Genomic DNA, 91,082 nt, shown 5'->3' with positions numbered 1-91,082 from the left:
TCTCTGCCCAAAAAAAAGGCATCACCCGGCTGGGTTTATCCATTTTTTGTGGGCAGGGCCGGAATTGAACCGCCGACACGAGGATTTTCAGTCCTCTGCTCTACCGACTGAGCTACCTGCCCGCACAACGGCGCACTCATTCGCGTATGTCGGGAGAAAATGCAAGCCCTTCGTGGGGAGCTTGGATAGAGCGCAGTTTCCGGTCGATCGGGGGTCATGAGCCCTCCGCCTACCGAACCCCACCGGGTCCGGGACGACTGCCTCGCGCCTCCCCAGAAACAATTCTGGGGGAGCACCTTTCGGAGCTCCCCCAGAGCGTGTCTCCTAATTATGTTATCGGCAGAACACGGAAAAAGTTGCCTGAATAAACCTGACTTCTATATTTTCCCCTCGCCCCGACGGGGAGAGGGTGGCGCGTAGCGCCGGGTGAGGGCCTAACAAATCCTCTTAGGCAAGATCAATTCGTTCCGTCATCTTCAGAATCGCCGTGGCAGCACTTTCCTCAATAAAATCAGAGAACCGTGAGTCGTCGATGCGCTCCCAAAAGGTCTCGTCATCCATCCCTTCGAGGTCAAAATCGACCGAACGGAAGGCCACATTGCCATTGGCCTCGCGAATGACTTGGTTGATGAAGAGGTTCTGATCCCGCTCCATCCCCTTCCGAAACTCCGGGTGACAATACAGTGGGCAGTCTTTATCGATCAACGTTTCAATAATATTGATAAAATCTTCACGGGTGTAATTAAGCGCTGGCATGGTCGCCCCCTTCTTCGACCGTCCGATATCGGCCGGCCGCATCCATATACGCCTGACTGAAGGCACTCGTCGCAATTGCACGTAACGTGCGGACGGCTTCCGCTGGGGACCGTTCCGCTAACGCGACGATATCGTCTCCACTCAATTTCCGAACCGACGGCCGGGCGGCGAATCGACTGGCGTGAAGGCCACTGAAGCGACTCGCTGCAACCTGCGGTGCACTCCCGGCGACATATTGGGTCTTTGCAACCGGTCGGGCATTCGGTTGATTGGCGACTGGCGTCGACGCCGTCTTCTGGACCTGACGGACTTGATTCCCCGAAGCGGCGACTTTCTTCCCCGCAGTCCGTAACAGCGCCTCATCGGGAGCTGTTGCTGAAAGCACTGTTTTCACTCTTGTTTTATCAATCGCCATCGCCGACTCCTTTTGTTGTGTAGCCCGTTGGGATTCCTTAAGTGCAAGCCGTTTGCCAGAACCCAACGGAGACAGGCATACAAACGCCACTGCCTCATTCCCAGTATCGGCACAGCCAGAGCAGAAGTTGCGTCGAGAGAGGAATATTGTTGCAGATGGGGGGCGTCGGGGGGAGCGAGGCACCCCCCGACTATTAGCGAGGATCTGGCTTTGCCAGTCCGAGCGAATCGTTGCGTATCGACAAAAAAAACCTTAGAAGGCCGCCGATGGCACAGTACGACCGCAAGGATCATTTTTATCGCCAGGCCAAGGTCGCCGGCCTCGCCAGTCGCGCAACATTTAAATTAGATGAGTTATCTCAGAAGTTTCGGTTGCTCCGACCTGGAATGCGGGTCCTGGACCTCGGCTGTGCCCCGGGGGGATGGTTGCAGACAATTGCCCGAGCGGTCGGTCCTTCCGGACGGGTAGTCGGCGTGGATTTGGAACCGATCATGATTACGCTCCCCTCAACGGTCGTCACGCTGCAGGCCGATATCGAAGCGCTGACGGAGAATCCGGCACCACTCATTGAGGCGTTGGGGGGACCCGCGGACATTGTCCTTTCCGATTTGGCACCTCATACGACGGGGGTCAAATTCAGTGATGCCTACCATTCATACGCGCTGGCATCCGCGGCGTGGACGATCGCGCAGGCAGTGCTCCGACCCGAAGGAAATTTTGCGGTCAAGATCTTTGAAGGTCCGGACGTCGCCCAGCTGCGGAAAGTGTTGGCCAATGCCTTTCAGCGGGCTACGAACCATATCCCCGCCGCGACCCGCACCGGATCACGGGAGCAATACTTAGTCGGCCTGGGATATCAGAAAAAGTGAGGGCCGGTCCGCTTTGCAGCGAACCGGCCCTATGTTGGGAGAAGGAGTGGGGGATTAAGACGATGGAGGCTACTGCCTTCTCCCATGCCCCCATCGAGTCAGTGTACCGTTTTCATTGACAGAGGATCCCTTCCCGTTTAGCTCCCCAGCTTCCATTATTAGTATCGGCGGACGGAAAAAAAAGTTGCGTACTTTTTTTCACAATCGTTGGGGCAGCCTGCTCAAACAGATCCTTCCTTGGGGGGTGGCGAGCGCTATCCTCTGGTGGTTATTCCATTTATACCCCATCGACCAAGTCGTCCGCGCCGTCCGCTTAGTACAACCGGTGGGGTTCGTCGCACTGGCGCTCGGATATTTTCTGGCCAATTGGATGGTCGACTGTGCCGGAACGGCGTCGATTTTGACGCGCCTCATCGCCCCTATTTCGTGGCGCGCGCTGCTGGTCCCCCGAGCGGCCACGTACCTCTTAGCGCTCATTAACTATGGAGCAGGCCAAGCCGCGTTGGCGTTGGCCGTCCAGCGACGCCGGCGTGCCCCGCTGGAAGACTTATTGAGTACGTTTTTTCTCATTACTGCGGCCGATCTTTTTTGGATCATTTCGCTGGCATATGTCGGGACGTTTTTTGGCGAGCATCGTGTCTTAGGATTCGATCTCACACCGTCGATCCGTCTCGTCGCCGCCGTGACCTATTTGCTAACCGCCGCCCACCTCACGTATTGGCTGGTCCTGCGTCCGGGGACACACGGACAGTCCCGCTTCATGCGGCGACTCGGGTTTCTCCACACCAAGCGCATTTTTGCCATTTTTGCGCGGGCTCGTTTGCGCGACTATCTGCAAGTGATCATGGTCCGGTCGGCCATCCCCTGTACGGCCGTATTGGTGATTTATGCGCTGGTCCATCTCTTCGGCGCACACATCCCGTTTGCGGCCATCCTCGGAAACGTGCCCATCGCTTTTTTGATTGGCGTCATCCCGATCAGCTGGGGCGGCGTCGGGACTTCCAATAAGGCGCTCGTGGACCTCCTAGTGCCGCACCTACAGATAGCACCAGATCTCGCGGCCGGGGTCTCCGGTCCCGAGCTCCTCTTTGCCATGAGTCTGCTCTGGATGCTCGGCAACTATGGACTGAAGGCATGCGTCGGGCTCCTCGCCTGGCGGCGGTTTCGTACCGAGACCGCACATTCTTACGCGACGCACGCGGTGGACAACTCCAGCTGTGCCGCCGTATCTCAGGCCCGCTCGCAGTAACCCCTTGAGCTCTCCCGAAAAAAGCCGTATCATTGTATTAGTACAGTTTGTTGCTGGCAGAATAACGGCAACCAAGTGACATACGATGATTCAGTGTCGTCCCAACCTCACGGAGTATTTCCGCGAGATGCTACAGCGGGCCGCAACGCACCTCCGGGTCGGGCTGGCCGAGGCCTCCGAGTTCTACATCGTTAACCTCTTAAATGAATGCCGCAAAACGGAGCATTTGTTTGCCCGCGAAGAGGATCGTCTCGACGATACGCCATTGGCCGTGTTGTTGGAGCGGGCCATTCACAGCGAAAACCTGGCGGAACGAATCCGGCAATTTAAACGGCTCGGGGACATGTCGTTGTTCATCGCCGGATACTTTCCGCAGCGCGCGCAACGGCGACTCGTCGATCTCGACTATTATATCCGCATGGGCGGCGGGGCCTATTTGAGCCTCGCCAGCTGTTTTACCGGAGGCGACACCTTCAAAGAAATCTACGGGGAGTTAGGGGAAAAATTTGCGGTATGCGTGGATCTGTTGGCGGAAGTGCGGCGTCAGGGCAGCAGCGCCGATGGGGCATCCAACAAGGACCTTCTGGCCCTCTATGAGCGCTGGCTGGAGACCGGCAGTGCGCATTTAGAGCGGCTGCTGCAGCGGGAAGGACTCCCGACCGAATCCCGCTTTACGGTCAAACAATGATCCTCCAATCAATCACGGACGATTTAGCACGGCTCTATCAAATGGATGCCGCGCCACCCGTCGCCCCATGGCTGGTGAGCCGCGCGCGGTATCGACGATATTGCACGCGGTTTGCACATCTGGATCCTCAGCGAGCAGAAATGTTGTTGCTCGTGCCGCAATCAGAGGGGATCGACGTCGGACTCTATATCGCTCCGGAAGTAACTCGTCGGTTACAGCAAACAGATCCTCGAACACAGTTGGATCAGCACAATCTCGCCGCCGCATGCGTCGCCATTGAAGGGATCAGCCATTTTCTTTGTGTCTGGTGGAAATGGTCTCACGAACTCCCCTGTTCGTTGCTGGAATTGGAGTTACAGGCCGAGATCGACAAGTACTTGCTCTGTCGACATTGGCTCCGCGCCCAAGGGAATCCGGGCAACGACTTACTGGGATCGCTCTTCGAGCATTACGCTTTGGCCGGTGGAATGGACGCAGAAGCAGCGGAGCGCTACCATCGCGCGAACGCGTTAGCGCACCACTTTTGCCACACGTTGGCAGCGTGTCGCACGCAAGAGCCAGCCGTGCAGCGCGCCCGCGCCTTTTATCGGCTAACGCATTGGCAAAAACTGCGGTGGCTGGTGGCTAGTGACTCATTGCATTCCATTGATCGCTCCGGTATGGGCCGCGCATGCGGCGGCTTGGGGTAATACTAGCACTCACATTCGGGCTCTGCGGTGGCGGATGCGGAGATGGGGAACAGCCGACATTTGCATTCGATGAAGCGGTACCATTGCAGCTCGAACCGTACATTGCGCGGATCACGCCGACGGTCGCGCGCGCGGGCGATACGGTCACGATCATCGGGTTTGGATATTCCGCAATTCCCAATGACAACGTCGTCGTGATGGATGATGTCGCCGTGGCAGCCGATACGTATGGGGTCGCAGCGGCGCCGGCGGGAACAGAATTGGAGCAGCTGACCTTTCAGGTGCCGAGCACACTAACGGTCGGTTCGCATGTGATCGGAGTGATTGTGTATGACAACATCAGCAACACCGAACAGACCCTCACCGTCACGCCTTGAAGCGGAGACGCCAGAAACGCTACGAGCGCGCTTTGCAGCGTGGCGCGCAGCGCAGCGGTTGCCGGCGGTGCGCGATTTCACCAAGTTGATGGGCGATGCGTCGGCGCGTCAGTACTTTCGCGCCGCGCTCGACGACGGTACGACGCAGATTCTGATGGTAATGCCGGCAGGAGCGGCCAGCGCATCGGAAGAGATCACGAATTTTCGCGGGACGCTGGCGGAACCTCCGTTCCTCGAAATTGCGCGCGTGTTAGCATCGTGTGGACTGGCGGTACCGCGGATCCTGCATGTGCATTTGCCGGAACGGTGGATCGTGCTGGAAGACCTCGGCGATCGATTGCTGGCAACGGCCGTAACGGCCGATGGAGGCCGGGATCGCGCGGCGTGGTACCGGCGCGCCATCGACGTACTAGTGCGGTTACAACAACGCATGACGGGACGGGATCCAACCGCGTGCGTGGCCTTCCAACGCACGTTCGACGCAGCATTGCTCCATTGGGAGTTTGACCATTTTTGGGAGTTTGCATTAGTGGCACGAGGCATCATGCCGCCCGCATCGGTGCGCCAACTGTTTGCCGACTGCACGCACGACATGGTTCAGACGATTGCGACGATGCCGCACGGCTTCACGCATCGCGATTTTCAGAGTCGCAACTTAATGCTGCGGGGCGACGAGATCGTAATGATCGATTTTCAAGATGCGCTCGTCGGGCCCTATATTTACGACCTCGTGGCGTTGTTGCGCGATTCGTACATCGCGTTGGCGGCGGAGGAAGTCGACACACTCGTAGCCTACTACGCACAGGCAACCGATCGCGCAGTCCCAACAACACGACACGATTTCGATCTGGTGACGGTACAACGCAAAATGAAAGATGCAGGACGGTTCGTGTATATCGACCAAGTGAAAGGGAATCCCAATTTTCTTCCGTTCATTCCGACGTCGCTGCAATACGTCCGCGCGGCGCTACTGCGATTGCCCGAATATGCACAGTTTCTGGAGGCGCTGACCCCGTATGTCCCAGAATGGCGGACTTAACATCACGCGTGCGATGGTCTTGGCAGCGGGGCTCGGCACGCGATTGCGCCCGCTGACGGATCGCGTACCGAAGCCGCTGCTGCCGGTCGGCGATAAACCGTTGCTGGATCGGGCGTTGGCGCAACTGGCGGCCGGTGGCGTGCGCGACGTGATGATCAATTTGCATTATCTGCCTGAAGCGATTCGCTCCCATGTCGGCGACGGATCGGCGTTTGGACTGCGTGCCCATTTTTCGCTGGAGCCGCAAATTTTAGGCACCGGCGGCGGCGTACGACAGGTACTGGAATTTTTTCGCGGCGAGCCGTTCGTGTTGATGAATGCCGATACGTTGATCCAACTGGATTTGGCGGATCTGATCGCCACCCATCGCGCGACTCCGGGGGCTGCGGCAACATTGGTCGTCCGCGCGTTGGAACCGGGTGAGCATTACACCGCGCTGGCCTGCGATGGCCAAGGACGGCTGCGCGCGTTCGGGCACGGCGCGCATCATTACACCGGCGTCATGGTCGGCACGGCCACGTTGCTGCAACAACTCCCATCACAACGTCCGGCCTGCCTGGTCGCCGACGGACTGAAACCGTTGCTGGCAGCGAACACGGTCATCCAGACGTATTGGTATCGTGGTTATTGGAACGACGTCGGCACACCCGAACGATACGCCGCCGCGCAAGTCTGGGCGGCGACCGCTACTCCCTAATCATCGTGAGTGCCGGGCCGCAGCGGAGATGCAACCGATCCACGGCCGGATAGAATTCACCGTCGATCATGTACGGAGCGGGTTTGGCGAGTTGGATCTCGACCTGTTGCGCAATATCGTCGAGCGCGTGTTCGGAGCGGATCGGTTTACCACCCCAAATGGTCGCGAAGCTGTGCAGGATCTGGCGCGGCAGCATGGATGTGGCGAGCAAGTGGAAGTGCCCGGCACGTTCGCGCGCGCGGGGAAACGGTTTGAAGCCGAAGCCGAACGGTTCGACGGTGCCGGCATTAATGACGGTGTAATTTTTGAACGGCCATATTTTCCCGTCGACGGTGACGGTGGCGTCGTAGCGCCGGGCCAACTTCAGAAAATACGGGCTGTTCAGGATGGCGGAACCGATGGAATGCGCCATCAGCCACGCGACAGTCGGGCCGCCGCCTTCGCCAAGGCGAATATATTCGCCGATGAAGTTGACGGCTAAGCCATTGCCGAACAGGAAACCGTATTTACCGTTCACATCCAGACAATGTACCGGCGTGGTCACGAACGGCGCGCCTTCATGATATTTGAGGATCAGACGGGAGAGCACCGACTCCGGCGTGCCGCGCACGCCCACCGCCCCAGCGACGTTGTTGACCGTTCCGCCACGCAGCAATGCGATCATCGGCAAAGGCCGCGCACCATAAACTTGAATGAACGTGGAAATGGTGTGGTGGACGGTGCCATCGCCGCCGCTGATACCGAGGATTTCCACTTCGCGTGCAGCGAATTCGCCGGCGACTTGTTCGAGATCGAAGACATCCTGCGTGGCATGACAGGACCCCTTGTCGCCGACGATGAACGCGAGACGCTTCAATCGCCCGGGATTGCGGCGATTACTGCGGGAATGCGGATTCATCACGACGCCGATACCGGGCATAAGAATATCGTCTGACTACGCCGCGCCGCTTTCCAGATCCGCTTCGTCGTGCGAGCGTGCGTTGGCCTTCAACAACCACTCTTCCAACGGATTCCAGTAATACTTATGTTTTTGCAGCACGCCGTCGAGTCCGACACCGCTATCGGGGATGGCAAAAAGTCCCGGAGCCGGTTCGTCGCCGCCGAGTTTGAGCAGATCGCGTCGTTGGAGCTGTTGCAACGTCTTTTGCATTTTCTCCAGGATGGTGTGGGCGCGCCGATGGATCTTGCCGTTCGGGATATACGTCAATTCTTCGGCCACATCGCCGCCGTGGCGCCAAATCGCGTCGATGTGTTCGCGCGCGGCGTGCAATCGCTGTTGCTCCACTTTCTTCGCGGTAAGAGTGTCGACGATCGCGCCATCGAGACCGCACAACACGGCGAGCGTCGCATGCAAGCCGCATGGATCGGGCGTCGTGGCGGCACAGGCCATGAACAGAGGGGCTTGGGGAAAAAGTTCGCGTTCGACTTGAAGGTGCGCCAGTTCATGCGCCACGCGATCGCTGCGCGCACCCTCGCCCTCTTTCAAGACCGGCGCGAGCCGCGCGACGATGCCTTCGAACGGCACGCCGGCCATTGTGGCCAACGCCTCGATCAGCATATGTCCGAGCACCAACTCGTGTCCGTACGCGTAGCCATCCGCAACGGCGCGCCAGCCGTCACCGGCGACGAGCAGCCCGATTCCAGACTTGCCGCAGATCCGGTAGAGAAATTGTTGATCGACTAATGCCCGTTTGAAATGCAGTCCGTGACAACGCGCTGCGGTCAGGAGATCGAATTCCACGCCAGTGAGTTCGGTCGCAACACTGGCCGTGACCGCTTCGAGCGTAGCCGCTCCACAACCACCGAGCACGAACGCAAACGGGGCCTTCTGGCGCCGCTCGGCGTGCATCTCGACGGCATGGGCACATTTTTTCACGACATCGAGCACTGCGTAGTGATTGCGCCAGCCGCGCGGCTTGGCGGTCAGTCCGGCGATCTTGGTCGCAAACGGCGGATGCAGCACGGCGCCCGTCGCTTGGCCGCTTGCCAATTCGGCGACTAAGCGGACGTCTGCGGCGCCGTCGCCACTCGCGACGGTCAACCACGATTCGACGGCCGTAGTGCGGCGGCGTGGGTTGGTGGTGCCAACGCGGCGCCGCGCGGCCTGTTCGCACGTGTGCTGAAACGGTTGCAGCGCGGCCTTGGTGACTTGGCGGATTTCGGCGTGCGGCAACCGCGTTTGCCGCGAATCCGGGCAGCCGTCGCGGACCAGCTGATGCGCCGCCTTCGCGACGTCGCACTGTTTGGTCGCCATCACGGCGCCCAGCCAATAGGCCGCGCCTTCGCGGAGCCGTTCTTTGCCGATTTTTTCGACGACCGCCGCGGCCAACGTCTGGCCTTGGTGATCGCCGGTCACGCCGAGCGAGCGCAACGTGGCGACTTCGACCGATTCGCTGGTGTGCCGATCGACGTACCGATGAATATGTTTGGCGAGTTCCCGGGCCCCCTTGCGACATTGATCGACTTGATCCCGGTCCAACATCAGACGAAATTGCATGCGTTATCCAATCCGCGAAACTTAAAGGCGGTAGCCGAGGTCGGCCGCCATATAGCCGGTGTCGATTTGGGCCAGCTGCAATTGCCCGCTCATGTCCCAATTGACCGCTTGCCAACGCGTGAATTGGTCGATGACCCACACACCGGATTGGCGCGCCCCGTTCCCCGATCGCCCATTGCCACCGAACGGCAAATGGGCCTCGGCGCCGGTCGTGGAATTATTGATGCTCGTCATCCCGGCCGTAATTTCTTCTTTCCACTGATACACCGACGCCGGCGTGTTGGTGTACAGCGCGGACGACAGCCCGTAGCCGGTCCCGTTCGCCAATCGAATGGCCTCGTCGAGGTCGCGACACGTCAAGACGTTGAACAACGGCCCGAACGTTTCAGTAGCGTAAATCGCATCGTCGGGACGGACGCCGTCGACGATCGTCGGGGCGACAAACCAGCCGTCGTCGGGCGAGCCGCCCCGCCACTGGGCCCACGGCTGCTGTTTCGTCAAGCGTCCGGTCGGCGTCGTGAGCACGCGGTGATGCGGCTGGATAAGGGTGTCGAGGTGTCGCTGGTGATTGCGGAGCAATCGTTCGCCGATTACGGGCCCGTAGAACACCGCTTCGTCGGTTGGGTCACCGATTTGGATCGCGCGGACGCGTTCCAACAGCTGCGCCAGGAACGGTTCTCGAATGCGTTCGTGGAGGATCAGATTCCCGAGGCTGGTGCAGCGTTGGCCGGCCGTGCCGAAGCCGGACCAGAGTGCGCCGTCCACGGCGAGCGCCAGATTCGCGTCGTCCATCACGACCAACGGATTTTTGCCGCCGAGCTCGAGACATGGGACTTGCAAATTCCGCCCGCAGCGCTCGCCGATGCGCCGCCCCACTTCGGAGGACCCGGTGAATCCGAACTTGTCGATTCCGCCGCGATCGACGTGGTCGATCAGCCATTCGCCGGTAGAATCGGCGCCGCCGCCCCATACCGTTTGGAAGACGCCGGCGGGACACCCGGCCTTGTGCATCAGCTGAGTAAAGTAGTACGCGGTCAGCGGCGTATCGTCCGACGGTTTCCAGAGACAGACATTGCCCGCCACCAGCGCCGGAATGAAATACCACGACGGCACCGCGACGGGAAAGTTCCCCGCCGTGATGCACGCAAAGACGCCAATCGGGCGGCGATACGTAAAGAGTTCCTTGCGCGACATTTCGGACGGAACGGTCATGCCGTACAAGCGCCGCCCTTCGCTGACGAAAAAGTTACAGGTGTCGATGGCTTCCTGGACGTCGCCGCGCGCCTCGCGGATCGGCTTTCCCATTTCGCGCGTGACACAACAAGACAGCGCCTCTTTGTTTTCTTGCAACAGCCGCCCGAAATTCGCGATGACCCCGGCCCGCACCGGCGCCGGCACTCGTTTCCACTGCGTCCAGGCACTGCGCGCCCGCTCGACGGCCTTCGCAATTTGTTCGCGCGACGCGATCCCGAAAGTACCAAGCGTGTCGGCAATTCGGGCTGGATTCGTTGAAGGGAATTGTTCGCGACTGGTTTCAACGGTCTCACCCGACCACCACGCGATGCCTGTCGATGCGCTCATAAAGACTCCGCAAAGATTTGCAACGCGACATCCAGCTCCTGACGGGTAATGGTGAGCGGCGGACAGAAACGAATCCCGTTCGCGCCGCAGCCGAGCAACAACAGTCCGCGTTGAAATGCGCGTTGGATGATCGCGTTGCGTTCGGTCGTCGCGCGTTCTTTCGTGGCACGATCCCGCACCAACTCGACGGCGACCATCAACCCGCGCCCGCGCACATCCCCGATCAGCGGGGCCTTGACTTGCAACGCCCGCAACTGCGCCAACAGATATTCCCCCTGCGCCGCCGCGTTCGCAATCAGGGTTTCCTGCAACAAATCGAGCGTCGTCAGCGCCGCGGCACAGGCGATCGGATTACCGCCGAATGTAGAAGCGTGCGCCCCCGGCGGCCACTGCATCGCGTCGGCGCGGCTGATGATCGCGCCGAGCGGCAGGCCGGACGCGATCCCTTTCGCCGTTACAAGGATGTCGGGAACCAGACCGTCATATTCACAGGCCCAGAGTTTTCCGATCCGCCCCATGCCGCACTGAATTTCGTCGGCGATCAGTAGGATGCCGTGTTGATCGCACAACGCGCGGAGTGCAGGGAGAAAGTTTGCGGGCGGCACGACGTAGCCACCTTCGCCTTGGATCGGTTCCACGAGGATCGCCGCCACTTCCTTCGGCGCGGCAATCGTCGTGAACAGGCGATCGCGGATCCATTCGATACACCAGGTGGCGTACGCCTCGGCGTTTGCGCCGAACGGAGCACGATATGCGTCCGGATACGGCGCATGCACGACGCCGGGCAACAGCGGCGAGAAACCCTCGCGCTGGATCGCTTTGCTGGCAGTCACGGACAGCGCGCCAAGTGAGCGGCCATGAAAGGCCCCAAAGAAGCCGATGATTTTTTCCCGACGTGTGGCATAGCGCGCCAGTTTGATCGCGCCTTCCACCGCCTCGGCGCCGCTGTTACAGAAAAAAACCTTCTTCGGCGCCGTTCCGGGCGCAGACTTTGCCAATCGTTCGGCCAGTTCGATCTGCGGGGTGTAGTAGAAATCGGTCCCCGACATATGAATGAGGCGTTCAGCTTGATCGCGAATCGCGGCCACCACGCGCGGGTGACAATGGCCGGTGGACGTCACGGCAATACCGGCCGTACAGTCGAGAAAGCGGTTACCGTCGACGTCGTCGATCCAACAGCCCTCGCCCCGCGCCACGACCAGCGGGTAGTCTCGCGTGTACGACGGAGAAACAGCGGCATGGTCGCGTGCCAGCCATGCCGCGGCCTGCGGGCCCGGTAGGGCGGTAACGAGACGTGGTGTCTGCGGTGCGGACATAAAAAATAGCCCCGCTCTGGGGCGGGGCTATCTACCTCGAAGCAGTGCGCGATGGCAATCACTTAATCATTAGATTCGGGGGCCTGCGCAGCACCGCTAGTGCTATTCGGAGATGGATTGGGCGACGCCGCGCAATGCCCCCGCCCCCCGCGCCGATCGCAGGCAAAGCCTGTCGATCGGCTTTACGGCTCGTCATCTCGGGCGATGATCTCCCAGCAATTCAACCATTCATATTCCAGCTCGAGGTCGGCACACGCGGCTTGCATGGTCGCGACATCGACGGTCACCGTGGCCTCGGCCGCCGTCGCGCAATTAAAGACCTCCGCGCCGTCGAAGCTGATCGTTTGGGCCTCACCCACCGCCGGCACCTCCCCGGCGGTCACCTCGGCCAGGTAGGAGGCAGACGCCGTGTTGTCGGGCAACTTGGTGTCCCCGTTCCATCCTTGCGTCACGTCGTCACTCCAGCTGAAGCTCCCCCTTGAGCCGGTAGATTCCCCGAGATGATGGCATGCGCGGCCCCGTCGCCCAACGCCAGCAGGCCGAGATTATACCCTGACGCGGCCACATCATTGCCGTCGATCAACTGCGCCGCGGAGAAGATCCGGTGCGAGAACGATCCCGACTCGCTCTCCTGCACATAGTCCCCGCTCTCGTAGCCGCTGTAATCGATCGTACTCGGTGTTTGCGTGACCGTCCCGCTCCCGTGTCCACTGAATGCGCTCGACTCCCACCGGAAGGTCCCCGCGATCGTCTTGGACCCGACGAAATGACCACTCTCCAGCGTGCCGTTCACGGTGACTGACTCACTCCCCTCGCCGGACTCATCACTATAATTGTGCTTCGTCGCCATGGCGAAAGCGCCATCCGTCACAGTCTGGTGGATATATTCATTCTGAGTCGTCTCGCGGCAGGCGTGCATCGCGAAGTCCGTAATCGAACCGTCCGCGCCCCGCGTGATCTGGATCTGGACCTTCGAGGGACCACCGCCCCGGCCTTCCGGTTCGTTCACCATATCGAGGTCGAAGATATGCGGCTGCCCGTTGTAGAGATCGATCCCCAACTCCTGATTGGCTTCGAAGGTCTGCTGGATATAACAGAGGACCCGATCCCCTTGGGCCGCAGAATTCAGGGCATGGCGGAACCGGGCCGACATCTCGCACGCCGCCAATGAGCTGTTCGTATCGAAAGTGTCGCTGCCCATCGTGCCGAGATTGATCCCGGTCGTCGCCTTGGACAGTGATTTGGCGAGACTGTTCGACGTCGAGGACTCCTGGACCGGCGACGTCGCCAGCGGGAGCTGATCGATTGTCGTCACGCCGCTGTCGCTCGTCGTACTCGCTCCCCCGGTGGAGACCGTCCCCGTCACACTGCTCCCGCACGCAGCCAACAGTCCGATTAGTCCCACGACGGTCAAATGATGAACGGAACCCAACCATGGCGTCCGGTGCATATTCCCTCCTTGTTGGTGAATGGCAGAGATTCGTATTGCATTAGCCTTGCCAACAGGTTCCAAAACAGAAGACGGCCAATTTTGAACAGTTGCCCCGTCGGACCTGATCATCACGGGGTCACAGCACACCCCTGAGCTCGTCAAATCGCCCGCTGCACACCCATTAGTCGCAGCTTCACGCATACGCCGGAATTCCGGTGATGGCCTCGCCGAGGATTAACGTATGCATGTCGTCCGTGCCTTCATAGGTGTAGACGGATTCGATATTCGCCATGTGGCGCATCACCGGATATTCGTCGAGGATCCCGTTTGCGCCGTGGATCTCACGCGCCAGCGACGCGGCCCGCCGCGCCACGCGCATGTTGTGCATCTTGATCAGCGAAACATGGTGAAACTTCGCCTCTCCTTGGTCTTTCAACCGCCCGACTTGCAGCGCCAGCAGTTGCCCCGCGGTAATCCCTTCGAGCATCTCCACCAATTTGCGTTGCGTGAGCTGAAATGCGGCGATCGGCTTGTCGAACTGGATGCGCGCTTTACTATAGTCAAGCGCCCCTTCATAACACGCGATCGCCGCGCCGATCCCACCCCAGCCGATTCCATAACGCGCTTGGGTCAGACACATCAGCGCGGCCTTCAGCCCTTCCGTGTTCGGCAACCGATTCGCCTCCGGCACCACGACATCTTGCAATACCAATTCGGACGTGACCGACGCACGCAGGCTCAACTTCCCAGTCATTTCCGGCGCCGTAAATCCCGGCGTCCCTTTTTCGACTAAGAATCCCTGCACCACCCCGTCGTCGTCTTTAGCCCAAACGATCGCGACATCGGCGATCGTCCCGTTGGTGATCCACATCTTCGCGCCGTTCAATACCCACTCGTCGCCGCGCCGCTGCGCCCGCGTGATCATCCCGCCGGGATTGGAGCCGAAGTCCGGCTCGGTCAGCCCGAAGCAGCCGATCTTCTTCCCTTGCGCCAGCAACGGGAGCCACTGCCGCCGCTGCGCCTCGCTTCCAAATGCGTAAATCGGATACATCACCAGCGCCCCTTGCACCGAGGCAAAGCTCCGCACGCCGCTGTCGCCGCGTTCCAACTCTTGCATCAGCAATCCGTACGCCACGTTATTCAGCCCGGCACAGCCATATTCTTCCGGCAAGGTCGGGCCGTAGAAACCGAGCTCCGCCATTCGCGGCACCAGTTCCATCGGGAATGTGCCCTTGGCGTAATGTTCGCGAATGATCGGCAACACCGCGTCGTCGACGAAGTCCCGCGCCATATTTTGGATCATGACTTCGTCCTCGGAGAGGAGCGTTTCGAGTCGGCAAAAGTTGAACCCTTTAATAGTGGCCATAGTGTCTCCTGTAGTTTGTCTTGGGCCGCTATAAGCGAAACGGGACGCGGTGGGAATGCAAATTGGGAATTGTTGCAATCCGTCGGAGATCCGCTATAGCCCCCGCCATGCTCTCGCATCAAGAACTCACGCGGCTGATCCGTGCCGCCATCCCCGATGCCGAGGTCGCAGTGCGGGAATTCGCCGAAGGCGGCGACCATTTCGCCGTCACCGTGGCCTCGGCCGCGTTCAATGGCAAATCGCGCGTCTCCCAACACCAAATGGTCTACGCGGCGCTCCGCCCACACCTCGACTCCGGGGTCGTGCACGCGCTCGCACTCACCACCACCACGAAATAGGAGCCCCAATGGATGCCACATTCAAACAACAGATCGACACCCTCCTCGCCCAACACAAAGTCGTCGTCTTCATGAAGGGGGCCCAAACCATGCCGCAGTGCGGATTTTCGGCACGCGTGGTGCAAATCTTCAACACGCTCGGCGTGGCGTTCCACGACGTCGACATCTTGGCGAATGAACAAATCCGGACCGAAATGAAGACCTACTCCAACTGGCCCACGTTCCCGCAAGTCTACATCAATGGCGAATTCGTCGGCGGCTGCGACATCGTCACCGAAATGTATGAGAAGGGGGAACTGCAACCCCTCGTGAGTGCGTAATGCCACCGTCCGTCCGTAAAGCGGTGATCCCGATGGCCGGCAAGGGCACACGCTTCCGGCCGATCACGCACGTCGTGCCGAAGGAATTTCTCCCGATCCTCAATCGCCCACTGATCGACTATGTCGTGCAAGAGGCCGTGAGCGCGGGCTGCGAAGAAATCATTTGCGTCACCGCGCCGGGCCGCGAACTGATCCGCGACTACTGGCCACACACCGCATTCGCCGCGCACCGCTTGACGATCGTGCATCAAACCGAGGCGTTGGGACTCGGCCACGCGGTCGGCTGCGCCGCCGCAGCGGTGGGCAACGAACCATTTTTCGTGCTGCTCCCCGATATCATCATCGACGCGCCCACATCGGTCTGCACCCAATTGGCGCAGGCGTCCGCCAGCACACAGGGACGCCCAGTCATCGCAGTCCGTCCGGAACCGACCGAACGCTTAGCCAGTCTCGGCGTCGTCGCCGTAGACGCGTCACCCACGCCGCTGCTGCCGATCCGCGACTTGGTCGAAAAACCGGCGCCCGGCACCGCGCCATCCAACTTGACGATCGTCGGCCGCTATCTCCTGCCGCCGACCATCTTCGATGACTTGCGCCACGCCACACCCGGCGCCATCGGCGAAATCCAACTCACCGACGCGCTGCGCACCGTCGCACAGCGCGAAGGCCTCTCCGCCCTCCAATACAGCGAAACCGCCACCTTCGACTGCGGCACCCCCAGCGGCTGGTTGGCCGCAAATCAATATTTCGGCAAACCCCGCGGGTAATGCAGCACCCGCGTCCGTTTTTTGTCAGTTGTTCCTTTCTCGTTAATATGGCATAGAGTTTTTTTGAATCCACACCATATTATGGGTCTCGTACCGAAACCTCTGCAGGCCACGCTCGAGCGCAAACTACAGGCGCTGAATCGGCTGCGCCCGTTGCCACGGACCGCGGTGTCCAAACTGCGCGAACATTTTAAGCTCGAAATGACGTACAACTCCAACGCGATTGAAGGGAACAGTCTGACACTCAAGGAAACGTTCCTCGTGCTGCATGAAGGGATCACCATTAAAGGAAAACCGCTCAAAGACCATTTAGAGGCCAAAGATCATCATGCGGCGTTGGACTATCTGTATGAACTGGTGGGCCGCGATACGCGAGTGACCGTCTCCGAACACTTGATTTGCACTCTCCATCAAATCATCACTCGGGAAACCGAGCGGGAGATGGCGGGTCGCTATCGGGAAAGTAACGTGATGATCGGCGGAGCGGCGCATACGCCGCCCGATGCGCTCGATGTGCCGGACCACATGCGCGTCTTGATACAATGGCTGCATGCACATCAGAAAACGTTGCATCCCGTTGAGTTCGCGGCGCTGTTGCACCATCGGTTAGTGCATATTCATCCGTTTCTAGATGGCAATGGCCGGACCGCCAGACTGTTCATGAATCTTGTCCTCATGAAATCGGGATATCCCTTAGTCGTGATTTTGAAGAACGATCGTCGGAAATATTATCGGGTCTTGAGCGCTGCGGATTCAGGACACCTCCTGCCGCTTGTGCAATTCATCGCACAAGCCGTCGAACGATCGCTCAATATCTATCTGAAGGCCCTGACACCGATATCCAAACCCCGTGAAGTGTTTCTGCCGTTATCAGAAATCGCCAAGAAGAGTCCATATTCCGCAAAGTATTTGAACCTCTTGGCCCGACACGGGCGGATCGAATCCCATAAAGAAGGCCGAGTGTGGCTCACTTCCCACGAAGCCCTGCAACGCTATCAAGCCGGACGCCAGCGAGCCCGAAAGGTCTAAACGCCGCACGACACGCCGGATGCGCTGCCGCACTTTACATCCCCCGACGGTTCGCTTATGGCAGCGGCATGTCGCACTCGATGGATACTCCGGTGTATGCCCCGGCCGAACGGTTTCTCCGCGCAGCGCGAGGCGTTGCAGTCGATCGGCCGCCGGTATGGTTGATGCGGCAGGCGGGGCGTTATTTGCCGGAATATCAGGCGGTGCGACGTGAACATAGTTTCGTGACGTGCTGTACGACGCCGGAACTGTCACAGGAAATTTCGCTGCAACCGTGGCGGCGTTTCGGGATGGATGGCGTGATCGTCTTTACCGACATCCTGATGCCGCTCGCCGCGCTGGGACTCGCGTTTTCGGTCGATGAAGGGATCGGTCCGATCCTGGCGCCGCCGGTCCGCACGCAGGGCGACGTGCGGGCATTGCGCACGGCGGATGCCACCACGGCGTTCGGCTATCTCGCCACGACATTGCGCGGGATCCGGGGCGCAGTCGGCGACCAGGCTGCGGTGATCGGGTTTTGCGGCGCGCCATGGACGGTCGCGACCTATATGGTGAGCGGCGGCAAAGGCGCCGACCCAGCGGCGGTGCGCCAGCATTTATTGCAGGACCACGCGTTTCGCACTGCGCTCTTTGAACGGCTCGTGCCGTTGTTTGCCGATTATCTCACGCTGCAAATCCAAGCCGGGGCACAGGTGGTGCAAATCTTCGACAGTTGGGGCGGCGCGCTGAGCCGCGAGGAATATGATGCTGCGGCCGCACCGGCGTTGCAGGAATTAATCGCGCGTGTCCATCGACAGACCAATCACATGGCCCCGATCATTGTTTATTGTCAGCCCGGCCAGCATTTGCTGGAGACCTTCGTCGCCGCCGGTGCCGATGTGGTCAGCATCGATTGGCGGATGGGGCTGCGCGCGGCGCGGGAGCGCGTGGCACCAGGTGCGCAGCAGCGCGGTCGGCCGGTGGCGCTACAGGGCAATCTGGATCCGGAGCTGCTGTTGCAAGACGCCGCGACGGTGCGAACGCAGACGCAGCGGATGTTGGCCGAAGGCGGCACGACGGGCTACATTGCCAATCTCGGCCATGGGGTTATCAAGACCACGCCGATCGAAAATGTGCAGGCGTTTGTCGAAACGGTCAAAACGTACGCATATTAAAAGTATGTTCCAAACAACGATTAACGGGACGGCCGTCCGCTTCGATGCAGCGTTAGTGGCGAAATACGATCGCCCGGGGCCGCGCTACACCAGTTACCCGACCGCGCCGCAGTGGCACGCCGCGATCGACGCTGCGGGCTACGCGCAAATTCTCGCCGCCAGCAATGCGGTAGCGCGGCCGTTGTCACTCTATTTTCATCTCCCGTTCTGCGAATCGCATTGCACGTTCTGCGGTTGCAACGTCATCATCACGAAACAGAAACACGTCGTCGAGCCGTATTTGGCCGACTTGGAACGCGAAGTCGCGCTCGTTGCGGCGCAAGTGGATCGGCGGCGCGCCGTGGTCCAATTGCATTGGGGCGGCGGCACGCCGACGTATCTCTCGTGCGACCAAATCGAACGCGTGTGGCAAGCGATTGCGTCGCACTTCACGATCGCGGCGGATGCGGAGGTCGGCGTGGAAGTCGATCCGCGCGTGACCACGGCGGAGCAATTGCGCGTGCTGCGCCGGCTCGGCTTCAATCGCGTCAGTCTCGGCGTGCAAGATATCCATCCCGAAGTCCAAGCGGCCGTGAATCGGCTCCAGCCGCTCGAGCTCACGGCCGCACTGATCCGCACCGCGCGCGCATTGGGGTATGCGAGCGTCAACACCGACTTGATTTACGGCCTCCCGTATCAAACGCCGGACAGTTTCCAGGAAACCGTCGCGGCCGTGCTGGCACTGCAGCCCGATCGCGTGGCGTGTTACAATTTCGCGTATGTCCCGTGGTTGAAGGCGCAACAACGCGCCATCGATCCCGCCACCTTGCCGGCGGCGGAAACAAAACTGACCACGTGGTGCCAAACCATTCGCCAGTTCGCGGATGCGGACTACGATCTGATCGGCTTCGACCACTTCGCGCGGCCGGACGACGAAATGGCGCGCGCGCGGCGGAGCGGGACCTTGTGGCGCAATTTTCAAGGCTACACGACCAAGGCCGGGACCGATTTGCTGGCGTTCGGGATCACAGGAATCGGCGACGTCGACGGCCATTATTTGCAAAACGTGAAAAAGTTGCCGGAATATCGGCGCGCGGTGCAGGCTGGGACATTTCCGTTGGAACGCGCATGTCATCTCACGCGGGACGACTTGATGCGGCGCTGGGTGATTCGCGAACTGTTGTGCAACGAACGCGTCGACGCCAATGCGGTACGGCTCACCTGGGATACGAACTTCGGCGACTATTTCGCTGCGGCGCTCGCCGCGTTGCAAGAACCGATCGCGGACGGACTGGCCACGTGGGACGGGACAATCCTCGCGATCACGCCGCTGGGGCATTTATTCGCGCGCAACGTGGCGATGTGTTTCGACGCGTACCTGCCGAGCGAACCCGCAACAGTATCCGCGCGGTACTCGCGCACGATATGAGTCATTAGGAAACGCTACTCATGAAACCATTACTCCTCTTGCTCAATTTCGGTGGTCCGGCGACCACGGAACGGATCGATCGATACATTTACAACATCCTCGCCGATCCGGCGAATTGGCCGTGGGGCTGGTGTCGCTGGCTACAGCGTCCGGTCGCACGGATGATCGCGCGGCGGCGGGCCGCTCCGGTCGCGGCACAATATGCCCAGATGGGCGGCGGGTCGCCGTTGCTGCGCTGGACCGAACGGCAACAAGCCGGACTGCGCGCCGCACTGCTCCCCACGTGTCCCGAGCTGCAAATCGCGATCGGGATGCAATATTGGGAACCATTCATCGAAACCACATTGGAGCAATTGCGCGGTGAAACCTGGAGCGACATCATCTTGCTGCCGCTCTATCCGCATTGCTCCTTCACCACGTCGCGCGCCTGTCTCGATCGGGTCGAACGTTGGTGGCAACGACACGGACGGCCCACGGCACGCATTCATCGACTCGAATCGTGGTATCAGCATCCGGGCTACATCGCGACGTGCCAACAGTTGTTGCGCGAGACACTGGCCGACGCGCCGCAACGCGACGAGATCCCGATCCTCTTCACGGCACACGGTCTGCCGCAAGCGATCGTGCGCCAAGGCGACCCCTATCCGCGGGAAGTCCTCGACCAGATCATGCGGATCGTCGGTGACGGCGACTTCCCGAATCGTTGGCTGCTCGGGTACCAAAGCCGCGTCGGGCCGGTGAAATGGCTGGAACCGGATGTCGAGACCTGCATTGAACGGCTCGGCCGGGAGCGTCCGCACACGGTGTGCGTCATGCCGCTCAGCTTTGTGGCGGATCAACTGGAAACGTTGTACGAAGTCGATGTCACCTACGCGGAACATTTGCGGCAGCACGGCGTGCAACGCATCTTGCGCGTCCCGACCTGTAACGATCATCCCCAATTCATTGCCGCCCTCGCCACCCTGGTGCGCGAAGTGCTCGGAGTTTCCAACGTATGTCAGTCGACGTCCTCATTATCGGTGGCGGGATTGCGGGCTTAACTGCGGCGCTGCGGTTGCAAGCGGCCGGGGCCCGCGTCCAGGTGCTGGAAACGGCGGCGCGCGTCGGCGGCGTATTGCACACCGAACGGCTGCACGACTACCTCGTGGAGCGCGGACCGAACAGCATCAGCAAGAGCACGGCGGCGTTGGAATCGCTCATCGATGACTGCGGACTGCGCAACGACGTGCTGCTCCCGACCGGCGACGCCAAGGCCCGCTTTATCTATGCAAAGCGGCAGCTCCACCGCGTGCCGCTCGACCCGATGGCGCTGCTGACCAGCCGCCTCTTCTCGTGGCGCGGCAAACTGCGCATCCTCCGCGAGCCGTGGATCCCGCGCGACGGCAACACCCACGAATCGGTCGCCGACTTTGTCCGTCGTCGCTTAGGTCCGGAGATGCTCCACTACGCAATCAGTCCGCTGGTCGCGGGCATTTTCGCCGGCGATCCGGAACAACTCGAACTCGGGAGTGCATTCCCGATCATGGCCGAACTCGAAGCGGAATACGGCTCGCTCATCCGCGCGGCCATCAAACGGCGTAGCGGAATGTCACGGCAAATCATTTCGTTTCGTCACGGGATGCAGCAACTCACCGATGCAGTCGCGGCACGGCTGGGAGACGCCGTAACGACCGACGCATGCGTCCAAGCGATCGCGCCGCTCGCGGCTGCAACACGCCGCTGGGCGGTCACATACGCGCGCCAACATTCTACGGTGCAGACCACCGCCGACCATATTATCTTCGCCACACCCGCCGCAACAGCCGCGGCGCTGCTGGAGCCGCATGCGCCGACCATCGCCGGACTGTTGCGCGCCATTCCGTATGCCCCGGTCGCCGTCATTCACGCCGCATATCGGACGCTCGATTGCCCGCGCCCGCTGGAAGGCTTCGGCTGTCTGTTGGCGCGCGACCCGGAACGCCATATCCTCGGGATGATTTACTCCAGCAGCCTCTTCCCCAATCGCGCGCCGATCGGGACCTGTCTCTTCACTAGTTTCATCGGGGGCTTACGTGAACCGACTGCCGTCGACGCCTCCGACACTGCGTTGCAGCAGTGGTTCATGCAGGACGTCGCCGCAATCTACGGCATCACGCATCCACCGAGCACGTTCAACGTAGTCCGCCATCGCGCCGCGATCCCGCAATACACGATCGGCCACCACGACCGCGTCGCCGCGATCCACGCCGGCCTCGCCGCGCTTCCCGGCCTGCTGCTGACCGGCAACTATCTGGCCGGCGTCTCCGTCGGTGACACCGTCGCTCACGCCGCAGCTGTGGCAGAACGGATTTCTCCTGCGACAAGAGCCACTCAGACAGCAGATCCGGCAGCTGTGTAACAATACAATATTTATAACGATTTATCTTATCCGACAGCTTGGCCGTGTGAATTTCATTGGGATTTTTCTCCGGTCACCTCCATAGCGGTGATCCTCCCGTATTTTTGACCCCGTCTGCCGGGCTCTACCGTTGCGTACAGCGCGGCGTGGAGCCATTTTTCGCCCTCACAGGACGCAGCGTCGCAGAACAAAACAATGCTTTCGCCTGCTATCGCACACCCCCTAACTTCATTTGAATGGGGACAGGTACCTTCAAACCATGTATTGGCAACGGTTTGAAGGTACCTGTCCCCATTCAAATGAAATGAGTTGCCATGCCCGCCGACTCGACCGATCCACTCGCCCATATCCCCGCCCGCACCGACGTCATCCGGCGCGGCGATGACCGGATCGCCGCGTATCGGCACGACACGATGTTGACCGGCGACCCCGACGTGGTCGTGCGGCCGGCCGACACGCGCGAATGTGCGGAGCTGCTGGCGTATTGTCATCATCACCACATTCCCGTCACACCGGCCGGGTCGCGCACTTCAATGACCGGCAGTTCGGTGGCCGACTCGGGCGTATTGCTCTCGTTGGAACAAATGCGCGGCGTGATCGATATTGGCCAAGCGGCGGGCCACGCTGTTGCGCGCGTGCGGCCCGGGACCATCCTGGGCGAGTTGCAACAGCAAGTGGCCGCGGCTGGATTTTTCTATCCCCCGTCCCCGACCAGTCGCCACGAGGCGATGCTCGGCGGCACGGTGGCAACGAACGCGACCGGCGACAACACCTATCGCTACGGGACCACGCGGCGCTATGTGCGCGGACTCCGCGTGTTGCTGACCGATGGGACCGAGCGGGAACTGTCGCGGCCGTGGGAACAATCAGTCGTCGAACTGAAAAATACGGCGGGATATTTCCTGGCCGGCACGGAAATCGACTACTTCATCGGCTCCGAAGGGACGCTCGGACTGATCACGGAACTGACGCTTGATTTGTTGTCCCAACCGCAGCCGCAACTCGGACTGTTCGTTTTTTTCCCGTCGCCCCGCGCCGCGCTCGACTTGATTGCGCTCGCCGACCGCGACGGCCGTGTCCGCGCGACCGCGTTGGAGTTTATCGACGGCCGCGCGTTGGAGGTCATGGCCACGCATCCGACGTTTCCCGGCATTCCATCGGGCGCGGGCGCGGCGCTGCTCATTTATCAAGAGTACGCCGAGGAATCGCGCGATCCGGTGTTGAATGCCTGGTTCGCGATGCTCACCGAAGCGGATCCGCAGATGATGCGATTGCTGGATCACGCGATCGTCGCAACGCAACCGCGCGACGTAGAGCGGCTGCACCAATGGCGACACCAGATTCCGGTGGTGGTGAACGAGCGCGGCCACGCATTGGAAGCGAACGGCGGCGGCAAAGTGGGCACCGATTGGTGGGTCCCGATCGCGGAGATGCGTGGGATGATGGACTACATGTACGAACGCTCCAACGCGCTCGGCATTCCGTATCTGGCGTTCGGCCATCTCGGAAACGGCCATCCGCATGTGAATTATTTGACGGCCACGCCCAATGAACGCGCCCGTGCGCAGGCTTGCGTGCTCGAATGCTGCCACGAGGCCGTCCGTCGCGGCGGCGGTGTCGCCGGCGAACACGGACTCGGCAAACTCAAACGCGATTTGCTCGCCATTCAACATCCGCCAGCAATCATCGACCAAATGCGCGCGCTCAAACGCCACTACGATCCGCACTGGATCCTCGGCCGCGGGAATATCCTGATCCCGCCAAAGATTAGTGGGCGCTAGCAGGCCGCTAAAAATCGTGTATGCTTTCCTTATGTTCACTCGCGATCGTTGGCATCGTCTCGTGTTGCATCTGATGCGGGCCGTGAAGCCAACGCTGTTCGGCTCGCTCGGGCTGTTTGCGCTCACGTATGGGTTGATCGAGCGTCTCCCGGCGCCGGAGACGCTGCATCCGCTGCTCCTCCAAGCGCCGGTGCAGACGCCGACGCAGCTCGCGCCGTTTGTCCAAGACGTGCGAGGGCAGAGTTATCTGGTCCATCCACATTTTGAATACACGTTGGCCGGGCTCGTCGTGACGCAAAATGATCTCGCGAAATCGTGGCTGGAACGCGTCGGTTTCCGGCACGATCCGTTCAATGAAAAAGATATTTGCGTGGTGTGGGGCGGCACCGCGGCGAGCGGCGCGTATCGGGACGCGAGTTTTTCGTCCGGAAGCTTTACCTGTTATGTGCAATTCCCCAGCGACGCGGCGTTCAGCATGGAAGAGCTGTCCAACAATCACCTCCTCCCCGCCACGCCGGCCATTGCGGCAACGCTGCACGACATCCGCGTCGGCGATCAGATTCATTTGCACGGGCAATTAGTCGATTATGGCGTCGGGCTGGCGGGCGTGCGCACCAGCAGCACCACGCGCATCGACCAAGGCAACGGCGCGTGCGAAGTTATTTACGTCGATCAACTCACGATCCTCCACCCCGCCAATGCCGTGTGGCGACTCCTCCACAGCAGCGCCGGTTGGGGAATCGTCGCATCACTGCTGCTGTGGCTCTACGCAACGTTCTTCCATAATTTCGTCGTGGGAGAACGGCAAGCCCGTTAACGGCTGCCGCGCACACAGCATGATGGCGCGCCGCCCCACAACATAGTTGTTGATTATCATGAAAAACAACATCGCAGCGGTGGCCGGATACACACACCATCGCCTCAGCGCCTGCGTCTCAGCGTCGCGATCACGGAGAAACCGATCTGCTGCGAGTAGTCGTTGGGACGCTGGCCGTTAGATTCATCCCACCCTCTTCGGCCGATCGTGCGATACGGTCCGCCGTCGCCGTCCGAACGGCCATAGCCGATTTTCCCATAGCTCGAGTCGCCGGTATGGTCGCCATGGACGTTGAAGTCGGCATCGAACGCCAGCCACTGCGAGATCGGCACGACGGTGGACATTGCGCCGACGAGTTGTGCCTTCGTCGGGAGCGCAAACGTCCCCGCACCGCGGGACTCCTCGGTCCGGAGCAAGCCATACGCAATAGCATGGAACCAGGAGATGCCGATCACGGGCAGGTCATCGCCATCCTGCGCCGCGCCATATTTCGCTGCGGGCGCGGCGATCATCTTGAGCACAATATCGGCACCCAGCCGGTGGATATCGCCTCGATCGAAATCGAACGGCGGCCAGTAGCTGATGTCACACTCATGTGCGTGGGGAAACAGTTCGGCCGCGTAATTAAAAACTTCGGGCGGGAACGTAGGAGAATAATACGGATCGGCGTCACCAATCGCCGCACTTTGCACTTTGATACCACTCGCGCCCGTATGCCAATCGTGGCTCAGCCGAACATACTGATCCCGCGCGACCGCCCGCCACTCGCGATTGGTCACCAGCTTCACCGAATGACGCCCGAGCGACCCCTGCCGCACACCAGACATTGCACTCCGTCGCACCGCCATAGTGCCTCCTTTGGTGCGCAACACTCCCTGCATCGGTCGCGTTGCGGTCATCACTACCGCGCGCCACGCCTCCTCTGACGTTGCGGCGCGCTTACTCCTGCCGATTGTTTCGGCGCTCCGCGGAAAAAGTTGCGTGGCGCGTGTCAGCCCGCCTCCGCCCATCTGAAAGGGCGAAATGAAGGACGCCAATGATCCGACAGCAGCTCCACCGTACCAAGACAGGTCAGCGGCCGACGATCGGAGCCTTGTATGACCTGCGACAGGATCACGCGGTCGAAGGTCCGGCCAAAGGCCGGATCGATGCTCAACATCGCCGCCAACTGCGTGAACGCCGCTGCCGATATATCGTGGTAGATGACGAGGTATCGCTGACGACGCCCCAGTGGGCCATCGGGTCCGTACTCCTCCGTAAAGGCCGCCAACTGATCGGACGCATGGTCAATGAACCGTATCCAATTCGCCGGCTCCCCACTGCAGCAAGACTTCACCTCCACGCCATCCTGTCCATTCAGAATGAAGTCGGCGTTCCGACAATGGAGCGAGGCGCTGGTCCGCAGGCGTTGATTGGGAATCGAGGTCAGCGTCACCCCGGCCGCGACCAGTTGATACACGAAGAGGAGCTCGGCGTCGTACCCGTGCCGCATGGGGGCCAATCGCGTTAGATGTCGCGCCGTAGTCACACCGAAGAAATCGACATCCGCCCCAAACGCACCACACGCGGCGGCATGGCGGTCGGCTGCGGACAACACGACCAGGGCGTCCGGTTGATCGATCTGGCCCAGCACAACCAATTGCAGCAGCTCCATGAAGGAGAGAAACTGATCCGCGCGCGACACCGCACGGTCCAGACTCCGCCCCAAGAGCGCCGCAATCGCCGGGTGACACGTCGCGGCTTCGGTCATGACATCGAACACTGCGATGGCCCGCTGCAAGGGGGCGGCTCGGTCGCGCATATGGACCCGCGTGTTGGGCCAACTGCCATCGGGCAAACGGCCAGGGTCCGGAAACGTCTCCCAGAGATCCCGGACAATCGTCTCGGCACGCCCGACCGCTTCATCCAAATCAACGGACGTGATCGCGAGGCCAAGCCGCGCCGCTGTTTGGACCAACCGACCGACACTGGATATCCCCGATGGACGGGCCCACGGCGATCCCCTGCCGGCGGGCGATCCTCGCAGCAGGAAATCCAAACGTGCTTGTCCATCCACCCGCGACAGCGAATGTCCACCATCCGCTCTCCGCATGGCACGTTTAGACTCCAGGATGGCCTTCCGAGGGCTCCATCCTTTACGAACTTTCCCGTCGTGACCGCGCACGCGTGACATCGTGATATCCTTTCTCCCGTTATAACGGAGTATCGGCCGCACGACGGAAAAGTTGCGGCGCCCGGCGGCGCGGGGAATCGGGATGGCCACGCCCGCTCAAACGGGAGTTCGGTCACAGGTTTTATAGTTCACGCTTCCAACTCGCGCAACGCGGTGGCGGTGTCTTCAAGCAGGGGTTGGGCGCTGAGCGGGGCGCCGACGGCGTGTTCCATCCAGACGTCCGGATAGACTTGGCCCATTGCGCACATCCGCGGCATTTCCTTGCCGAGCACCTTGCCGCGCAGGAAGCGGCGGATTTGATACGCGGCCACATAGCCGAGCGGATAGTCGGCCAGATAGAAGTCGCACCAGAGGATGTGGGAATAGACGGCGAGCAGGCCGTGGCCGTCGCAATTGAAGACGCGGCGATAATATTTGTTCCAGACGCGATCGGCGATCTTGCGGATCTCGTCTTGCATCTGCGTGGCCGTGGCGCGGGGGTGGTCGTAGAGCCAATGGAAAAAATCGATCTCGACCAGCGCCGGCCCGGCGATTTCGTAGGCCTCCCAAAATCGCTGCAACATAACGGCGGCCTGATCCACTTCGCGCTGCCGTCCTAAGATTTCATCGGCGCGATCTTGAAAGGTGAACGCGAAACATTCAGTGAGCGCGGTGTTCGGCACGCCCCACAGCGAGCGATGATCCATCCGGTAACTGCTGAGCACGCCTTCTACGCAATGTCCCAGTTCGTGCATGAAGGTGCCGAATTCGATCTCGTTGATTCCGGCCTTGGCGATGCGAACGCGCAGCAGTTGGATGTCGAACGGCGCGGCGGGCGACCACGCGTGACCGGCGCTGCGGCCGTTGTCGACGCGGATCTTGCTGCCGACGAACGTGGCGTCGGCATCGGCGAAGCCGAGCCGCTGCAAAATGCCGGGAATCGCGCGTTGCAACGTAAGTCCGTCCGGATAGCGCTCGCCGACGGTATAGCCGAGTGGCGCGCGCGCGCCGCCGTCGGTGAAGCGTTTGAAATAGAGATCGAACGGTTCGAGCGGACGCCGGAACAGGCGCGCCAGATACGCGCCGACACCCTCCGCGACGCCGGCTGACATCACGTCAGTTAAAATCTGCCGCACGCGCGCTTCTTCAAGTTCGCGGTCTTCGAAAAATTTCTGATCGATCAGGTTGCCGTAATAGGTGTGCGCGTCGATGCGCCGCTGCACGCCGAACAGCTTGCGGAATTGGGCCCAACGCAACCCGCCGTGGCCGCGCGCCCGCTTGGTCGTGCCATTCGCCGTGACGGTGCCCGCCACGAGATTCCACTCCGCGTCCGCGTTGTCGAGCACCTCCGCAGGCACTTCGCCGTGAACCACGCGCTGCATCAGCCCTAAAATCGCGCGCTGTTTTTTCAGCCCGTTCGGATCTTCGTAGAGCGACATCATGTAATCGCGCAGTCCCCAGTGGGAACTGAGCCGCGTGCCTTGCGGGAAACCGATCTCCGGATCGCCGAAATCGATTCGGTCGAGGTACAAATTGTAACCGGAGACAAATTTGTCGACTTCGGCCTGCACCGCACTCTGCTCGGCCAACAACCGCGCGGGGATAAATTCGCGACCCCACTCGGCCAGCCGTCGGGCAACCCATCCTTCGCGCGTAGCGGGAATATCGCGCCGTTCGGTGCCGAAGTTCAACTGCACCAGCGGGGCGATTTCGAACGTGCGGAAGTCTTCGTGCAAATGGCTCCCGATCGTGAACGCGCCGAGCAGCTCTTCAGCGGGCGACAGTGGATCATCCGCGATGTCGAGCCCGCCACGTGATTCTTTGCGCACTACCGAGACCGCGCCGCGAATGGTGCAGTAGAGTAAATCGAGTCGTCGTAACAGTCGCGATTTTTCCTCGCCCGGCGGCATATAGTGGCGTTCGCAAAACGCGCTGAACGCCTTCGCGCCGCCGCCTTTGAAGTCCCAAATGCGGGCGCAGGCCGTGACCCCTTCCGTGATGTCCCGCTGCGCCTCGCGGCCATGCCGCTGCAGCAAGCGTTTGCTCACGTCGCGGATCGCGGCCCGCTGCGTCTTGTTCAATGCCGGACGTCGCTGTGTCAGTTTCCCCATAGGCGCGCCGTTGTAGCGGAGCTCCGCCACGGCTGCAAGTGATTGCATGAATGGCCATTCCCACGTAGGACGCAGGGACACAGGAGGCGTCCATATGTTCACGACAGATCTGCATCGGGACCGTGTCTATCTGATCACCGGCGGCGGCACGGGCCTGGGCCGCGCGATGGGAGAACGTCTCGCCACGCTCGGTGCGCACTTAGTGCTCACGAGTCGCGACACGGCACATCTCGAAGTCGGCGCCGCGGCGATGCGCGCCCTCGGAGCCCGCGTCTGCACCATTGCGTGCGACATTCGTAAGCCGGAGGCCGTGCAAGCCATGATCGACGAGGCCTGGGCGACCATGGGCCGAATCGACGGATTGATCAACAACGCGGCCGGCAACATCGCCGCCCCGACGGAGTTGTTGTCTGCCAATGCGTTCAACGCCGTCGTCAGCGTCGTGCTGCAGGGCAGTTTCTATTGCACCCACACGCTCGGAAAACGATGGATCGCCGCGAAGACGCCGGGCCGCGTCCTCTCGATCGTCACCACCTATGCCTGGACCGGCTCCGCCTACGTCGTCCCATCGGCCTGCGCCAAGGCCGGCGTGTTGGCGATGACCCAATCGCTCGCCGTGGAATGGGGCCCGTACGGCATCCGGCTCAACGCGATCGCGCCGGGACCGTTTCCCACGGCGGGCGCGTGGCAACGCCTGATGCCGCCGGGTTTCGAGCAACATCTGACGCAGCGCAATCCGACCCGCCGCCTTGGAAAACCCGAAGAGCTCGGCGACCTCGCCGCGTTTCTGCTCAGCGACGCGGCCGACTATCTGAACGGCGCGTGCATCACGATCGACGGCGGCGAATGGCTCGCCGGCGCCGGCCAGTTCACCGCGCTGGGACAGCACTTGGACCGGGACGCCTGGGCCGCCCTCCAGCAGCAGGCAAAAGGGTCACGTTAATATTCATCCGAGTGGGGACAGGTACCTTCAAATCCATATTTGGCGCACCTTCGAAGGTACCTGTCCCCACTCGGACGTTTTTTCGGCGCGGTCGTCGAGTACTACACGCTTCTGCATTTGACGTGCGTAGCGAGACACGCTAAGCCCCCCACCATGGACGCGGCAGCAGACAACCGGCGACGTTTTGCGCGACTCGATTTGGCCCTCTCGGTGAGCTATCGGCTCCTCGACGGCGGCACTATCATTCACGACCCGCGCGAGGCATTGAGCAGCGACATCAGCGTCGGCGGGCTGCGGCTAATGACGCCGACCGAACTACCAACCGGTTCGGCGGTGGAGTTACTGGTCACGTTGGAAGGCAGCGCGGATAAACCGGTGGTCGCGACCGGCGAAGTCGTCTGGCAGCACCGACTGAACGCCACCAGTTACGAGACCGGCGTGATCATCACCGAAATGCCGGACGCCGACCGCTCCCGCTTCATGCAATTCGTATTCGATCAAATGAGCAAAATCGTCACCCCCCTCGGCAGCAGTGGGACGATAAAGTAGCACCACGCAGTAAACAACTTGGGCGCTTAGCTCAGCGGTAGAGCATCGCCTTCACACGGCGGGGGCCAGAGGTTCAAATCCTCTAGCGCCCACAAGTTGGAAATGTTGCTCAGCGGTAGAGTAAGCGCGTCGGAGCGTCAGCGGAGACATGGCGCGCGGTAGTCAATGTCCACAGCGCGACCGAGCAGGGAGCGTTGTGAACCATTGGAACCGCCTTCACACGGCGGGAGTCAGAGGTTCAAATCCTCTAGCGCTCACAATATACAACGTCGGAAGCGTTCACCCCTCACCAACCACTTGAAATCACTCCGGCGGCGCCGTCACGGTGAGTGTAACGGCGATGTCTTCGCCGGCGTCGATGGCGAGCGGAAAGGTCTCGACCTGCACAAGTCCTTGATACGTCCCCGGCGCCAAATCGGCGGGATTGATCGATACGGTGAAATTTTCTTCGCCATAGATCGCATGCGGCTCAACCGTGATCCAATCCACCGTCGCGCTCACGTCGGCACTGCAGGAATAAAAGCCGTCATCATAATATTCACACGACGCCGTGACCGTTTGGGTCGCGGGCGCCGTGCCGGCCGGTGTCGTGAACGCCAGCTCGTGCGCGCTTACGGACACGGACGTGGTGAGTGCCGCGGTCAAGAGCGCGTCGCAACCCAACGCGTACGCGACACTCGCACCCACTACCGCCAACCAAAGCCCCAGCCACCGTCCCAGCGATTGCCGCATCACCGCCCCCTACCAAGCGCTCTAGCCACAGCACGCGACAAGAAGTCAACCCGAGCCGAGAAGATGCCAATCCTGGCCTAGCGGCCACGTCCCTCGGACAGTATGGAAATATGGAGCGAAGCAAACGATCGTCCTTCGTCTTTTCGTCCATCGTCCTTCGTCCCACAAGGAGGTTTCATGATCAGGAGTCGCACAGTTCGTCGGTTACCACGACGCCCAACCACGGTTGAGGCACAGCGCACGCAGCAGAATGGGCGTCGGCCGACCACCACAGCGGCAACGTTTCGCCGCATCGCCCAACCAGCGCAACTACAGCGGTGCACGACCGACACGGCACCAGCGCCGGTCCCCGCAGCGGTCTGGTCGCCGGCGCGTAAATTCCTCGCGGCATTTGCCGTGGTCACGGCATTCGGCGGTTGCGATCAAGGGTGCTCGAACCAGACTATGCGCTGCAACGGCCCGCGTCACGACGACGAGCGTTGTGTACCAGCCAAACCGGGATTCAAAGACGACATGCCGCGTGGGCGATTTATTTTCGCCCCCCCTCCCCCACCCGCTACCAGAGCCACCACAGTGGCGGGCGCCCGCACTTTATTGCATTCACTGCTGGAAACCGCTGAGGATGCGGGCTAGAGGGAACCGCATGACGCTACGGCGCGCCACACCGGCGGTTCACCACACGGGCACGCACTCCACCCTCGGAGTCAGGATGCCCGCAGCCTCGGCGCGCGCCGGCAGCCACCAACGTGCGACCACCTGTTGGCCACGTCTCTCCACCACAATCACCTGGGCGTGTTGCTCGCTCCTCGTGGGCTGCGGACGACCGGGGTCAACGGATGGCGCGCAGGCCTCATGGAGTCGTGCATTGGAAGGCCGCGCGGCCGCTGCGGCCGGTGTCCCAAACTTGGCAGCCGACCGTTTCTTCCAGGCGCGGCGCGCTGCAGCCGCCAACATTCCCGACACGCCGACACACGCGGCCCCCGTCTACCGTCGCATCCGCGACTTCGGTATGTTGGAAGCGGCCGAGTGGTGCCGGGTCGGGGAGTATGGCTATGCCGCATTGGCCCTGCAGGCCACGATCGCCGACCTCGGCGGCGAAGGGGTGGAGGATTCGGCAGAACGGCCGGTCGATACTTTGCGTCTGCTCGTCCAAACGTGTCGCGATTTAGCAGGAGAACAGATCGATCTCGGCGCGGACTGGCAACGGTTTCGCACTGCCGCCCCCGACCGTGCGTTGTCACACGTCACGGCACTCGTCGACGCGGCGCTGTCCCCTTACGATCACAATACGTATGCATCGGGGCCTGACGGCAGCAGCATGGGCGTCCTGCTGCACCGATTAGCGGAAACGGCGAAGGGCACCGCCCACGCAACAGCGGGGGCCGCTCCATGACGCGCATCCACTGGTCGGCTTGGCGCAACCTGGGAACGGCTCGACGCACCGTCGCAGGCACGCCATGTCAACGCCCGCAGTCCGCGAAACAAGCCGGCATGGCGGAACCGATATCGCGCTTCCCCACGCCGGAACTCGCATTCCACAGCGGCCCGGCGGCGGCGGAACAATTCATACCGCGACTCCGGCGCGGCGGTGGCAGCGCCACCGGCTTCGCCGTGCCAACGGCCCTCGGGGCAGCCGCCCTTCTGGCCACCGGCTGTCAAGAAACGCCGACCGCGTGCCGCAACGCCATCCAAGCCGCCCAACTTGAACATCTCGCCCCGGAGTCGTGCGCCGGGTACGCAGCCCGCGACAGCGTCGTGCAGGGCATCCCCTGGCTGGCCTTGCTCGCGGTCGCCGTCTTGGCCGCCCGCTCTAAGACGGCGCGCGGGATCGTTGCCCGGGTGCGGGCCCAACACGACACCGAACGCGTGCGCGCCGCGAATCGTTCGGAGATCGCCGTCGTCCAAGCGCGGGTGCGGGAATACATCGCCCGCCAAGACAAGGATTCCCTGATCGTGGCGGCCTCCCATTTGGCGGGGCTCGACACCGCGTATGCCACGATCGGAGACGCCGAAGCGCGCGAGCGCACCGGCCTTGGCGCCGCGATCCTCTACTTTCTCGCCGTCCGCGCCGGCGCCTCCGAATTGGCCGGACGTCCGGCGCTCATGTTGGAACAACTGGCCACCGGACTCGACGAACAAGGAGAGGCCCTGCGCGCCCAACGCACCCGCGTCTTCGAGCATTTTTTCCGAACCCTCGCCGGCGATCCACACGCGCATTTACAGTCCGTCCTCACCATTTTCGGAACCATCGCACACGGCGAACAGACGCCGGACGCGCTAATCGGCTGGTTCAGTGAGGCGTTGCGGGCCGTCGGGATCCCACACGTCAGCGAATCGCCGTTCGCCCGCTTGCCGCAACTACTCCACGAACCGCCGACGCCGAAGCCCACGAGTGAAGGCGACCGCTTTAGCATGCTGGAGTTGGAATGAATGCACCCCGCCCCAAGGGGCGGGGTATCCACCTCCCTCTCCCTTTGGGGAGAGGGGGAAAAAAAGCGCGGCAAGCCGCGAGGAATTTCACCTAGGAAGATTAATCATGCGCGTCTCCGACGGCACCACGACCTTCTTCACCGACCATCCGCAGCTGTTGGCAGCGCTCACGCCATACGACCGCGATCACAACGGTGAACTGACACCGGCCGATTTTCCCGGGGCGCCGGCCAACACCCCGGAGGAACAATTCGACCGCGTCGTCAGCATGGCCTTCCGCAGCGCCGGAGTGCTCCCCACCGATCGGCAAGCCGAAGCGGCTGCGCAACTGTTCCGATTGGCGCGACGGATCGATCGGCTCGACCGATACGCACTGCGCCTCGCCGCGACGCATATCGACGAGGGCGGCTACACACTGGAAGTCGACCGCAGCACGTGGGTCGACGACGTCCTCCCGGTCATGCGCCGCAACGGTCCGCTCTCTCCCGAACAGATCGGTGCCCTCCCGACCGAACTCCTCAGCATCATCATGACGCTCACGAATCACCCCGAACTAGCGTCCACGCGCATCGGCCAAACCGACTGCGGCGATACGACCGGTTTGATCTATCACGAAGCCGCGCTCCCGCCGGAATTGCAACGCGTCGTGCGGCGAGTCACCGCGCAATACCTCACCAGCGCGACATGGCTGCTGAGTTATCAAACATTGGCCTGCGCCGGCACTAATTGGTGGAGCGACGGCGACTGTCCGCCGGGCGAACCGATTGCGCTGTGGCGGATTCCCCAATTAACGGCCATCGACGCCGGACCGCACACCGATTTGCACCAAATCTATTGCTCCGTACCGGAACGCACGGGTACCGTCGCTTGTTTCCCAGGCGACACCTTCGTCTTGACCGACAACGGCACGCCGCTCCCCCTCCGCACCCTGGCCGCGATGTATGATCCCCACGGTCTGCCGTGGGGGATCCGCCCCCCTCTCCCTTTGGGGAGGCTAAGGGCGCAGCGGCCTGAGCCGCTGCATGGCCCGCAGCAGCGGTTACAGCAATGCGACGAGCGGGAGCATTGCTCACCATTGCAGTTGGGTGAGGGGGAGCAGTCCACCGCACCCCGCATCGCGACCGTCGATGAACAGACCGGTCAGATCGCATTTCAACACCCATCCGCCGTGTTGACCCACGCGGTCACTTCCGCGACGTTGCTCGACCTGACACTCCGCGACGCCACCGGTGTCCCCACCACATTGGCCGTCACCGACAACCATCCACTCTGGGTCGAACGCGGCGGCGAACGACACTGGCTGGTCGCCGGCGGGCTGCGCGACGGCGATCAACTCGTCTTGTCCGACAATGCCTTCGCGGCCGTCAGCACCGACGAAACGCTCACGCTGCGCGGCGCCTTCGACCTCTACGATGTCCACTTCGACGGCAGCACGTCCGCGCCCAACCACAATTTCCTCGTCTCCGCCGACGGCGCCCATTGGTTCGTCGCCCATAACAAATTGTAAAAAGGCATTGCATCGCGCCCACGGCCCTGACTACTACGCCTCCATGGCGCCGAATATCCTCGTCCTCGACTTGGAAACCAAGTCCATCTTCAGCGACCACGCCGATCGCCGCTGCGATGCGCTTGGCGTCAGCGTCGTCGGCACCTATTGCTATCAGCGCGACCAATATCGCGTGTATGAAGAAGCTGAGATCCCCGAGCTGGAGCAACGCCTCACCGAACGCCCGCTCGTGGTCGGATTCAACATCAAGCGGTTCGATTTTCTCGTGCTGAAACCGTATCTCCACTTCGATCCGCTGACCCTCCCGATGCTCGACATCCTCGAAATCCTCCACAAGGCGCTCGGTCACCGCGTCAGCCTGGAGAGCGTCGCGCAGGCCACGCTCGGCAGCGGCAAATCGGGGAGCGGACTCGACGCGGTCGATTACTATCGGCGCGGCGAAATAGCGAAACTGAAGCAGTATTGCCAAGACGACGTGAGAGTCACCAAAACGATTTACGAATACGGCGCCGAACACGGAGAACTCTTCTACACCTCGAAATTCGGCAACACGAGGGGCCGCTGCCCCGTGTCGTGGCAACTGACTCACCCCGAGACCACCACGGCCAGCGAAACCGCCACGCAGTGCTCGTTATTTTAATTGGAGACCTTAATGGCCGCCTCACTGACGCACGTAACCATCGCCCACTCCCCCGACGCCGACGACGCGTTTATGTTCTATGCACTCGCCACCGGCAAAGTCGGCTCGCCGGACATCCACTATACGCATGAATTGATCGACATCCAGACCCTCAATGAATACGCGAAGACCGCGCGCTACGACGTCACGGCATTGTCCGTCCACGCCTATGCATACGTCGCCGACCGCTATGCGTTGCTCCGCTCCGGCGCCAGCATGGGCGAGGCCACCTATGGCCCAATGATCGTCGCCCGCAGCCCAATGGACGCGGAGGCGTTGCGCCGTACCACCATCGCGGTGCCGGGCCAACTCACCACGGCGTACCTCGCGCTGCAACTCGCGCTCGGCCCGGTCGAGACCACGACGATGCGCTTCGACGCCATCCTTCCGGCCGTCCGCGACGGCCACGTCGCCGCGGGCCTGCTGATCCACGAAGGCCAACTGACGTTTGCAAAAGACCAACTCGTGAACGTCTTCGACTTGGCCGGCTGGTGGCACGCCCGCCATCGCTTGCCGCTGCCGCTCGGCGTGAACGGCATCCGTCGCAACCTCCCCGCTGCGCTGCAACAGACGGTTGCGCACGATGTGCGCGCCTCGATCGAATACGCGTTGGCGCATCGCCCGCAAGCCGTCGACCACGCGCGCCAATTTGCGCGCGACCTGCCTACGGAACTGATCGATCGCTTCGTCGGCATGTATGTGAATCAACGCACCGTTCGGATGGGCGCGGAAGAGGAACTCGCGATCACCACACTGCTCCGCGAGGCCCATGCCGCCCAATTGATCCCCGCCCTCCCACCCCTGATGTGGAGCGAATAAATGGCCCCTTCTCATGATGTGATTATTGTCGGCGGCGGCACTGCCGGATCCACCGCGGCCCTCTACGCCGCGCGGGCCGGACTCCGCACGCTGGTCCTCGACAAGGGCGTGGGCCACGGCGCGCTCGCCCGCGCCCACCAAGTGCTCGACTTCCCCGGCGTCGGCGATAAGATCACCGGCGAGGCATTGGTGAAGCGCCTCCGTTGGCAGGCCCGCGAATTCGGCGCCGATTTCCGCGAACTCGAAGTCACCAGCACCGCGCTCGCCGCCAGCGGTCGGATCTTGTTCGGCAACGACGGGAAAAAATTCGAGGCCCGCTGTGTCGTGTTGGCCAGCGGCTGCGGCGCCCCGGCCCATCTCCTCCCCGGCGAGGCGGAATATTTCGGCAAGGGCGTCGCGTATTCTGTCCCGCGCGACGGCGCGCTCGCCCGCAAAACGAGTGTGGCCGTGTTCGGCAAGACGGCCGAAGCCGCGCAAGCCGCCCTCACATTGGCCAAGATCGCGGAAACGGTCGCGTTCATCATCCCCACCAACAAACTCGACATCCCGGAGCCGCTGCAAGAACGCCTCAAGGCGGAATCGCACATCCATTGTCACCTCAGCGCCAGCCTGAAGGAACTCCGCGGTGGCCAAGGCGCGTTGACAGAAATCGTGCTGCTCAGCGCCGGCCAAGAAAAAGTCCTCCCGGTCCGCACCGTCTATCTCTACCACCACACCCCGCACAGCGAGACCACATACTTGACCGGTACTGTCGATCTCGGCGCCCACGCCAATGTGTTAGTGAACGACACCATGGAAACGAGCATCCCCGGCGTCTTTGCGTGCGGCGACATCCTCTGCGGCGTCCCGCAACTCCCGGTGATCGCGGCCGCCCAAGGTACCGTCGCCGCCCTCGGCGCGGAACGATTTTTACGTGCGTAAGAGCCGTCATCCTGACACCACAGTGATATATGCGCCTGAACGATTCCGACGCCCTTGAACTGGCCGAACATGCCCCGTTCGCGGAGCTGACACAGGCCGCGCACCGCATCCGCTGCCATTTTCATCCCGACGGCGCGGCCAGCTATCTGATCATGCGGATCGTCAGCTACACTAACGTCTGTGTCGCCGACTGCCGCTACTGCGCGTTTTACCGTCGCCCCAATCATCCGGAAGGCTACGTCCTGACGGACGAGCAAATTTTCGCCAAGCTCGACGACCTGATCGCGCACGGTGGCCGTCTCGTCGCGATGGAAGGCGGCTTCAATCCGCGGCTGAAACTCGATCACTACGAAGCGATGTTTCGCGCGGTCCGCGCCCGCTACGGCGATGCGCTCGAAATCTACGGCCCGACGATCGTCGAAGTGATGTTCATCGCCCGCGCCTCGCGCGTCGCGCTGGAAACGGCGCTGCGTCGCTTGCACGATGCGGGATTACGTTGGATCCCCGGCGGCGGCGCCGAAATACTCACCGATGCGTGGCGTGAACGTCTCTCGCCGAAAAAATACAGCGTGCAAGAATATCTCGACGGGATGCGCTGCGCGCAACGCCTCGGCTTCGGCACCACCGCCACGATGGTAATCGGTTTCGGCGAAACCTGGGCCGACCGCATCGAACATTTGCGCCACGTCCGCACGTTGCAAGACGAAACCGGCGGCTTCGCCAGCTTCCTACTCTGGACCTATCAACCGGACCACACCGCACTGCGCGGATCACGCCTGTCGGACGCCGAATATCTGCGCACCATGGCGCTCGCCCGCCTCTACCTCGACAACATCCCGATGTTGCGCAGCTCGATTCTCACCCAACGCGCCGCCGGCGCCGAGGCGTTGCGTTGCGGCGCCCACGACTTCGACGTCCCACTCGAAGACCAAGTCACCCAACTCGCCGGCGCCACCATCGAGGCCGAAACCGAAACCGTCCTCCAATGGGTCCGCGCCCAAGGCCTCACGCCCACACGGCGCACGCCACTCCCGGCGCCCATGGCGGCGCAAGCGCAGCACCCATAACTAGGCAACCCACAGCCGTAGAAAAGTGCCATTTTCTACCCAATATACCAATTTAAATGTGCCACATTTATCATGTATGATAGAAATAAATGTTCTATTATCATCAGAAGCGTGTATAAATACCATTAATGCAAAGACATTTACTAAACTCACTCTATGAATGGAAAAAACAGCCGCTGCGCAAGCCGTTGCTCCTGCGAGGCGCACGCCAAGTAGGGAAGTCCTGGCTGGTACACGAATTTGCGAAGACATTCGAGACCCTCATCGAAATCAACTTTGACCGGGACCGCACCGCCAAGACGCTCTTCGAAGGCGACCTGCAGATACCACGACTCATCGAACGGATCTCACTCTATGCCGGTCGAAAACTCCAAGCAGGATCCACGCTCCTTTTCTTGGACGAGATCCAAGAATGTGAACCCGCCCTGCAAGCACTCCGCTACTTCAAAGAAGAATTCCCAGAACTACACGTGATCGCCGCCGGTTCGTTGATCGAATTCACGCTGGCCCAGTTGGGACTCCCTGTGGGGCGCATCCAATTTCTCCACCTCCATCCGCTCTCCTTTGCCGAATTTCTCACCGCGTCCGGTCATCAAGACCTCCGGGAACACCTCCACAGCGGACACGTCGACCCGCTGGTCCATGATCGTCTCCTGGAACAGCTCCAACAATATCTGTGGCTCGGTGGCATGCCGGCGGTCGTCCGTGCCTGGCTCGACCACCGCGATGTCCGACTCTGCCAACAACTACAAGACGAAATTCTGCAGGCCTATCGGCAGGACTTTCAGAAATACGCCCGCCGCCGTCAAATCACCCATGTCGAGCAAGTGTTTACCGCCATCCCCACCCAGCTCGGACAAAAGTTCACCTGCGCGCGCGTCGACCCACAGACGCGCGCCGGGACAATCAAACAAGCGCTCACGCTACTCACGATGGCGGGGATTGCACGACTGGCGTATCACACCAGTGGCCAAGGCATCCCATTGGGCGCCACAAAGCACGACCAACGCTTCAAAGTATTTTTCTTCGACGTCGGACTTGCACAACGACTCTTAGGGCTCGACATGAAGACGTGGATCACCACACCGCTCACTGTCATCAACGTCGGGGCCATCGCGGAACAATTCGTGGCGCAAGAATTCGTCGCCTACGCCGACCCGACTCTTCAGCCGGAACTTTTCTATTGGCACCGCGAAGCCGCCACCAGCAACGCCGAAGTCGATTTTCTGGTGACCAAAGGCCATCGGATCATTCCCGTCGAAGTGAAATCGGGACAACGCGGCGGATTAAAGAGCCTCCACCTGTTCCTCGCGTCCCATCCGCACAGCTCCTTCGGCTGCAAACTCTCTGAGCATCCATTTGCGGTACACGACCGCATCCACGACGTGCCGCTCTACGGGATTGAGGCGTGGTTGCAGGATCTCGCGTAATAGTCAGTACCGTCGCCCGCAGTCGCGCGGCGGATCGTTATCAACGCCTGCTTACCATCTGACTTCAAACACCCATTGCGCGCCAAGTACCGGGCGTAGGCCGGAGCCGAATTCGTACAGCCCTCCGCCGTACACCTCGAGACCGGTGCGGAAGTTTTCAACGCCCATCAGGATTTCCGTCGCGCCGGACAGACCGACAAAGGCGCTGCCGGGATTGTCGATCGCCGGGAAATACCCGCCGATATCCAGTCGTGGCCCGAGGGACCACGACACCGGCCCACGCTGGAAGAACACCGGATGAAGAGACAGATTACCACTCAACACGAGCCGGCTGTCGTCGCGTTGCAGCGTCCCGCCGAATCCACAGATTTTTTCGATCCTGTGCGGCCGCCCATCGAAATCCTCATCGCCAAAATAGTCACAGGACCACTCATCGGTACGTCTATATACTGCACCTTCCGAAGACCTGCCAAAGTCGACCCCCACTTTGAACGACAAAGAGGGCGTCAGGCACACCCGGTAAAAGAGATTGAGCAACGGCCCGGGGAATCCCGGACTACTGTATTCCTCCTGCGTTGCATCCGCAGCGGGTTCGCCCTCAAATGCAGTGCGAAAGGCCAGCCCCCCACCGAGCGCTTGCATACAGCGCCCTATTTCTGGAACGCCCATAGATTCCGCCTTGTTGTGTAGTGTTTGATTTGTACACTGTTCGATCATCTGCCGACGCCGCGACGATACGCGCGGTCTCAGCATCCATGAATGTGGCGAGGAGCGGCAAAATCTGGCACAGCTCACGCAAGATGTGGGTCACACCCAACGCATAGAATCGCGTTTCGTCCGCATGCGTCTTTTGACTGCCGACACTGAGGTTCCCGCCCAAAACAATCGGGCAGTGGATGTCGTATCGCTCCCGATAGCGGGGCAATGTCTGCAAGTCGTCGTAGCCATGACCATTCAACGAGCCAATCAAGATCGCCGGCGTATCCGGATGCTCCGCATACGCTGCGGCAAATTCGGCCACAGGGGTACAGACACCTAAATTCAGGACCGACCAACCGTCCGCGCGCAGCTGCAATTCGATGAGTCGGTTGGCCACGACGTGGCAATCGCTTTCAGTCACTCCCAGAATGATCGGTCTCTGTGATCGCTGCATAGTGCCTGTGTAAAGCAAGCGCAGTGCCAATCAGCGGACGCAGCGGTTGCGATAGGATTCTCGAGCGGTTGAGTGTTTGGCGTGGGCGCCATGTCCGAGCGGCGTGCGATAAAAACACGAGATAGCGGACACGCGATTCCGACGTTCCGGACAATTCAGCGCGCACGCGCCGTTTGCGGAGAGTGCGGCGGATATCCAGCCCCTTGGGACGAGGAACATTTCATTGGCAGATCTTTTGCTTATTGCACCGGCTATGCATTTGGCGCAGTGGTTCGCGGACTATCTCCATCAAACAACCGGACGCGCGGTCACGGTCGACCCGGACACGCCATTCACCCACTACGGATTGAGTTCGCTCGACCAACTGCTCTGCACCGGGGCCTTGAGTCGGGCACTGCAGCGCGAAATTCCCGCCACGTTATGCTTCACGCATCCTACCGTCCGCGCAGTGGAACGGTTTCTGGCGGAATCACAGCCGGAGGCGAAGGGTACGCGAGCCCCTGTAACGCCGCATCTCGCCGAGGACCTCAGAGCCAACGAGATCCTCTGCACACCAGGTCAAGCCCAGTTATTGTTCGCCCATGACTATTTCCCCGACAAGGCCACTTACAACGTCGCGGCGGCATGGCATTGCGATCCGGCACCTGACCGCCTCGCCCTCCAAGCGGCGTTAGACGCGGTCGCTCGTGCTCATCCGATCTTGCGGGCTTCTCTCCGACGCGAACGGGAACATCCCAAACTCGTCATCAGCGGGAAGAAGACGATCCCATGGATGGAATGCACGGTACCGCAGTTGCTGACCACGGGCGGACACCTCCAGCGAGCGGTCCGCGATCTGTGCGGCCGCGAACGTCGTCGACCGTTTGCGTTGAATGAGGGCCCGTTGCTGCGGGTCCTGATCGTGGCCGATTCCACAGGCGCGCTCATCCAACTCACGGCCCATCACGTGGTCATCGACTATTGGTCGCTACAACTCCTGGTCCGCGCCTGGAGCTCGGCCTATGCCACCGTCCGGAGCGGAGAAATTCCCCAACTCATTCCGCGAACCACATTTTCCGACATCGCACAGCACCACGCGACGCACCGCACCGAATTTTCTTCGGAGGCCACGACATTTTTCGAGGAGGTGCTACGGGACCATCCACCGCAGCTGCGGCTAGCGCATCCGGAGGATCCAGACGGAACGACCGACACCGCTGGGGAAACGTGTTCCCACACCTTTAACAACCGGCACAGCGAGGCGCTGCGCCGCTTTGCGCAAGCACAGGACGCGACGGTCTTTGAATGTTTCCTGGCCATGTTGACCGTGCTGTTTGCACGGCAGAGCGGACACTCGTCTTTCCTGCTGGGCCTGAGCTGTGCGGGACGCGTTGAGCCGTCATGGCACGACGCGATCGGTTATTGCGTGAATACCTTGCCGTACCGTGCCGCCCACGACCCTGACGAGACCTTTCATGCGCTACTGCGTCGCACCGGCGCGCAGCTGCGTGCGACACTGATCCATCAAGCGGTGTCGGCCCGCGAAATCATCCATGCGCTCCGCCCCAACGCGCGAGGCGCCTATCCGCTGTTTGAAGTCCTGCTCAACCACTTGGCCCCATCCAGCTCGGCACAGCTGGGCGCAAGCCATCTCCGTGCAGTGCCGTTGCCTGAACCGCACGCGAAATTTCCGTTGACGGTCACGCTGGCGGAAGAGCGCGACACGATGACCATGTTGTGGAATTTTCAAACGCACCGGTACGGTCGGCCACACATCGCACGCTTGATGCAACAGACCACGCGGCTGCTCGCGCGGCTGCTGCACGCACCCGATGCACCCGTGCGCGCCCATTGGCTGGCCACGCGGCACGCGCCTGGATTCGCGCGTCCGATACCGGCGCGCCCACGCCCTCCGTTGTCGGAATTACTTGATCATGCACTCGCATTGCATGGCGAGCGAGCTGCGATACGCCACCAAGGCACCACGATGACCTATGCCGCATTGGCGCACGCGGTCGCGGCCCGAGCCGCCCAGCTCGCGCCCGCGTTGCGCGCCGGGGCATCGGTCGCGTGTTACGGGTCCGCAACCCTCGACACGATTATTTCTCTGCTGGCATTAACGAAACTCCGCGCAACGATCGTTCCCATCGATGCCGAGCTGCCACCGGAGCGGAAGCGGAGTATGCTGCTGCAGAGCGCGTGCGGGCTAGTGGTGGCCGAGGCGCCCGATGCCTGGCTGGAAGAAATTGCCTGTCCCGTCTGGATCCCACGCGCTGGCTGCGATCCGGCGCCAAGAATCGCTCTGCAAAAGGCCACCGCATACGCCACTCCCGATGACGTCACCTTCATTTTTTTCACTTCGGGCAGCACGGGACGCCCCAAAGGAGTGATCGGTCGGGCACGCGGTATTCGGCAATACGTCGAGTGGTTCTGTGCCACATACGCGATCGGCGCCGACGACCGCGTCAGCGGTCTGTACCATATTGCCTTTGAACCATTTCTGCGGGATCTGTACATTGCGTTGCACGCGGGCGCCACGTTGGTGCTCCACGATGCGCGCGCGTCGAGCTTCGTGGAATGGCTGCACCGGGAGGCCATGACGCTCGTGCATACGGTCCCCAGTGTCGCCGACCATCGGTTGGCGGAACCCTCCACCACGACGCGTCTGCCGCACTTGCGGACCGTGGTGCTGGGGGGCGAACCATTGCACGCGGCGTTGGTGCAGCGGTGGCGCATGCTGTTGCCACCACACGCGACCATCCTCAACATTTATGGTCCGACGGAAACGACGCTCGCGAAGACCGTGTATGTCGTCCCGCCCGCCTGTCGAGCGGGCATTCAACCCATCGGCACGCCCATCCCCGATTGTGAGCTATATATCATGGATGCGGAGCGCTGTTGCGATGTCGGCGAGATCGGAGAAATTGTCCTCCGCACGCCGTGGCAAGCGCAGGGCTATTTAGCAGACGCGGACACGGCCGCGCGCTTCCGCAGCAATCCGGCGACCGGCGATTCGGCAGACCGCCTCTACTATACCGGCGACCGTGGCTATCGCCGTGATGACGGCGTCGTGGAGATCCTCGGTCGCATCGACGACGAATGTAAAATCCACGGGATCCGCGTACAGCCGCGGGAAATCGAGCACTACGTCACGCGAATACCGGACGTGCGCACGGCCTATGTGCTGGCGCAGCGCACGGACACGCGCACGGAATTGATCGCGTATTACGTCAGCACTCGACCGATCCCGACGACCGTATGGCATGCACATCTGCGGCAGTACACCCAAGTGATGCCGCGGCATTTTATCCATCTGCCACGACTCCCCACGACCGCCAACGGCAAAGTGGACGTGGCCGCGTTGCCGCTTCCGAGTGTTGCGACCACCATCGCCGCACCATCCGATACCGTGCCCAGCGGCTCCGACGGCTTGGAAGAGATCTTCCTCGATATCGTGCGGCGCCTGTTGCAACAGCCGCGGCTCTCGCCGGCCAACAATTTCTATGACGTCGGCGGCAATTCGTTGTTGGCCACCCGCGTGATCGCGGCCGTGCGGGAAACGCTCCATGTGGAATTGGATGTGTGCACAGTAGTCCAGGCCTCCACGTTGGGCGCAATCGCGCGCCAGGTGCGGCAATTGAAGGAACACGGCGCGCAGATCCTGTTGCCGCCGATTCGCCCTCACAGATCGCCAAACACGCCGTTGTCGTATCCCCAATGGCGCCTCTGGTTTGCGCAACGGCTGGAGCCGCACTCGCCACGCTATCATCTCTTTCGCGCGTATACGCTGGAAGGCACCGTCTCGCGGGCCCATATCGAACGCGTACTCCGACGACTCACAGATCGACATCCGGCGCTGCGCACCAGTTTTCATCAGTCCGATGAGGACCCGGTGCAACGAGTGCATGCCAGCGCGCCGCTCTCCCTCCAACACTGGGATCTCGCCGCATGCGCGGCATCCACCCAGGCCCAACAGATCGAGGCGCTGGTGTCGCCGTGGATCGAGCAACCGTTCGACTTCGAACATCCCCCCTTGATGCGCGCCGCGTTACTCAAGCTGGCCCCCCACCGCTGGCAGCTCGTGCTGTGCATCCATCACATCGTCTGCGATGGCTGGTCGTCCGCCATATTATTGCGCGACTTGTGCGCCTATTGGCGTGATCCCGGCCGCGTCGACACTTCATCGGCGATCGCCTACACCGACTTTGCGCAGTGGCAACGACAGTTGATGGATGCAGGAAAATTTGCCCCGCACGCGCGCTATTGGTCACAGCAGTTGGCGAACGCGCCGACACGGCTCACGTTGCCGTATGATGCGCCCTGGCCGGAGACACTGAGCCATCGAGGCGAACGCGTGGAACTGGTCGTATCGCCGGAGCTGGTCCAACGATTACGCGCACTGGCTGGGGCCCAGCACACTACCCTATTCGTGTTGTTACTCTGCGCCTTCCGCCTCTTGCTGACGCGTCTCTCCGGACAACCTGATCTGGTGATCGGCATCCCCATCGCGGGGCGGCGGATGGAGTCATTGGAAGCGGTCGTCGGATTTTTCATCAATATGCTGCCGCTGCGCCTCATCGTGGACGACGCAGTCCCGTTCACGACCATGTTGCGCGCCGAAACGGAGGCGGCTCTCTACGCGTATACGTATCAAGACTATCCCTATGCACAGATGGTCGCTGCGGCGCGACGCAACCTGCACGGGCGCGATGCGTCGCTCTTTCAGGTGATCTTCAATTATCGCAATATGCCGCAAACGGAATGCGCGTTGGACGGCGTGCACGTCCGCGAGGCGCCCGATCCGCTCACGATGGCCCGGGACCCGCTCGGGTTGCATATTTCCGAAGAAGACACGGTCTTGCGCGGCACCCTGATCTATCAACCCGAACTGTTTCAACGATCCACGATCGAGGCAATGGCCGCGCAATGGCTTGTACTGCTGGAGCAGATCGTGGCCCATGCCGATCGCCTCGTCCACGAATATTGCCTCGGCGATGTCGCCGCACCGGCACCGACACGGCACGCTCCGATGCCACAACCGCCTCGACCGGCGGCCCATCCATTGGCCACGCTGGCGCAAATCGCGCGGCAATGTCCGTCGCATCCGGCGATGACACAAGGCGACCAGACGATGTCCTATGCCGCGCTCCTTGACCAAGTGGAGCGAAAAGCTCGATCGCTGCGGCGCATCGGCGTGGCATCGCACACGCGCGTGGCAGTGGTCGGCCGCGCCTCCATTGACCTGTGTATGGCGCTGTTGGCGGTGATGCGCGCGGGCGGCACTGCCGTTCCGATCGACACAACGCTCCCCTACGAACGACGGCAAGCGATGATCCATGCCGCACAGGTGACACTCGCGCTGTTGGTGCCGTCGGACGATGACGTGGCCACTGTGGAGGATCTTCCCACGAAGTATTTTTATGATTTGCCGCCCGGGTCGTCCGCGGCCTTGCCGCCACTCGATCCGGGCGGCATGCCGTATCTCTTCTTTACCTCCGGCAGTAGCGGCGCGCCGAAGGGCATTCTGGGCCGGTGGCGCGGACTCGCGCATGTCGTCGCCTCCACCGCTCACGCGTTGGCCGTAACCCACGCCGATCGCGTCACGCAACTCTATCCGATCGGGTTTGAACCACTGATGCGCGAACTGTTCCTCGCCCTCACAACCGGCGCCGAATTGCTGCTCCCGCCCGACGCCGATACGGCCACGCCGCGCCATATCCTCCAGTGGATCGCACGCCAGCGGGCGACGATCGTCCAAACGGTCCCCAGCGTGGCCGCCGTGTGGATGGCCGAGGCCCGCGGACTGACGTGTCCGTCGGTGCGCACGTTGCTCCTCGGCGGCGAGCCGCTGACCGACACGGTGGTTCGGCAAATCCGCCAATGTTTCCCGGCAGAGATCTTCAACATCTACGGCCCCACCGAAACGACGCTCCATTGCACGATGTATCGCGTGCCGGATCCGCCGCAACCCGGCGTGCAGCCGATCGGCACGCCGTTGCCGGGCGTGGCACTGCAGATCCTCTCCGGGAATCGACCGTGTGGCACCAATGAATCGGGGGAAATCGTGATTCGGAGTCCGTACCGCTCCGCCGGATATCTCCCCGAAACAGCGGAGCAAGACCGCGCGCGGTTTTGTGTCGATCCCCTCGCCGCTCATGCCGACGATCTCGTGTATCGCACCGGGGATTGTGGGCGATACCACGCGGATGGATACCTCGTGATTGCGGGACGACTCGACGAGGAAATCAAAATTCATGGCGTGCGAGTCCATCCGCAAGAGATCGAACAGACACTCCTCCAACATCCGCACGTACAGAACTGCGCAGTCATCAGCGGCACGACGCCGCAGCACGGCTCGTATCTGGCCGCCTACGTCGCCGGCGCGACCACGCTGACCAGCGCCGAGCTGCGCACGTGGCTGCGCCACAAACTTCCCTCCGCGCTGGTCCCGCAATATGTGCTGTGCGTGGCGCAGATTCCGCAGCTCCCGAATGGCAAGGTCGACAAGCATCAACTGCCCGATCCACTCCGGAGCGAACCGATGGCGACACACACACCCGCCACGACAGCGACGGAACAGTGGCTCGTCGCCACGCTGGAATCCCTATTGGAGCGGACACCGATCGGGACCAACGACAACTTTTTCGACGTCGGCGGACATTCGCTGCAAGCGACCCGATTGGTCGCACGCATGCGGGAGACTTTTCAGATCACCTTCCCGCTGCAGGAGATCTTCACGCTCCACACGGTGGGCGCCATTGCCGAGCGCATCGACGTGTTGCGCCGCGCACCGGAGAGCGCCGTGCCGACGCATCTCCCGGCAGCCGAGCATCGACATCGGGCGCCGCTCTCGTTCGCCCAACAGCGTTTGTGGATCTTGCATCAACTCGACCCCACCAATGACGGCTTCAACCTCACGCGGCGACAACGGCTGATCGGCCCCCTCGCGCCCGAACGGATGGGCGACATCTTCCGGACGATCATCGCCCGCCATGAGGCGCTGCGCACCGCCTTGTGCGCGGATGACAACGGCCCCTATCAACACGTGTGGAACGAAATGCCCTTCCACGTGGTCCATCATGATCTCAGCCCATGCACCGAACGGACACGTCAACGGCGGCTCAGTCGTCTCGTCGCTGCGCAAGAACAAGCCCCATTCGACTTAAGCAATCCGCCATTGCTGCGCGTGAGCCTCGTGAAGATGTCCACGACGCACTATGTGTTGGTCATCACGATTCACCACATCGTCTGTGACGGATGGTCCATTCGCAATATCGTGCACGAGGTCTTGACGCTGTGGGAGGCGGATCGGCAAGGCACCGCGCCCGCACTCCCCCCATTGGCCGTGCAGTACCCCGACTATGCCCTGTGGCAACGGAACACGCTCTCCAATGCGCAGCTGCAGCCGCATCTTGAATATTGGCGACAGCATCTCGGCGACCGGCCCTCCATTCTGCCCCTCCCCAGCGACAAGCCGTGGCCAAAAATATTGGGGAAATCCGGCGGGCGAATCGACTTTGTCGTGCCGGCCTCGACGTTGCGGCGGCTGCACCACGTCGCGCGGGAGCACGATGCCACGTTATTCATGTTGCTGATGAGTGCCTATCGCGTGTTGTTGGCGCGACTGACAAACCATCGGGACGTGATTGTCGGCACACCGGTCGCGGGACGCCAATGGGTCGAGCTCGAAGACGCCATCGGATTTTTTATCAACATGTTGCCGATCCGTGTCGAGCTGGACGACACGATGACTTTTGCCCAATTGCTGGCCAAAGAACGCATCGCCACATTGGGTGCCTTCGCCCATCAGGAAGTCCCGTTCGACACCCTCGTGGAAAGGCTCCAGTGCGAGCGCCACCCGAATCGGCCACCGCTTTACCAAACAGTACTGAATCTGCGCAATATGCCGCGCCGTCAGTTCCGTTTACACGGCGTGCGTGGCGAACGTGTCGCACAAGAACATCTATTTTCCCGCGATCCCCTGCTGCTCAATCTCACCGAAGTGCCGGGCGGTTTAGAAGGAAGTTGGATTTATAATACGGATCTCTTCACCGCCGAGCGCGTGAGCGTCATGCGGGATCAATGGTTACGGATCCTGGCGCAAATCGTCGACGCGCCGGGGCAACCACTCAGTGCCATCACGCTGGACGACGCCCGCTCCACGGCGGTCTGGCAACAATGGGCGCGTCCGTTGGATGCCACACCGCAACAACATCCCCTCCATGCAGTACACCTGCAGGCGCGCCGCCACTCCCGCAAGATCGCACTGCAACAAGGCCATCGCACGATGACGTATCGGGAGTGTTGGCGCCGCGTCGAATGCGCGGCCGCGGCATTAAGAACTCGGGGCGTCACGGCGAACACGCCCGTCGGCGTCGTCGGTGGACGGTCGCTCGAGATGATTCTCGCGCTCTTGGCCGTCATGCGCGCCGGCGCGGTGCCAGTGCCGCTCGATCATCAGTTTCCTCGAGAGCGGCTGGCCCTCATGCTCCGAGAGGCGCGCTGCACCCAGGTGCTGTGCGTCGCGACATCGCTCACGTTGCCGGAGAGCATCCCGTTCGCATCGCTGCTGGCACAGCCGCCCGCCGCGCCGAAACGATTGCCAGCGATCCCGGACGATGGTGCCGCCTATATCTATTTTACGTCGGGCAGTACCGGCACACCCAAAGGGATTGTCGGCGCCATTCCGGGACTCGCACACTATCATCACTGGCTGAGTCGCCAAGTCGCGATCACCCCAGATGCGCGAGTGGCGCAACTCTACACGCCGGGCTTCGAACCGTTCATGCGAGAGACCTTTTTGGCACTGGCCAATGGGGCGCGCTTGGTGATCCCGCCCGCGGAATGTTGTGGGCCGGACACGCTGGTCGCGTGGCTGGAGACGGAGCGGGTCACGCATATGCATACCGTGCCGAGCATCGGGCGTCTGTTGATCCGCGACGCGGCCAGCGGGCGTGGCTTGCGCGCGTTGCGACATGTGATCTTCGGCGGCGAACCGCTGGATCGGTCGTTGGTCGTGCAGTGGCGGCAGGCCTTCGCGGGCCAAGTGACCAACATTTACGGTCCGACGGAGACGATGATGGCCAAGACATATTATCCGGTCCCCGACGAGCCGCCACCGGGCGTCCAGCCGCTGGGACGGCCCATTCCTGAAACCGTCGTGCTCGTGCTACGCGACGGCCGGCCGTGCGCCATCGGGGAAATCGGTGAATTGGTCATTCGCACGCCGTTCCGCTCGCGCGGCTATTTGCCCTCGGTGCCGCCTGCCGACCATGCGCGCTTTCGGCCCAATCCTCTCACCAACGACCCATCGGACATCGTGTATTACACCGGAGACACCGGACAGATCCGACCGGATGGGACGCTGGCCATCCATGGCCGCGTGGATGACGAGGTCAAGATCCACGGCGTGCGCATCCATCCCGCAGAGATCGAACACCAGCTCGCCGCGCATCCCCATATCCGTGCAGCGGCAGTCGTGGTCTCCACCACCGACCATGGGAAACGATTACTCGCATTCTACGTCGCCGAGACCGCGCTGACCGCACAGACACTGCGCGATTGGCTCGCCCGCACAGTGTTGTCGGCGGCGTTGCCGGCACTCTATGTGCCGGTCAACGTCATTCCCCTCACGGTCAACGGCAAAGTCGATAAACAGCAACTCCTCGCCATCGCAGCCACGCAGCCGGACGACACGGCGACGCCCCAGCCAATGACAGCAACGGAGCAGATGGTGTTGACCATCGCGCGCGACCTCACCGAACGCACGGCACTGCAGATCGACGACAATTTTTTCGCGGCCGGCGGCAATTCGCTGATGGCAATTCGTCTCGTGACGAAGTTGCGGGCACAATGGCCGGTCGACATCTCGCTCCCGTCTTTTTTCGCCGCCGCGTCGTTACGCGCATTTTGCGCCACGCTAGACAACGCGCCGCAGCCTGCCAATGCAGCGTCGAAACCCGCATCGGCCCGAAAGACGGCACACCAAACCCATCCGCTGTCATGCGCCCAGGAACGCATGTGGCGCCGTCAGCACGAACGGCCGGAGGATCACGCCGTCCACATCATGCGCGTGGCCGACGTGCACGGCCCGTTCGACGCGGCCCGCGCCCGCGCAGTCCTCGAGTTCCTCATCGCCCGCCATGCCGTCTTACGCACCGGTTTTATTCAGGAAGCGGCGAGGCCGCGCCAACAAGTGCACGCATCCGCTCCCGCCCACATCGCCATTTGGGATCTTTCGCGCATCGCGGTCACGGATCGTGCGGCACAGATTGCAGCGCTGCTGTGCGAAGAGAAGGCCCGTCAGTTTGACGTCACACAGCCCCCATTATTCCGCATGGGATCGGTGCGACTCGGACGCGACCGAAGACTCCTCTATTGGACGTTGCACCACCTCATCGGCGATGGATGGTCGATCAATCGGCTGCTGCGCGACTTTGCGAAAGTTTGGAACACCCCGCAGCGGCAATGGCGCCGCTGCTTGCCACCGGTCTCGATGCAGTATCCTGACTATGTGCAATGGGAACAGGAACAACTCGCCCACCACGGCTCAACGGGCTTGCGGTATTGGCAAGAGCACTTGGGCGATCGACTCCCCCTCTTTGGTGACACGGCAGACCACATTCACGGCACGCGGTTGGCGACGCATTTCTCGTCGGCGGTGGTCGCCGCCGTGCAAACCACAGCCACCCAACTGGCGACCACGCCGTTCACGGTGTTGTTGACACTCTACCGCGCGGCGATTTGCGCCTGCTTTCAGCAACGGGACACGATCATCGGGATCCAATCCGCCGGACGCTTACACGGCGCGGACGATCTGATCGGCAACTGTATCAATGTGCTCCCGGTGCGCGGACGGGTCGACCTCACTGCATCCGTCCGGTCGCTCATCACACGGGAGCAGCACGCCACAACGGGCGCATATCAACACCAACAGGTGCCGATTCAACACATTGCGGCGTTGTACGCCGCACAAATCGGTGCGACAGGCACCCCGTATCAAATTCATTTCAACTATCGGAACATGCCGTCTGCGCGATTGGACCTCAATCGCTGCGTGGTGCGCGCGAATCCATATACTTACGCCATGCCCGTCCACGTGGGCGTGCCACTGTCGCTCAACATCAAGGAGCACGGAGGACGGGTATCGGGGATTGTGCAGTACGACGCCCGCCAATTCTCCGGCGACACCATCCAGGCCCTACTGGCCACCATGCGGCGTGTTGCATTGGCGTTGCCGACACGATTGGACGCTGCACTGCGCGAACTGCTCGATAACGAGCATCGGGGACAACAGACTGCCAAGCGCGCCATCGGTTAGGCCGTCTCCACGGCGCATTCTGCGGCTCGGTCGCCCCACGATTCCGACCGTTTCCGGGAGGCCAGCACAAAAGGGAGATGGATCAGGATCTTCACGCAGATCCCGAAAAATAAACAGACAAACGCGTCCGTCAGCGGCCGGGCATCGAAGAGATAGCCATAAAGCGACAACCCACCAATTTGCCCCAGACGATACGCCATGCGAGTCACTGCCGTATATTTTCCCAAATCGTGTTCCGGGACGTGGAGCTGGTAAAACGTGGCGACAAATACCCCGTAAATCCCCACCATCATTTCGAAGGTCAGACGGGCGCCGGAAAAAAATGCGGCAGCCCCGGCCGGATGCCGACTGAGCCAGATGCCGATGTCCGGCACGATCAACAGAAAAAGCAACGCCGTGGCGCCCAGCACCCCGCCCAATCCTAACGTCACATTCCACGTCAGCGGAAAGCGCGCTTGCATCCAGGAGATCAGTACAATCGGCAACAGCGAACCGATCACGGCACAACTGCGGAGCGTGCCCACATAAACCTCGGGCACCTGCATGACCTGAATCAAAATATGGAGCGTGCCGAGCATAAAAAACGGCGTGATAAAACATTGCGTCAACGTTCCATTCAGCACCAAGGAGCGTAAGCGTCGATCGCAGATCACCGTCTGAAACCCGATCGGCAGTTCCTTCCAAAACGAACGTGGGGAGGATGGTACGGCGCGAGGCGGCAACAACAGTCCGAGCTTCATGACGCCGGCACAACCAAATGTCACGGCGGTCAGCGCGAAGATCGTCGGCATCCCCCACCATTGATAGCACAGCGTGGCAAGGACTGGCGCAGCCACTTCGTTGGCCCGGATCACAAATCGGCGCAGCGCATTGCCGGCAATCAGTTCCTCCTCGTCCAACATGCGCGGCAACAGCGGCGCACAGCCACTGCGAAAAAACACCGCAACCACCGCGAAACCAAACAGGGAGCACTGGAGAAACAGCAAGGAACACTGGTGTGTCCAGGCCAGATAACTCGCCAACACCAAATAACCGGCCCGCAGAAAATCGCAGCTCATGAGCAGCGGTTTCTGCGGGAGCCGGTCCACCCAGACGCCTACGACTGGGCCAATCAGCACATGCGGGATGGCGCTGATGATCCAGGTTTGGGCGAATTGTCGTGCCGAGCCCGTGAGCTGTAGCACATACAGCGACAACGGAACCGTAAGGAGCACGTTGCCAAAAAGTGCGATCCCCTGACCGCCGACATAAAGGGAAAAATTTCGATTTTTTAGCAGCGCGAAGCGCATTGGACGCATCCGTGCCAGGTGTGGAGCACGGGCAGTGCCCCCGTGGCATACAACCATTTCGTGTGTTGCCGCCGCACCTTCCCGCTAGAAGTGCGCGGAATGGTGCGCGGCGGGAGAAACAGCACCGTATGCAAGGCAATGTCGAATGTGGCGTTCACCTCCGCCGCCAGGTCCGCACTGCACGCCTGCAGCGCCTCGTTTGTCAGCGTCGCGTCACCGGGCAGTTCCTGCACAACCACGACGCAAGCTTCCCCATGCGCGTCCTGGGTAAAGGCCGCATTCAACCCCTGCAGCCATCGCGATCCCGTTTGGCGGATGGCATGCTCAAGATCCTCCGGATAAATGTTGCGTCCGCGAATGATCATCACGTCTTTCGCGCGGCCAGTAAGAAAGAGGCGGCCTTGGTAGAAAAAACCTAAATCGCCAGTGCGCAGATACCGACGTTCGGCATCGATACCGACACAGCGCGCGCGCAATAGATCCTGCGAGGCCCGCTGTTTCTTCCAATACCCCTTCGCCACATGCGCGCCGCGCACCCACACTTCACCGATGACGCCATCGGCGAGCAACACTCGCCGCACCGGGTCCACAATGCGGACTTCTTGGTCGCCAAAGGAAACCAAATAGCCCGGCAGTGACACCGTGTCGGCGGAGGCCGTGGACTGCGGACATGCGACCCTCCCCCGATCCAAATCGCGGCGAGAAAAATGGGAATACGCCGCCGGCTGACCATGGGGCGCGGCGGCAATCATGAGCGTCGCCTCGGCCATCCCGTAGGCAGGCAACAACGCGGACGTGCGGAGACCGTGCGGCGCGAAGGCCGCGGCAAAGCGGCACATCGTCGATTCGCGTACCGGCTCCGCCCCATTAATGGCGCAACGCAAGTGGGACAGGTCGATCGTCGCGCGCTCTTCGGCGGTCACATGCTGAACACACACATCATAGGCGAAATTCGGCGCGGCGGTGTGCGTGGCACGATGCCGCGTCAAGGCCCGGAGCCAGCGCGCGGGGCGGGCCATCACATCATACGGAGAAAGGAGCAGGCTGGACGCGCCGATATAGACCGGATGGACGACCTGGATCATCAGACCCATGTCATGAAAGAGCGGCACCCAACCGCAAAACACACTCGCAGCATCCGTCGCAAACGCGCGGTGAAACATCCATTGATTGTGCATCATATTGCGATGCGTGATCATCGCGCCACGCGGCGTGCCCGTCGACCCGGACGTATATTGCAAGAACGCGACATCGTGGGGACGCGGGCGATGCGGACGCCATCGCTCGGCCCACACGATCGGCACGGCTTCGGCGTCTAGCCATTCGCACCTGCGCCAGGCGGGCGGGAGCGGTGTGGAGCCCACGGCGTCGCGCACCGACTGGGTCGCCAACACCACGTGGGCGCCCGCATCGGCCATCACTGAGTCAATGCGATCGAGATGACGGGCGCGCGTGGGAGGATTCACGGGAACCGCGATCGTCCCGGCGTAGAGGCAGCCGAAAAACGCCGGAATAAACGCCACCCCGGGCGGATACATCAGGATGACGCGGTCGCCTGTCATCGTTTTTGCCTGCAACACTGCGGCAATGGCCAACGCGTGGGATTGGAGCGTCGCGAACGTATAGGCGTGCGTCACCGTTCCATCATCGCCCAGAAACGCAAAGGCCTGGCGATCCGGACAATGATGCGCCCAATAATCGAGTGCGCAGAGAAGAGTCTCCCACGTCGATGGACTATCGAACGCAGGCCGCAACGCACGCACGTCGGGAGAGAGGGCATTCATGATGTCGGGACCTCCTGCGTGGCAAAATAATCGATGCTCGCTTGTAGTTGGGGCACGAAATTCGCCATCGTGTGCGTTGAGGCGGCCGACGCCAGCCGTAATTGTCGGCGATGCCGTCGCCGCACGCGTTCAGAAAACGGCAGTTGGGCACACTCGGCATATCGGATGGCCCCGCCGGCATCCCGCATCGGAATCACCGCCGACCGCACATGTCGACTGGCCGCAAACGGCACGTCGAGCCGGCCGCGCGTGAATGCGGCGACAATCGCAGCGGACAGATCCGGCGCGTCCAACGGCGGCGCCAGGAGTGCGCGGACTTCCTCCATCATCCACGCCTCCTCTTCGGCGACTGCCGCCTCGTCGATCGTCACCCAGTCGAACATCGGCGTCTGGGCCGCCTTGGCCAAGCGAATGCCCTGAATATTCTCGTGGACGGTGGGAATGCCGAGCGCCTCGGCATACGTCTTGGTCACAATTTTTGTGGCACGTCCCAACCGGGCGACGATGGCACCGTAAAAGATCAATCCTTGCGCGACGGCCGCATCGGCCGGAAATGCCCCCATGAATTCATGGAGCACGGGATAGCATTGTACGGAGGCCGGCAGATATTCGCGGGCCAACTTCCGCAACACGCGCAGCGCCGCCACATCCTGCGCCACATGGCCCCCTTGTGGATAGGCCAGCGAAATACAGCGCACCCCGGCGCGGGCGGCTAACAGGGCTTCCAGCAGCACGATGGCCACACTGAGCGACGGCGGCATCAGCGCCGCCGTCAGCGTGCCGAACAACTCACGATCAACGATAATCCCGTGCTGCGCCAACTCCCCGCACCAGGCGTCGATTTCCGCCCAGGCCTGCAGCGACGTCGTGAGCGGCACATCCTTACAATAGGGAACATTATAAGTGATCCCGCCGCCCTCAAAGGCCGTCAACCCACTCGCCAGACTCATCGCAAAGAGCGCGCGGGCATCGGGAGATCCGTGCCGCACTTGCAGCGGCACGGCAACACACGCGTTCAACTCCCGCCCGTTGCGCCATCCATGCGCGCACAGCGGATAGCCGTTGAGTTGGTCCGGGTGCGCGGCCAACATGGCCGCCGCTCGCTCGAAGGCCTGGAGCCGCGTATGGGAATCGATCGTGATCGTAAGAATGTCGGGCCGCCCCTCGCGCTCGCATTGTTCCAGCAACGCACGCATCGCGGCGTGCGCGCCGACCCCGCAACGCGGCTGCACCAGTAACGTGCTGCCTTGATCGGCCCGAGCCAACAACGCCGCCACCGTCGGCTTGGTCAGCGATCGGAGATGCGCGATGACCTCCGCGCACGTCGGCAGTGCTCCGCAGCTGGCCGGCATCGGCATCACGACGGCATCCTCCGCGAGCTGGCCGGCAACGCGACCCAGGTATGCACCCGCGACCCATCCAACCTGAAACCGCCATCGCATGCCCAGGCCGCTGGGAACCGATCCGACCACGCAGCGCACAACGTGAGCCGCAGCGTCCCGGTCTCCGCATGAACGGCGATGATCTGCGCGCTCAAAAAATCAACATACCGCTGGGTCAGTGGATAGAGACATTTAAAGAGACTCTCCTTCATAGAAAAGCAGAGCGTGACGGCGACACGCGCCTCCGCGAGGGAAGGAGCGGCGGACCGGAAAAGCGCCAATTCTTCAGGGTATGCCACGAGTGCGGCCATCTCCCGCACCACAGTCGCTGGGAGCAACGATTCCGAATCGATCCCCAACGCACCGATCCGGTCACTGCGCGCGACTGCCGCCGCAACATAGTCTGTCGTGTGGGTAATGGAGCCGACAATGCCGTCGGGCCAACGCGGGGATCGATCGTGCCCGGCCGGAATCCATGGGATCGGCGGGGAAACGATCTGTTGCAACGCTTGTTGCGCGCAGTAGCGGCCGGCCAAAAATTCGCAGCGCCGCGTCACCGGGAACGTAACACCCCGCGCATCGACGTCCGGCGCAAAATGGTCATCCAGCCAGCGGAGATCCTGATCCGACCGCAACTGCATCGCGTGGGTCGCCACATGGTCCATCGCATCTCTGGCAGCATTCATGGGCAGATGATAGAGCAAGCGATGTGCCACCCATCTGATACCGAAGAGCACACGCATTGCGCAGAGGAACATGGTGCCAGTCGGGTGAATCGCACGACGATCTTTCCAGCGCATTCCGAAGGCTCGGAATGATTGTCTGAAAAAATGGACACTGCGCACCGACCAGCAACATGAGACGCACCGAAAAACCCACGCACCTCGTTCGCTTTCGCCCACCATGACCGTGGCACACGCATTGCTTAATTAACGCATCGCAACCAACGAGACACGGGAGGCCACATGCCGCAACGATCGAGAGCACTACACTATCTGGGAAGCCTCGCGCTCCTCACGCTGTTGTGCACGTCACCACTATTGGCCAATCCATGGCCACAACCACCACAAGGAGGTTCTATGGGTAGCCCGACTATCGCCGCCGTGGCGACCGCCGTACAACGCCTTATCCCGGCCGCGCCCCCAACCGACGCCGCATCGAACCGGCACGAAGTCGCCGCAAGTGGATTCGACACCCTGCGCATAGCCCAAGAAGAAGGCCGCACTACGATTACCGGCACCGACAATAAAAAAATCACCGTGACCTATACGCGCCGGCAGGGCAGCGCACGCTGCAATCCGCAGTTCATCAACGCCGGATCCACGTTCCGTATTGTCACCCACGCGTCCGGCGAAGACTGCGCCGTCGATATGGACGTGACAATGCCGCGCCAATTCAAATTACGCGCCGGAGTCGCGGCGGGCGAACTGACGTTGCGCAATCTCGACGGCGACGTGCGTCTGGAAGTGGGCGCGGGATTGGTCCACGGGATCGTCCGTTCACCACGCACCGAGATCGAACTCGCCACCGGCCAGGTCAATTTGGAATGGAGTCGCTTGCCCAATCCCGGCGCCGTGAATTTTGAGGCGGCAGCAGGCACGATCAATCTGACACTACCGAAGGGATCTGACGCCGATGTCCAGCTCCGGCGAACCCCCGTGGTCTCACGAACGGTCAAAGTGACGGAACGGGCCAACGCCGGCTTCAAGATCCACGGCAAAATGGCCTTTGGGGCCTTCGCCGTGTTGGAAAAGTAAGACGAGTCCCGGACCGAGCGGAGTATCTATGGGCCGCAGCTGGCACTATCGGGAATTAATAGTGACCCCACGATCCGCACGTCGCGGGGAGAAGTGCGTGGATTATCGCTGTGTCGTCTGCAAACAACCCTACACGGCACAATTCATAACCCGATGCCTCACCTGTGGCGGAGCCATCGACGTTTTTTATGATCTGACTCGGGTGCGGCAACACCGCCGCGGCAATCCGATCGAGCGCTTCTGGGATCTCCTGCCGTTAGCCCACCGCAACGATCTGGTATGGCTGGGAGACGGAAATACCCCCTGTCTCCATGCACGGGCGTTGGGCCGATCCGTAGGACTCCGCCGGCTCTATCTCAAAGATGAAACCACCAATCCCACGCGCACGACAAAAGATCGCGTCGTCTCGCTGGGGCTCGCCTATCTGCGTCAGTTCGGTATTCGGACCTTCGCGTTGGCCTCCTCCGGCAACATCTCCACCGCGTACGCCCGAGGCGTGCAGCTGCAAACCGGTTTCCATGCTCACCTCTTCGTGGCACGCTATTTCCTCCCGCGACTGAACTATGCGGACCATCCGTGCATCACGACGTATGTGGTCGATACCGATTTTGTGCAGGCCGGAAACGCGGCGGTGGCGTTTACCCGCAACCGAGACATCGTCTATGAAGGCGGCTTTTTCAACCCCGCCCGACGCGAAGGCCTGAAGCTCGCGTATTTGGAGGCATTCGACGCCATCAAAACGCCTCCCTATGCCGTGTTTCAAGCGGTGAGCAGTGGCATGGGATTACTCGGCGCGTACAAGGGGGCGCTCGAGTACGCGGTGTTGCGGGCATGGGACACGCTGCCTCGCTTCTTCGCCGTACAACAAACCCGATGTGCGCCCATGGCAACCGCCTTTCACGAAGGGTACGATCGGATACAACCCCACCATGTGATCGAGAATCCGCAAGGGTTGGCGACCGCCATTCTGCGGGGCAATCCACGCCGAACATATCCCTACATCCACCAGCTTGCGCTCGACACGAACGGCGGCATTCTTGCGGTCGATGATGCCGCGATTCGTGAAGCCCGCTTGCGACTTTGGGAATATGAAGGCATCGAGGCCTGCTATGCCAGTGCCACTGCCGTCGCCGCGATGCTCGAAATGGCACGCGCGGGAAAGCTCCCTCCGACACAGCCGATCTTGGTGAATGTCACAGGCGCCGATCGTCCACCGCACCCCGTTCCGACCACTCTCATCGCATGGGATGCAACCACAACGCCCCATTCACCACCTCAACACGGGGTGGCGGTGTCGCCAGATCTTCGTGAGCGAGGTCGTGCATCCGCTCCAAATGCGTTTCCATGCGCTCGAGGCTGATGCGGCAGGCGTGATATAAATCACGGCCATCGGCCGCAAACAAGCGGCTATCGAGCCAGCGGAGAAACCCGGACACCACAGTCAGCGCGCCTCGCATGTCGTGAAGGCATTCTGTCAGTTCCGTGTTCATCACTAGCTCCCCTACGTCAACGACGTTATCCCGCCGCTCGTCATGCCCCAATCTTTCAGCTTCTCATACAGTCGAGAGCGGCTGACTTGGAGGATGGCAGCGGCCTTGCTCTTGTCGCCACTCATAATTTCCAACGCGCGTGCGACATAGACCTGCTCGGCCGTCGCAACGAACTCTTTGAGCGCCAAGCACTCGCCGGGCGTATCGGGCAATGACAACGGCCCCTCGTGGTTGATCGCAGCGCCATTGCTGACCGTTGCACGCTGGTGAAAGATCCACTCCGGCAAATCGGAGAGCATGATCGTGGGGCCCGGCACCAGGATCACTAAGCTTTGGATCAAATTTTCCAACTCGCGCACGTTTCCAGGCCAGGCATACTGTTGCAGCGCCATCATGGCCGTCTTGTTGAAAGTCCAACCCGGCATCGTCGCATATTTCTTGAGAAATGCCGCGGCCAGGATCGGAATGTCATCACGGCGATCCCGGAGTGGAGGAATCTGTAAGGTAATCACGCGCAACCGATGGAACAGATCCCGACGAAACCGCGACTGCTCAACCAGCGCTTCGAGATCGTCATTGCATGCGGCAATAACGCGGAAGCGCACTTGTATCGATTTGACGCTCCCAATGCGGACAATTTCCTGTTCTTGAATCGCGCGCAGGATCTTGGCCTGCAGGTCTTTTTTGAGCGACGAGACCTCGTCCAAGAACAAATCACCACGATGCGCGAGTTCGAACTTGCCGATCTTCCGCTCGATGGCCCCTGTGAAGGCCCCCTTTTCGTGGCCGAACAACTCCGATTCGAGCAAATTTTCAGGGATGGCGGCACAGTTAATCGCCACAAAGGGCCGATCGGGTTGCTCGTCGAGTCGATGGATATACCGGGCAAAGAGCTCCTTGCCCGTGCCGGATTCGCCTTCGATCAAAATGTTGGCCCCATGCCCCTTGAGTTTGCGCGCCCGCTCCAGTTGGCTCAGGAGAAAAGCCGATCGTCCCAAGATCAGTCGATCGCCAAACGACTCGTTCAGATCTTCCAAAAAGGCGGCGTGTTTTTCTCGGATATCCCGATACGGCGCCAATTTTTCCAGGATGGCGACCACTTCTTCGATCGCAAACGGTTTAATCAAGTAGTCCGCCGCGCCCAGCCGCACCGCAGTGACCAACAACTGCGGATCCTTGTGGCCGGTGACGATCACGACATCGGCAGTCGGCCGCAGTTCTTTGATGGTCCGTATCCGTTGCAACCCGTTCTCCTGGCCCAGCGCAATATCGAGCAGCACGATATCGACAGGATGGCGACGCAGCAGCACCGCACCCTCGTCGAAATTTTCCGCTGTCGACAACGTGCACTGGGATCGGAGTCCCACGCGGAGATAGGTCAGGAATTCTCGATTGTCATCGATGGCCAAAATATGTGTCAGCATAGGCGTGCTCGTTCTGAATTTTCATAAATAGTAGATTGCAAGGATCGCTCCATGGCGGCGTCTTACAAAAAGCAACTCTATTTCAGCCTGTTATTGTCGCCGTGACGAATGACCACTATCTTGATCGTCCGCTCTTCAGCGCATGGAATCCGGGATCTCGCACGACGCGCAATGCACGCCATTTCCATCTTGACACCTCAACGGCTCATCGGCGATGGAGAGTGAAACTTTCACTCAGGAGGCTCTATGCGCCGCACCATTTTCGCCACGTTCGCACTCGTGGCCATCAGTCTCGCCAGTACGCACGCGTTGGCACTCGCCGGCAAATACGCGGTGAAGGGCACGAACCCCGGCGGCAAAGGAAATTACACCGGCACCGTGACGATCACGCAAAAAGGCGACCTGTACCAACTCGCGTGGAGCGTCGGCACGACCTACACCGGCGTCGGCATTAAAAGCGGCAATGTGTTGTCGGTCGGTTGGGGCACGGGGGGAGCCGCCGGATACGGCGTCGTCTCGTACACGATCGGCGCGGACGGCACACTCACCGGCACCTGGGCAGGCCCCAAAGACACCGGCCTCGGCACCGAAACGCTCACCCCGCAGAAGTAGTCGCGGGAATATTTTCACGCGCGTCGGCTACAACACCTGCAGCACTTCCACGACGGCCTCATAACTGCCGAACGGCGGGAAAATGTACGCCCCTTGCACTTGCGGCTGCCGCTTGGCCGCCACGAGCGCCTCTTGCGCAATCATTATCCCTTCGCGGCGTTGCGCCTCTTTCGACGACGCGCGGCGCATCCGCTCCAAGATCTCGGCCGGGATCTGCATCCCCGGCACTTCGTTATGCAGAAATTCGGCGTTCTTTAACGACGCGAGCGGCAAGATGCCGACAAAAAACGGGATCGGCGGGACATCAGCGGTGCGCTGTAAAAATGTCTCCAGCATCGCCGGATCGTAGAGCGGCTGAGAAAAAACGAATTCCGCCCCGGCCGCGACTTTCTTCCGATATCGCTCCACTTCCAGATCCAGATTGATCGCGCCGGGATTACAACCGCACCCGAGCAACAACGACGCCGGGGCCCCCAACGACCGACCGCCCAGATCGAGCCCATGATTCAGCATCCGCGCGAAGTGGAGCAACCCGATCGCGTCGACATCGAACACGCCGGTGGCGTGCGGAAAGTTCCCCATCTTCGGCGGATCGCCCGTGATGATCAACATATTGTGCAGTCCCAACGCGTGCGCCCCGATCAAGTCCATCTGCATCCCGAGCAAGTTCCGATCCCGGCAACAGTAGTGGATGATCGTCTCGATCCCGACGTGTTCTTTGATCATCAGCGCCAACGCCATCGGACTCATCCGCGCAATCGCGCGCGCTCCATCGGCGATGTTCACGGCATCGACGCCGTGTTCGCGCAAATACCGCGCTCCCGCAATAACCGCTTTCGGATCCAGCCCGCGCGGCGGATCGACTTCCACACTCACTTGAAACTTGGTCCCGAGTCCCGCCGCAAACGCGCTCTTGGCTGCCGTCGGCAACGGTTGCACATCTGGCGGCGCCGCAACGGCTGTCACTTCGATCATCACTCGCGGCGTCGGCTGGATCGACTGCAAGAACTTGCGCATCTCGGCGATCTCGGCCGGCGTCGTGCCGCAACACCCGCCGACTAAATTCGCGCCGCTCTGCACCAGCCGCCGCGCGTATTCGCCCATGTATTCCGGCGTCGCCAAATAAATCGTGCGCCCTTCCACCACTTGCGGCAGACCCGCGTTCGGCATCGCCGACAACTTGGCCTGACTCACCGCGCGCATCGCCTGCACCACACGCAACGCGCCCTCCGGCCCGGCCACGCAATTGGTCCCGATCACATCCGCACCCCAGGCCTCGAGCCGTCGCACCACATCTTCCGGCGCAACGCCGACCACTTCGCCATTGCTCCCGAATTGAAACGAGAGCTGCGCGATCACCGGCACCGCACTGACCTGCCGCGCCGCCTGATAGGCGACTTCCAATTCGTCGAGTGCCAAAAAGGTTTCCAATATGATGCAATCGACGCCGCCGGCCACCAACGCTTCCATCTGTTCGACAAAAATACCCAACGCCTCGTCACGCGCCATCCGCCCGAGCGGTGCCAACGTCACGCCGAGCGGACCGACCGACCCCGCCACATACGCCGCGCCAGTCGCGGCCTCGCGGGCCAGCGCCGCACCGCGCTCGTTGATCGCCCGCACTTTCGACTCCAACCCATACGCCTGCAACCGCAATCGATTCGCCGTGAACGTATTCGTCTCCAACAACTCCGCCCCGGCCGCGCGATAATCGGCGTGGATCGCGCGCACGAGTTCCGGCGTCGTCAGATTCAGTTCATCGAAACAGCGATTGATGAAGACGCCACGGGCGTAAATTTGTGTCCCCATCGCGCCATCGGCCAGAATGATGCGATCGTTCAACGCTTCCAACAGTGGTTGCATGATTTGGTCGCGCTCCTATCCCAAGCGGAAACGGAAAAATTCCTCCCGATTTGCCGCCCGCAAATAGGGATTCGTCGTCTGCTGCGCCCCGATCGTACTCGTCGGCGCCGAGCCATAATCGTGGCCGGCATAAATGACCGTCTCGCGCTCAAGCGCCGCCAAACGGCGTAATGAATGATACATCTGCTCCGGATCCGATCCCGGCAGATCGACTCGCCCGCAACCATCCACGAACAGCGTATCGCCAGTAAAGCAGTCGCCACCGACCAGAAAACACTGACCGCCGGGCGTATGCCCCGGAGTATGCAGACACTCGACGCGCAACGCGCCAAGCGTCAGGACTTCGCCATCGCGTGTAGTCTGCACCGGCGTGGTCAGTGCCGGCAACCCAGCCGCATCCGCCGCATGGACATACACGACGCTCGGCTTCGCCAACATGCAGAGCTCTTCCAACGCACCGATATGGTCAAAATGGTTATGCGTCAGCAACACCGCGTGCAGCTTGAGTCCCGCCGCCTGCACCGCCGCGACTAACGTCTCGGCCTCCCAGCCCGGATCGATCACCGCCCCGCAGCGCGTTGCCGGATCGCCCAACACATAAGAAAAATTCGCCATCGGCCCAACGGCACATTGTTGAATAATCGCGCCCATCGTTCCCTATCGCCTCCTCCCCTACTTAAAGCACTTACGCACTCACCCACTCAAGCACTTATTCTCCGAATCCATTGACCTCCCACGTCGGCTCAGTTACACCACCCGTGCGATGAATAATAAAGTCCCAATGACACCGCAGGGGCAACGGCAGTTACAGGAATTGCTGAAGCGGTTGAAGACGACCGACCTCTCCGAAGCGATCCGCGCGCTCGAAGAGGCCCGCAGCCACGGAGATCTCTCCGAAAACGCCGAATACGACATCGCGAAGGAGCGCCACCAGCAATTAACAAAACAGATCAGCGATATGGAACGCGCATTGGCCAACGCGCAAGTCATCGACCCGGCCACGCTGACGCAAGACCGAGTCGCGTTCGGCGCCCGCGTCACGTTGCGCGACCTCGACAGCGCCGAAACGAGCCAATATCAAATCGTCGGCATTTACGAAGTCGACATTCAAAACGGCCGCATCTCCGTCGAATCGCCGATCGCCCGCGCGCTGATCGGCAAAGAATCGGGCGACGAAGTCCAAGTCCAAACCCCCCGCGGCACCCGCCTCTTCGAAGTCCTCAAAGTCCAGTATGTGTAGATAGGGCATTACAACTGCAATTGAGAGCCACGGCCCCAGAAGGGGAGCACGGGGGACCTGCGGGCCGTTCGCCTCGCGTTACGGCGCTCGGCTCACTGAGACCTCGCTCGGTCGGGCTTCAACCCCATAGCGCTCCCTCGCTCAGACTCGCCCGCAGGCCCCCCGCGCTCCCCTTCTGGGAGATCTTTTGGTCAATCTGAAGATTGGTGTTAGAGTGCCAATGTATTCTTCACCAAAGCGATGATGATGTCTTTGAGTACAGGAGCAACAGAACTCTGAGCGAATCGAGAGAGTAGGGTCTCGACCTGTGGTTTCTGCACTGAGGCACTGGTCAATGCGTCTCGAATCTGTTCGAGCAGCTTGACCGCCTGCCCCGCCTCCTGCGTAAGACGTTCATTGGCAGCGACTTCCATAATCTCGATTCCGTTCCCGTCGGCTATCCCAATCGCACCGATCGTGACAGAATTCGCTGCACCTCCGTGCGCGTCGGCACTGACACCAGTGCCGCCACCGGTGCCGACAATACCGGCATTCATCACGGTGAGTTGAAATTGATTGGGACGCGCTGTTAGCGACTCTATCGCAGACTGAATCGCCACGATGATTGGATCATGCGCCGGCCTTGATTCCGTGCGCGGGAGATAGATACATGCGATGACAATAACAGCGATTTGAACAACCACAGCACCGACAAGGCCACGTACCCAAAGAGGGTAGCTATTCAAGAACGATATGAAGTCAAACATATATCCTCCACTTTATTCGGCTATACGCACATCTCATCGCATATCGTATCGTAATTCGGCTAAGGCTTCGCTCTGCGATCATCCGTATCTTCGCCCAGCAGCCTGCATCCCAGCCCACTTGGAACGCAATACAAATCCACTGAATCCGCTCATGGCCAACCACGGCCAGGGGCGCCGACTGGGGGGCGTAGGGGCTCTCGGAGCCGTTTTCTCCTTGCGTGACCTTACGACGAAAACGGCGAGGGTGAGCGGCGACTCGCCTCGATGGCGAGTCGACCGCGTACCCTGCGCCTCCCAGTCGGCGCCCCTGGCCCCCCGTGTGGAATCACTGACTGGCGTTACGGGACCAATAACAGGTGCGCCAGGTCGATATTTCCTGTCGAGTTACATGGAGTGTATTATCACCCAATTTTTCCTATTTGTGGTAGCTACTGACCCCAGTCGATCAATTGCGCCGCAGAACGTCAAGAATTACAACCAATTAACATTTTGAATTCATGAAGTATTTTTTTGCTCCGTCGGGCGATACTCCCGGCAGGCCGTGGCATAGCCCTTGCTAAATAATTACGCAGGAGGCACTGACAATGCGGAGAGTAAAATACGCCCTGGTTATCGGTTTAACGCTATTGAGCCTGGGCCTCTCTTCGACGACGCGCGCCGCCACGTCGTATGCGCCGGTCACGAAATTCGTCTCCGCCAACTCAGTCCTCGGTCATTACTTTGCCCATTTCGTGGACCGCTACGGACGGAATTACGACAGTAAGGCCGACACCTTCCGCGCGTTCTGCCGCACGTTGCGGGAGAGCGACATCCTGCTCCAAGAATTCCGCCTACTCCGCGTCTCGCAGGAACCGGTCACGTCGGCGCTCCATCAACTCGAGCAATTTGATTTCGCACGCGCGTCCCGCGAGGAAGTCCGCCGAGCGATGCTGATCGTCGACCTGACGCTCGAATCAATCGAGTCTGGGATCGTCCCAAATCACCGCAGCGAATTCCGCCGCGAAGTCCTCGCCTCTACTCCGCCGCTCGCAGATAATGGGTAATATCGCGGCTGGTGGCTGGGCAACGGGACTCACATGGTCCGAATCTCCAGTCACTAGCCACTAGTCACTAGTCACCAGTCACCCCTCTTGACATCATACCCCGCCCAGGTATATACCCTATACCAGTACCCAGCATATGCTCGATCACGCGACCAAGACGCAAGTCAGCACCCGATTGAAACGGATTGAAGGCCAGATCCGCGGCATCGCCCAAATGGTGGACGAAGGGCAATATTGCATCGACATCATCACGCAACTGCACGCGGCCCGGCGCGCGTTGGAACAGGCCGCATTGCTCGTGATGCAGCAACATATGCGCACTTGCCTCACGGAAGCCATTCAGGCCCGTAAAGGTGACCCGAAAATTAACGAACTGATTGAAACACTCGATCGTTTCCTGCGCTAGAGAGTCGCTATGCGTGCTCGACTACGAATCATCTCAATCGCCGCCCTCAGCATCGGCATCCTCTTACGACTTCCCGCCCACGCCGCGCCATCACAGCGTTTCACGCTCGACGCCGCCATTCAACGCGCGCTCCATGAACATCCGAAGCTCGCCGCAGCACGCGAACAAACCACGGCAGCACGAGCGCGGATCAAGCAAGCCGGCACGTTGGAAGACCCAATGATCGAGGCGATGCTGATCGAACGCGGCGATATCGACATGGAAGGCACCGGCTTCGGCGTCAGCCAAAGCATCCCGTTTCCGTGGAAGCTCCGCCACCAGCGCCAACAGGCCAGGCATGCGGCCGACCGCCAAGCCGCTGAGGCCAGTATGACCGCCAGCGACCTCCGCGCGGAGGTCCAAATCGCGTTCTTCCAACTCCTGTTTCTCGATCAGCAACTCGGGCTGGAGCGGAGCCTGCAACAGCTGTTGGAACATTACACTGCCGTCGCGGAGACCCGCTACGCGACCGGCGAAGCGCTATTCGGCGATCCGCTGAAGGCCGGGAGCGAAGCGGCCGCGCGCGGCGCGCGCAGCATCGAGCTGACCCGCGACCGGGCCGCCGTCGTCGCACGACTTACCTATTTATTGGCGCTCCGACCCGGCACCGCGTTCTCATTGGTCGCGCCGAAGGGTCTGGTCCCGTTTCGTTGGTCACGCGCCGACGTGATTGCTCGGATCGAAGGCGACCGACCGCCGCAATTGCGCAAGGCCGAGGCCCAAGTCGGAGAAACGAAATCGGGCGTGGCGGTGGCCCGAGCCGGTTATGGCCCCGATCTGCGCGCGAGTGCGAATTACATGCGGCGCGGAGAAGGGACCGTCTCCGCCAATCTCGGCCTCAGCATTCCGCTTTACTTCGGTAAACATCGCGCCCAAGTCCATGAGGCCGAAGCGCTGTGGCGGGCCTCCGTCCACGAACGCGAAGACACGGCATTGCGACTCCGCAGCGAGGCGTTGCAGCTCTACGAACGGATGCAGGCCGCGCGCACCGTGGCGGGTCGCTATTCGCGCGACGTCATGCCGCGGGCGGAAGCGGTCGTGCGGTCCGCGGAAACCGCGTACCAAAGTCAAAAAACGGAATTCGTCTCACTAATCGACGCGATTCGCCAACAACGCGAATATCAACTCACCTACCGACAGGCCGTCACTGAATATGAACAACTGCGCGCCGAACTGGAACGGTTGCTCGGTTTTACTGGAGAAAACCCATGAACCGCCGACGAAGTACTCCATGGTTCTGGGGAATACTCCTCGTGCTCGGCCTCGCGTGGGGCGCGGCGTGGAAGTTCGACCGCCTCCCGGATTGGCTCTCTCCTTCGTCTCCATCGCCACACCACGGCACCGCTGCGCCGACGGTCTACACCTGTCCGATGCATCCGGGCATTCGCGCCGATCAACCGGGCGATTGCCCGATCTGCGGGATGCGTCTGGTTCCGTTAGAGGCCGCGCCCCCACCGGACGCCCACGAGGGACACGCCCCAGTGCCGGCGACTCCATCTAATGAACATCAAGGACACGGCACGGAATCGCCCACGCCACCACCGAGCACGAGCGGCGCCGTGCGGATTCCTGTGGAGCGCCAACAGAGCATCGGCATGCGGACCATTGTCGTGTCCCGCATGCCGGCTACGCGCCATATCCGCACCGTCGGACGGGTCGCCTTCGACCCGGAGCTGATGGTCGCACAACGTGAATTTGTCGAGGCGTTGCGACTCGGCGATCGCTCGTTGATCGAGGCCGCCACGCTGCATCTGCGCCATATGGGTGTCAGCGACGGCGAACTCACGCGACTGCGCAAACAGCGCCGCGAAGAAGTCGGCCTCTTCCTGCCCCACGCTGGAGGTTCGGTATGGGTCTATGCGCCACTGTTCGAACATGAACTCCCGCTCGTCGCGATCGGGACGGCAGTCACGATCACCGCGCAAGGGACCGGCGATCCGTTTCAAGGCATCGTGCGCTCCCTCGACCCGATCGTCGATCCGCAAACGCGCACCGCACGGGCCCGCATCGAAGTGACCGGCGCCGGCGGCGTGTTACGGCCCGACACATTCGTCAACACGGAGATCATCGTGCCGCTCGGAGAGCAACTCGTGATTCCGTTGGAATCGTTAATCGACACCGGCAAACGCAAAGTCGTGCTCGTGCAATCGGCGGGCGACCTGTTCACCCCGCGCGAGATTACGACCGGCGCCCAAGTCGATGCCGGTGTTGTGGTCACCGGCGGACTCACGGAAGGCGAAACTGTCGTCGCCCGCGCCGCGTTCCTCGTAAACTCGGAAAGTTCATTGAAGGCGGGCCTCGGCAGTGCGGTGCAACATGCGCATTAGAAATGCAGTGACTGGTGACTGGCGGCTGGTGGCTGGGCAATGGGATTCACATGGTCCGATCCCCAGTCACCAGCCACCAGCCACGAGTCACCGGCCACGGCCCTTATGATCAACGCACTCATTGATTACTGCGCCCGTAACCGCTTCTTAGTGATCCTGCTCACGGCGGGCGCCGTAATGCTCGGCGTCCAGACGTTACGGCAAGTCCCGCTCGACGCGATCCCCGACCTCTCCGACAAACAAGTCATCGTCCTCTCGCGTTGGGACCAAAGCCCCGACATCGTCGAGGATCAAGTCACGTATCCGATCATTACCGCGCTGCTCGGCGCCCCGAAGGTGAAAACGATCCGCGGCGTCTCCGATTACGGCGCCTCGTTCGTCTACGTGATTTTCGAAGACGACGTGGATCTGTATTGGGCCCGAAGCCGCGTGCTGGAATATCTCTCCAAGATCCTCCCCCAACTCCCGCGCGGCGTAGAAACCCAACTCGGCCCCGACGCGACCGGCGTCGGCTGGGTCTTTCAATATGCGTTAGTCGATGAAAGCGGCAGCCACGACTTAGCGGAACTGCGGAGTCTGCAAGACTGGCACTTGCGCTATCTGTTGCAAGCCGTGCCGGGCGTGGCGGAAGTGGCCACGATTGGCGGCTTCGTGCAGCAATACCAAGTCCAAGTCCAGCCCAATGCGTTGTTGGCGTATGGCATCTCGATCACGCAAGTCGTCGAGGCGATCCGCAAGAATAATCAAGACGTCGGAGCGCGGCTCGTCGAGTTCGGCGGCACGGAATATATGGTCCGCGGACGCGGCTATTTGCGTTCAGCCGCAGAGATCGGCCAAATCGCGGTCGGCGTCGACAAGAACGGCACTCCGCTGCTGATCCGCAACCTCGGCACCGTGACACTCGGCCCCGACATCCGCCGCGGGATCGCCGACTTCAACGGACGAGGCGACACGGTCGGCGGCATTGTCGTGATGCGCTGGGGCGAAAATGCATTGGCTGTGATCGACCGCGTGAAGGCATTGCTCGCCACGATCGAACCAACGCTTCCCGCCGGCGTAAAACTGGTGACAACGTATGATCGCTCCGACTTGATCGAACGCGCCGTCGGCACACTCACGCACGAACTCTGGCAAGAACTCCTGATCGTCAGCGGCGTCTTGCTGCTGTTTCTGTGGCATCTCCCCAGCGCGCTGCTCCCGATCGTGACCATTCCGGTCGCGGTGTTGCTCTCGTTCATCCCGTTCCAACTGATGGGGCTCTCCGCGAATATCATGTCGCTCGGCGGCATTGCGGTCGCGATCGGGGCGTTAGTCGATTCCTCGATCGTCGTGATCGAGAACGTGCACAAAAAACTCGAACAATGGAGCGAAGCCAGCGGACCGCCGCTTGGCGAAGTCTTGTTGACCGCAGTGAAAGAAGTCGGTCGCTCCAGTTTCTTTTCGTTGCTCGTGATCGCAGTGTCGTTCATGCCGATCTTCGCCCTCGAGGCCCAGGAAGGGCGCTTGTTCAAGCCGCTCGCATTCACGAAGAACCTCTCGATGACGATCGCCTCGATCCTGACGATCACATTGGTGCCCGCACTGATCACGCTGATCATACGAACTCGCCCCGTGCGACTCCGTTCGCAACGCCTGACGCACTTCGTGAATCGCTTCCTGATCGGCCGCATTCACCCGGAAACGGATCATCCGGTCAGCCGTTGGCTACAACGGTGGTACACCCCCGCCGCGCATTGGGTGCTGCGGCATCCGGTGAAGGTTGTCGTGCTCGCGATTGCTCTCGTCATCCCCAGTCTTGGTCTCTTCTTCTTCGGCCTCGGAACGGAATTCATGCCGGCGCTCGATGAAGGGAGCGTGCTGTATATGCCGACCACGCTCCCTGGCGTGGCATCGAGCGAGATGGAACGTCTACTCCAAAATCAAGATCGCATCTTGGCGGGATTTCCGGAAGTCGCGACGGTCCACGGCAAGGCGGGCCGCGCCGACACTGCAACCGACCCCGCGCCGCTCTCGATGGTGGAGACCGTGATTCAACTGAAACACGGCGTGCATTGGACCCGCGAGTTGGAACAACGTTTCGATCATGCCATGCAATTTCCCGGCACCACCAACGCGTGGACGATGCCGATCAAGACGCGGATCGACATGCTCTCCACCGGATTCCGCACGCCGCTCGGGATCAAGATTCTGGGCAAAGATTTGGGCGTGATTCAAGAACTCGGATTGCAGATCGAGCAACTGCTGCAACAAGTCCCCGGCACGCGGAGCGCGTATTTTGAACGCACGACCAGCGGCTACTTCTTGGACATCACGTTAAAACGCGAAGAACTGGCCCGTTACGGGCTCTCGGTTGAAGACGCCAACGCCGTGATCACCTCCGCGATCGGCGGCGAAAACATCGGCCGCACGATCGAAGGGCGCGCGCGCTATCCGATCAGCGTCCGCTATCCGCGCGAACTGCGCGACAATTTGCAAGATTTGGGTCGCGTCTTAGTCCCGATTCAAAACGGCGGACAGATTCCGCTGACCGCGATCGCCGATTTGGCCACCACAACCGGCCCCAGCATGATTCGCAACGAAAACGGTTTACTCGCGGGCTACGTGCATATCGACGTCACCGGTCGCGATCTCGGCGGATATCTCGCGGAAGCCGATCGCGTGCTGAAGGCGCAGCTGCAAGTCCCGCCGAGTTACCTGCCGCAGTGGAGCGGGCAGTATGAATATATGAAACGGGTGAAAGAGAAGCTCGTGACGATCGTCCCGCTCACGCTGCTGATCGTCTTTCTCCTCATCTATATCAACACCGGGTCGTTGGCGAAGACGGCGTTGGTACTACTTGCCGTCCCGTTTTCCGCGATCGGCGCAATCTGGCTACTGTGGGGACTCGATTATCACGTCAGCATCGCCGTGTGGGTCGGACTTATCGCGCTGCTCGGTCTCGACGCGGAAACGGGCATCTTCATGCTGCTGTATCTCGACCTCGCCCACGACCAGGCGCAAGCGGAAGGACAACTGCGCAACGAAGATGAGTTGCGCGAAGCGATCTTCCACGGCGCCGTGCGCCGAATTCGTCCGAAGATCATGACCGTGGCGACGACGTTCTTAGGCTTGATGCCGATGATGTGGGCCACCGGGACCGGCGCAGAAGTGATGAAGCGCGTTGCGGCGCCGATGGCGGGCGGACTGTTCACCTCGTTTCTGTTGGAGTTGCTGGTCTATCCGGCCATTTATTTCTTATGGCGGCGGCGCGCATTGCCCCGCGCCACGGCGTAGGGTATTTCTTATGATTCAAGTTGTCGGGGACCTTGAAGAATGCCCCAGCTGCTAGGCGCCCGGCCCGCCGCGCCCGGCGCGTCCTCGGTTGTACGTGCGGATCGCGGCGGGCCGGGTAACAACGCAGATGGGGTATTATTCGAGGTCCCCTATAGCCATCGGGGAGGTGCCATGGAACCCGCAACACCACTGCTCACTTGGCCCACAGTTCTATGGTGGCTGCCGCCACTCCATCCGCTCTTCGTCCACTTTCCAGCTGCATTTCTGTTCGGTGCCGGCGGCATCGCGGGTTGGCAATTGGTCCGGCGATCATTCGCACCATCACGAACTCTGACGTGGCTACTCGATGCCGGAGCCGTCACTGCGCTCGCGGCCGTGGGCAGCGGACTCTACTTTGAATCGTCCATTCCGCACCGTCATGACGGCGTCATTCACACCGTGATGGAATGGCACGAGACGCTCGGCATCGTCACGGCCATCGTCGCCGTGCTGCTGACCATCGGACGTCGCTGCGCCGATCGCGCTGCCAATACCCGCTGGACACGCGTCCTGCTCTGGGGCACCGTTGCGCTGATGTTGTTGGTCGGCATCACGGGGCACTTCGGTGCATTGCTGGTCCACCGTTTCTCGATCGCCGTACCTGTGCCTGTACATATGCATCCATAAGAATATGACCACATTCACGACTCACTTTTTCGGCATTGCCGGCGCGGCCTGGGAATTACTAGTCAGCGCCGGGATCTATATCCTGCTCGGCCTGGTTGTTGCGGCGTTGCTGCATGCGTTTGTCCGCCGCGAAACGATCGCGCGCTATCTCGGCCAGCGCAATTTCCGCTCCGTCCTCTATGCCGCATTGGCCGGCATTCCGCTTCCACTCTGCTCCTGCGGCGTATTGCCTGCGGCGATGGGCCTGCGCAAAGACGGTGCATCGAAGGGGGCCACGCTTGCGTTTCTCATTTCCACGCCGGAGACCGGCGTCGACTCGATCGCGGTCACGTATGCGCTGATCGATCCGCTGATGGCCGCGATTCGGCCCGTCGCAGCCTTTACCACGGCCTTTGTTGCCGGCGCGTTGGAAGTGGTGCTGAATCATGACAGCGGTGCTCCGTCCGGAAACCACACCGCCACAGCGGCCTGTTGTCATGCGGACGCCGGACCATCGCACCACGCATTGCCGACGCCCCATGCTGCGTCCTCAACATCACCCGGCTCTCCACTCGCCCGCCTCCGCATCGGCTTCCATTACGCCTTCGTCGAACTCTTGGCCGATATCACGCCGACCTTCCTGCTCGGCATCGGGCTCGGCGGCGTCATTGCGCACGTCATCCCGACGACATTCATTGAAACATATTTGGGACACGGACTCCCGGCGATGCTCGTGATGTTGGCCGTCGGCATCCCGCTCTACATCTGCGCCGCCGCCTCCACACCCATCGCCGCCGCGCTGATCATGAAGGGGATGAGTCCAGGCGTCGCGCTCGTCTTCTTGCTCGCCGGCCCGGCGACCAACATCACAGCGCTCCCGGTCGTGGCCAAGATGCTCGGCTGGCGCAGCGTCGGCGTCTATCTGCTCACCATCGCCGTCGCCGCCGTCGGCTTCGGCTTACTCACCGACCTCCTTTATGGAATAGGCGGCGTGCCGCTGCGCGTGGGACTGTCCCCCCACGAACATCCGGTCGCCCTAGGGCTGCGCACCGCAAGCGCCCTCGCCCTCCTCGGCACGATGCTCCATGCCACCCTCCGCCAACGCCGCCCCACCCGCTAACTTCATTTGAGTGGGGACAGGTACCTTCAAATGCAGTGTTGGCGCTGGTTTGAAGGTACCTGTCCCCATTCGGATGTTTCGGAGGCGAATATGGCGATGCGTCAGCTGTTTGGCTCGCCGATGAATGTTTGACGGATCTTCCCGCAGCAGGCTAAGCAGCGGACATGAGTACGTTAGCGATCCTCGAGACCCTCTGTACGCAATATGCTGACTTGCCGCGCGAAGCGATCCTGAAGACCGACTTGCTACGGCTTGGGCTGGCCTTCACACCGGAGGCATTGGCGCGTGGTGCGGCGGCCAAACCGAAATCGTATTTCATTTTTTCGTTCGATCGCCGCAAACAGGAGGAGTTGACGCTTGCCGAGCGAACGCAGGCGCCGGAAGAGATTGCGCTGTGCGATGGGCCGTGGGGATTGCGCCGCACTATCGTCTCCGTGCGCCTTCATCCTGACTCGCCGTATCGTGTGACCGTGGTCGATGATCGGCTCGTACTGCAATGCGACGGCACCGCCTTGTGCAACGTCGCGTTGCCCGCCGCGCCGCCGTATTATGGCCAAACGCTCAGTAGCGGGAAACCCATCACCGATCTCGCGCCGACGCTTGAATGGGGGTATCTCATTTACATTACTGCGTTCCGACTCTGCCAATATTGGGGCACGGAAAGCGAGTGCCAATTTTGCGACATCAACGAAAATTACCGACAACAGCGCGCGACCGGCCGCGCGTACACCGGCGTCAAAGATCCCACCGCCGTCTGCGAAGCGCTGGCGCGCATCGATACGCTCGACACCGCGCGCGAGACGCACGCCTATACGGTCACCGGCGGGAGCATCACGGATCGACTCCACGACCTCGATGAAGCCGCATTCTACGCCCGCTACGCGGAAGCGATTGAAGCCCAATTTCCCGGCCGTTGGATTGGCAAGGTCGTCACCCAAGCCTTGCCACTCGCGGACGTGCGGCGGCTCAAAGCGGCAGGCTATCAAATCTATCATCCGAATTACGAAGTGTGGGACGACCGACTCTTCAATCTACTTTGCCCAGGTAAAGCGCAGTATATCGGTCGCGATCTGTGGCACCGCCGCATCGTCGACGCCGCCGACGTGTTCGGTCCGGCACACGTGATCCCGAACTTCGTGGCCGGCGTGGAGCTCGCCCGCCCGCACGGTTTTGCGACCATCGAGGAAGCGCTCCGCTCCACCGGCGAGGGCTTGCAGTGGTTCATGTCGCGCGGCATTTGCCCCCGCTTCACGGTCTGGTGTGTAGAGCCGAACACGGCGCTGTACGCCGCCAATCCCGAACCGCCGCCGCTCGAATATTATGTAAAATTGTTACAACTGTACCGCGACACGTTCCGACAATACGGCCTCCCACTGCCCCCCGGCTACGGCGCTCCCGGCCCCGGGCACGCCGTCTTCTCCGTCTCCGCATTTATGGATGTGTTGTGATCGAACGGGCGCTCTAGACTATCTCCGGACTTGTAACGCCGCCCACTCTTCTTGCGCCGTTGTTTTCACCGTACGGAAACCAACGGTTTCGAAACGTCGCTGCAAGATCGGGAGCTGTTCCGCCAACACGCCGCTCAAATAGCAATCGCCGCCGGGCACGAGACGGTCGCGGAACGCAGGCGCCAATTCGCAGAGGGGTTCGAGCAAGATATTCGCAACAATTGCATCGTAGGGGCCGGGCGTCGCCTCGATGGTGTCATAAAACGCAACGCGTTCCGCGAGACCGTTCGCTGCCGCTCCGCCGCGTGCCACCCGCACGGCCTCCGGATCGGTATCGACGGCATTGACACACGGCACGCCGCAGACGGCCGCGACAAAGGCCAAGATCCCGGTGCCGGTGCCGACATCCAGCATGCGCTGCCAGCGGCGTTGCGGGGCATCGGCCGCAATCGCACGCGCCATCAGCTGCGTCGTGGCGTGTTGTCCGGTCCCAAACGCCATCCCCGCAGTAATCGCAATGATTCGCTCCCCAGTCCGTGCCACATACGGCACGCCTTCGGCCACGACGACCAGCCCCGGGGCAATGGTCAGCGGTTGAAAATGTTCCTTCCAACGCGCGGCCCAATCCTCTACCGGCAAGGTCGCGACTTCACCGTTGATGCGCTTCGGATCCACGGCGATGCACTCTGCTAAACAATCGCGCAATGCCGCCGCGTCCGCGTCCGGCGCCAAGAACACCTGCCACAACAGTCCATGCGCGGCGTCGCATTCGATCAGCCCCGCATAGCCCCAGCGATACAGGACGGGATAGAGACTCTCCGCGCAATCGCACGGAGCACGGACGACCAGATGGGGGATGGCGTTCATTAGATCACGAGAAACTTCATCATATTCGTGGCGCCCTTTAACCGCGTGGTCCCGGCCACGACGATCACCAAGTCGCCCTTCTTTAAATCTCCACGCCGTAACAGGATCCGTTCGCCATATTCGATCATTCGGTCGGTGGTATGGCCGACGCGCGTGAGCACGGGAATGACTCCCCAACACAGCGCCATGCGCCGCACCACTTGCGGGTGGGCGGTCAGCGCGTAGATCGGCTTGTTCGGTCGCCGTTTGCACAGTGCTTGCACGGTCGTGCCACTCATCGTGAAGACCATTAGCGCCTTCACGCGTGGATCGCGCGCCGCTTGGGCCGCGGCCTCGACCACGCCCAACGTCACCGAAGAGCCGAGCGGCGTGTGTTCGGCAAAGACCGGCGGACGCATATAGGCGGAATGCTCGGCCTCCATGATGATTTGATGCATCGTCCGCACCGCCTCGACCGGATACCGGCCGGCTGCGGTTTCGCCGGAGAGCATCACGGCGTCGGTATGGTCAAAGATCGCATTGGCGATGTCGGTCGCTTCGGCCCGCGTCGGGACCGGATTTTCCACCATCGACTCCAACATTTGGGTGGCGGTAATGACTAACTTCCCGGCGCGATTCGCCTGTTCGATGATCGTCTTCTGCAAGATCGGCACGCGCGCGAGCGAGAGTTCGACACCCAGATCGCCACGCGCGACCATGACACCGTCGGCCTCGGTCAAAATCTCGTCGAGCCGTTCCAACGCCTCGGCCCGCTCGATCTTCGCAATGATCGGCGTTTCCAAGGAATGGCGTTTGAGCCATTGGCGCAACTGCCGTACGTCTTTGGCCGAACGCACAAACGACAGTGCGAAATAATCCGCCCCCTCTTCGATCGCAAAGCGCGCGTCTTCCAAATCTTTTGCGGTCAACGCCGGCGCACTCAGCGCCACGCCGGGGAGGTTGATCCCCTTGTGTTCGCCAAGCAGGCCGCCTGCGGTGACGACACAATGTACTTCAGTCTGCGCGATTTTGGCGACTTCGAGTTGAATGCGCCCGTCGTCGAGCAGGATCGTGTCGCCGCGCTTCACGTCTTCCGGGAGATGCGTGTACGTCGTGGAAACTAATCGGTCATCTCCGGTCACGGTACGGGTCGTAATGCAAAACGGTCGCCCCCGTTCCAACGCGACCGGTCCGCTCCCCTTCAAGCGCCCAACCCGCATTTTCGGTCCTTGGAGGTCGAACAAGACGGCGACCGAGCGTTCGGCCGCGCGCGCTAACTGGCGGAGTTGGCGGATCCACAATCGATGATGCGCGTGCGTCCCGTGCGACAAATTCACGCGCGCGACGTCAATGCCGGCCGTAATCAAACGACGCAACACCTCCGGTTTGGACGACGCGGGGCCGATCGTGGAGACAATTTTGGTGCGACGTGTGGTCATGAGGGGCGTGTACTTACAAGATTCATCCGCGCGAATACACTAAATTCATCGGCGTCGGCAGATCCACCGGCTGGGCCGGCTGCATTGCGGCCGCAGCGGCAGCCACTCCGCTGCGAATCGCGCCTTCGATCGTCGCGGGGAGCTCCGTCTGCGTCCAATCGCCGGCCAGGAACAGATTCGACCACGGCGTGACGGTGGGGAGCCGCCGCGCCGCGCTGCCTTTTGTCACGGCGACTGTTGCGTGGAGTTCCTTCGTCATTTGCACATGCTGGACTTTCGCCTCGCGCGCCAACGGGAAGTGGCGTTGCATGACCGCGTCCGCCGCAGCGACGACTTCAGTCCGCGACGCGGCAACCAAGTCCCGGCACGCGCTACTCACCAACGCCACACACCAGTGCCCACGTGGACCGCTGTAATCTGTCGTGGCTCGGAGCCGCGCCGTGTCGAATGCCCAGTGGAATGGGGCCTCGAGCAAGCCCACCATCGGCTGCGGCAACACCGGGCGATCGTACCACAGATGGACGGAACAGATCGGCACCGACTCCCAACCCTGCAACGGGGCCAAGTAGGGATCGCCGCTGACACCACTGGCGGCGAGCAACCGCTGCAACTCGCGCGGCGGCAGCGTGCTGATGATCACATCGCCTTCCAACGTCGCGCCGTTGCGACACCGCACACTCCGCACCCGCGTGCCGTCCAGCACGAGTTGCTCGACGACAGTCGAGCAGCGCACCTCCGCACCGCGAGCCTGAATCGTGGCGACGGCCGGATCGACCAACAATGCACTGAGACTGCGGCGCGGCACGGCGAGTCCCAGCGGGACATCTTGATGAAGCGTGCCTTCATGCAACATGCGCGTAAACGCCGCTGCCGACGCGCGTTCCGGAATTTCATTCATCACGGCTAACGTCAATGGGGTCCATAACGCCGCGCTGGCACGCGCATCTTGTCCCAACTGGGCCAACCACTCCGCGACGCTCCATTGATCCAGCATCGCGTACGCGGCGGTATCGTACTCGCGCAGTTGCCGCAGTCCTTTACGCAAGCGCCAGAGATTGCCGAGTCCAAAACCGCGCAACCGCGCCAATCCCGCGACGAGATGCCACGGCGCCGACCATGCCGGACAATCGAGCGCATGCAGCACACCATCCGCGGCCGCAAACCACACGGTCAATCGTGGTTCGATCGTCACGCCGTCCGCAGCGCCGATTTGGGATAAATAGCGGAACGTCGCGCGGTAACACCCCATCATCACATGTTGGCCGTTGTCGATCACGTCGCCGGTAACCGGTTCGCGAAAGGAATAGGCGCGCCCGCCACAAAACGAGCGTTGTTCCAGCAATGTGACCGGCCAGCCGCGTTCGGTCAGTTCGACAGCGGCGGCGAGGCCGGCCACGCCGCCGCCGAGAATGATCGCCTGAGGAAGAGCCACAATTTTGTCCCTGTGGTCAGTCGGACGCGCCGTGTCCACACCCGCTCCGGGTGGGCGCGAATCCGTTGCAAGATGGCATAATAATAATCGGACATCAGCAGCGCCGACCGCAACCGCTCCGCCTCGGTGCGGGGAAATCCGCGCCACGCGTCCGCGAAATACGCCTCGGCCCGTTCCCCGCCGCGCGTGATGAGCATGCGCAGCCGCGGATCGTCCGCGGCCGGCGTGCTCGCGGCACACAGTTCCGCGGCCGTGACGCCGCACGCCCGCAATTCCGACTCCGGCAAATAGACGCGTCCGATCGCACCGTCGCTACGGACATCGCGGAGGATATTCGTCAATTGAAACGCGTTGGCTAATGCGAGTCCGGCCGTCCGCGTGGTCTCGGATTCCGGCACGCGGAAGATGCGCAGACACGAGAGGCCGACCGTGCCGGCCACGCCATAACAGTACTGTTCCAACGCCGCCCAATCGGGATACGGCGCGGGCGCAATGTCGCGCGCGACGCCGTCGACTAAGTCGCGGAGATATTGCATTGGGATATCGAACGCCGCGACGCTCTCGCGCAGTTCCACCAGCAGCGGATGGTCCGACTGCGCCCACACCGCCGGGGCCAAGTGGTCGCGCCACGCGGCAATCTGTTCGCGTTTCGCCGCGGCGTCGAAGTCGCTATCGACAACGTCATCCACCACGCGACAAAAGGCGTACAGTGCCCGCATCGCGCGCCGTTGCGGGCGATCGAGGAACCGAAACGCCGCAGCAAAATTGGACCCCGCGCCTTGCACGATCCGTTGGCAATATTGCTCCGCCGCTTGCATAGGGGATGAGATCTGGCAGGCACCCATCGAATTGTCAATCCACGCCATGATTCCAAAACTCCGAACCTAGAACAATCTACCACCGCCATGCGCGCCACGCGAGGCGGGCCCAATCGGTGGCGCGCAATTGCGGCCGACGGAAGGGATTGCATCCCTGCTGTTCGATCCGCTCCAGGATCCGCATCCCGCCGAGCCACGTGAGTTTCAGCTCCCAACGCAGCCGTGGGTGCGGCGCCAACGTGCACAAGTCCCGGCCGGCCGTGAAGAGTTGGCGCGTGCGTTCGACTTGGAAGCGGATCAATGCGCGCACGGCCGGCGAATCGCGATGCGCCGCCAGATCCGCGTCGGTCACACCGTATTGCCGCATCTCGTCCTGCGGCAGATAGATACGATCTTTTTGCAAGTCGATCGCCACGTCTTGCCAAAAATTCGCCAATTGCAGCGCGGTACAGATCTGATCGGAGAGCCGCATCCATGATTCGTTTCCATAACCGAACAGGTGCAGAATCAAGCGCCCGACCGGATTGGCGGAGTGGCGACAATAGTGCATCACTTCGCCGAACGTGGCGTAGCGCGATTTCTTTACGTCGATCATGTACGCCGTCAGCAAGTCGTCGCAGAGTTGCACCGGCAATTGGCATTCTCGGAACGTAGACTCCAACGCAGTAAAGATCCGCAGTTCGGACTCGGTGGGAGACCGTTGCGCCACCATCTCCGGCAGCGGCAACCCATGCGCGCGCGCGGCACACGCCAGCAGCCACTGGCGCCACGTCGCCAAGCGTTCCATCCGCTCGCCGGCAAACAGCGGCTCGTCGGCGAAATCGTCGGCGGTGCGGGCAAACGCGTAAATGTTACACACATGCTGCCGCAAGCGCTTCGGCACGAGCCACGACGCGACCGGGAAATTTTCATAATGCCCGTACGTAATCCGCCGCGTCGCCGCATACGCTTCACTGAGTGCCGGTTCCATCATCGCGCGGCTGGTAACACAGCCAACAACACCGATGCAATCCTGTCTCACCAAGCACGTTGAAACGGCCGCGCCGGTTTGCTCTCGACCACGTGGGGTCAGGCGCGGGGGCCGGGGGACCCAGGGTACGCGGTCGACTTGCCATCGAGGCAAGTCGCCGCTCGCCCTCGCCGTTTTCATCGTTAAATCGCGCATGGAGAAAACGGCTCCGAGAGCCCCTGGGTCCCCCGGCCCCCGTGCCTGACCGCCGCTCGTACATGCCAGATGGACTATACTCCCACTCCTCGTGCCACTATTTGCGCGTACTCAGTTCTTGGGGTACTGAGTAGCCACTTTGGCTGCAGCAAAGGAGAATCAGCACTATGGCACTTACACCGAAGACGATACAAATCTTCTTACCCGAAGGAGAACCGCGAGGGGTGCGGGTGGCTGAGGTGCGGAATCGGACGATCCAAGCCATCGCAATGCCGCGTTCCAAAATTGAGACTATTGCACAGTGGAGTGAAGCAGAAGACTGTTGCACGCGCATCAAAGAACACAACCATCCGAAGGATTTTTGGCAAACAGGGATCACAGTAACATCCAAGACTCGAGGTCTCAACAAAGTCCACATCAAGTTCTTGGAATCCCATTGTCTCGCGGCCTGCGATACAGCGGGCCGCTATCAACTCGACAACGAAAATCGCCCCAGCACAGCCTCCAGCATCGTGTTCGGCATGCGCTCGAACGGTTGGACAACATGGAAGGACCAAACCGGCCGCACGCTCGATGCATTGAAGCGGAAGCTATAGAGCATGTTTGCAAAAATTTATTTACGGAATACGGGTTCTGCTCCCGGTCACCCGTAGACGTGCAACAATTGTTGCAAACCCGCCCCCATAAGGTGTGACTTCAACAGCACCAATGTAAACGGTTGGGCTGATTAATAGAGAATACTGCACCTCACCGCGTGTGCTGGTCACACGCCGGGAGGCTGGACCCGGTACACCCGGGGGCTCTCGGAGCTGTTTTCTCCTTGCGAAATCTAAAGTCGAAAACGGCGAGGGTGAGCGCGCGACGTGTCATGCAATGGGGGGCCTGCGCGACACCGCCGCGCAATACCCCCCATCCCCCCGCGCCGACCGCCGGCAAAGCCGGTCGGTCGGCTTGCGGCGCCGCGATAGTGAGCATGGGCGGCGGAGCGACAGCGGAGCCATCGCCCGCGGTAGTAATGTCCGCGGTGCGACGAGCAGGAGCACCGCGTTCCATTGGCAACTGGGTGTACCGGGTCCAGCCTCCCGGCCCACGTCGTCAGCAATGATCGTGGGACCGCGCAGTATGGCTATGCAATATTTTGAAACACGCCTTTACAAGAGCAATATCCAGCTGTTCTACCGCAGTGATACACCGCCAATTATTCGACGCAACTTCTTCGTAGCCCGGCCGATACAGGAGTGATAGAAGGGCGGCGCTCGACAGGAACCACCTGCCGTGTCGTCATTGTGAGGTGGTTATGAGTGCAATCAGTCCCAGTAGTCCATTGCAAACCGCATCATCCAAGATGGCGAGACGCAGTCAATATGCGGTGGCCAAATTCTTTGTGCGATTGCGGACCGCCGGCGTTGCGGCGCAAAAGGTGCCTGATCGATTGCTGCGCCTCGTGGCCGCGGCACGATGGCCGTTAGTGAGTTCCGCGGCGGCGCGCCAATTTTGGCGCACCAACATGCTGCGCCCCGGAAGTGCCGAGCCGCAGATTCCGACCGGAGTACAACTCACGGAAACAACGACGGCGTTGTTGTTCCAAAAAGCGCTCGAAAAGGGTGCACGGACCGTCTTCTATGCGCCGGATCCGATTGTCAGCGTCGTCTTCATCGGAGCTCTCTGTTCGATCGGAGTCCGCGCGTTACCGTTCTTAGGAAACGTTTTGAAGGAGTTGCTCGCCAAAGAAATCATCCCCGGCACGCATCGCGCTCAAGGGCGCGATCTCATCGTCACCACACTGCGGCAATACCATCCGGAGGGAACAATTATTCTCCGTAACAGCGGGGTGGAGCAGCAACAAGCGTCTTAACGCAGTGCCCGCTACGCCACGCCGTTTCCATTCCCTGCCACACGACTCCCGATCACGGCGGCGACCAACGCGGCCAAATAGGGAAAGGATTGCACAGTGATCGCCGCGACCCAAATCACCGCTTGATCGTTCACCGTGCCGAAGACGCGCACGATCCCGTACGCCGCAAGACCGAGGAGCAGTGTCAATCCCAGCTCCTCGCGCACGTGCAGCAGACTGCGCAGCAGTGGCGTAGCCGCCGCCAGTTTCGGAGTGCGATAAAACGGACGACGGATCCCCAGTAGTCCCTGCCAGACCGCCTTCGCGATCTTGTGCGTCAGTGAACCGCCGGCGATCAACGCGAGCAGCGTGCGCCGCCGCCCGATCCGCACCCGCGCGGCATAGGTCCACAGCGTGCCGACGATCCGGACAACGACCAGCAACAGCGCCGGATAGACGAAAATCGGTTCCGGGAAATCGGTATGCAGCGGATCCGCGATCAAGACGGCGCTCCAGCCCAACGCGGTGAGGGAAAACAGCAGATGCAGCGCATCGCCGAACCACGGCAACCAACCCTTAATATAATGATAGCGCTGGGCGCGGCTTAAGCCCCGCCGCAACCCCAGCAAAGACGCCCAATGCCGCCGCATGATCCGCATCGCACCATAGGCCCAGCGGAACCGCTGTTTGGCATAGGCCTCGTAGGAATCCGGCACCAAGCCGTGACCGAACGGATGATTCACGTACACGGCCCGACGCCCCGCGGCCAAGATGCGGAGCCCCAACTCCGCGTCTTCGCAAATGCACCACTCCGCCCAGCCGCCGAGCTGGTCCAGCGTCGCGCGATCGATCAGCGTCATCGTGCCGTGCTGGATGATCGCGTTATCTTCATTCCGCTGCACCATCCCGATCCGAAAGAAGCCCGCGTACTCGTCGTTTTCCATTCGTTGGAAGACATGGGCGTCGAAGCCGCGATGCTCCTGCGGCGCCTGGACCAAACCGACCGCCGGATCTTGAAAATACGGAACTGTGGCGCGCAACCACCCGGGCTCGACGACGTAATCGGCGTCGATCACGCCGACGATCCGCGCGGCCGGGTCGGTCTGCTGCCGCGCGAAGTTCAGCGCGCCGGCCTTGAAGCCGGGGCATTGCGGCAGATGAAAGAACCGAAACTGCGGACCCAACGCGGTGCAGTGCCGCGCCACCGGTTCCCAAACGGCCGCATCGCGCGTATTGTTGTCGACCACGATCACTTCGAAATTCGGGTAGTCGAGGTGCGCCAAACTCTCGAGCGTCGCACGCATCAGCGCGGGCGGTTCGTTGTAACAAGCGACATGAATCGACACGCGCGGCGCATCGTGCAGAGGTCCTTCATGCGGGAGATAGCGATTGCGCAAGCGTGCATCGCCGACCACTTCGGCAATCTCTACGGTGTCGGTAATCAAGATGATGGCCAGCAACGCCTGCGCGCTCAACATGATGCCCCAAAAAACGATGTCGCCCGGCGACATATAGCGGTCGGTCGCCTCGCGGGCGAGTTGGGTCGCGAAGGCGGCCAAGACTTGAAAAATCACGACTGAAAAATATCGCCCGCCCAAGCGCAATCCCGGACGACGCAACAGAAAAAACGCGGCGGACAGCAACCCGAGCAATGTCGACATCGCCATCCAATATTTCCAGTTCGGATCTTCCAGCACCGGCCCTTGGAGCGGGAATTTGTCGCGTCGCTCCGCATCCATGATTCCCCAATGTTCGCCGACCTCGCCTTCCAGCCGGCTCTTCCACGGCTGATCGAACGCCTCGAATAAATTGTACGGCATCTTCTCGGCCGCCGCGCGTTGCACGAATTGGCGCACGAATTCCGCTTGGTTCACTTGGCTCGCGACCGCAGCGCCACGCTGCGGGCCGTCGCTCGGCCAGCCGACTTCGGCCACGAACACCTTTTTCTTCGGAAAGGCCTGCCGCACCACCTGATAGTGATCGACGATATACGTGACCGCCTCCGCGGCCGGCACCCCGACCCAATACGGCAGGATGTGGACCGCCAAGTAATCGACGTCGTCAGCCATCTCCGGATGATTCAGCCAATAATCCCACGGTTCCGCCGTGGAAACCGGTGTCCGCAGCCGCGTCCGCGCCTCTTGCAAATAGCCGCGCAACTCGCCCAACGGCACGGTCTGATGCAATTGCGTCTCGTTGCCGATCATCACTCGTTGGACATTGCGATGCCGTCCGGCCATCTGAATGACGCTCTCGACTTCGCGGCGATTTTCTTCCGGATTGTCTCCCAAATACGCCGTCGCAATGACCCCCAATCGGTATTGGTCGGCCAATGTCGGCACCTGTTCCAAGCCGCGGGTGGCGCTATACAGACGGACGACTTTCGTTTTTTCCGCCAAACGCGCCAGATCCGCCGTCAACGCGTCTGCAGTAAAGGTGTGGCCTTCGAATGGACTTTGATCGGCATGGTACGGATTGACGGAAATCGATTCCACCGGATAGCGCGACTCGACGGTGGAATAGGGTTTATTGACTCCGATCCAGAGCAGTAGATTGGCCGAGACAACGAGCGCGACGAGCAGCAAACTGGAGAGACGCATAGGCGTACGAAGTCCTCGATTGAACCGGCCGCATAGCACAGAGTTGATGGACTGTGAACTAGTGCGCTCACGCCTCGACAACCCGCCATTCGACTGCGGCGACGCCTTGGCGGACCAGCGCCGTGAGATCCAGCGCGGCTTCAGCGCGTTCCACGGTCGCCAAGCGACTGCTGGTGGCCGGATGGCGCGGTTCCAGGAAATTGCAGCAATCTTGATGCGGCTCGATCGACGTCTCGTAGGTCCCGATCTGGCGCGCGGTGGCGGTGATCTCTTCTTTGTCCATCCCCACTAACGGGCGCAGCACCGGCAGCGGCGACGCGGCCTCGATCGTGCTGAGATTGGAAAGTGTTTGCGAAGCCACTTGGCCCAGCGCATCGCCAGTGACGAGGGCTGTTGCGCCGACCTCGCGCGCCAATTCGGCCGCGATCCGGAGCATCAAACGTCGATAGAGGATGATCCGCAATTCGGCCGGGGCATGGAGCACGACTTGCTGCTGCAACGGGGCAAACGGGATCAGACCGATGCGCAGCGGTCCATGCCACGCGGCCAGGCGTTGCGCCAAATCGAGCACTTTTTCTTGCGAGGCGGCGGTGGTAAACGGCGCGCTATGGAAATGGAACGCGACCGTCTCGCAGCCGCGCCGCATCATCCGCCACGCCGCCACCGGCGAATCGATCCCGCCGGAGAGGAACACCGCCACCGTCCCGCTCATCCCCAGCGGCAACCCGCGCGGCCCTTCGACACGATCGGCGCCGACGAACAGATGCCGACTCATCACCTCGATCCAGAGTGTAAACTCCGGATGTTCCAAGTCGACCCGCGCCCCGGTGCGCTCCTGGACTGCGCGCCCGATGATCTCCCCCACTTGCTGCGAGGAATACGGGAATTGCTTCTCGCCCCGCCGGCAACGGACGGCAAAAGAGCCAAATGTGCGCCCCTGCAGCACGGACGGCAGCAGTGCATGCACCGCATCGAGGCTGGGAGCTACGCGCCACACACCATAAGCATTCGAGAGGCCGAACACCTTCTTTGCTGTTTCTGACAAGCGATTCCACGGTTGTTCGACGGCAAATTCAATAAAGAAGCGGCCAGGGAGCCTTCGAACCTCGTGATCACCGAACGGACGCAGCCGAGCGCTCAACAACTCGACCAAGCGACTCTCGAAGCGGTGACGATTTTTTCCGCGCAACGTCAGCTCACCATAGTGCCCCAACAGATACCGATAGCTGGGGATAGCCTGGGGATCATTCGGGGAGAACGTTGTGGACAAACACGGAACACCCATGATGCGCTCCAAAGATGGCAAACGGTTTCGGGCTCATAGCCGAGGTCGTCCCGCTTAGCAATCATTGTGCGATTGGAGTGTGGACAACGACGGTCTTATCCCCAGCCACGACCTTTCACTCCGTCCCGGCCACCAGCCCCCAGTCACCAGCCCCCTCCCCAGCCCCAACCCCCTTGACACACCATATATCGTGGCTACAATCCGTCCCGCATACGATATATAGTGGCTTAGGGGGAAATGGTGACTGGAGGCTTGGTTCGGTCGCGGGCCACGAGTCCCCAGCCACCTCAAACAGGGGGATTATCTATATGACCAGCAAATCGACTGCGACCACGCGGGGTCTTCGTATCGCACGGCGCCACACCACCACCGGGATCAATCCCCTCGACCAGGTCGACAACACCAAGCGCCGCTCGATGATCACCAATCCGGACGGCTCAACCGTGTTCGCAATGGAGGCGGTCGAGGTCCCCGCGTCGTGGAGCCAATTGGCCACCGATATCATCGTCTCGAAATATTTTCGGAAACGTGGCGTCCCGGGCAAAGGGCACGAGACCTCGGCGCGCGAAGTAATCCATCGCATCGCACACGGCATCCGCAAGGCCGGCGAGGCGTTGGGCGGTTATTTTGCCACGACTGAAGACGCCGACGCCTTCGAAGCGGAACTTGCGTATTATATGATCCACCAATACGGTGCGTTCAATTCGCCGGTCTGGTTCAACGTCGGCCTGTTTCATGAATACGGGATCGAAGGAAGCGGCGGCAATTGGGCCTGGAATCCGGCCACCGATCGGATCGAAGAGACCCCGAACGCCTACGAACACCCGCAAAGTTCCGCGTGCTTCATCCAAAACGTCCAAGACGACCTGATGAGCATCTTCGACTTGGCGCGCAACGAAGCCCGGCTCTTTAAATACGGCTCCGGAACCGGGACCAATTTTTCCGCCTTGCGCGGCAAACAAGAACGACTTTCCGGCGGCGGGACGTCGTCCGGCCTGATGAGTTTCCTCGAAGTGCTCGACAAAGGCGCCGGCGCCACCAAATCGGGCGGGACCACGCGGCGTGCGGCCAAGATGGTCTGCCTTGACATGGACCATCCGGAGATCGTCGACTTCATCAAGTGGAAGGCGCGGGAAGAAAAAAAGGTCCGCGCGTTGATTGAGGCCGGATTCTCCAACGACTTCAACGGCGAGGCGTATCGCACCGTCTCGGGACAAAATTCGAACAACTCGGTCCGCATCCCCGACTCCTTCATGGAGGCCTATCTGAACGGAAAAGAGTGGCAAACCCGGATGCGCACCACCGGCGAGGTCTGCGAGACGTTGCCTGCCAAAGGTGTGATGCAGGAAATCGCTGCGGCGGCGTGGAGCTGTGCCGATCCGGGCGTCCAGTTCGATAGCACCATTAATAAGTGGCACACATGCAAGACCACCGATCGGATTCGCGGCAGCAATCCGTGCTCCGAATATATGTTCCTCGACGACTCGGCCTGCAATCTGGCGAGCCTGAATTTAATGAAGTTCTATGACACCGAGACCGGCCATTTCGACATCGAAGGGTATCGACACGCCGCGCGTGTCTTTTTCATCGGCCAAGAAATTTTAGTCGACTTCGCCAGCTATCCGACCAAGACGATCGGCCAGAACAGCCACGACTATCGACCACTGGGCCTCGGCTACGCCAATCTCGGGACGTTGCTGATGGTCCAAGGCATCCCGTACGACTCCGACCAAGGCCGTGCCATTTGCGCTGCGCTGACCGCAATCCTCACCGGCCAGGCCTACGCGGTCTCGGCGGAGATGGCCGCGGTGAAAGGCCCGTTCAACGGCTTCGCGAAGAATCGCGACGCGATGCTCGATGTGATCGCCATGCATCGCGACGCAGCATACCAAATCGCCACGACGGTGTGTCCCGACGATTTGTTGCAGGCTGCGCACGAAGATTGGGACTTGGCACTGCGACTCGGCAAACAACACGGCTATCGCAACGCGCAAGCAACCGTGATCGCACCGACCGGCACCATCGGGCTGCTGATGGATTGCGACACCACCGGGATCGAACCCGACTTTGCGTTGGTCAAGTTCAAGAAGCTCGCCGGCGGCGGCTATTTCAAGATCATCAATCAATCGATCCCAATGGCGCTGAAACGCCTCGGTTATAACGATGCGCAAGTGCAAGAGATCGTCACCCATGTGAAAGGGACCTCCACATTGGTCGGCGCACCGGAAATCAATCCGGAGACCCTGCGGACGCGCGGCATCACCGACGAGCAACTCAGCCGGATCGAGGCCGCGCTCCCTGGCGTCTTCGACCTCCGCTTCGCGTTCAACAAACACGTGCTCGGCGAGACTGGCCCCAACACCCTCGAGGCCCTCGGCTTCAACGCGGCGCAGATCGAGCGCGCCAATCGGCATATCTGCGGCACGATGACGATTGAAGGGGCCCCGCATCTGAAGACGGAACATCTCCCCGTCTTCGACTGCGCGAACCAATGCGGCAAAGAAGGCCGACGATTCCTGCAACCGATGGCCCATATCTCGATGATGGCCGCGGCCCAGCCGTTCGTCTCCGGAGCAATCTCTAAAACGATCAACGTCCCGCAAGAAACCACAGTCGCAGAGATCGAGCAACTCTATGTCGAATCGTGGCGCGCCGGCCTGAAGGCCGTGGCGCTGTATCGCGATGGTTCAAAAATGGCGCAGCCGCTTTCCAGCCGCTCCGACGATGAAGCCAAAACCACGGAGAAAAAATCTAAGACCGACGGCGCCACGACCGACGCGCCACTGCCACGCGTCGCGGCCTCCGCCGCACCGACAGCAGCGCCCGGCAACCCGACCAAGGGACTGCAACGGCATCGCCTCCCAGGCAAGCGGCGCGGGTTTACCCAAGAGGCCCGCGTCGGCGGTCACAAGATCTATCTCCGCACCGGCGAATACGACGATGGCATGTTGGGTGAAATTTTCATCGACATGCACAAAGAGGGCGCCACGTATCGGAGCATCATGAACTGCTTCGCGATCG

74 protein-coding genes and 3 tRNA genes (1 of these 77 only partly in view) are annotated in these 91,082 nt (G+C 61.3%); 46 read left to right on the top strand and 31 right to left on the bottom strand.

Features of this window, described 5'->3' with window-relative positions:
• Positions 1 to 49: 49 nt before the first annotated feature.
• The 3 genes from HY696_05350 to HY696_05340 all read right to left on the bottom strand — a co-directional run bounded on the left by HY696_05350 (position 50) and on the right by HY696_05340 (position 1,171).
• A tRNA-Phe gene (locus tag HY696_05350) sits at positions 50 to 122 on the bottom strand.
• Between the two features lie 325 nt (positions 123 to 447).
• Positions 448 to 756: a hypothetical protein gene (locus HY696_05345; protein MBI4237828.1), complete on the bottom strand. Its 309-nt coding sequence runs from the start codon at positions 754 to 756 to the stop codon at positions 448 to 450.
• On the bottom strand, positions 743 to 1,171 hold the full coding sequence (locus HY696_05340; GenBank protein MBI4237827.1) for a hypothetical protein: 429 nt from the start codon (positions 1,169 to 1,171) through the stop codon (positions 743 to 745). Before HY696_05340 ends, HY696_05345 begins: the two co-directional genes overlap by 14 nt.
• A 266-nt stretch (positions 1,172 to 1,437) precedes the next feature.
• Here HY696_05340 and HY696_05335 point away from each other — a divergent pair, with 266 nt between their 5' ends.
• From HY696_05335 to HY696_05305, 7 genes are all read left to right on the top strand, one after another.
• Positions 1,438 to 2,040: an RlmE family RNA methyltransferase gene (locus tag HY696_05335; GenBank protein MBI4237826.1), complete on the top strand. Its 603-nt coding sequence runs from the start codon at positions 1,438 to 1,440 to the stop codon at positions 2,038 to 2,040.
• A gap of 244 nt (positions 2,041 to 2,284) precedes the next feature.
• Entirely contained in the window at positions 2,285 to 3,289 is a 1,005-nt protein-coding gene (locus HY696_05330) for a flippase-like domain-containing protein (protein ID MBI4237825.1), read from the top strand.
• Between the two features lie 85 nt (positions 3,290 to 3,374).
• Complete coding sequence (locus HY696_05325; protein MBI4237824.1) at positions 3,375 to 3,977, top strand: hypothetical protein; 603 nt, start codon at positions 3,375 to 3,377, stop codon at positions 3,975 to 3,977.
• On the top strand, positions 3,974 to 4,666 hold the full coding sequence (locus HY696_05320) for a hypothetical protein (GenBank protein MBI4237823.1): 693 nt from the start codon (positions 3,974 to 3,976) through the stop codon (positions 4,664 to 4,666). The genes HY696_05325 and HY696_05320 overlap by 4 nt, the downstream gene beginning before the upstream one ends.
• Positions 4,648 to 5,043, top strand: a complete 396-nt coding sequence (locus HY696_05315) for a hypothetical protein (protein ID MBI4237822.1) — start codon at positions 4,648 to 4,650, stop codon at positions 5,041 to 5,043. Before HY696_05320 ends, HY696_05315 begins: the two co-directional genes overlap by 19 nt.
• Entirely contained in the window at positions 4,997 to 6,082 is a 1,086-nt protein-coding gene (locus HY696_05310) for a phosphotransferase (protein MBI4237821.1), read from the top strand. The genes HY696_05315 and HY696_05310 overlap by 47 nt, the downstream gene beginning before the upstream one ends.
• Positions 6,060 to 6,779, top strand: a complete 720-nt coding sequence (locus HY696_05305) for a nucleotidyltransferase family protein (GenBank protein MBI4237820.1) — start codon at positions 6,060 to 6,062, stop codon at positions 6,777 to 6,779. The genes HY696_05310 and HY696_05305 overlap by 23 nt, the downstream gene beginning before the upstream one ends.
• On the opposite strand, the gene HY696_05300 is transcribed toward HY696_05305, so the two are convergent.
• From HY696_05300 to HY696_05270, 7 genes are all read right to left on the bottom strand, one after another.
• The gene (locus tag HY696_05300; GenBank protein ID MBI4237819.1) at positions 6,769 to 7,698 is read right to left on the bottom strand and encodes a hypothetical protein; all 930 of its coding nucleotides are present in this window, start codon (positions 7,696 to 7,698) and stop codon (positions 6,769 to 6,771) included. The genes HY696_05305 and HY696_05300 overlap by 11 nt on opposite strands.
• Positions 7,699 to 7,713: 15 nt before the next feature.
• Positions 7,714 to 9,276, bottom strand: coding sequence for a hypothetical protein (locus HY696_05295; GenBank protein ID MBI4237818.1), 1,563 nt, complete (start codon positions 9,274 to 9,276; stop codon positions 7,714 to 7,716).
• 21 nt (positions 9,277 to 9,297) lie between these two features.
• Positions 9,298 to 10,857, bottom strand: a complete 1,560-nt coding sequence (locus HY696_05290; GenBank protein MBI4237817.1) for an aldehyde dehydrogenase family protein — start codon at positions 10,855 to 10,857, stop codon at positions 9,298 to 9,300.
• A complete protein-coding gene (locus HY696_05285) occupies positions 10,854 to 12,173 on the bottom strand; it encodes an acetyl ornithine aminotransferase family protein (GenBank protein ID MBI4237816.1) in 1,320 nt (439 codons plus the stop codon). The genes HY696_05290 and HY696_05285 overlap by 4 nt, the downstream gene beginning before the upstream one ends.
• A gap of 182 nt (positions 12,174 to 12,355) precedes the next feature.
• The gene (locus tag HY696_05280; protein ID MBI4237815.1) at positions 12,356 to 12,625 is read right to left on the bottom strand and encodes a hypothetical protein; all 270 of its coding nucleotides are present in this window, start codon (positions 12,623 to 12,625) and stop codon (positions 12,356 to 12,358) included.
• Entirely contained in the window at positions 12,622 to 13,623 is a 1,002-nt protein-coding gene (locus HY696_05275) for a hypothetical protein (GenBank protein ID MBI4237814.1), read from the bottom strand. The genes HY696_05280 and HY696_05275 overlap by 4 nt, the downstream gene beginning before the upstream one ends.
• Positions 13,624 to 13,798: 175 nt before the next feature.
• Positions 13,799 to 14,971 (bottom strand): acyl-CoA dehydrogenase family protein, encoded by a 1,173-nt coding sequence (locus HY696_05270; GenBank protein ID MBI4237813.1) that lies wholly within the window; start codon positions 14,969 to 14,971, stop codon positions 13,799 to 13,801.
• Positions 14,972 to 15,078: 107 nt separating this feature from the next.
• Here HY696_05270 and HY696_05265 point away from each other — a divergent pair, with 107 nt between their 5' ends.
• From HY696_05265 to HY696_05220, 10 genes are all read left to right on the top strand, one after another.
• Positions 15,079 to 15,309, top strand: coding sequence for a BolA family transcriptional regulator (locus HY696_05265; GenBank protein ID MBI4237812.1), 231 nt, complete (start codon positions 15,079 to 15,081; stop codon positions 15,307 to 15,309).
• Between the two features lie 8 nt (positions 15,310 to 15,317).
• Complete coding sequence (grxD, locus tag HY696_05260; GenBank protein MBI4237811.1) at positions 15,318 to 15,629, top strand: Grx4 family monothiol glutaredoxin; 312 nt, start codon at positions 15,318 to 15,320, stop codon at positions 15,627 to 15,629.
• The gene (locus HY696_05255; protein MBI4237810.1) at positions 15,629 to 16,396 is read left to right on the top strand and encodes an NTP transferase domain-containing protein; all 768 of its coding nucleotides are present in this window, start codon (positions 15,629 to 15,631) and stop codon (positions 16,394 to 16,396) included. The genes grxD and HY696_05255 overlap by 1 nt, the downstream gene beginning before the upstream one ends.
• A gap of 81 nt (positions 16,397 to 16,477) precedes the next feature.
• Complete coding sequence (locus tag HY696_05250) at positions 16,478 to 17,425, top strand: Fic family protein (protein ID MBI4237809.1); 948 nt, start codon at positions 16,478 to 16,480, stop codon at positions 17,423 to 17,425.
• A 68-nt stretch (positions 17,426 to 17,493) separates the two neighbouring features.
• Complete coding sequence (gene hemE / locus HY696_05245; GenBank protein ID MBI4237808.1) at positions 17,494 to 18,579, top strand: uroporphyrinogen decarboxylase; 1,086 nt, start codon at positions 17,494 to 17,496, stop codon at positions 18,577 to 18,579.
• Positions 18,580 to 18,583: 4 nt separating this feature from the next.
• The gene (hemN, locus tag HY696_05240; protein MBI4237807.1) at positions 18,584 to 19,987 is read left to right on the top strand and encodes an oxygen-independent coproporphyrinogen III oxidase; all 1,404 of its coding nucleotides are present in this window, start codon (positions 18,584 to 18,586) and stop codon (positions 19,985 to 19,987) included.
• Between the two features lie 20 nt (positions 19,988 to 20,007).
• Positions 20,008 to 21,027 carry a ferrochelatase gene (hemH, locus tag HY696_05235; GenBank protein ID MBI4237806.1) on the top strand — a complete coding sequence of 340 codons (1,020 nt, stop codon included), beginning with the start codon at positions 20,008 to 20,010 and terminating at the stop codon, positions 21,025 to 21,027.
• Positions 20,982 to 22,364, top strand: coding sequence for a protoporphyrinogen oxidase (hemG, locus tag HY696_05230; GenBank protein MBI4237805.1), 1,383 nt, complete (start codon positions 20,982 to 20,984; stop codon positions 22,362 to 22,364). The genes hemH and hemG overlap by 46 nt, the downstream gene beginning before the upstream one ends.
• Before the next feature lie 314 nt (positions 22,365 to 22,678).
• Entirely contained in the window at positions 22,679 to 24,145 is a 1,467-nt protein-coding gene (locus HY696_05225; protein MBI4237804.1) for an FAD-binding oxidoreductase, read from the top strand.
• A 31-nt stretch (positions 24,146 to 24,176) separates the two neighbouring features.
• The gene (locus tag HY696_05220; protein ID MBI4237803.1) at positions 24,177 to 24,962 is read left to right on the top strand and encodes a hypothetical protein; all 786 of its coding nucleotides are present in this window, start codon (positions 24,177 to 24,179) and stop codon (positions 24,960 to 24,962) included.
• Between the two features lie 104 nt (positions 24,963 to 25,066).
• On the opposite strand, the gene HY696_05215 is transcribed toward HY696_05220, so the two are convergent.
• The 3 genes from HY696_05215 to HY696_05205 form a co-directional block, all read right to left on the bottom strand.
• Positions 25,067 to 25,810 carry a hypothetical protein gene (locus tag HY696_05215; protein MBI4237802.1) on the bottom strand — a complete coding sequence of 248 codons (744 nt, stop codon included), beginning with the start codon at positions 25,808 to 25,810 and terminating at the stop codon, positions 25,067 to 25,069.
• A gap of 143 nt (positions 25,811 to 25,953) precedes the next feature.
• A complete protein-coding gene (locus HY696_05210; GenBank protein MBI4237801.1) occupies positions 25,954 to 27,054 on the bottom strand; it encodes a hypothetical protein in 1,101 nt (366 codons plus the stop codon).
• 209 nt (positions 27,055 to 27,263) lie between these two features.
• Positions 27,264 to 29,273, bottom strand: coding sequence for a hypothetical protein (locus HY696_05205; GenBank protein ID MBI4237800.1), 2,010 nt, complete (start codon positions 29,271 to 29,273; stop codon positions 27,264 to 27,266).
• 46 nt (positions 29,274 to 29,319) lie between these two features.
• On the opposite strand from HY696_05205, the gene HY696_05200 reads away from it, so the two are divergent.
• The 4 genes from HY696_05200 to HY696_05185 all read left to right on the top strand — a co-directional run bounded on the left by HY696_05200 (position 29,320) and on the right by HY696_05185 (position 30,974).
• Positions 29,320 to 30,168, top strand: coding sequence for an SDR family oxidoreductase (locus tag HY696_05200; GenBank protein ID MBI4237799.1), 849 nt, complete (start codon positions 29,320 to 29,322; stop codon positions 30,166 to 30,168).
• 153 nt (positions 30,169 to 30,321) lie between these two features.
• A complete protein-coding gene (locus tag HY696_05195) occupies positions 30,322 to 30,717 on the top strand; it encodes a PilZ domain-containing protein (GenBank protein MBI4237798.1) in 396 nt (131 codons plus the stop codon).
• Between the two features lie 20 nt (positions 30,718 to 30,737).
• Positions 30,738 to 30,809: transfer RNA gene (locus tag HY696_05190), tRNA-Val, on the top strand.
• Between the two features lie 97 nt (positions 30,810 to 30,906).
• A tRNA-OTHER gene (locus HY696_05185) sits at positions 30,907 to 30,974 on the top strand.
• 46 nt (positions 30,975 to 31,020) lie between these two features.
• Here the strand turns inward: HY696_05185 and HY696_05180 are convergent.
• The gene (locus HY696_05180) at positions 31,021 to 31,449 is read right to left on the bottom strand and encodes a hypothetical protein (GenBank protein ID MBI4237797.1); all 429 of its coding nucleotides are present in this window, start codon (positions 31,447 to 31,449) and stop codon (positions 31,021 to 31,023) included.
• A gap of 177 nt (positions 31,450 to 31,626) precedes the next feature.
• Between HY696_05180 and HY696_05175 the strand changes: the two genes are divergently transcribed.
• The 9 genes from HY696_05175 (at position 31,627) to HY696_05135 (ending at position 40,302) form a co-directional block, all read left to right on the top strand.
• Positions 31,627 to 32,082, top strand: a complete 456-nt coding sequence (locus HY696_05175) for a hypothetical protein (GenBank protein ID MBI4237796.1) — start codon at positions 31,627 to 31,629, stop codon at positions 32,080 to 32,082.
• Positions 32,083 to 32,158: 76 nt separating this feature from the next.
• Positions 32,159 to 32,842, top strand: a complete 684-nt coding sequence (locus HY696_05170; protein MBI4237795.1) for a hypothetical protein — start codon at positions 32,159 to 32,161, stop codon at positions 32,840 to 32,842.
• 98 nt (positions 32,843 to 32,940) lie between these two features.
• Positions 32,941 to 33,879 (top strand): hypothetical protein, encoded by a 939-nt coding sequence (locus tag HY696_05165; protein ID MBI4237794.1) that lies wholly within the window; start codon positions 32,941 to 32,943, stop codon positions 33,877 to 33,879.
• Between the two features lie 106 nt (positions 33,880 to 33,985).
• Positions 33,986 to 35,386: a hypothetical protein gene (locus HY696_05160; protein MBI4237793.1), complete on the top strand. Its 1,401-nt coding sequence runs from the start codon at positions 33,986 to 33,988 to the stop codon at positions 35,384 to 35,386.
• Between the two features lie 43 nt (positions 35,387 to 35,429).
• Positions 35,430 to 36,026, top strand: a complete 597-nt coding sequence (locus tag HY696_05155) for a ribonuclease H-like domain-containing protein (GenBank protein ID MBI4237792.1) — start codon at positions 35,430 to 35,432, stop codon at positions 36,024 to 36,026.
• A 12-nt stretch (positions 36,027 to 36,038) separates the two neighbouring features.
• Complete coding sequence (locus HY696_05150; GenBank protein ID MBI4237791.1) at positions 36,039 to 36,884, top strand: ABC transporter substrate-binding protein; 846 nt, start codon at positions 36,039 to 36,041, stop codon at positions 36,882 to 36,884.
• On the top strand, positions 36,885 to 37,805 hold the full coding sequence (locus HY696_05145; GenBank protein ID MBI4237790.1) for an FAD-dependent oxidoreductase: 921 nt from the start codon (positions 36,885 to 36,887) through the stop codon (positions 37,803 to 37,805).
• 29 nt (positions 37,806 to 37,834) lie between these two features.
• Positions 37,835 to 38,872: a radical SAM protein gene (locus tag HY696_05140; GenBank protein MBI4237789.1), complete on the top strand. Its 1,038-nt coding sequence runs from the start codon at positions 37,835 to 37,837 to the stop codon at positions 38,870 to 38,872.
• Between the two features lie 128 nt (positions 38,873 to 39,000).
• A complete protein-coding gene (locus HY696_05135; protein MBI4237788.1) occupies positions 39,001 to 40,302 on the top strand; it encodes an ATP-binding protein in 1,302 nt (433 codons plus the stop codon).
• Positions 40,303 to 40,353: 51 nt separating this feature from the next.
• Here HY696_05135 and HY696_05130 read toward each other — a convergent pair whose 3' ends face one another.
• Complete coding sequence (locus HY696_05130) at positions 40,354 to 40,944, bottom strand: hypothetical protein (protein ID MBI4237787.1); 591 nt, start codon at positions 40,942 to 40,944, stop codon at positions 40,354 to 40,356.
• The gene (locus HY696_05125) at positions 40,901 to 41,455 is read right to left on the bottom strand and encodes a cobalamin B12-binding domain-containing protein (protein MBI4237786.1); all 555 of its coding nucleotides are present in this window, start codon (positions 41,453 to 41,455) and stop codon (positions 40,901 to 40,903) included. The genes HY696_05130 and HY696_05125 overlap by 44 nt, the downstream gene beginning before the upstream one ends.
• A gap of 253 nt (positions 41,456 to 41,708) precedes the next feature.
• On the opposite strand from HY696_05125, the gene dltA reads away from it, so the two are divergent.
• Positions 41,709 to 52,754: a D-alanine--poly(phosphoribitol) ligase subunit DltA gene (dltA, locus tag HY696_05120; protein ID MBI4237785.1), complete on the top strand. Its 11,046-nt coding sequence runs from the start codon at positions 41,709 to 41,711 to the stop codon at positions 52,752 to 52,754.
• Here dltA and HY696_05115 read toward each other — a convergent pair.
• Genes HY696_05115 through HY696_05100 form a run of 4 tightly spaced genes read right to left on the bottom strand, consistent with a single transcriptional unit; the run spans position 52,751 to position 57,895 of the window.
• Positions 52,751 to 53,968 (bottom strand): MFS transporter, encoded by a 1,218-nt coding sequence (locus tag HY696_05115; GenBank protein ID MBI4237784.1) that lies wholly within the window; start codon positions 53,966 to 53,968, stop codon positions 52,751 to 52,753. The two genes, dltA and HY696_05115, sit on opposite strands and share 4 nt — an antisense overlap.
• A 56-nt stretch (positions 53,969 to 54,024) precedes the next feature.
• On the bottom strand, positions 54,025 to 55,827 hold the full coding sequence (locus HY696_05110) for a fatty acyl-AMP ligase (GenBank protein ID MBI4237783.1): 1,803 nt from the start codon (positions 55,825 to 55,827) through the stop codon (positions 54,025 to 54,027).
• Entirely contained in the window at positions 55,824 to 57,188 is a 1,365-nt protein-coding gene (locus HY696_05105; GenBank protein MBI4237782.1) for a methylaspartate mutase, read from the bottom strand. The genes HY696_05110 and HY696_05105 overlap by 4 nt, the downstream gene beginning before the upstream one ends.
• The gene (locus HY696_05100) at positions 57,185 to 57,895 is read right to left on the bottom strand and encodes a 4'-phosphopantetheinyl transferase superfamily protein (protein MBI4237781.1); all 711 of its coding nucleotides are present in this window, start codon (positions 57,893 to 57,895) and stop codon (positions 57,185 to 57,187) included. The genes HY696_05105 and HY696_05100 overlap by 4 nt, the downstream gene beginning before the upstream one ends.
• A gap of 393 nt (positions 57,896 to 58,288) precedes the next feature.
• On the opposite strand from HY696_05100, the gene HY696_05095 reads away from it, so the two are divergent.
• Positions 58,289 to 58,966 carry a hypothetical protein gene (locus tag HY696_05095; GenBank protein ID MBI4237780.1) on the top strand — a complete coding sequence of 226 codons (678 nt, stop codon included), beginning with the start codon at positions 58,289 to 58,291 and terminating at the stop codon, positions 58,964 to 58,966.
• Positions 58,967 to 58,994: 28 nt separating this feature from the next.
• Positions 58,995 to 60,326 carry a pyridoxal-phosphate dependent enzyme gene (locus tag HY696_05090; GenBank protein MBI4237779.1) on the top strand — a complete coding sequence of 444 codons (1,332 nt, stop codon included), beginning with the start codon at positions 58,995 to 58,997 and terminating at the stop codon, positions 60,324 to 60,326.
• Between the two features lie 141 nt (positions 60,327 to 60,467).
• On the opposite strand, the gene HY696_05085 is transcribed toward HY696_05090, so the two are convergent.
• Positions 60,468 to 61,880 (bottom strand): sigma-54-dependent Fis family transcriptional regulator, encoded by a 1,413-nt coding sequence (locus tag HY696_05085; GenBank protein ID MBI4237778.1) that lies wholly within the window; start codon positions 61,878 to 61,880, stop codon positions 60,468 to 60,470.
• A gap of 246 nt (positions 61,881 to 62,126) precedes the next feature.
• Here HY696_05085 and HY696_05080 point away from each other — a divergent pair, with 246 nt between their 5' ends.
• Positions 62,127 to 62,492: a fibronectin-binding protein gene (locus HY696_05080; protein ID MBI4237777.1), complete on the top strand. Its 366-nt coding sequence runs from the start codon at positions 62,127 to 62,129 to the stop codon at positions 62,490 to 62,492.
• A 27-nt stretch (positions 62,493 to 62,519) separates the two neighbouring features.
• Here HY696_05080 and HY696_05075 read toward each other — a convergent pair whose 3' ends face one another.
• Both HY696_05075 and HY696_05070 read right to left on the bottom strand, forming a co-directional pair.
• The gene (locus HY696_05075) at positions 62,520 to 64,355 is read right to left on the bottom strand and encodes a bifunctional homocysteine S-methyltransferase/methylenetetrahydrofolate reductase (GenBank protein ID MBI4237776.1); all 1,836 of its coding nucleotides are present in this window, start codon (positions 64,353 to 64,355) and stop codon (positions 62,520 to 62,522) included.
• A 15-nt stretch (positions 64,356 to 64,370) separates the two neighbouring features.
• Positions 64,371 to 65,006, bottom strand: coding sequence for an MBL fold metallo-hydrolase (locus HY696_05070; GenBank protein ID MBI4237775.1), 636 nt, complete (start codon positions 65,004 to 65,006; stop codon positions 64,371 to 64,373).
• A 112-nt stretch (positions 65,007 to 65,118) separates the two neighbouring features.
• Between HY696_05070 and greA the strand changes: the two genes are divergently transcribed.
• Positions 65,119 to 65,595 (top strand): transcription elongation factor GreA, encoded by a 477-nt coding sequence (gene greA, locus HY696_05065; GenBank protein ID MBI4237774.1) that lies wholly within the window; start codon positions 65,119 to 65,121, stop codon positions 65,593 to 65,595.
• Positions 65,596 to 65,804: 209 nt separating this feature from the next.
• On the opposite strand, the gene HY696_05060 is transcribed toward greA, so the two are convergent.
• Positions 65,805 to 66,341 (bottom strand): hypothetical protein, encoded by a 537-nt coding sequence (locus HY696_05060; GenBank protein MBI4237773.1) that lies wholly within the window; start codon positions 66,339 to 66,341, stop codon positions 65,805 to 65,807.
• A gap of 584 nt (positions 66,342 to 66,925) precedes the next feature.
• Here HY696_05060 and HY696_05055 point away from each other — a divergent pair.
• The 8 genes from HY696_05055 to HY696_05020 all read left to right on the top strand — a co-directional run bounded on the left by HY696_05055 (position 66,926) and on the right by HY696_05020 (position 76,642).
• Entirely contained in the window at positions 66,926 to 67,384 is a 459-nt protein-coding gene (locus tag HY696_05055) for a hypothetical protein (GenBank protein ID MBI4237772.1), read from the top strand.
• 136 nt (positions 67,385 to 67,520) lie between these two features.
• Positions 67,521 to 67,790 carry a metal-sensitive transcriptional regulator gene (locus tag HY696_05050; GenBank protein MBI4237771.1) on the top strand — a complete coding sequence of 90 codons (270 nt, stop codon included), beginning with the start codon at positions 67,521 to 67,523 and terminating at the stop codon, positions 67,788 to 67,790.
• A gap of 9 nt (positions 67,791 to 67,799) precedes the next feature.
• The gene (locus HY696_05045; protein MBI4237770.1) at positions 67,800 to 69,041 is read left to right on the top strand and encodes a TolC family protein; all 1,242 of its coding nucleotides are present in this window, start codon (positions 67,800 to 67,802) and stop codon (positions 69,039 to 69,041) included.
• Complete coding sequence (locus tag HY696_05040; protein ID MBI4237769.1) at positions 69,038 to 70,156, top strand: efflux RND transporter periplasmic adaptor subunit; 1,119 nt, start codon at positions 69,038 to 69,040, stop codon at positions 70,154 to 70,156. Before HY696_05045 ends, HY696_05040 begins: the two co-directional genes overlap by 4 nt.
• Before the next feature lie 105 nt (positions 70,157 to 70,261).
• On the top strand, positions 70,262 to 73,429 hold the full coding sequence (locus tag HY696_05035) for an efflux RND transporter permease subunit (protein ID MBI4237768.1): 3,168 nt from the start codon (positions 70,262 to 70,264) through the stop codon (positions 73,427 to 73,429).
• 171 nt (positions 73,430 to 73,600) lie between these two features.
• Positions 73,601 to 74,095 (top strand): DUF2231 domain-containing protein, encoded by a 495-nt coding sequence (locus HY696_05030; protein MBI4237767.1) that lies wholly within the window; start codon positions 73,601 to 73,603, stop codon positions 74,093 to 74,095.
• A 4-nt stretch (positions 74,096 to 74,099) separates the two neighbouring features.
• Positions 74,100 to 75,194, top strand: coding sequence for an SO_0444 family Cu/Zn efflux transporter (locus tag HY696_05025; protein ID MBI4237766.1), 1,095 nt, complete (start codon positions 74,100 to 74,102; stop codon positions 75,192 to 75,194).
• A gap of 164 nt (positions 75,195 to 75,358) precedes the next feature.
• Positions 75,359 to 76,642 carry a radical SAM protein gene (locus HY696_05020; protein ID MBI4237765.1) on the top strand — a complete coding sequence of 428 codons (1,284 nt, stop codon included), beginning with the start codon at positions 75,359 to 75,361 and terminating at the stop codon, positions 76,640 to 76,642.
• Positions 76,643 to 76,660: 18 nt separating this feature from the next.
• Here the strand turns inward: HY696_05020 and HY696_05015 are convergent, their stop codons facing one another.
• From HY696_05015 to hpnC, 5 genes are all read right to left on the bottom strand, one after another.
• The gene (locus tag HY696_05015; protein MBI4237764.1) at positions 76,661 to 77,509 is read right to left on the bottom strand and encodes a 50S ribosomal protein L11 methyltransferase; all 849 of its coding nucleotides are present in this window, start codon (positions 77,507 to 77,509) and stop codon (positions 76,661 to 76,663) included.
• Positions 77,509 to 78,927 carry a pyruvate kinase gene (gene pyk, locus HY696_05010; GenBank protein MBI4237763.1) on the bottom strand — a complete coding sequence of 473 codons (1,419 nt, stop codon included), beginning with the start codon at positions 78,925 to 78,927 and terminating at the stop codon, positions 77,509 to 77,511. Before pyk ends, HY696_05015 begins: the two co-directional genes overlap by 1 nt.
• A 22-nt stretch (positions 78,928 to 78,949) precedes the next feature.
• Positions 78,950 to 80,359 carry an FAD-dependent oxidoreductase gene (locus tag HY696_05005; protein MBI4237762.1) on the bottom strand — a complete coding sequence of 470 codons (1,410 nt, stop codon included), beginning with the start codon at positions 80,357 to 80,359 and terminating at the stop codon, positions 78,950 to 78,952.
• Positions 80,293 to 81,177 (bottom strand): phytoene/squalene synthase family protein, encoded by an 885-nt coding sequence (locus HY696_05000; GenBank protein MBI4237761.1) that lies wholly within the window; start codon positions 81,175 to 81,177, stop codon positions 80,293 to 80,295. The genes HY696_05005 and HY696_05000 overlap by 67 nt, the downstream gene beginning before the upstream one ends.
• A 76-nt stretch (positions 81,178 to 81,253) precedes the next feature.
• Complete coding sequence (gene hpnC / locus HY696_04995; GenBank protein MBI4237760.1) at positions 81,254 to 82,105, bottom strand: squalene synthase HpnC; 852 nt, start codon at positions 82,103 to 82,105, stop codon at positions 81,254 to 81,256.
• 404 nt (positions 82,106 to 82,509) lie between these two features.
• Here hpnC and HY696_04990 point away from each other — a divergent pair, with 404 nt between their 5' ends.
• Positions 82,510 to 82,938, top strand: a complete 429-nt coding sequence (locus HY696_04990) for a GIY-YIG nuclease family protein (GenBank protein MBI4237759.1) — start codon at positions 82,510 to 82,512, stop codon at positions 82,936 to 82,938.
• Between the two features lie 749 nt (positions 82,939 to 83,687).
• On the top strand, positions 83,688 to 84,197 hold the full coding sequence (locus HY696_04985) for a hypothetical protein (GenBank protein MBI4237758.1): 510 nt from the start codon (positions 83,688 to 83,690) through the stop codon (positions 84,195 to 84,197).
• Positions 84,198 to 84,208: 11 nt separating this feature from the next.
• On the opposite strand, the gene HY696_04980 is transcribed toward HY696_04985, so the two are convergent.
• On the bottom strand, positions 84,209 to 86,776 hold the full coding sequence (locus tag HY696_04980) for a glycosyltransferase (GenBank protein ID MBI4237757.1): 2,568 nt from the start codon (positions 86,774 to 86,776) through the stop codon (positions 84,209 to 84,211).
• A gap of 67 nt (positions 86,777 to 86,843) precedes the next feature.
• Positions 86,844 to 88,046: a tRNA 4-thiouridine(8) synthase ThiI gene (thiI, locus tag HY696_04975; protein MBI4237756.1), complete on the bottom strand. Its 1,203-nt coding sequence runs from the start codon at positions 88,044 to 88,046 to the stop codon at positions 86,844 to 86,846.
• Between the two features lie 323 nt (positions 88,047 to 88,369).
• Here thiI and HY696_04970 point away from each other — a divergent pair, with 323 nt between their 5' ends.
• On the top strand, positions 88,370 to 91,082 hold the 5' portion of the coding sequence (locus HY696_04970; protein MBI4237755.1) for a vitamin B12-dependent ribonucleotide reductase. It continues 626 nt past the right edge of the window; 2,713 of the gene's 3,339 nt are visible here — the first part of the coding sequence; its start codon is at positions 88,370 to 88,372; the stop codon falls past the right edge of the window.

The organism is Deltaproteobacteria bacterium, from assembly GCA_016210045.1.
Classification (GTDB): Bacteria; UBA10199; UBA10199.
The sequence above is the reverse complement of the archived record's forward strand: the minus strand, read 5'-3'. Positions and strand labels throughout refer to the sequence as shown.

Bases quoted from the DNA above. Each gene is read 5' to 3' on its own strand.
- HY696_05125 (MBI4237786.1), bottom strand. From the start codon at position 41,455: ATGCAGCGATCACAGAGACCGATCATTCTGGGAGTGACTGAAAGCGAT.
- HY696_05270 (MBI4237813.1), bottom strand. From the start codon at position 14,971: ATGGCCACTATTAAAGGGTTCAACTTTTGCCGACTCGAAACGCTCCTC.
- HY696_05325 (MBI4237824.1), top strand. From the start codon at position 3,375: ATGATTCAGTGTCGTCCCAACCTCACGGAGTATTTCCGCGAGATGCTA.
- HY696_04990 (MBI4237759.1), top strand. From the start codon at position 82,510: ATGGCACTTACACCGAAGACGATACAAATCTTCTTACCCGAAGGAGAA.
- HY696_05225 (MBI4237804.1), top strand. From the start codon at position 22,679: ATGCCCGCCGACTCGACCGATCCACTCGCCCATATCCCCGCCCGCACC.
- HY696_05130 (MBI4237787.1), bottom strand. From the start codon at position 40,944: ATGCAAGCGCTCGGTGGGGGGCTGGCCTTTCGCACTGCATTTGAGGGC.
- HY696_05135 (MBI4237788.1), top strand. From the start codon at position 39,001: ATGCAAAGACATTTACTAAACTCACTCTATGAATGGAAAAAACAGCCG.
- pyk (MBI4237763.1), bottom strand. From the start codon at position 78,927: ATGACCACACGTCGCACCAAAATTGTCTCCACGATCGGCCCCGCGTCG.
- HY696_05300 (MBI4237819.1), bottom strand. From the start codon at position 7,698: ATGCCCGGTATCGGCGTCGTGATGAATCCGCATTCCCGCAGTAATCGC.
- HY696_05200 (MBI4237799.1), top strand. From the start codon at position 29,320: ATGTTCACGACAGATCTGCATCGGGACCGTGTCTATCTGATCACCGGC.
- HY696_05040 (MBI4237769.1), top strand. From the start codon at position 69,038: ATGAACCGCCGACGAAGTACTCCATGGTTCTGGGGAATACTCCTCGTG.
- HY696_05275 (MBI4237814.1), bottom strand. From the start codon at position 13,623: ATGCACCGGACGCCATGGTTGGGTTCCGTTCATCATTTGACCGTCGTG.
- HY696_05195 (MBI4237798.1), top strand. From the start codon at position 30,322: ATGGACGCGGCAGCAGACAACCGGCGACGTTTTGCGCGACTCGATTTG.
- HY696_05295 (MBI4237818.1), bottom strand. From the start codon at position 9,276: ATGCAATTTCGTCTGATGTTGGACCGGGATCAAGTCGATCAATGTCGC.
- HY696_05080 (MBI4237777.1), top strand. From the start codon at position 62,127: ATGCGCCGCACCATTTTCGCCACGTTCGCACTCGTGGCCATCAGTCTC.
- HY696_05075 (MBI4237776.1), bottom strand. From the start codon at position 64,355: ATGCAACCACTGTTGGAAGCGTTGAACGATCGCATCATTCTGGCCGAT.
- HY696_05310 (MBI4237821.1), top strand. From the start codon at position 4,997: ATGACAACATCAGCAACACCGAACAGACCCTCACCGTCACGCCTTGAA.
- HY696_05250 (MBI4237809.1), top strand. From the start codon at position 16,478: ATGGGTCTCGTACCGAAACCTCTGCAGGCCACGCTCGAGCGCAAACTA.
- HY696_05145 (MBI4237790.1), top strand. From the start codon at position 36,885: ATGGCCCCTTCTCATGATGTGATTATTGTCGGCGGCGGCACTGCCGGA.
- HY696_05140 (MBI4237789.1), top strand. From the start codon at position 37,835: ATGCGCCTGAACGATTCCGACGCCCTTGAACTGGCCGAACATGCCCCG.
- HY696_05160 (MBI4237793.1), top strand. From the start codon at position 33,986: ATGCGCGTCTCCGACGGCACCACGACCTTCTTCACCGACCATCCGCAG.
- hemG (MBI4237805.1), top strand. From the start codon at position 20,982: ATGTCAGTCGACGTCCTCATTATCGGTGGCGGGATTGCGGGCTTAACT.
- HY696_05150 (MBI4237791.1), top strand. From the start codon at position 36,039: ATGGCCGCCTCACTGACGCACGTAACCATCGCCCACTCCCCCGACGCC.
- HY696_05265 (MBI4237812.1), top strand. From the start codon at position 15,079: ATGCTCTCGCATCAAGAACTCACGCGGCTGATCCGTGCCGCCATCCCC.
- HY696_05205 (MBI4237800.1), bottom strand. From the start codon at position 29,273: ATGCAATCACTTGCAGCCGTGGCGGAGCTCCGCTACAACGGCGCGCCT.
- grxD (MBI4237811.1), top strand. From the start codon at position 15,318: ATGGATGCCACATTCAAACAACAGATCGACACCCTCCTCGCCCAACAC.
- HY696_05000 (MBI4237761.1), bottom strand. From the start codon at position 81,177: ATGCAAGCGGCGGAGCAATATTGCCAACGGATCGTGCAAGGCGCGGGG.
- hemN (MBI4237807.1), top strand. From the start codon at position 18,584: ATGTTCCAAACAACGATTAACGGGACGGCCGTCCGCTTCGATGCAGCG.
- HY696_05340 (MBI4237827.1), bottom strand. From the start codon at position 1,171: ATGGCGATTGATAAAACAAGAGTGAAAACAGTGCTTTCAGCAACAGCT.
- greA (MBI4237774.1), top strand. From the start codon at position 65,119: ATGAATAATAAAGTCCCAATGACACCGCAGGGGCAACGGCAGTTACAG.
- HY696_05305 (MBI4237820.1), top strand. From the start codon at position 6,060: ATGTCCCAGAATGGCGGACTTAACATCACGCGTGCGATGGTCTTGGCA.
- HY696_05180 (MBI4237797.1), bottom strand. From the start codon at position 31,449: ATGCGGCAATCGCTGGGACGGTGGCTGGGGCTTTGGTTGGCGGTAGTG.
- HY696_04980 (MBI4237757.1), bottom strand. From the start codon at position 86,776: ATGCGTCTCTCCAGTTTGCTGCTCGTCGCGCTCGTTGTCTCGGCCAAT.
- hemE (MBI4237808.1), top strand. From the start codon at position 17,494: ATGTCGCACTCGATGGATACTCCGGTGTATGCCCCGGCCGAACGGTTT.
- HY696_05035 (MBI4237768.1), top strand. From the start codon at position 70,262: ATGATCAACGCACTCATTGATTACTGCGCCCGTAACCGCTTCTTAGTG.
- HY696_04985 (MBI4237758.1), top strand. From the start codon at position 83,688: ATGGCGAGACGCAGTCAATATGCGGTGGCCAAATTCTTTGTGCGATTG.
- dltA (MBI4237785.1), top strand. From the start codon at position 41,709: ATGCATTTGGCGCAGTGGTTCGCGGACTATCTCCATCAAACAACCGGA.
- HY696_05155 (MBI4237792.1), top strand. From the start codon at position 35,430: ATGGCGCCGAATATCCTCGTCCTCGACTTGGAAACCAAGTCCATCTTC.
- HY696_05175 (MBI4237796.1), top strand. From the start codon at position 31,627: ATGATCAGGAGTCGCACAGTTCGTCGGTTACCACGACGCCCAACCACG.
- HY696_05045 (MBI4237770.1), top strand. From the start codon at position 67,800: ATGCGTGCTCGACTACGAATCATCTCAATCGCCGCCCTCAGCATCGGC.
- HY696_05220 (MBI4237803.1), top strand. From the start codon at position 24,177: ATGTTCACTCGCGATCGTTGGCATCGTCTCGTGTTGCATCTGATGCGG.
- HY696_05085 (MBI4237778.1), bottom strand. From the start codon at position 61,880: ATGCTGACACATATTTTGGCCATCGATGACAATCGAGAATTCCTGACC.
- HY696_05050 (MBI4237771.1), top strand. From the start codon at position 67,521: ATGCTCGATCACGCGACCAAGACGCAAGTCAGCACCCGATTGAAACGG.
- HY696_05320 (MBI4237823.1), top strand. From the start codon at position 3,974: ATGATCCTCCAATCAATCACGGACGATTTAGCACGGCTCTATCAAATG.
- HY696_05345 (MBI4237828.1), bottom strand. From the start codon at position 756: ATGCCAGCGCTTAATTACACCCGTGAAGATTTTATCAATATTATTGAA.
- HY696_05055 (MBI4237772.1), top strand. From the start codon at position 66,926: ATGCGGAGAGTAAAATACGCCCTGGTTATCGGTTTAACGCTATTGAGC.
- HY696_05110 (MBI4237783.1), bottom strand. From the start codon at position 55,827: ATGAATGCCCTCTCTCCCGACGTGCGTGCGTTGCGGCCTGCGTTCGAT.
- HY696_05100 (MBI4237781.1), bottom strand. From the start codon at position 57,895: ATGAATGCTGCCAGAGATGCGATGGACCATGTGGCGACCCACGCGATG.
- HY696_05025 (MBI4237766.1), top strand. From the start codon at position 74,100: ATGACCACATTCACGACTCACTTTTTCGGCATTGCCGGCGCGGCCTGG.
- HY696_05210 (MBI4237801.1), bottom strand. From the start codon at position 27,054: ATGCGGAGAGCGGATGGTGGACATTCGCTGTCGCGGGTGGATGGACAA.
- HY696_05255 (MBI4237810.1), top strand. From the start codon at position 15,629: ATGCCACCGTCCGTCCGTAAAGCGGTGATCCCGATGGCCGGCAAGGGC.
- HY696_05315 (MBI4237822.1), top strand. From the start codon at position 4,648: ATGCGGCGGCTTGGGGTAATACTAGCACTCACATTCGGGCTCTGCGGT.
- HY696_05335 (MBI4237826.1), top strand. From the start codon at position 1,438: ATGGCACAGTACGACCGCAAGGATCATTTTTATCGCCAGGCCAAGGTC.
- HY696_05095 (MBI4237780.1), top strand. From the start codon at position 58,289: ATGGGTAGCCCGACTATCGCCGCCGTGGCGACCGCCGTACAACGCCTT.
- HY696_05170 (MBI4237795.1), top strand. From the start codon at position 32,159: ATGCCCGCAGCCTCGGCGCGCGCCGGCAGCCACCAACGTGCGACCACC.
- HY696_05015 (MBI4237764.1), bottom strand. From the start codon at position 77,509: ATGAACGCCATCCCCCATCTGGTCGTCCGTGCTCCGTGCGATTGCGCG.
- HY696_05285 (MBI4237816.1), bottom strand. From the start codon at position 12,173: ATGTCCGCACCGCAGACACCACGTCTCGTTACCGCCCTACCGGGCCCG.
- hemH (MBI4237806.1), top strand. From the start codon at position 20,008: ATGAAACCATTACTCCTCTTGCTCAATTTCGGTGGTCCGGCGACCACG.
- HY696_05090 (MBI4237779.1), top strand. From the start codon at position 58,995: ATGGGCCGCAGCTGGCACTATCGGGAATTAATAGTGACCCCACGATCC.
- HY696_05290 (MBI4237817.1), bottom strand. From the start codon at position 10,857: ATGAGCGCATCGACAGGCATCGCGTGGTGGTCGGGTGAGACCGTTGAA.
- HY696_05060 (MBI4237773.1), bottom strand. From the start codon at position 66,341: ATGTTTGACTTCATATCGTTCTTGAATAGCTACCCTCTTTGGGTACGT.
- HY696_05030 (MBI4237767.1), top strand. From the start codon at position 73,601: ATGGAACCCGCAACACCACTGCTCACTTGGCCCACAGTTCTATGGTGG.
- HY696_05020 (MBI4237765.1), top strand. From the start codon at position 75,359: ATGAGTACGTTAGCGATCCTCGAGACCCTCTGTACGCAATATGCTGAC.
- HY696_05165 (MBI4237794.1), top strand. From the start codon at position 32,941: ATGGCGGAACCGATATCGCGCTTCCCCACGCCGGAACTCGCATTCCAC.
- HY696_05215 (MBI4237802.1), bottom strand. From the start codon at position 25,810: ATGGCGGTGCGACGGAGTGCAATGTCTGGTGTGCGGCAGGGGTCGCTC.
- HY696_05070 (MBI4237775.1), bottom strand. From the start codon at position 65,006: ATGGGCGCGATTATTCAACAATGTGCCGTTGGGCCGATGGCGAATTTT.